At 48.8% G+C, this 115343-nt stretch carries 105 protein-coding genes, 1 pseudogene and 4 riboswitches (2 of these 110 only partly in view); of the genes and pseudogenes, 24 read left to right on the forward strand and 82 right to left on the reverse strand.

Annotated elements, in window-relative coordinates:
* From ACYQ2N_RS02620 to ACYQ2N_RS02645, 6 genes are all read right to left on the reverse strand, one after another.
* Window positions 1-784: the beginning of a sigma-54 interaction domain-containing protein gene (locus ACYQ2N_RS02620; protein ID WP_459997374.1), read on the reverse strand. Its footprint begins 1322 nt before the window's first position; the window shows 784 of its 2106 coding nt (coding positions 1-784); the start codon lies at window positions 782-784; its stop codon lies off the left edge, out of view.
* Window positions 785-1050: 266 nt separating this feature from the next.
* On the reverse strand, window positions 1051-1863 hold the full coding sequence (locus tag ACYQ2N_RS02625) for a precorrin-6A/cobalt-precorrin-6A reductase (protein ID WP_459997375.1): 813 nt from the start codon (window positions 1861-1863) through the stop codon (window positions 1051-1053).
* Window positions 1863-2732, reverse strand: a complete 870-nt coding sequence (locus ACYQ2N_RS02630) for an ATP-binding cassette domain-containing protein (protein WP_459997376.1) — start codon at window positions 2730-2732, stop codon at window positions 1863-1865. Before ACYQ2N_RS02630 ends, ACYQ2N_RS02625 begins: the two co-directional genes overlap by 1 nt.
* A gap of 55 nt (window positions 2733-2787) precedes the next feature.
* Entirely contained in the window at window positions 2788-3549 is a 762-nt protein-coding gene (gene cbiQ / locus ACYQ2N_RS02635) for a cobalt ECF transporter T component CbiQ (protein ID WP_459997377.1), read from the reverse strand.
* Complete coding sequence (locus ACYQ2N_RS02640) at window positions 3546-3884, reverse strand: hypothetical protein (RefSeq protein ID WP_459997378.1); 339 nt, start codon at window positions 3882-3884, stop codon at window positions 3546-3548. The genes cbiQ and ACYQ2N_RS02640 overlap by 4 nt, the downstream gene beginning before the upstream one ends.
* Window positions 3884-4606 (reverse strand): energy-coupling factor ABC transporter permease, encoded by a 723-nt coding sequence (locus tag ACYQ2N_RS02645; protein ID WP_459997379.1) that lies wholly within the window; start codon window positions 4604-4606, stop codon window positions 3884-3886. The genes ACYQ2N_RS02640 and ACYQ2N_RS02645 overlap by 1 nt, the downstream gene beginning before the upstream one ends.
* Window positions 4607-4884: 278 nt before the next feature.
* A riboswitch (cobalamin riboswitch) is annotated at window positions 4885-5071 on the reverse strand.
* A 279-nt stretch (window positions 5072-5350) separates the two neighbouring features.
* A riboswitch (SAM riboswitch) is annotated at window positions 5351-5449 on the forward strand.
* Window positions 5450-5572: 123 nt separating this feature from the next.
* Between ACYQ2N_RS02645 and ACYQ2N_RS02650 the strand changes: the two genes are divergently transcribed.
* The 3 genes from ACYQ2N_RS02650 (at window position 5573) to ACYQ2N_RS02660 (ending at window position 8267) form a co-directional block, all read left to right on the forward strand.
* Entirely contained in the window at window positions 5573-6598 is a 1026-nt protein-coding gene (locus ACYQ2N_RS02650; protein WP_459997380.1) for a methionine ABC transporter ATP-binding protein, read from the forward strand.
* Window positions 6599-6605: 7 nt separating this feature from the next.
* On the forward strand, window positions 6606-7280 hold the full coding sequence (locus ACYQ2N_RS02655; RefSeq protein ID WP_459997752.1) for a methionine ABC transporter permease: 675 nt from the start codon (window positions 6606-6608) through the stop codon (window positions 7278-7280).
* A 168-nt stretch (window positions 7281-7448) separates the two neighbouring features.
* Complete coding sequence (locus ACYQ2N_RS02660) at window positions 7449-8267, forward strand: MetQ/NlpA family ABC transporter substrate-binding protein (protein WP_459997381.1); 819 nt, start codon at window positions 7449-7451, stop codon at window positions 8265-8267.
* Between the two features lie 99 nt (window positions 8268-8366).
* On the opposite strand, the gene hepT is transcribed toward ACYQ2N_RS02660, so the two are convergent.
* A complete protein-coding gene (hepT, locus tag ACYQ2N_RS02665; protein WP_459997382.1) occupies window positions 8367-8720 on the reverse strand; it encodes a type VII toxin-antitoxin system HepT family RNase toxin in 354 nt (117 codons plus the stop codon).
* 261 nt (window positions 8721-8981) lie between these two features.
* Between hepT and ACYQ2N_RS02670 the strand changes: the two genes are divergently transcribed.
* The 3 genes from ACYQ2N_RS02670 (at window position 8982) to ACYQ2N_RS02680 (ending at window position 12014) form a co-directional block, all read left to right on the forward strand.
* Window positions 8982-9989: an ABC transporter substrate-binding protein gene (locus tag ACYQ2N_RS02670; protein WP_459997383.1), complete on the forward strand. Its 1008-nt coding sequence runs from the start codon at window positions 8982-8984 to the stop codon at window positions 9987-9989.
* 283 nt (window positions 9990-10272) lie between these two features.
* Window positions 10273-11220 carry an ABC transporter permease gene (locus tag ACYQ2N_RS02675; protein ID WP_459997384.1) on the forward strand — a complete coding sequence of 316 codons (948 nt, stop codon included), beginning with the start codon at window positions 10273-10275 and terminating at the stop codon, window positions 11218-11220.
* Window positions 11217-12014 carry an ABC transporter ATP-binding protein gene (locus tag ACYQ2N_RS02680; protein ID WP_459997385.1) on the forward strand — a complete coding sequence of 266 codons (798 nt, stop codon included), beginning with the start codon at window positions 11217-11219 and terminating at the stop codon, window positions 12012-12014. The genes ACYQ2N_RS02675 and ACYQ2N_RS02680 overlap by 4 nt, the downstream gene beginning before the upstream one ends.
* Here ACYQ2N_RS02680 and ACYQ2N_RS02685 read toward each other — a convergent pair.
* The 5 genes from ACYQ2N_RS02685 to fadR form a co-directional block, all read right to left on the reverse strand.
* Window positions 12011-13699 (reverse strand): long-chain-fatty-acid--CoA ligase, encoded by a 1689-nt coding sequence (locus tag ACYQ2N_RS02685; protein ID WP_459997386.1) that lies wholly within the window; start codon window positions 13697-13699, stop codon window positions 12011-12013. The genes ACYQ2N_RS02680 and ACYQ2N_RS02685 overlap by 4 nt on opposite strands.
* Window positions 13700-13925: 226 nt before the next feature.
* Window positions 13926-15698, reverse strand: coding sequence for an acyl-CoA dehydrogenase family protein (locus tag ACYQ2N_RS02690; RefSeq protein ID WP_459997387.1), 1773 nt, complete (start codon window positions 15696-15698; stop codon window positions 13926-13928).
* Between the two features lie 253 nt (window positions 15699-15951).
* Window positions 15952-17109, reverse strand: coding sequence for a thiolase family protein (locus ACYQ2N_RS02695; RefSeq protein ID WP_459997388.1), 1158 nt, complete (start codon window positions 17107-17109; stop codon window positions 15952-15954).
* Window positions 17110-17135: 26 nt separating this feature from the next.
* On the reverse strand, window positions 17136-19484 hold the full coding sequence (locus ACYQ2N_RS02700; protein ID WP_459997389.1) for a 3-hydroxyacyl-CoA dehydrogenase/enoyl-CoA hydratase family protein: 2349 nt from the start codon (window positions 19482-19484) through the stop codon (window positions 17136-17138).
* 20 nt (window positions 19485-19504) lie between these two features.
* Window positions 19505-20083: a fatty acid metabolism transcriptional regulator FadR gene (gene fadR, locus ACYQ2N_RS02705; protein ID WP_459997753.1), complete on the reverse strand. Its 579-nt coding sequence runs from the start codon at window positions 20081-20083 to the stop codon at window positions 19505-19507.
* A 287-nt stretch (window positions 20084-20370) separates the two neighbouring features.
* Between fadR and ACYQ2N_RS02710 the strand changes: the two genes are divergently transcribed.
* Window positions 20371-21663 (forward strand): FMN-binding glutamate synthase family protein, encoded by a 1293-nt coding sequence (locus ACYQ2N_RS02710; RefSeq protein ID WP_459997390.1) that lies wholly within the window; start codon window positions 20371-20373, stop codon window positions 21661-21663.
* Between the two features lie 26 nt (window positions 21664-21689).
* On the opposite strand, the gene ACYQ2N_RS02715 is transcribed toward ACYQ2N_RS02710, so the two are convergent.
* Window positions 21690-22148, reverse strand: coding sequence for a pyridoxamine 5'-phosphate oxidase family protein (locus ACYQ2N_RS02715; RefSeq protein WP_459997391.1), 459 nt, complete (start codon window positions 22146-22148; stop codon window positions 21690-21692).
* A gap of 339 nt (window positions 22149-22487) precedes the next feature.
* Between ACYQ2N_RS02715 and ACYQ2N_RS02720 the strand changes: the two genes are divergently transcribed.
* From ACYQ2N_RS02720 to ACYQ2N_RS02730, 3 genes are read left to right on the forward strand one after another with little or no spacing between them, the layout of a single operon-like run.
* Window positions 22488-23192, forward strand: coding sequence for a hypothetical protein (locus tag ACYQ2N_RS02720; protein WP_459997754.1), 705 nt, complete (start codon window positions 22488-22490; stop codon window positions 23190-23192).
* Window positions 23193-23245: 53 nt separating this feature from the next.
* Window positions 23246-23611 (forward strand): M15 family metallopeptidase domain-containing protein, encoded by a 366-nt coding sequence (locus tag ACYQ2N_RS02725; protein ID WP_459997392.1) that lies wholly within the window; start codon window positions 23246-23248, stop codon window positions 23609-23611.
* Window positions 23612-23649: 38 nt separating this feature from the next.
* The gene (locus ACYQ2N_RS02730; protein WP_459997393.1) at window positions 23650-23787 is read left to right on the forward strand and encodes a M15 family metallopeptidase domain-containing protein; all 138 of its coding nucleotides are present in this window, start codon (window positions 23650-23652) and stop codon (window positions 23785-23787) included.
* A gap of 314 nt (window positions 23788-24101) precedes the next feature.
* On the opposite strand, the gene ACYQ2N_RS02735 is transcribed toward ACYQ2N_RS02730, so the two are convergent.
* From ACYQ2N_RS02735 to ACYQ2N_RS02775, 9 genes are all read right to left on the reverse strand, one after another.
* Window positions 24102-25403, reverse strand: a complete 1302-nt coding sequence (locus ACYQ2N_RS02735) for a uracil-xanthine permease family protein (protein ID WP_459997394.1) — start codon at window positions 25401-25403, stop codon at window positions 24102-24104.
* A gap of 55 nt (window positions 25404-25458) precedes the next feature.
* On the reverse strand, window positions 25459-26004 hold the full coding sequence (locus ACYQ2N_RS02740; RefSeq protein WP_459997395.1) for a gamma carbonic anhydrase family protein: 546 nt from the start codon (window positions 26002-26004) through the stop codon (window positions 25459-25461).
* 178 nt (window positions 26005-26182) lie between these two features.
* Window positions 26183-26845, reverse strand: a complete 663-nt coding sequence (locus ACYQ2N_RS02745) for a hypothetical protein (protein WP_459997396.1) — start codon at window positions 26843-26845, stop codon at window positions 26183-26185.
* A gap of 16 nt (window positions 26846-26861) precedes the next feature.
* Window positions 26862-27860 carry a flotillin-like protein FloA gene (floA, locus tag ACYQ2N_RS02750; RefSeq protein WP_459997397.1) on the reverse strand — a complete coding sequence of 333 codons (999 nt, stop codon included), beginning with the start codon at window positions 27858-27860 and terminating at the stop codon, window positions 26862-26864.
* Window positions 27861-27968: 108 nt separating this feature from the next.
* Window positions 27969-28442 (reverse strand): NfeD family protein, encoded by a 474-nt coding sequence (locus ACYQ2N_RS02755; protein ID WP_459997398.1) that lies wholly within the window; start codon window positions 28440-28442, stop codon window positions 27969-27971.
* A gap of 15 nt (window positions 28443-28457) precedes the next feature.
* Window positions 28458-29027 (reverse strand): DUF1836 domain-containing protein, encoded by a 570-nt coding sequence (locus tag ACYQ2N_RS02760; RefSeq protein WP_459997399.1) that lies wholly within the window; start codon window positions 29025-29027, stop codon window positions 28458-28460.
* A gap of 197 nt (window positions 29028-29224) precedes the next feature.
* Window positions 29225-29746 carry a PadR family transcriptional regulator gene (locus ACYQ2N_RS02765; RefSeq protein ID WP_459997400.1) on the reverse strand — a complete coding sequence of 174 codons (522 nt, stop codon included), beginning with the start codon at window positions 29744-29746 and terminating at the stop codon, window positions 29225-29227.
* Between the two features lie 209 nt (window positions 29747-29955).
* Entirely contained in the window at window positions 29956-31011 is a 1056-nt protein-coding gene (locus tag ACYQ2N_RS02770) for a polysaccharide deacetylase family protein (RefSeq protein WP_459997401.1), read from the reverse strand.
* A 158-nt stretch (window positions 31012-31169) separates the two neighbouring features.
* Complete coding sequence (locus tag ACYQ2N_RS02775; RefSeq protein ID WP_459997402.1) at window positions 31170-31382, reverse strand: beta-propeller domain-containing protein; 213 nt, start codon at window positions 31380-31382, stop codon at window positions 31170-31172.
* Between the two features lie 147 nt (window positions 31383-31529).
* Here ACYQ2N_RS02775 and ACYQ2N_RS02780 point away from each other — a divergent pair, with 147 nt between their 5' ends.
* Entirely contained in the window at window positions 31530-31844 is a 315-nt protein-coding gene (locus ACYQ2N_RS02780) for a YmaF family protein (RefSeq protein ID WP_459997403.1), read from the forward strand.
* A 46-nt stretch (window positions 31845-31890) separates the two neighbouring features.
* Here ACYQ2N_RS02780 and ACYQ2N_RS02785 read toward each other — a convergent pair whose 3' ends face one another.
* The 3 genes from ACYQ2N_RS02785 to ACYQ2N_RS02795 form a co-directional block, all read right to left on the reverse strand.
* On the reverse strand, window positions 31891-32811 hold the full coding sequence (locus ACYQ2N_RS02785; protein WP_459997404.1) for a TIGR01777 family oxidoreductase: 921 nt from the start codon (window positions 32809-32811) through the stop codon (window positions 31891-31893).
* 219 nt (window positions 32812-33030) lie between these two features.
* Window positions 33031-33405 carry a hypothetical protein gene (locus tag ACYQ2N_RS02790; protein WP_459997405.1) on the reverse strand — a complete coding sequence of 125 codons (375 nt, stop codon included), beginning with the start codon at window positions 33403-33405 and terminating at the stop codon, window positions 33031-33033.
* Window positions 33398-33523 (reverse strand): hypothetical protein, encoded by a 126-nt coding sequence (locus ACYQ2N_RS02795; RefSeq protein ID WP_488199452.1) that lies wholly within the window; start codon window positions 33521-33523, stop codon window positions 33398-33400. Before ACYQ2N_RS02795 ends, ACYQ2N_RS02790 begins: the two co-directional genes overlap by 8 nt.
* 206 nt (window positions 33524-33729) lie before the next feature.
* On the opposite strand from ACYQ2N_RS02795, the gene ACYQ2N_RS02800 reads away from it, so the two are divergent.
* A complete protein-coding gene (locus ACYQ2N_RS02800) occupies window positions 33730-34263 on the forward strand; it encodes a hypothetical protein (protein ID WP_459997406.1) in 534 nt (177 codons plus the stop codon).
* A gap of 447 nt (window positions 34264-34710) precedes the next feature.
* On the opposite strand, the gene ACYQ2N_RS02805 is transcribed toward ACYQ2N_RS02800, so the two are convergent.
* From ACYQ2N_RS02805 to hpt, 15 genes are all read right to left on the reverse strand, one after another.
* Entirely contained in the window at window positions 34711-35265 is a 555-nt protein-coding gene (locus ACYQ2N_RS02805; protein ID WP_459997407.1) for a manganese catalase family protein, read from the reverse strand.
* 141 nt (window positions 35266-35406) lie between these two features.
* Entirely contained in the window at window positions 35407-36669 is a 1263-nt protein-coding gene (gene purD / locus ACYQ2N_RS02810) for a phosphoribosylamine--glycine ligase (RefSeq protein ID WP_459997408.1), read from the reverse strand.
* 23 nt (window positions 36670-36692) lie between these two features.
* On the reverse strand, window positions 36693-38228 hold the full coding sequence (gene purH / locus ACYQ2N_RS02815) for a bifunctional phosphoribosylaminoimidazolecarboxamide formyltransferase/IMP cyclohydrolase (protein WP_459997409.1): 1536 nt from the start codon (window positions 38226-38228) through the stop codon (window positions 36693-36695).
* A 114-nt stretch (window positions 38229-38342) separates the two neighbouring features.
* A complete protein-coding gene (gene purN, locus ACYQ2N_RS02820) occupies window positions 38343-38963 on the reverse strand; it encodes a phosphoribosylglycinamide formyltransferase (protein ID WP_459997755.1) in 621 nt (206 codons plus the stop codon).
* A 145-nt stretch (window positions 38964-39108) separates the two neighbouring features.
* Window positions 39109-40125: a phosphoribosylformylglycinamidine cyclo-ligase gene (purM, locus tag ACYQ2N_RS02825; RefSeq protein WP_459997410.1), complete on the reverse strand. Its 1017-nt coding sequence runs from the start codon at window positions 40123-40125 to the stop codon at window positions 39109-39111.
* 18 nt (window positions 40126-40143) lie between these two features.
* Window positions 40144-41541, reverse strand: a complete 1398-nt coding sequence (purF, locus tag ACYQ2N_RS02830; RefSeq protein WP_459997411.1) for an amidophosphoribosyltransferase — start codon at window positions 41539-41541, stop codon at window positions 40144-40146.
* Window positions 41542-41563: 22 nt separating this feature from the next.
* Window positions 41564-43753: a phosphoribosylformylglycinamidine synthase subunit PurL gene (gene purL, locus ACYQ2N_RS02835; protein ID WP_459997412.1), complete on the reverse strand. Its 2190-nt coding sequence runs from the start codon at window positions 43751-43753 to the stop codon at window positions 41564-41566.
* Window positions 43743-44450: a phosphoribosylformylglycinamidine synthase subunit PurQ gene (gene purQ / locus ACYQ2N_RS02840; protein WP_459997413.1), complete on the reverse strand. Its 708-nt coding sequence runs from the start codon at window positions 44448-44450 to the stop codon at window positions 43743-43745. The genes purL and purQ overlap by 11 nt, the downstream gene beginning before the upstream one ends.
* 2 nt (window positions 44451-44452) lie before the next feature.
* Window positions 44453-44701: a phosphoribosylformylglycinamidine synthase subunit PurS gene (purS, locus tag ACYQ2N_RS02845; protein WP_459997414.1), complete on the reverse strand. Its 249-nt coding sequence runs from the start codon at window positions 44699-44701 to the stop codon at window positions 44453-44455.
* Window positions 44694-45413 carry a phosphoribosylaminoimidazolesuccinocarboxamide synthase gene (gene purC, locus ACYQ2N_RS02850; RefSeq protein ID WP_459997415.1) on the reverse strand — a complete coding sequence of 240 codons (720 nt, stop codon included), beginning with the start codon at window positions 45411-45413 and terminating at the stop codon, window positions 44694-44696. The genes purS and purC overlap by 8 nt, the downstream gene beginning before the upstream one ends.
* 146 nt (window positions 45414-45559) lie before the next feature.
* Window positions 45560-46873 carry an adenylosuccinate lyase gene (purB, locus tag ACYQ2N_RS02855; RefSeq protein ID WP_459997416.1) on the reverse strand — a complete coding sequence of 438 codons (1314 nt, stop codon included), beginning with the start codon at window positions 46871-46873 and terminating at the stop codon, window positions 45560-45562.
* A 124-nt stretch (window positions 46874-46997) separates the two neighbouring features.
* Window positions 46998-47516, reverse strand: coding sequence for a 5-(carboxyamino)imidazole ribonucleotide mutase (gene purE / locus ACYQ2N_RS02860; RefSeq protein ID WP_459997417.1), 519 nt, complete (start codon window positions 47514-47516; stop codon window positions 46998-47000).
* Between the two features lie 251 nt (window positions 47517-47767).
* A riboswitch (purine riboswitch) is annotated at window positions 47768-47869 on the reverse strand.
* A gap of 92 nt (window positions 47870-47961) precedes the next feature.
* Entirely contained in the window at window positions 47962-50025 is a 2064-nt protein-coding gene (locus ACYQ2N_RS02865) for a methyl-accepting chemotaxis protein (protein ID WP_459997418.1), read from the reverse strand.
* Window positions 50026-50044: 19 nt separating this feature from the next.
* Complete coding sequence (guaA, locus tag ACYQ2N_RS02870; protein WP_459997756.1) at window positions 50045-51577, reverse strand: glutamine-hydrolyzing GMP synthase; 1533 nt, start codon at window positions 51575-51577, stop codon at window positions 50045-50047.
* Window positions 51578-51721: 144 nt separating this feature from the next.
* Entirely contained in the window at window positions 51722-52258 is a 537-nt protein-coding gene (hpt, locus tag ACYQ2N_RS02875) for a hypoxanthine phosphoribosyltransferase (RefSeq protein WP_459997419.1), read from the reverse strand.
* A gap of 256 nt (window positions 52259-52514) precedes the next feature.
* On the opposite strand from hpt, the gene ACYQ2N_RS02880 reads away from it, so the two are divergent.
* Entirely contained in the window at window positions 52515-54227 is a 1713-nt protein-coding gene (locus ACYQ2N_RS02880) for an IS1634 family transposase (protein ID WP_459997420.1), read from the forward strand.
* Between the two features lie 312 nt (window positions 54228-54539).
* Here the strand turns inward: ACYQ2N_RS02880 and ACYQ2N_RS02885 are convergent, their stop codons facing one another.
* The 8 genes from ACYQ2N_RS02885 to moaA all read right to left on the reverse strand — a co-directional run bounded on the left by ACYQ2N_RS02885 (window position 54540) and on the right by moaA (window position 61414).
* Entirely contained in the window at window positions 54540-55202 is a 663-nt protein-coding gene (locus ACYQ2N_RS02885; RefSeq protein ID WP_459997421.1) for a LolA-like protein, read from the reverse strand.
* Between the two features lie 223 nt (window positions 55203-55425).
* Window positions 55426-57060 (reverse strand): chaperonin GroEL, encoded by a 1635-nt coding sequence (gene groL / locus ACYQ2N_RS02890; RefSeq protein ID WP_459997422.1) that lies wholly within the window; start codon window positions 57058-57060, stop codon window positions 55426-55428.
* A gap of 48 nt (window positions 57061-57108) precedes the next feature.
* On the reverse strand, window positions 57109-57396 hold the full coding sequence (groES, locus tag ACYQ2N_RS02895; RefSeq protein ID WP_459997423.1) for a co-chaperone GroES: 288 nt from the start codon (window positions 57394-57396) through the stop codon (window positions 57109-57111).
* Between the two features lie 549 nt (window positions 57397-57945).
* The gene (locus ACYQ2N_RS02900) at window positions 57946-58767 is read right to left on the reverse strand and encodes an NYN domain-containing protein (protein WP_459997424.1); all 822 of its coding nucleotides are present in this window, start codon (window positions 58765-58767) and stop codon (window positions 57946-57948) included.
* Between the two features lie 150 nt (window positions 58768-58917).
* Window positions 58918-59415, reverse strand: coding sequence for a molybdopterin adenylyltransferase (gene mog, locus ACYQ2N_RS02905; RefSeq protein ID WP_459997425.1), 498 nt, complete (start codon window positions 59413-59415; stop codon window positions 58918-58920).
* Window positions 59415-59849 (reverse strand): MOSC domain-containing protein, encoded by a 435-nt coding sequence (locus ACYQ2N_RS02910; RefSeq protein WP_459997758.1) that lies wholly within the window; start codon window positions 59847-59849, stop codon window positions 59415-59417. Before ACYQ2N_RS02910 ends, mog begins: the two co-directional genes overlap by 1 nt.
* A 107-nt stretch (window positions 59850-59956) precedes the next feature.
* Window positions 59957-60445, reverse strand: coding sequence for a cyclic pyranopterin monophosphate synthase MoaC (gene moaC / locus ACYQ2N_RS02915; RefSeq protein WP_459997426.1), 489 nt, complete (start codon window positions 60443-60445; stop codon window positions 59957-59959).
* A 3-nt stretch (window positions 60446-60448) separates the two neighbouring features.
* On the reverse strand, window positions 60449-61414 hold the full coding sequence (gene moaA / locus ACYQ2N_RS02920) for a GTP 3',8-cyclase MoaA (RefSeq protein ID WP_459997427.1): 966 nt from the start codon (window positions 61412-61414) through the stop codon (window positions 60449-60451).
* Between the two features lie 58 nt (window positions 61415-61472).
* Window positions 61473-61610, reverse strand: a riboswitch (molybdenum cofactor riboswitch).
* A 280-nt stretch (window positions 61611-61890) separates the two neighbouring features.
* Between moaA and fdhD the strand changes: the two genes are divergently transcribed.
* Window positions 61891-62682, forward strand: a complete 792-nt coding sequence (gene fdhD, locus ACYQ2N_RS02925; RefSeq protein ID WP_459997428.1) for a formate dehydrogenase accessory sulfurtransferase FdhD — start codon at window positions 61891-61893, stop codon at window positions 62680-62682.
* On the opposite strand, the gene mobA is transcribed toward fdhD, so the two are convergent.
* From mobA to ACYQ2N_RS03015, 18 genes and pseudogenes are all read right to left on the reverse strand, one after another.
* Window positions 62677-63330: a molybdenum cofactor guanylyltransferase gene (gene mobA / locus ACYQ2N_RS02930; protein ID WP_459997429.1), complete on the reverse strand. Its 654-nt coding sequence runs from the start codon at window positions 63328-63330 to the stop codon at window positions 62677-62679. The two genes, fdhD and mobA, sit on opposite strands and share 6 nt — an antisense overlap.
* Window positions 63323-63514 (reverse strand): annotated as a pseudogene (locus ACYQ2N_RS02935) (glutaredoxin family protein); the annotation flags it as partial. The pseudogene ACYQ2N_RS02935 and the gene mobA, both read right to left, overlap by 8 nt.
* 203 nt (window positions 63515-63717) lie before the next feature.
* Entirely contained in the window at window positions 63718-65070 is a 1353-nt protein-coding gene (locus ACYQ2N_RS02940; protein WP_459997430.1) for an ATP-binding protein, read from the reverse strand.
* Between the two features lie 238 nt (window positions 65071-65308).
* On the reverse strand, window positions 65309-67561 hold the full coding sequence (locus ACYQ2N_RS02945) for a PAS domain S-box protein (protein WP_459997431.1): 2253 nt from the start codon (window positions 67559-67561) through the stop codon (window positions 65309-65311).
* 220 nt (window positions 67562-67781) lie between these two features.
* Window positions 67782-67991, reverse strand: a complete 210-nt coding sequence (locus tag ACYQ2N_RS02950; RefSeq protein ID WP_459997432.1) for a DUF1657 domain-containing protein — start codon at window positions 67989-67991, stop codon at window positions 67782-67784.
* A gap of 188 nt (window positions 67992-68179) precedes the next feature.
* Window positions 68180-70861, reverse strand: a complete 2682-nt coding sequence (fdhF, locus tag ACYQ2N_RS02955; protein ID WP_459997433.1) for a formate dehydrogenase subunit alpha — start codon at window positions 70859-70861, stop codon at window positions 68180-68182.
* 20 nt (window positions 70862-70881) lie between these two features.
* Window positions 70882-72834 carry an NADH-quinone oxidoreductase subunit NuoF gene (gene nuoF, locus ACYQ2N_RS02960; protein WP_459997434.1) on the reverse strand — a complete coding sequence of 651 codons (1953 nt, stop codon included), beginning with the start codon at window positions 72832-72834 and terminating at the stop codon, window positions 70882-70884.
* Window positions 72835-72846: 12 nt separating this feature from the next.
* Complete coding sequence (gene nuoE / locus ACYQ2N_RS02965) at window positions 72847-73329, reverse strand: NADH-quinone oxidoreductase subunit NuoE (RefSeq protein ID WP_459997435.1); 483 nt, start codon at window positions 73327-73329, stop codon at window positions 72847-72849.
* A 187-nt stretch (window positions 73330-73516) separates the two neighbouring features.
* Entirely contained in the window at window positions 73517-74110 is a 594-nt protein-coding gene (locus ACYQ2N_RS02970) for a 5-formyltetrahydrofolate cyclo-ligase (RefSeq protein ID WP_459997436.1), read from the reverse strand.
* A gap of 190 nt (window positions 74111-74300) precedes the next feature.
* Window positions 74301-75215, reverse strand: coding sequence for a LysO family transporter (locus ACYQ2N_RS02975; RefSeq protein ID WP_459997437.1), 915 nt, complete (start codon window positions 75213-75215; stop codon window positions 74301-74303).
* A gap of 179 nt (window positions 75216-75394) precedes the next feature.
* Entirely contained in the window at window positions 75395-76681 is a 1287-nt protein-coding gene (locus tag ACYQ2N_RS02980) for a methyl-accepting chemotaxis protein (RefSeq protein ID WP_459997438.1), read from the reverse strand.
* Window positions 76682-77093: 412 nt separating this feature from the next.
* Window positions 77094-78107, reverse strand: coding sequence for a tRNA (adenosine(37)-N6)-threonylcarbamoyltransferase complex transferase subunit TsaD (gene tsaD / locus ACYQ2N_RS02985; RefSeq protein ID WP_459997439.1), 1014 nt, complete (start codon window positions 78105-78107; stop codon window positions 77094-77096).
* Window positions 78108-78138: 31 nt separating this feature from the next.
* Window positions 78139-78630 carry a ribosomal protein S18-alanine N-acetyltransferase gene (rimI, locus tag ACYQ2N_RS02990; protein WP_459997440.1) on the reverse strand — a complete coding sequence of 164 codons (492 nt, stop codon included), beginning with the start codon at window positions 78628-78630 and terminating at the stop codon, window positions 78139-78141.
* Window positions 78627-79349: a tRNA (adenosine(37)-N6)-threonylcarbamoyltransferase complex dimerization subunit type 1 TsaB gene (gene tsaB, locus ACYQ2N_RS02995; RefSeq protein ID WP_459997441.1), complete on the reverse strand. Its 723-nt coding sequence runs from the start codon at window positions 79347-79349 to the stop codon at window positions 78627-78629. Before tsaB ends, rimI begins: the two co-directional genes overlap by 4 nt.
* Complete coding sequence (tsaE, locus tag ACYQ2N_RS03000) at window positions 79330-79863, reverse strand: tRNA (adenosine(37)-N6)-threonylcarbamoyltransferase complex ATPase subunit type 1 TsaE (protein ID WP_459997442.1); 534 nt, start codon at window positions 79861-79863, stop codon at window positions 79330-79332. Before tsaE ends, tsaB begins: the two co-directional genes overlap by 20 nt.
* A gap of 51 nt (window positions 79864-79914) precedes the next feature.
* Window positions 79915-81084: an amidohydrolase gene (locus ACYQ2N_RS03005; RefSeq protein ID WP_459997443.1), complete on the reverse strand. Its 1170-nt coding sequence runs from the start codon at window positions 81082-81084 to the stop codon at window positions 79915-79917.
* Window positions 81062-81970, reverse strand: a complete 909-nt coding sequence (locus ACYQ2N_RS03010) for a DMT family transporter (protein ID WP_459997444.1) — start codon at window positions 81968-81970, stop codon at window positions 81062-81064. Before ACYQ2N_RS03010 ends, ACYQ2N_RS03005 begins: the two co-directional genes overlap by 23 nt.
* Window positions 81967-84111 (reverse strand): Tex family protein, encoded by a 2145-nt coding sequence (locus tag ACYQ2N_RS03015; RefSeq protein ID WP_459997445.1) that lies wholly within the window; start codon window positions 84109-84111, stop codon window positions 81967-81969. The genes ACYQ2N_RS03010 and ACYQ2N_RS03015 overlap by 4 nt, the downstream gene beginning before the upstream one ends.
* Before the next feature lie 245 nt (window positions 84112-84356).
* Here ACYQ2N_RS03015 and ACYQ2N_RS03020 point away from each other — a divergent pair, with 245 nt between their 5' ends.
* A complete protein-coding gene (locus tag ACYQ2N_RS03020; protein ID WP_459997446.1) occupies window positions 84357-84704 on the forward strand; it encodes a DUF3307 domain-containing protein in 348 nt (115 codons plus the stop codon).
* Window positions 84705-84752: 48 nt separating this feature from the next.
* A complete protein-coding gene (locus ACYQ2N_RS03025) occupies window positions 84753-85898 on the forward strand; it encodes an HD-GYP domain-containing protein (protein WP_459997447.1) in 1146 nt (381 codons plus the stop codon).
* A gap of 266 nt (window positions 85899-86164) precedes the next feature.
* On the opposite strand, the gene ACYQ2N_RS03030 is transcribed toward ACYQ2N_RS03025, so the two are convergent.
* On the reverse strand, window positions 86165-86875 hold the full coding sequence (locus ACYQ2N_RS03030) for a DUF2225 domain-containing protein (protein ID WP_459997448.1): 711 nt from the start codon (window positions 86873-86875) through the stop codon (window positions 86165-86167).
* A gap of 27 nt (window positions 86876-86902) precedes the next feature.
* Entirely contained in the window at window positions 86903-88273 is a 1371-nt protein-coding gene (locus tag ACYQ2N_RS03035) for an MATE family efflux transporter (protein WP_459997449.1), read from the reverse strand.
* A gap of 271 nt (window positions 88274-88544) precedes the next feature.
* Between ACYQ2N_RS03035 and ACYQ2N_RS03040 the strand changes: the two genes are divergently transcribed.
* The 4 genes from ACYQ2N_RS03040 (at window position 88545) to ACYQ2N_RS03055 (ending at window position 93334) form a co-directional block, all read left to right on the forward strand.
* On the forward strand, window positions 88545-90440 hold the full coding sequence (locus ACYQ2N_RS03040) for a DUF294 nucleotidyltransferase-like domain-containing protein (RefSeq protein ID WP_459997450.1): 1896 nt from the start codon (window positions 88545-88547) through the stop codon (window positions 90438-90440).
* A 24-nt stretch (window positions 90441-90464) separates the two neighbouring features.
* Window positions 90465-91169, forward strand: a complete 705-nt coding sequence (locus tag ACYQ2N_RS03045) for a 3'-5' exonuclease (protein WP_459997451.1) — start codon at window positions 90465-90467, stop codon at window positions 91167-91169.
* Between the two features lie 451 nt (window positions 91170-91620).
* The gene (locus ACYQ2N_RS03050) at window positions 91621-91731 is read left to right on the forward strand and encodes a symporter small accessory protein (RefSeq protein WP_459997452.1); all 111 of its coding nucleotides are present in this window, start codon (window positions 91621-91623) and stop codon (window positions 91729-91731) included.
* A 25-nt stretch (window positions 91732-91756) separates the two neighbouring features.
* Window positions 91757-93334, forward strand: coding sequence for a sodium:solute symporter family protein (locus ACYQ2N_RS03055; RefSeq protein ID WP_459997453.1), 1578 nt, complete (start codon window positions 91757-91759; stop codon window positions 93332-93334).
* Window positions 93335-93492: 158 nt separating this feature from the next.
* Here the strand turns inward: ACYQ2N_RS03055 and ACYQ2N_RS03060 are convergent, their stop codons facing one another.
* The 11 genes from ACYQ2N_RS03060 to ACYQ2N_RS03110 all read right to left on the reverse strand — a co-directional run bounded on the left by ACYQ2N_RS03060 (window position 93493) and on the right by ACYQ2N_RS03110 (window position 105546).
* Complete coding sequence (locus ACYQ2N_RS03060; RefSeq protein ID WP_459997454.1) at window positions 93493-94107, reverse strand: indolepyruvate oxidoreductase subunit beta; 615 nt, start codon at window positions 94105-94107, stop codon at window positions 93493-93495.
* Window positions 94107-95834: an indolepyruvate ferredoxin oxidoreductase subunit alpha gene (iorA, locus tag ACYQ2N_RS03065; protein ID WP_459997455.1), complete on the reverse strand. Its 1728-nt coding sequence runs from the start codon at window positions 95832-95834 to the stop codon at window positions 94107-94109. Before iorA ends, ACYQ2N_RS03060 begins: the two co-directional genes overlap by 1 nt.
* Window positions 95835-95965: 131 nt before the next feature.
* Window positions 95966-98044 carry a sigma 54-interacting transcriptional regulator gene (locus tag ACYQ2N_RS03070; protein ID WP_459997456.1) on the reverse strand — a complete coding sequence of 693 codons (2079 nt, stop codon included), beginning with the start codon at window positions 98042-98044 and terminating at the stop codon, window positions 95966-95968.
* Between the two features lie 142 nt (window positions 98045-98186).
* On the reverse strand, window positions 98187-99344 hold the full coding sequence (locus ACYQ2N_RS03075) for an acyl-CoA dehydrogenase family protein (protein WP_459997457.1): 1158 nt from the start codon (window positions 99342-99344) through the stop codon (window positions 98187-98189).
* A 68-nt stretch (window positions 99345-99412) separates the two neighbouring features.
* Window positions 99413-100306 carry an enoyl-CoA hydratase/isomerase family protein gene (locus ACYQ2N_RS03080; RefSeq protein WP_459997458.1) on the reverse strand — a complete coding sequence of 298 codons (894 nt, stop codon included), beginning with the start codon at window positions 100304-100306 and terminating at the stop codon, window positions 99413-99415.
* An 85-nt stretch (window positions 100307-100391) separates the two neighbouring features.
* On the reverse strand, window positions 100392-102149 hold the full coding sequence (locus tag ACYQ2N_RS03085) for an acyl-CoA carboxylase subunit beta (RefSeq protein ID WP_459997459.1): 1758 nt from the start codon (window positions 102147-102149) through the stop codon (window positions 100392-100394).
* A gap of 73 nt (window positions 102150-102222) precedes the next feature.
* Window positions 102223-102435 carry a biotin/lipoyl-containing protein gene (locus ACYQ2N_RS03090; protein WP_459997460.1) on the reverse strand — a complete coding sequence of 71 codons (213 nt, stop codon included), beginning with the start codon at window positions 102433-102435 and terminating at the stop codon, window positions 102223-102225.
* Window positions 102436-102497: 62 nt separating this feature from the next.
* Window positions 102498-103619 carry a sodium ion-translocating decarboxylase subunit beta gene (locus ACYQ2N_RS03095; protein WP_459997461.1) on the reverse strand — a complete coding sequence of 374 codons (1122 nt, stop codon included), beginning with the start codon at window positions 103617-103619 and terminating at the stop codon, window positions 102498-102500.
* Between the two features lie 36 nt (window positions 103620-103655).
* Window positions 103656-103889, reverse strand: a complete 234-nt coding sequence (locus ACYQ2N_RS03100) for a hypothetical protein (RefSeq protein WP_459997462.1) — start codon at window positions 103887-103889, stop codon at window positions 103656-103658.
* Between the two features lie 367 nt (window positions 103890-104256).
* Window positions 104257-104421, reverse strand: a complete 165-nt coding sequence (locus ACYQ2N_RS03105; protein WP_459997463.1) for an OadG family protein — start codon at window positions 104419-104421, stop codon at window positions 104257-104259.
* Window positions 104422-105546 (reverse strand): sodium ion-translocating decarboxylase subunit beta, encoded by a 1125-nt coding sequence (locus tag ACYQ2N_RS03110; RefSeq protein WP_459997464.1) that lies wholly within the window; start codon window positions 105544-105546, stop codon window positions 104422-104424.
* Window positions 105547-105951: 405 nt separating this feature from the next.
* Between ACYQ2N_RS03110 and ACYQ2N_RS03115 the strand changes: the two genes are divergently transcribed.
* Together ACYQ2N_RS03115 and ACYQ2N_RS03120 are read left to right on the forward strand one after the other, a co-directional pair.
* A complete protein-coding gene (locus ACYQ2N_RS03115; RefSeq protein WP_459997465.1) occupies window positions 105952-106161 on the forward strand; it encodes a biotin/lipoyl-containing protein in 210 nt (69 codons plus the stop codon).
* A gap of 277 nt (window positions 106162-106438) precedes the next feature.
* A complete protein-coding gene (locus ACYQ2N_RS03120; protein ID WP_459997466.1) occupies window positions 106439-108574 on the forward strand; it encodes a sigma 54-interacting transcriptional regulator in 2136 nt (711 codons plus the stop codon).
* 51 nt (window positions 108575-108625) lie between these two features.
* Here the strand turns inward: ACYQ2N_RS03120 and ACYQ2N_RS03125 are convergent, their stop codons facing one another.
* The 3 genes from ACYQ2N_RS03125 to ACYQ2N_RS03135 form a co-directional block, all read right to left on the reverse strand.
* Window positions 108626-110071: an MFS transporter gene (locus ACYQ2N_RS03125; protein ID WP_459997467.1), complete on the reverse strand. Its 1446-nt coding sequence runs from the start codon at window positions 110069-110071 to the stop codon at window positions 108626-108628.
* A 14-nt stretch (window positions 110072-110085) separates the two neighbouring features.
* On the reverse strand, window positions 110086-111765 hold the full coding sequence (locus tag ACYQ2N_RS03130; RefSeq protein ID WP_459997468.1) for a (2,3-dihydroxybenzoyl)adenylate synthase: 1680 nt from the start codon (window positions 111763-111765) through the stop codon (window positions 110086-110088).
* A 409-nt stretch (window positions 111766-112174) separates the two neighbouring features.
* Entirely contained in the window at window positions 112175-113998 is a 1824-nt protein-coding gene (locus ACYQ2N_RS03135; RefSeq protein ID WP_459997469.1) for a sigma-54 interaction domain-containing protein, read from the reverse strand.
* Between the two features lie 153 nt (window positions 113999-114151).
* On the opposite strand from ACYQ2N_RS03135, the gene ACYQ2N_RS03140 reads away from it, so the two are divergent.
* A complete protein-coding gene (locus ACYQ2N_RS03140; RefSeq protein ID WP_459997470.1) occupies window positions 114152-114304 on the forward strand; it encodes a hypothetical protein in 153 nt (50 codons plus the stop codon).
* 205 nt (window positions 114305-114509) lie between these two features.
* On the forward strand, window positions 114510-115343 hold the 5' end (the start) of the coding sequence (locus ACYQ2N_RS03145; protein WP_459997471.1) for a reverse transcriptase/maturase family protein. 942 nt of this gene lie beyond the right edge of the window; only the first 834 of its 1776 coding nucleotides appear in the window; its start codon is at window positions 114510-114512; the stop codon falls past the right edge of the window.

Consider the following 115343-nt stretch of genomic DNA (forward strand, 5'->3'; position numbering starts at 1 on the left):
GAACAAGGTGCTCCAGTTGCTTTCCTCTCACATCAACCTCCAGGGGGACTTTCATGAGTACTTTCGCATAATTGTTACAGGAAACAATTTTACATTGATGGTCTACCGCAATAACTCCGTCATTAATATTATCTAAAATGATCTCCATTTGCCTGTTTACTTGTTTTAGGTTTTTTACGAGCTTTGCCTGTTCCATGTTAAGATGAAGGATCTCACGCACTGCACGAGCTGTAAGGAACTTAGCCCTGTCCATGGGCAGGTTGCACAAAACATTTAGTTCAATAAAGGTGGAAATATCAATAATTCTATTGCCGATATCAATAACCCGGTCGATTGTTGGGGGCACCAGCAAACTCATACCCGGTGTGATCGCTACATTGATTTCGCCCGGATGAATGCCGCTTTTCGGATAATACGGAAATAGTTTAAGGTGGTTTACGCCCATGGTTTGAAGCAGTTCAATCGTTTCTTCGGTAGATTCCTTAAAGTTGTTTACAACTAAAACTCTGGTTCCCGCCTTCAGATCAAAGACTGGGCTTAATTTGGCAATATCCAGTGTACGGTGTGCAACAATCACCTTTTTCTTGGTGAGTTCAGAAACAAGCTCTCTGATCTCTGCATACGAAATCAGACAGAGGTCACATTCCAGAGGCATTGGTGACTGTTCGTCAAGGCAATAACCAACAACCAAGATTTGTTCTCCAAATAAATCTTTAATTTGAGCTAAAAAAGTATCAAATACCGAGCGACTTTTTGTAATTAAGCCTAACTTGATTGTTGCCATTTGCTTATTACTCCCTTCCTCTTTTAACTTATTGAGGCAGAGAAAATCGGTCCTGACCCCCAATGATCCATGTCACCTAACGTCCTACGTTCCAGACGCGTCCAAACCACATTAATCTAACATTCCACATGTTTCCTTTATATTCCTACCAAAAAAACAATTACTATAAGCAAAACAAAAAACCAGAGCATTGAAATACGTTCTGGTGTGATCGGAGGGGAATTGCTTTTGAGTCAACCCCTGCCAAAAGTCGTATACAGAATCCTTCACCGCACATCTTCTTTAACCCACTCTAGCACTTCCTTCACACTGTGCGCTGTCAACCCCTGCTTCATGGCGGCCCGCTTGAGGACCACAACCTCAAGACCCAGCGCCAAGGCTGCGGAGATTTTCGTGTCTGTCCCCCCAGCCGGACCGCTGTCACGGGTAAAGACTATGTCCGCTCCATAAAACTTAAACAGCATGCGGTTAAGTTCTTTGGAAAACGGCCCTTGCATAGCCACGATATCTCTGGGGGCAATCCCCAAATCCTGGCACTTCTGAACCAGCCGCCCTTCCGGTAGTACCCGGACAACGAAGCGTGCCTTCGAAGCAAACGGACTCTGAACGAGGCTGTCAATCTGGTGGCTTCCCGTTGTGACAAAGACTGTTACAAGATCTTTACTTGCTCCGCTTAAAACCTTGCGTTCCGGTCCTGCTTTGTTCAAGGCCAGAACACGCTCTCCCAGTTTGTCCAAGGCCTGTTCCCAGCTTCCGACCGTATGTATCAAAGGATTCGCCGGGATCACTGTTTCCGGTCTGTCTAACCTAAGAAAGGGAATGCCCTGCTGCTCGCAGTATTCCCTTACTTTCCCGAACCTGGCACTGCAGGATGGGTGACTGGCATCAAGGATGACGGTACAGTCAAAAGACGGAATCCAACTGAGTAATTCTGCCAGATCCCCGTCCCGCTTACCCTGAGGTGCAAGCAATCTAAACTTGTCGTTATGAGTCTCAATTTTAAGGCTGGGAATACCTTGAGCGAGCAATCGCTCCCCGAGCTCGCGCGCGGCTGCCGTTTCTCCCACAAGAAAAATCATTAAGGCTTAACCCCCTCCTTAAGCGCACTGAACACCTGGCGTGCTTCCCGAATAGTCAAAGGGAATTCCCCTGCGGGAAAACCTTCCCGTTTAGCAAGCACCTCCCACAAATGCGCAATCCGCGGCAGGCGCAGAAAACTCTCCCTGATTAACTCTGGATCCCCGAATACTTGCGCAGGTGTCCCCTGCTTAATGATGCGCCCGGCCTGCATGAGGTAGGCCCGGTCACAATAAATTGGCACGATATCCACTTCGTGCGTAGACAAGATAATTGTCAGCTTATGTTCTTGCTGCAAGTCCTTAAGCAAACGCATGAGCGCCGTCGCTGTGCGCGGGTCCAGGCCTGCCGTAGGTTCATCAAGGATCATTATTTCCGGTTGCATCGCTAAAATCCCGGCAATGGCAACACGCTTCTTTTGCCCGTAACTTAGCTGATGCAGACTGCGCTTGCGATATTCCCACATCCCCACTTGCCCAAGCGCAAGCTCCACTCTGCCCGCAACCGTTGCTTGAGGCAGGCCAAGATTAACAGGCCCATAGGAAACATCTTCATACACCGTGGCTGCGAAGAGCTGGTCATTCGGATCCTGAAAGACAAGCCCCACCCGCGCGAATACTTCCTTCTTGGGCCAGCGGCTTAACTCCTGTCCTCTGAGCAAAACATGGCCCGAATTCGGCTTAAGCAATCCGTTAAACTGCTGAAAGAGTGTCGTTTTACCACATCCGTTAGCCCCAAGCAAGGCCACACATTCCCCGGCAGCGACAGCAAAATCAATACTGTGCAAGACTTCCTCCCCGCCTGGGTAGGCAAAGCTGAGGGTTCGAGCCTCTAATATCGGTTCGGTAATAGCTCTCTCGTTATCCTCCACGGTCGCATCCCCTTCATTCAGATAGCAGATTAGTTGCCACAACGAAACACCTATTTCAGCGAGCCATGAGCCAGGCAAAAATAATGATGGAAAGGCCCGCCACTGCAAGCACAATATCCCCTCTTCGAACCGTGCGCAGGTAATTAACCCGCATTTCCCCTTCATATCCCCGGCAAAGCATAGCCTCCCACAAGCGCCTACTACGCTCAAAAACCCGCAGGAACAGAACGCCACCGATCGCAGAGGTCGTCTGCACTGTGCGCCACCAAGTGCCATAACCCAGGCGCATGTGCTGTGCTTTTTGCAGGCGGTCCAGTTCTTCCATCAGTACAAACAGAGAGGAATAGCTCAAAGTCATAATTTCAATGACTGTCGCAGGAACTTTGAACCAGGCGAGGGCACTTACCCATTCCTGCACACTGGTGGAGAGCGTGAGCAAGAGCATGACACTCATCCCGCCCAAAACACGCACCGCAAATAAACGTCCCTGAATCAACCCTTCTTCATATCCGGTCAGATGCACCCAGCCCAGTTCCCAATGAAAAGCAGGGGTCTGACCGCTGAGGAAAATCTGCGTTAGCCAAAGCAAGACCGCGATCAATACCACCGGACGCAGGCGAAGGGCCACAAGGCGCACGGGTACACCCGCTCCCAAGAGCAAAGCCAGGCTTGTTAGCCCAAAATATGCCGGAAGCTGCCAAGTCTTAGTGCTTACTGCTGCCATTAAGCCGCATACCGACAAGAGCAGTTTTACCCTGCCGTCAATCCTGGTCAATACGGTCTGCGGAATCTCCAGTGTCAGATGATGGGCGCTCATTTGGACCTCATCTCCGCATCGGCGCTATACATATGATTCGAATTGGCTTTAAGATCGCTCTCGCGGCTATTCTTCTTGCCAAAAAAGCCACGCCATTGATAGCCCAGATAAAACCCGGCTACCGCTCCCCCGGCAGCAAATACAAACAACAACAAATCCCCTTTGTCTGTATTAATAAGGGGCGGGCGCTCCTTGACCCCTATTTCCGCAGCATATTTGGCAGCCACTTCTCCGACCTTCTCATCTGCACCGGGCATAGACATAGAGCTTGTTCCGACATATACCAGCAACGCTAAAAACACGATAGCCACAAGCCATTTCCCTGATTTTCCCATTATTTTTCAGCCCCCTTGGCCACATACTTGGTTAGCTCAGACCCCTGCGACCGGATCTCTTGCGCCCGAATCACTTTAAGCATCACCAGGATGTCTGGGCGGCGTTCGGCAATATACTTGAGGATAAAGCCTGTGAACAGCCCTTCTACGATCGCCAGCGGAGCCTGAGTGGGCAGGAATGCGCCAAAGATCGCGATAAACACTTCACTCACCAGATGCTGCCCGTGAATAGCGAGAGCCAACTGGATCGAAGTACCTATATAGATGGCAATATCCCCTATCACTCCGGCAGCGAGTCCTGACCAAAAAAGATTCGCTTTCATTCTGCGCAGCATCCAAAAGATTAGCCAGCCTGTCAGCCCCCCGAACGCTCCCATGGTCAGGGTATTGGCCCCTAAGGTTGTCAGACCGCCATGGGCAAAAAAGAGAGCCTGAAATAAAAGCGCGATCATACTAACTAAGGACGTAATCCATGGCCCTAGCAAAATTGCTCCCAGCGGAGTTCCGCCCGGATGGGAACTGGTACCGGTTATCGGTACGGGCACCGGCAGCAATGAGACCAGGAAGATCCCTGCGGTCATTACCCCTGTCAGTTGCTTCATCATGGGAATCTCTTTGCTTTTTTCAGTTAGACTTTTGACCCCGGCGGCAGCCATAATAACGGCACCTGCACCATAGAGAACTGCCGGTACGACCGGGAGCATTCCTTCTGCAATATGCATCTTTCTACTCCTCCATAATTAAAAAAGACAACCGACACTGCCATGCTCCAAACATCCTAGTACAGTAGCTTAGAGTCACGGCAATGTGTGGTCATCTTAGAAACAGCGTTCACTTCCGCTCTCAAGTCGCATCCGCATTTTTGAGAGCAAATCCCGCTGGACAAGACAATCTGCATGCTCCCCTCAGGAAGCTTATGTAAGTTTTCTACAACAGAAAAACCTCCACCAGAGGCGGAGGTATGCTGCTTCAACACGCACCTCCCATCCATCGTGGGTAAAGTGTTCTTTGCGGACAAGCAGGTTTCCTGGCTTAGGCTCCTCACCTTCTGCCCCTTCCCAGGTTTCCCCAGTGGGTATGGCAGAAGACTCCCCTTTTACAGTGGCGGGACCGCGCCGGATTCACACCGGCTTCCCTTTTATGACTCCTCAGTTCAAGAAGGAATCACTTGTCCGAATACGTATGAACTTGTGACTATTTTAGCATCCGTAGGGGCTCGGGTCAATCCCTTAGCACAGATTTCAGGATTCCGCTTGCAAAGATTTTCGGGTTAGGGATGGGCTACTTGCTCTTGTCCATTCCTTTAAGTATTAATACGACAAGAGTCGCAAAAGCGATTGCAAACATCAATGTTTTTGAAAGTACTTCTAATTATGTCATATCATTTTCATTTTTGTCATAATTTTCCCTCTTGCAATTCTTGCATTAATTTGCTAAGATAACCCCATAATTTAACATGATCTTGACTCTTATCCAGAGTAGGTGGAGGGACTGGCCCGATGAAACCCGGCAACCGGCAGCTAATGCACGGTGCTAACTCCTGCAGGCAATCTGGGAGATGAGAGGAGAACCGAGAGTCGCTTCGCGTGTTTTCCTCGCGAAGTTTTTTATTTGCCGGAAAAACTAAGAGATAGTCTCTTAACTTAAGATGAGAGTCATCGACAAGAGCTATTAGGGAGGCACGTTACATGATCCGGGTTGAGAATCTAACCAAAGAGTATTCCTCTGCTCAAGGCAAGGTTAAAGCCTTGGAAAACATATCCCTGCATATTCCACAGGGCGCTATTTACGGCATCATTGGTTTAAGCGGTGCGGGCAAGAGTACGCTTGTGCGCTGCCTTAATCTTTTAGAAAAACCGAGCAGTGGCCGGGTTCTTGTTCAGGGACAGGACCTCACCCAATTGTCTGATAGAGAACTACGCTCAGCCAGGCAGAAGATCGGCATGATCTTTCAGCACTTCCATCTCCTGCAGTCGCGCACGGTCGCGGAAAACATCGCCTTCCCTCTCGAAATTGCCGGGTTTCCCAAAGAAGAGATAGTTACCCGGGTTAACGAACTTCTGCCTTTGGTGGGATTGAAGGAAAAGGCCAACACCTACCCTCCTCAGTTAAGCGGCGGGCAAAAACAGCGGGTCGGCATCGCCCGTGCCTTGGCTACCCAACCGCAAGTCTTACTTTCCGATGAAGCGACTTCTGCTTTAGACCCGCAAACAACCCTGTCCATCCTCAATCTTTTGAAAGAAATTAACCAGACCTTAGGCTTAACTATCGTAATTATTACGCATGAAATGAAGGTTATTAAAGAAATCTGTTCGGACGTGGCGGTTATTCATGAAGCTCAGATTGTGGAACACGGCCCGGTCGAGTCGGTGTTTGTCAATCCTCAGTCAGTTATCGCTAAAGATTTTATTTCAACCGTTTTTCCCAACGAACTTCCACCCGAGCTTCTGCGCGATCTCGCTGCCCACCGCGATTCTGAGATCGTCCGCCTTAATTTTCTGGGCGCACGCGTTGCCGACCCTGTGATCACTGACCTGGTCCGAACTTGCGCGGTGCAAGCAAACATCCTTTACGGCAGCATTGACCACTTGCGCTCTACCTTGTTTGGCACGCTCACGTTGGAACTCCAAGGAACACCTGACCAATTGGAAAAAGCCCATGCTTACCTGTCAAAGCGTGAATTGCAAGTGGAGGTGATCCAGCGTGCACTTTGAACTATCCATGCTCTTTGACCCATCTTACTGGGAATTTATATTGCAGCTCATACCGCTGGCTTTGGGTCAGACCATCTATATGGTCATCGTCTCGACAGTACTTGCTTATGCCTTGGGGCTGCCTCTGGGAGTCTTGCTCGTAGTCACCTCCCCGGGGCACATTTTGCCAAATCCCTGGGTTGAAACGGTTCTGGGCACGATTATCAACATTCTGCGCTCTGCACCTTTTATTATCTTATTGGTCGCCCTTATGCCCCTCACCCGGGCACTCGTAGGCTCTTCCATCGGCACCACGGCAGCCATTGTCCCGCTGGTGGTCGCAGCAGCGCCGTTTGTTGCCCGAATTGTGGAAAGTTCACTGAAAGAAGTGCCTTATGGTGTCATTGAAGCTGCGCTCTCGATGGGAGCATCCCCTTGGCAGCTCATCCGAAAAGTCCTGATCCCGGAAGCTAAAGCTTCTCTCATCCTTGGCGTGGCAATTACCACGATCAGCATCATCGGCTATACCGCCATGGCCGGAACCGTCGGCGGGGGCGGAATCGGAGATGTCGCCATTCAGTGGGGCTATAACCGTTTTCGCACGGATATCATGATTATTACCGTTGCGATTTTAGTCGTTATCGTGCAGGTCATTCAATCCTTAGGCATGAAGCTGGCACGCAAAGTATCGCACTCAGGTTAGATAAATTCTTTCGTCTATATTGACAAAATTGAAAGACCTTTTTCTTAATATTCCTATTGGCTTCTCTGAACATATGGGCCCATGTGAAAAGAAGCTTGAAATAAAAGATTGAGCGATTGCTCATGAACAATTTATACTAATTCCAATACGCTAGGAGGAGTATTACAAATGTTAAAAAGCAAAACCCGTTATTTTACCCTATTCGTAATCAGTCTGATTGCACTTTCCCTTATTGTCGCCGGGTGCGGCCAACAAGCAGCGGCAAACGTCATCAAAGTCGGGGCTACTCCGAAACCGCACGCAGAAATCCTTGAAATCGTCAAACCCATTCTCGCGAAAGAAGGGGTCGACCTTAAAATCCAAACCTTCACTGACTACAACACCCCTAACCTGGCCGTGGACAAAGGGGAAATTGACGCTAACTTCTTTCAGCACACTCCCTATTTAGAAGAATTCAACAAGGATCACAACTTAAAACTTGTCTCTATCGCCAAAGTGCATATCGAGCCCATGGGCATTTATTCCAAGAAAGTTAAAGCGCTAACTGAGCTTAATAACGGGGACACCATCGCCATCCCTAACGATACGACGAACGGTGGGCGCGCTCTGAATTTATTGGAGAAGGCCGGCCTGATCCAGCTAAAATCCAGTGTTGGCATTAAAGCAACCGTTCAGGATATTGTCAGCAACCCCAAAAACCTTAAAATTACCAGTCTTGCCGCCGAACAGCTTCCTCGCGTCATCCCCGACCCTCAAGTGGCAGCAGCGGTTATTAACGGCAACTACGCCCTTGAAGCCGGACTTGACCCGACTAAAGATCCGCTTTTCCTCGAAGAAAAAGATTCTCCTTTTGCCAATATTCTCGTGGTTAAAGACACCCGGGCTAACGATTCCAACCTGCAAAAACTCGCCAAAGCCCTTAATTCTCCGGAAGTAAAGAAATTCATCCAAGACACTTATAAAGGGGCGGTCATTCCTTCATTCTAATCACTTTAAATTGTCACATTTAACTTAAGAAAAGTAAATTTATAGGACTGCCCGTATGCACTCCTTCCAGGAATGCTTTTAGCAAGGGACAGTCCTAGTCTATTTCAGAAACCTCGCTACTATAGCGGAAACAAACGTCGTGAAATCTTCTAGATCTTTTTGTAAAATTTCGTAAACCTGATTATCGTTAACTCCCTGATATATGTGAACAATTCGGTTGCGAAACTTCACCATTTGTACCAGCCGCACACTTTGATCCTTGGTAATCACATGATTTTCAGCTAAAAACCGGATTGCTTCGGCGGAACTGGCGGCGAACTCCCCATCGTTCCCGTGCCACCACATGAGCAATTCTTCCAGTTTTACAAGGGTCTGCTCCAGAAAGACCAGCTTACTCTTGATAATCTCTCTATTTTGGCTCATGAATATATGATACGAATTATTGAGATTCAAGTTTTAGACCATCCTCATTTTTCCAATTTAACGGATGAAGGAGTAAATATTACTCCTATCAGCAGTGAAATCATAATTTCGTTGACAAAAAAATTGCCTCAATGTTAAACTAACATCAGGTTCCAACATCAAATATAAGTAAGAGTCAAGCTTAGCTGAGATTAGAGTATATGAGAGGAGCTGAGATGAGCCGGGATAAGAAGAATCGCCGGTACTCATTTGAGTACCGGTTTTTTAATTATGTAGAGGAGGATATTACAAATGCGCAAATTAAGTCTTTTCTTAGGACTAATGTTATTGAGCCTAACCATCGTACTTTCAGGTTGTGGCACGCAAACCGGCAATACTCAAGGGGATACCCAGAAATCCGCTGCGGTTGTCAAAGTCGGAGTCTCCCAATTTGTCGCCCACCCTGCACTTGACTTGGATCAAAAAGGATTTCTCGACCAGATGAAAGAATTGGGCTTCATCCAAGGGCAAAATGTTGAATTTGACATCAAGAACTCCCAAGGCGATCCGAATATGGCTAAAACGATTGCCGATAAGTTTGTGGCCGACAAAGTGGATGTCATTCTTTCCATTACCACCCCCAGTTCCCAGGCTGCAGCCATGGCAACCAAGGGAACGGGCATCCCGGTTGTTTACATTGCCGTATCTGATGCCGTCGGCTCCGGACTAATCAAAGAGCTTAACAAGCCCTCAGGCACGAACATTACCGGGGTTTACAGCGCTGATCCGGTTGAACAACAAATGGATTTAATTCATGAAATTCAACCTTCAATTAAGAACCTGGGCGTTCTTTACAATGCCGGGGAAGCCAACTCCGCCAGCAATGTTAAAAGAATTAAAGAATACCTTAAAGGAAAAGTGAATGTGGTCGAAGCAACGGTCGCCAGCAGCAATGAGGTTAAAGCCGCTGCTCAATCTCTGGTCGGACGGGTTGATGCCATGTTTATGCCCCAGGACAACACGGTAATGTCTGCGGTTGAAAGTGTCATTGATGTTGGCCAGCAAAATAGAATACCGTTCTATACCGGAGATACTGAATCCGTAAAGAAAGGCGCTCTTGCCACCCTGGGCAATGACGAATATGACTGCGGACGCCAGGGTGCTGAGCTCGTAGCCAAAATCCTGCGCGGGGAAAAAGCCGGAAATATTCCTTCTGAGGAAATCCGCAAACGCACTTTGTTAATTAACAAAGGCGTTGCGGAAAAATATGGAGTTACCATTCCTGAACAAGTTTTGTCCCGCGCCGATCAAGTGTTGTAAGATCCTAAGCAAAGCAATATTAACGATAGTTAGCCGTATTCCGATCGTAAAATTTAACTCAGACCTCGCACTTTCGTGTTTTAGAGTACGCGCGTTGCAGCTTAACCCTGCAGCGCGCATTACTATTTCCAGAGCCGCCATCATTCCCTTCATATTAACTTTAAGCTGGCAAAATTAAGCGCAATCGGATAAAATACTACAGTAACATGCACTCGTGTCTTACCTTGGATTGAACCATCAACGTCAGCTTACAGATACACACCAAAGCTAAAGGAAGGCAACTATGGAGAACATTATTACCAGTGGTTTACAACAGGGATTCATCTACGGCTTTATGGCTCTGGGGGTTTTATTGACTTTCCGGATCTTGGGCTTTCCCGATCTGACTGTCGAAGGCAGCTTCCCTTTAGGGGCTGCGATCACAGCTAAGGCGATCGTCGTGGGAATCGACCCCCTTCTAGCCGTCTTACTCGGAGCTTTGGCAGGTGGTATGGCCGGTGCTGCCACCGGCCTCATGCATACCAGAATGAAGGTCAATAATATCCTGGCCGGAATCCTCACCACCAGTGCTATTTATACGGTAATGCTGCGCACAATGGGACGTCCTAACATTCCCCTGCTCACGAATGAGAATTTTTTTGACCGGGTTCTGAGTCTTTTTACCCTTACGGAAGGTTCTCTTACCCTGACCCAGTACAAGCTTGCAACAATTTCTCTCTTATTTGTCCTGGTGCTAGCAGCCAGGCTCTTACTTGGCTGGTTCCTGAAAACGGATCTTGGCCTCGCTGTACGGGCAACAGGCGATAATGAAAAAATGATTCGTTCTTTAGGTGTAAACACAGATAACACCAAGGTTTTAACTTTAATCATCTCAAACTTCTTGGTCGCTCTTTCCGGTGCTTTAGCCAGCCAAAATCAGGGCTTTGCGGATGTCGGCATGGGCATCGGGGTACTTGTAGCTTCAATCGCTTCCGTGATTGTGGGGGAAATACTGTTTGGGAGCCGGGGCTTAAACATGCTCCTGACCGGAGCTGTTCTCGGTTCGGTTATTTACCGGGCGCTCTTGGCTTTGGGTCTAAGATTAAACCTTCCGGCCGAGGACTTCAAAATGGTCACAGCCATCCTCGTCCTGCTCGCTCTTTTCCTCCCTAATCTTAAAATGAAATCGCAAAAACCGCTCTCGCTATCAAAAATGACCGAGAACCGGGAAAGAGAGGCGGGCCAAGAGTGATTAAACTTACGCAGGTATACAAAGTGTTCTTTCCCCATACCTCAAATGAAGTTCTGGCTTTAAATAACATTAACCTGGAGTTTTACCCGGGCGACTTTGTAACGATCATCGGGAGCAACGGGGCCGGAAAGTCAACCTTTCTTAAAGTTCTTGCGGGAATCGAATTGCCTGATGCGGGCAAGATTGAATTAGCGGGCAAAGACGTCACCGCTTATCCCGAATATCTACGCGCTAAAGATATCGGCCGCATCGATCAAGACCCTATGGCCAGCACCGCGTCGGAAATGACAATCGAAGAAAACTTAGCGATGGCCTTGAAGCGAGGCCAGCCCAGACGCTTAGGCCGGGCCATCACTGCTAATAAAGAAAAGCTGTTCAAGGAAGTATTGGCTGGGGTCGGCTTAGGCTTGGAGAACCGGCTAAAGGTACCGGTCAAGACATTATCCGGCGGCCAGCGCCAGGCTTTGGCTCTGGTCATGGCTACAATTGCCGAACCGGAATTGCTGCTCCTTGACGAACACACGGCAGCCTTGGACCCGAAAACTGCCAAACTAATCATGGATCTCACCGGAAAGATCGTAGCTTCCAAAAACTTAACCACTCTGATGATTACGCACAATATGGAACAGGCTCTAAAATTTGGCAATCGGTTAATCATGATGCACCGCGGGCAAATCATCCTCGACCTCGATCAAGCCGAAAAATCAAAACTCACCGTTCCGGAACTGGTTGAGCGCTTCAGTAGCGCCAGCGGCACGGCTTTTGATGATGATCGGGTGCTTCTGACAACCTAATCCTTTTCTTCTTCCCTTAACTGCCGTTTAAGCACTTTGCCCACAATCGTCTTCGGCAGTTCCTCCCGAAATTCTAGCTGGCGCGGAACTTTGTAAGCGGCCAGCTTGCTCCGGCAGTACTTGGTGATTTCCTCCACACTTGCCACTTCACCCGGCCTCATCACTAAGTAGGCTTTGACAGTTTCCCCGCGGTAAGCGTCCGGCACTCCGATCACCGCCGCTTCCAGAACAGCAGGGTGCTGGTAGAGGACTTCTTCGATCTCCCGCGGGTAAATATTAAACCCGCCTGCGATGATCAGGTCTTTTTTACGGTCCACAATCCTGAAATATCCGTCCTCATCCATACTCGCCATATCCCCGGTCATGATCCAACCGTCATGCAGGACTGCGGCGGTAGCCTCCGGCCGTTGCCAGTACCCTGCCATAACTTGTGGTCCCTTAACCTCCATCTCCCCGATCTCACCCATTGGAACTTCCTCAAGGGTCACAGGATCAACAATTCGGCACTCAGTATCCGGGAACGGAAGCCCAATGGTTCCTGCCTTGCGCATACCGGCCAAGGGATTGGAATGCGTAACCGGAGAAGCTTCCGTTAAGCCGTATCCTTCCACCAGCTTACCATCAGTAAGACGTTCGAATTTTTCCTGTACTTCAACCGGGAGCGGGGCTGAGCCGCTAATACAGGAACGGATGGAGGATATTCGATACTTGCTTACTTCCGGATAGGTATTGATCGCCACATACATCGTGGGCGTACCCGGGAAAAAGGTAGGCTGATATTTGTTGATGGCTTTAAGGGCTTGTTTTACTTCAAACTTAGGAAGAATTACCAGTTCGGCCCCGATAGCTACCGCCAGATTCATGGCTACCGTCATGCCGTACACATGAAAGAACGGGAGCACCCCAAGCATCTTTTCCTTCCCGGGCTGGGCATCGAGCATCCATTCCTTAACTTGTAAAACATTGGCTAGCAGGTTGCGGTGGGTAAGGATTGCCCCTTTGGCAACCCCGGTGGTTCCTCCGGTGTACTGGAGCAGGGCTATGTCTGAGGTTTTGACATCGGCCATAGGAGTTGGACCCCCGGTCAAGGCCATCAGCTCGGACCAAAAATGTACTCCCTGCACCCGCTCTATTTGTACAACTTTCCCTTCCTTTTTCATCTTCAACGGGTATAGCCATTTAAGCGGAAACGGCATATATTCCTGAAGCTTGGTCATAATAATATGCTTAAGACGGGTGCGGTCTTGAACAGCTTTTACTCTGGGGTAGAGAAGGTCAAAGGCAACAATCGCTTCAGCTCCGGAATCGACGAGCTGAAACTCCAGTTCTCTCTCCACATAAAGCGGATTGGTGGCCACCACTACCGCGCCGAGACGCAAAACTCCATAAAAAGCAATGACAGCCTGGGGGCAGTTTGGCAGCATAATTGCCACCCTGTCCCCTTTCTCTATCCCTAAGTCGGCTAAAACCCGGGCAAAGCGGTTGACTTCTGTTAAGAGTTCAAGATACGTCAGTTTGGCTCCGAAAAAGTTAGTTGCAGGTCGCTCGCCATAATCGTGCGCCGCTTTTTCTAAAAGACGGGCAAGGGAAATATCCGGGTACTCCAAGTGCGGCGGTACTTGGGGTGGATAAAGCTGTAGCCACGGCTTTTGGGAATATGGAGATGCCAGGTTGCGCTCTGTCATAAAATTACCTCCTCCGCATCTACTCCTAAAACGGGTAACAAACCTCTCGCTTCATATCCTTAGCCACCGCTTCCACCAAGTCTTTTCATTATTAGCTTTTCTAAAAGTTATACAAGACCGGGAATTCTAACTGAATTTGTGTTCCTATACCATATGCACTTGTTTCAATCTTGTAGACATGGACACAAACAGAATGCGCGGAATCAAGAAACTTTTCCGTCATGACCTAACTAAGCGGGTATTTCCCTTTCTCTATCACCATCCCGGCAATCTCCCGCCGCAGGCCGATCATATCCACTGCCGGACGGCGGGAAAGTTTGCGCACTGCAGCCAGCACCGTTCGTAACGAATCCCCTTTCTCAACCGCGCACACAACCTCTTTGGAGTGCTGTTCGAGCAGATTAAAAGCACTGAAAGCACCAAGGGTCGCTGCCTTTTCCGCAAAAAGTTTATGTTCGGCGCTCACATCGAGCGACTGCACCTTCTGCGCCCGTAAGACTGCACTTTCCATGGCATAGACCTGCAGGACTATTTCCGCCAGTCCCATCAAGACGTACTGGTCATCCTTGAGCGCAGCTCCCACATTTTGCGCTGCCAGCCCGGACGCGAGCAAAGCCAGCTTCTTCCCCTTCTGCACCAACTGCCCGAGAGCGCCTAATCCCTCTTCCTCTGAGGCCAAAGACACAGCCATCAAGTCTTTCTGTACATTCTTGGCTGCCGCCAGCAGGGGCAGCTCCCCTGTCATTGCCCGCTTAAGCAACGTCCCGGGAACTAAGAGACGGTTAATTTCATTTGTTCCTTCAAACAGCCTGTTGATCCGGGAATCACGGTACATGTGCTCAATCGGGTATTCCTGGATAAACCCGTACCCACCGTGGATTTGCACCCCTTCGTCCACCACAAAATCCAGAACCTCAGAAGCTAATACTTTGTTCAAGGAACACTCTATGGCGTACTCCTCAAGAGCCTTCCCGGCCTCCTTGCGGCAATCGCCCGTTAAATCTATCCCCTCCAGAGCCTTCTCCATCAACCCGGCAGTGCGGTAGACAGCGGTCTCCGCCACATAGGTTTGCACCGCCATGTCCGCGAGTTTGGCCTGGATCGCCCCGAAAGCCGTGAGTGCAACCCCGAACTGCTTGCGTTCGGACGCGTACTTGACGCTTGTTTCCAAGGCGATCTGGCTGCTCCCGATAGCAGAGGCGGCCAGCTTAAAGCGCCCTATATTTAAGATGTTGAACGCGACTACATGCCCTCGTCCGAGTTCCCCAACCACATTTTCTACCGGGACTTGCACATCCTCTAAAATCAGTTGGCGGGTTGATGAACCTTTAATCCCCATTTTCTTTTCTTCCGGGCCCAAGGACACACCCGGGAGCTCCCGTTCCACAATGAACGTGCTCAGCTTGCCCTCTACTTTGGCATAGACAATATAGATGTCGGCGAACCCGGCATTGGTGATAAACTGTTTGGTGCCATTAAGCATATAATGCGTCCCTTCCGGGTTTAAGACGGCTGTAGTCTTGGCGCTCAGGGCATCAGAGCCTGAGCCGGGCTCGGTTAAGCAGTAAGCGGCAATTTTCTCCCCGGAAGCGAGTCCTGGGAGGTATTTCTCCTTCTGCTGTGGCGTGCCAAAATATACGATGGGCAAGGTTCCAATCCCGGTATGGGCGGCAAAAGAAACCGCGAACGAACCGCCGCGGGGAATCTCTTCTCCCACGACCACCGTTGAGTGCTTATCAAGGCTTAAACCGCCGAACTCCTCCGGCACTTCCAGCCCCAAAAGCCCCAGTTCCCCGGCCTGACGCAAAAGCCCTTTCACCAAGCCCTCCTCTTGAGCCTCGATCCGTTCAAATTTGGGGGCAACTTCTTTTTCCATAAACTGATGGGCCATGCGTTTTAGCTGTTGGTGGTCCTCTGTCAGTTCTTCAGGCACAAACACGTTCTCCGGAACCACCTCCGCCACCAAAAATCCACCACCGCGCAATTCTAATTCAGACATACTATCCCCTTCCTTCCTTAATTTCTGTTGCAGTTGTCTTAATATTTGGACTTCTCGTCCTAGAAATTTTAATTGAAAGCGCCTGTTAAGGTAAAAAGCTCGTTACTACTCAGGAGTCAGGAGTCAGAATAATTTTTGGGTGCAAATCAAGGGTTTAAAACCCTAAAAGAATGCAAGAAATCCCTACTGAATTCTGAGTACTGAATTCTGAATACCTGAATAGTAACAAAAGCTCGGTCTGAAGGAAATCGGACTAAAGAAGCTCATATATCCCGGCAGCTCCCATGCCTCCGCCAATGCACATGCTAACCATCCCGTACTTGGCCCCCCTGCGCTTCATTTCATGCACAAGGGTGGCACTAAGTTTGGCCCCGGTGCACCCCAGCGGATGCCCGAGAGCGATGGCCCCCCCGTTGGGATTTACTCTGGACGGGTCCAGCCCTAATACATTAATCACGGCCAACGCCTGAGCGGCAAAGGCTTCGTTGAGTTCGATCAAATCAATTTGGTCAAGGGTTAACCCCGTTTGTTTTAATACTTTCGGAATTGCTTTAACCGGCCCTATGCCCATCAGCTCCGGTTCGACTCCGGCGGCGGCAAACCCTCGCCATACCGCTAAAGGTTTTAGTTCCAGTTCTTTCACTTTCTTTTCCGACATAAGTAAGGTAGCCGCAGCTCCGTCACTGGTCTGAGAGGAGTTACCGGCAGTAACCGTGCCTCCATTGCGAAACACCGGCTTTAAAAGCGCAAGGGTTTCCATCGTTGTGTCAGGGCGAATCCCTTCATCCGCGCTCAACCATTTCTGATTCTTTTCTCCCCAGGCTGGCAGGGGAATAGGAACAATCTCTTCTGTGAAGCGCCCCTCTGCTTGTGCGGTATAAGCCTTGCTGTGGCTCTGGACGGCAAAGCTATCCTGTTCTTCCCTGCTGATGCCGTATTTCGCAGCGACATTCTCAGCCGTGATACCCATCGACATATAAACCTGGGGAGCGTTTACCATCATGTACGGATTCGGTGCGGGCTTGTGGCCCCCAATTGGTACCATGGACATATTTTCCGCACCCCCGGCCAGCATAACGTCCGCTTCTCCCAGGCGGATGCGGTCAGCCGCGAGCGAAATCGCCTGCAGTCCGGAAGAACAAAAACGGTTAACCGTCATGCCCGGAACATCAATCGGAAGCCCTGCCCGCAAAGCCATGACCCGTCCCATATTCATACCCTGCTCCGCTTCCGGAAACGAACAGCCGATAATGCAATCATCGATGTCTTCTGATTTAAGCGCCGAAACCTGCCGCAATATATCCTTGATCACATAGGCTCCTAGGTCATCTGGCCGCACTTGGGCCAAGGAACCTTTAACCGCTTTGCCAATGGCGGTGCGTCTGGCTTCAATAATAAATGCCTCTTGCATTCTTTTCCCCCCTCAAATCGATCCATCTAGTTCCGAAGCGGCTTGTTCTTGCTGAGCATATGACGTATCCGATCCTGAGTCTTGGGTTCACCCAACAGGCTTAGGAAGGCTTCCCGTTCCAAATCCAAATAATACTGTTCATCGGCCCAGGACCCAGGACGACGCTCCCCGCCGGTCATCACGTAAGCGAGTTTCTTCGCCAGGTGCAGATCATATTCGGAAATATAGTGGCCTTCTCTCATCGTGTAAAGACCAAGTTCCATAGTTGCCCGCACTCCCGCTCCTGCAACCTGCACCTTGGCAGGCAGATTTGGCCGGAAGCTGCGGCTTAAGTCAATAACCCTGGCCTTAGCATCAAGCAGGAGATGATCTGTGTTCATGCTAAAGCGGTCATGATCCCGCAAAAACCCAAGCTTGCGGGCTTGCTCGGCACTGGTTGAAACTTGAGCCAGCGCCACAACTTCAAAGCGTCTGGCGAAGAAATAATCCGGTGCCGCCTGAACCCCGGGCAGGATTCCTTCCAGAGCCCGCAAGGCCATTTCCTTTGTGCCCCCACCGGCCGGAATCAGGCCCACGCCCAATTCCACCAGTCCCATGTAAGTCTCGGCCGCCGCCTGAATCGCATGGGAATGGAGACAGACTTCCGTGCCTCCGCCCAAAGTCATCGCAAACGGAGCGGCCACCACCGGCTTGTTGGCGTATTTCAACGCCATCATGCCCCGCTGGAATTCCCGCACCATCAGGTCAAGTTCATCCCAGTTTTCGTCCTCGGCCTCGAATAAGATGAGCATGAGGTTCGCACCCACGCAGAAGTTTTTCCCCTGATTCCCGATGACTAGCCCAAGGTAATTTTGCTCGACTTCCGCCAGGGACTTATGGATCATATTTAAGATATCTCCACCGAGGGCATTGTTGGGAGAATGGAATTCCAGGCAGGCCACCCCATCCCCCATATCAATCAAGCTGGCTCCTGCATTTTTCATAAGCACACGGCCCGATTTATGAGCCCGTTTAAGCGAAAAGGCGAATGGATTCGAAACGGTTCCGTCCTGTCCTTCCTTATAAAAACTTCCGCCCTGGGCCAAAACTTCCTGAACTATAGGAGGCAATTGTCCCCCTTCTGCCACAATCCTGGCCGCAGTCTCTTTGACGCCAAGGGCATCCCACAGCTCAAACGGCCCCAGATCCCAGTTAAAGCCCCAACGCATTGCTTTATCAACAGCCACGACATCGTCCGCTATCTCCGGAATACTTTGGGCGGCGTAGAGCAGGACCTGTTTTAAGACATTCCAGCTAAACTGCCCTCCCGCATCCTTGCCGCTCACCAAGGTACGGATCTTTTCCGCCAGGCTGCCCGCAGCTTTGGCCTGTTCCAGGGCAGGGAACTTTACAGCCTGAACCGGTGCGTAGGTCAGTGTATTCGGGTTAAGAACTTCAATTACAGTCCCTGCTCCCGCCTTGGTTTTTTTATAAAATCCCTGTTTCGTCTTATCCCCCAGCCAGCCGTTTGTCAGCATCTGACGCACAAAAGCCGGCAGGCTGAACAGATCTTTTTCCGCCGGCACCCCTTCCGCGACATTATTAGCGACATGGACAAAGGTATCCAATCCGACCATGTCAACCGTACGGAAAGAGGCGCTTTTCGGGCGGCCCATTACCGGACCGGTCAGGGCGTCAACTTCGTCCACTCTTAGCCCTAGCCTAAGCATTTCCTGGAGGGTTACAACCAGTCCGTACACACCGATGCGATTGGCGATAAAGTTCGGCGTGTCTTTGGCCAGCACCACCCCTTTGCCTAGAACCCGCTCCCCAAACTCCCTCATAAAATGTACAATGTCCGGGGCAGTATTAGGTCCGGGAATTAGCTCAAGCAGTTGCATGTAGCGCGGGGGATTAAAAAAATGCGTTCCCAGGAAATAACGTGTGAAACTCTCAGGCAGCCCTTCAGCCATGGACTTCAGGGAAATGCCGGAAGTATTGGAGCTGACAATCGTGCCTGGACGCACGATAGAGGCTACCTTGTGCAAGAGTTCCCTTTTAATGTCCACACGCTCGACTACGACCTCGATCACCCAGTTCACTTCCTGTAAGCGGCTAAGGTCATCAGCGAAATTCCCGACTTCGATCCGCTCTGCAAGCTCGGGCACAAACAGGGGGGCCGGATTCATCTTCATAAGTTTGGCCTTGTTCGTCTCTGCCAGGCGGTTGCGTACTCTCTTGTCTTCCAGAGTCAGGCCCTTGGCCTTTTCTTCCGGGGTTAGTTCCGGTGGCACAATATCCAGTAAAAGACTGGGAATCCCGGCGTTGGCCAAGTGGGCGGCAATTGTGCTGCCCATCACCCCCGAACCAAGAACTGCAGCTTTATGTACCTGCATAGCTTTCACTCCTCTCTTAACTACTTCAGGCGCAAAGCGCCTTCAAACAAGAAAAGCATCGCATCGGTGCTGCTGCTTAAGCTGCGGGGAGTACGGGCCATAACCCAATCCGACACAGCCTCGTCCAGAGCACCGAAAATAAGCTGACGGGCAGCCCTGGTATCGAGCACAGGCACTTCCCCGCTCTCTATCCCCAGAGTTACCACCTCCTCGATTAACTTAAAATATTCCTTAAGCGGTCCGGTTATGGCTGAACGAATATCAGGGTCAGACTGACGCAGTTCCACCTGGGTTACAATGGCCAGGGACCGGTTTTGCTCCATGTAAGAAAAATGAGTCTTAATAATCGCTTTTAAGCGCTCCCTGGTGCTCTGGCAATCCTTAATCTGCGTCCGGATGTCGTTAATAAAATCTCCCATGCGCTCCTGAAACAGCTTGATTAAGATATCCTGCTTACTCTTGAAATACAGATAGATCGTACCGTCAGCTACCCCTGCCAAGCGCGCAATCTTGGACACCTGACACTGGTAGTAGCTTGAGACGGCAAACGCTTCAATCGCCGCGTCCAAAATCTGCTGATATTTTTCTTCCCGGGCCATTATTTTTTCTTCCTTTGCTGCCACTGTTTTTGCCTCCCATGTACAATTAAATAAACTCTACATAACGCATAATGATTGCTCTGAAAATATTTTTCAAATCTAACATAATGCTAATAAACTGAATGAATGCTCATTCATTTGATTTTAGTATATCATATGCTATTATCAAAATAAATAGACAATTCTAATATATTTTCGGCAATTAAAAAACAAAAGCCAACGCAATATTCTCGAAATAAATGTACACACTAAGAATTAGTGCAAATACAACTAAGGAGGGAACTTCTGTGCTCGGTGAAGGACTATTGAAAGATCTTATGGGGGCATTCCTGGAAAGGATGCGTGAAGTTGAAAGCGTCAAAGGACCGTATGTGGTGCACGGCTTCTCCATGCTCAAAATCGGAGCGATCGGGGAAAGGGCCAAACACGGCCTGCCGGTGATGGAACCGTATGGCTCCTCGCGCAAGCTTCCCACTTTTGAGGATTTGTTTTTCCTGCCGGCGATGATTGCCACCCTGCCCGTCGACCCTAAGCAAGTCAATACCCAAGTGGTGATCGGGAAAAATACCAATAGGCCGCTCAAATTATCGACACCCATCATGCCCAGCGCTATGGCCTACGGCCTCTCAATCACCAGAGAAGCAAAAATTGCCTGGGCTAAAGGCGCAGCTCTGCAGGATACTGCATGCAACTCGGGCGATGCAGGGTTTTACCCGGAAGAACGGGAACATGCCAAATATTACATCGTCCAGTTCAACCGCGCCCGCTATGGGAATTCAGACGAGCAGCTTAAACAGGCTGACGCCATTGAAATCCGCTTTGGGCAAAGTGCCATGGGAGCATTAGCTGAAACAGTTGACGGTGCCGACATGACCGAAGAACTGGCGCTCCAGCTTGGGGTACAGCCTGGACAGAGCGCATCCCGCCCCCTCCTGCACCCGGAATTCAATGAAGGAAAAACTCTCAAAGATATCGTTGTGAAGGTGCGCACCATTAATCCGGATGTTCCGGTGGGTGTAAAAATAGCGGCCGGCCATATCGAGGCCGACCTAGACAAAATTATTGAAGCGGAGTGCGATTTTGTTACAATTGACGGAGCCGGCGGCGGAACTGCGGATTCCCCGGAAGTAACCCTAAACAACCTCGGCGTGCCCTTAGTTTACGCAATCCCACGTGCCGACAGCCACTTGCGCGCCCGGGGAGTTCGGGACAAAATAAGCCTCATTGCCACCGGAGGCCTGAGAGACGCGGGGGACTTCCTGAAAGTCATGGCTCTGGGCGCTGATGCTCTCTACAGCGGAGAAGCAGCCCTCGTGGCAATGGTCTACTCACAACTGCATAAAGCCCCGCCCGGGACCAGCCCTGCCGAGCTCTACCTTTCTTGGGGGAAACACGGCAATATGCTTGATATCAAAGAGAGTGCTCAAGCACTGTCTAACTTCATTAAAGCCTCCACTTCGGAAATGGCTCTTTTGACCGGGGCCATCGGGAAGAATGATATCAAACAAGTGACTAAAGACGACCTGACCGCACTTAAAGAAGAAATTAGTCAAGGTACAGGCGTGAAACTTGCGTATTAACAGCTAAGTAATCTTTAATCTTATAACTAGATCTTCGACTTTTTCCCTGTCATGCTCTCGATCTTGAGCTTAAATACCGCCAGTCCCTGTACAGCTTCGTCAGACAACTCATACCCATCCTGAGTGTAATGAGCGATCACATGTGCCAATGCCTTCCTTTTGGCTGCTGAATCCTTAATGAAACTTACTTCCCCGAATCCGACCACACTTTGATACTTCATACTCCAATTACAGGGATTATCTCCCTTCACTTCTTCTACATCAAGATCAATTTCGAAACAGGCCGCAGGATTATCACGCATGATCGTAAGCTTTTCACCCTCCGGTGCGGAATGAAAATAGAGCGTTTTTTCCGCATAGCCGAAGCTCAGCGGCACAATATACGGCCTGTTGCCGCGGCTTAAGCCCAGGCGGCACACCTTGGCCCTCCTGATAATTTCCTCGATTCCTTGCAGTTCTGTGATTTCTTTGTCCTTCCGTCTCACTTAAATTCCCCTTTCGATCATCTAATTTTCTCTTACTACCCTTGTAACGTCCGTCCTGCGTTAATTTGTCTAGTATAGTTCTCACTTCACGAGCGGTACCCTTGGCGGTTCCGCTCTTCTTCATTTGGGGGAAATCCGCCTAAAGCTCGCTGAGTTAAGTGCAGTCTTAAATCAAACCCATTGAGACAACTTAGCTGCCTATTATTGTCAGGTCTAAAAAGGGATAGATCTTTTCCAGGCTCACACACTAAATAAGCTTACTTAAAAAAATAACTGAATTACTAACAAGTAATTTCCTTAGGAAAGGGGAGAAACCGCGCCGTAATGCGCGGGAGCAGCATGAACTCTTTCGAACGCAAACTCCGCACTCGCTTAGTCTCCCACCCGCAAATGTGGCATGCCTTTCTCGCTAACCCGACCACTGAAACTGTACGCACAGTGATTAGCTGTCATCTTTTTGACTCACCCAGATCAAATTTAGCAACCATTATTAACACCCTCTTGCCCCTCTGGGAAAATGAAGCCTGTGAAGGCAATGAAAGCCTGGCTGAGCTTATTCATTACCTGGAAGAATTCAAGCTTAGCGCTATACCCCAGGAAGAAGATCCTCTGCGTCCGAACCTCCTACGTCTCCGAATCTTAGCCTCAACTCCGGGAATCTTCCCGTTTTCTCCTACATATATTCAGGAAAATCTCGTCCGCTTTTTGGAGTCTTCCGACTGCCTGGCAGACCTTCCTGAGTTTCAGGCCATCGCCTTCAGCCGCCAGGAAATCGAGCCTCTGTCCTCCGACTTATCCGTCTACCACCTCTCTCCGCACAGCCGCCGCTTCGTGCAGAACCTTTATTATGCAGAACGATGCGAAGCTGTCCTCTCAATTTTAGCATATATTGCCAAGAACTATCCCCTGCTCGGGACTTGCCGTCAAGCCTATGCCTTGATGCTCTCCCTAGACAAGCCTGAGATTTGGAGCCATCATCCCTTTTCTCTGCGTTTAATCGCCAACCGCTATTGGGAATACCGCCTACAGGAAGACGGCTATTAATAGCAAATTAAAGAAAACCGACTTAGAATTTTTCGCCAAAGGAGGAGACTGCCTTGTTGCGTATGATCCGCAAGTATACTTCGGAAGGCGGGCAGAACAAAAAAGGATGTTTCCTTTGGTTTACCTTTCTGACACTAAATATACTTCTTGGTGAACCTCATGCTACCATGGCTTCCTCTGATAGTCCTGCTAACAGTTCCGGATTTTATGTTCATACTAAGAGCGATTTTGTTAATATCGATTTCTTGCCTGTAGATCTAGACATTAAATATGCGACCGCAAGCAACTTTACCGGTATATCCCTCTATCCCAGCGCTGCAGCTTATTTGCGCCAGGGTACCGCCGACAAGCTTAAAGCGGTATGCGATGAAATTGCTAAGGACGGTTATCATCTTAAAATTTGGGATGATGCGCGGTAGACCTAACACTCGTTGACAGCCATAACCGAGAACTAGAAATGCCCAGCGGTTTTGACGAATTTACCGCCCAGGCAGACCGCAACTATCAAGATGTAAGTGCAATATCAAAAGAAAATGCTGAATACTTGGAACAAGTCATGACTAAGCATCGCGCGCTTAACGCTCAAGGGGCTTAAAACAGCAATCCTATAGAAAAATATAAGGGCAAGTATATCGTTTACAGCCTTGGCAACTTTAGCTTTGGCGGCAACCCCCGCCCTTGGTACCGCGATACGTTTATTTACCGGCAGACGTTTGTGTTTAAGGACGGCGCTTTAATACAGACCTTAGCCCCGGAAGTTATTCCTTGTTCAGTTTCCTCTCTCCCTGATCGCAATGACTATCGACCGACAATACTTACTGAAAGTGAGGCTGAACGCGTTCTGCATGCCCTCAACTAGTTCTCTGATATCGCCCAGCCAACGACCCAAAAATCTACTCCCCTTGTTCACTACTTTCCCTTGTTCTCTCTATAGATAACATGTTCCATGAAAAAAACGGCCAATACCCCAATGACAAAGCCGTTGCCCAAAACCGGCCTTAAGGCAGGAGGAAAGGTGTCAACCACTTGGGCAGGAAGGAACGAAACAAAAATGCTTAAAATGAAAGGGAGTCCCATCACCAGCCCGCCTTCATATTGGTAACCTTTTTCTGAACCGAAAGCGACCTGTAATCCAGCGGCGATTTGCGAGGACATGATATAAATTAAGGAGCTTGCGATCACCACCGGGGGTATGCTCCCTAAGAAAGATATGGCAGCAGGCCAGAAAGATAAAGCGATTAACCCCAAGCCGGTAGGTAGCAAGGTAAACCTTGAGGCAACACGCGTTGATGCTATTATTCCTGGGCTAAATGAAAAATTTACCTGCCCAATCACTCCCAAAAATCCGGAAAGGACATTCAGGATGCCTGTGAAAAACATTCCCCTTGTGACCCTGCTTTCAAGACTTCCAGGTTTAATAAACTCGCTGACAGCCCGAATTGAGCCGAGGTCATTGATCGAAAGGGCCAAAAAGCAAATCAGAAATGCTGCTAAAACCCCCGGGTCCAAAACAAATTTAAAACCTATACCGTGTAAGAAGTCCGTGCTTAGCTTCCAAACGTCTACTGGTTGAAAATTAGTCAGGACAACAGACGAAAAGAGCAAAAGATAAAAAACACTTCCCAGAGCGATCGCCCATACGATTAAGGTCGATTTCCAGATTCCCTGCACATATCTCCCGGCAATAAACATCAACAACACAAAAACCAGAGTAAAGCTATAGTTCAGGGCAGGGTTTCCGGGAGTAGCAGTGATTTGATTGATGATCGTCGGGGTAATGGTAAAAGCGATTAGCACCAGGATTGTGGCCACGACCCGGGGACTAAACAGCGTCTGCAGGTAGCCGAACAAGCCGCTGATACTCAAGAGTGCGAGCACGCCCCCGCCGATTACGATTGATGAGTAAACTGCGTTGATATCACTGCCAAGGCTGGCGACTATTCCGACAAGCAGTACCGTAGCCGGCCCCAAGATAAGAGGCAGGCGGTGTCCCCATACCACCTGGGCGATCAGGGAAAGCCCTGTCACCAAGAATAACCTTTGAACATACATTAATTGCTCCGCCGGATCTGGATACTGTAAATCTGCGACAACCCGCCCAAGAATAAGAATAATTGGGACGACAACCGCCAGCCATTGCAGCCCATAGAGAATCAGTTCGATTATGGGTGGTCTGTCTTCTAAACCATACTTTAGTTCGATATTGCTCATATTCACACCCTAGCTAAGTCTGAACTCTTACAAAACTTACAAAATCCTGCACAAGCTAAGATTCGCAAACTTCCTCCAGTTTAACCTCCCTGATCCCTTTCAAACAGCGCGCGGGCAATGCCTGATAATGGGCTGTCCCTTCATCAAAGGCACATCTCATGTCATCGGAAATATTCCCGATGATTTTAGCCGGCACCCCTACGGCGAGCTTGAATGCAGGGATCTCCGTCTTCTCCGTGACTAAAGCCCCGGCCCCGATGCAGCATCCGTTCCCGATTGTGACATCATCCATGACGATCGCGCCCATCCCGATCAGCACATGCTCCCCCAGGTTGGGCGTATGTAAAATCGCCCCATGCCCGATGTGACTGCGCGGTCCCATCGTACCTGAGCGTCCGGGATAAACGTGGATGATACAGTTTTCCTGGACATTTGAACCGGGCCCGATCGCGATGCTGCCCCAGTCTCCCCTAATCCTGGCCCCGGCTGCAATATAGCAGCCCTCTCCGATCCTGACATCCCCAATAATCGTGGCTTCAGGGTGAACATAAGTACCTTTGCCGATAGAGGGACGCTTACCCTCGAACTCATAAATAGCCATAATACCAGCCCCTTCGTCTATCTACTCTCAGATTAAAAACTAAAACTATATTGACATCTTCGACAAAAACGCAGAAGTACCTTCTAGTCAATTGGTTACACGGAAAAGAAAGCCACAAACAAAAAACCTCCTGAATCATTAAATAATTCGCGGAGGTTTCTTCAGATTATATTCCAGACTATCCTCTTGGCCCGCGATACGGCTTCATGGCCCGCGGTCTTCCTAAGATTTCCGACCAGATTACACCGCGAACCAAGTCTTGCCTACTTAATTCGTTATTCCAAACTCTTGTTGCAACACCTGAGGAGGCTGAGCGCCCTTTCGCGCTTGATCCTCTCTGCGGGCGTACCGATCCCACTGTTTCAGGTGCGCCTTCCGTGCCTGCAATTCCTACACTGCCTGATATTCCTTCTGTGCCCATTGTCCCTTCCGTACCTGCTGTTCCTTCGATGCCGGTGCTTCCTTCCACCCAAAATTCATCACTCATACCGGCAGAGCGGCCTTCATCCCCCCACTCTCCTTCATATCCCTGCGCTTGGGCGAGTTCAATGTCTTTGTAGGGGTCGAGATTTTGTCCAGAGGCTGTGGAATAGCGGGTATCTTTTTCTTGTCGGGCTGTGGGGAAGGATTGCTGGGTTTCCTTGTACTCGGGTGGCTGAGTTTGCGGGAATCGGATTTCCCGGGGAAAGTGATTCTCAGGTGGAAACTGCTTCTCCCGCGGAAGCTGGACTTCCCACGGAAAATTCGATCGGCGTTGGGTTCGGTATCCTCCTTTACTGTTAACGCTAGCTATGATGCTGTAAATTGTAAATGCTATTATTATGAAGCTTAATACTTCCATACTTTACCTTCCCCCCTTATTTTAGGGGTGCCTGGTCAGTGGGAGCCTCGCTTTTGCCGGAGCGCGCAATGGTATCCCTCATTTGCGTGTCAGCCAGGATATTCTGCATGTTGTAATAATCCATGACTCCGAGCTTGCCGTCGCGCAGAGCCTGGGCCATAGCTCTTGGGACTTCCGCTTCCGCTTCTACCACTTTGGCGCGCATTTCCTGGACTGAGGCTTTCATCTCTTGCTCCTTCGCCACTGCCATAGCCCGCCTTTCCTCAGCTTTAGCTTGGGCAATCCTCTTATCCGCTTCGGCCTGATCGGTCTGGAGCTGTGCCCCGATGTTCTTGCCGACATCAACGTCTGCAATATCGATGGAAAGAATCTCGAAGGCTGTGCCTGAGTCAAGCCCCTTAGCTAAAACTGTGCGCGAAACCATATCCGGGTTTTCCAAAACTGCTTTATGCGAGTCACTGCTCCCGATACTGGTGACAATGCCCTCTCCTACCCGGGCGATAATTGTTTCTTCCCCGGCACCTCCGACCAAGCGGTCGATATTGGCGCGCACCGTAACCCTGGCCTTAACTCTCAGTTCGATCCCGTTGGCAGCCACAGCGGAAACGATCGGAGTCTCAATGACTTTAGGGTTAACAGACATCTGAACTGCCTGCAACACATCCCGCCCAGCCAAATCAATGGCAGCCGCACGCTCGAACTGCAGCGGAATTCCCGCTCTCTCCGCCGCGATCAAGGCGTTTACAACCCTATCCACATTTCCGCCTGCCAGGTAATGCGCTTCAAGCTGTGAAGGGGTGATATTCAGTCCTGCTTTGTGCGCTTTAATCAACGGGTTTACGATACGGGACGGGGTGACACGCCTTAGTCTCATTCCGACCAAAGTAAAGATCCCGACATTCACTCCGGCAGCCAAAGCAGAAATCCAAAGTCCGACCGGAATGAAAGTAAGCAATAAAGTTAGAACGATAAAACCTAATACAAAAAGGACAAGCGTCACAATTAATGTTTCCATCAGCAGCCCGTAAGAACGGGCTTCACCTCCCTATTTTTAGCTTTTCTCACCTTGAAAAGAGTTCTTTCTCCAGGAATGAACCCTTATTTGCCTAGAGATGCCCAACCTTTAATCTTCCCTTACAATAACTCTCACTCCTTCCACCGCAATCACTTTAATTTTAACTCCGCTTTTGATATAACCCCCTTCCGTAACTACGTCCACTCTTTCTCCATCGAAATCAGCGGTTCCCGCCGGTCGCAGGTGAGTCAAAGCTACACCGTAACGCCCCATAAATCTGTCATAGCTTTGTTTGGGAGCAAGATATCCTTCTTGATTGGTTTGGCGGGTTGTCAACGAAAATCTTTCCCACAAACGTCTGCTGGTGGGAAAGCGAAAACTGAGTATGACTAAAACCGCTAACAACGCCAGCATGCCCAAGATATAGAGCAGACCCTCAACCAGAGAATTCGCGGTCAAAGCCACTCCCGTGATCAGAGCTACGATTCCGATGGCACCCAAGATACCGCCAGGCACGAATATTTCCAAGACAAGCAATACGATTCCGAGTACGAAAAAAAGCACTATAAAACCTGTGACCAAGATTTCCCCTCCTCTCTACTTCTCAAAATTTTGGAGCCAGCGCTCCGCTATTAACTTGTACAGGTTTGCCCGGGCTAAGAGATTTAGCAACAACAGAGTTTCAGCAACTTTGTCCTTATCTTCTTTATGCAGGTTTTCCCCTGCAAGGGTATCCTCCACCTCCTTCTCTAATTCAGTTAAAGACCTCTGCCAATCTACCGTGGTACGGTCAAAAATTTCCGCATAATATTGGTAAAGCTTGGTCGGATTAATCCGGTCATCAGAGTTGTCAACCAGGCTTTCATTGACATATCCCAACAAACGCGAGATATCCTCTAAAGGGAGAATATTGCGCAGATCATTAATTAGAAGAATATTCGCGACCTGTTCCCGGCTGTACTTCTTCTTAATCGGATTAGGCAGGTACTTGCGCCTTACCCAATTTTGAATATGCATACTGTTGAGATCGTTTTGGCTTACCCGTTTAGCCACCTCCACCACTTGCGCCAGCATCATCGAATCTAGCTCCAAATAAGGAAGTGCTTTTTGCTTAGGTTCCAGTGCATCCAGCAGTGCACGAATTTCAGCAAATTCTTTCGCGTCCATCTACAATCACCTTTTTCTAAAATAAATATGTAGGCTAAAAGCGCAATTGTCCTCACACGAACTTGATCTTTGAGCATATTATATGTTCATTATGACCATGTGTCAATAGTATTTTGACACTATTTTGATGTCATTAAAAACAAAAAAGCAAGTCCTTCCGAAGCTTCGAAAAGCGCTTGCTCTCGTGTAACCTCACATTATTCATGCTCGTCGATAAGTTCCCGCAAGAGTTTTTCTTCCGCCTCCCGCATTAACATCACGCTGCGCATGACAATTTGGGCCTTTTTAGACTTCTTTTCCTCACCGTAATAGTCCTTGCGCAATTTGTGCAAACTGTGGCTTACCTTTTCCAAACGCTCAATTAAACATTTCTTATACTCTTCAGCTTCTAAGATATCGCTTCCTTCAATAGCGACGTTGAGATCAAGGTAAAACCACTCCAATTTGACTAAGAGCTCTTTGACCGATATTTTCAGTTCTTCCCTCCCTATCGCAGTGGTGAAATAGCGCTTACGCTCAGGCGCTTTCCCTTCCCGCTCGACCTGAAACTCCACATACCCTTTACGGTGAAGCCGTTCCAACACCTGATAGATGGAAGCAATTCCGACTTTTACCCAGAGACGCATGTTGCGGGCTTCAATTTGTTTTTCGATTTCATAGGCATAGGACGGTTTTTCCTGAACCAAGCTCAAGACAATGAGTTCGACATTTGAGAGCATGTTATTCTTTGTACTCCTTATGTATCATAGTATTATAATCGATAGTATCATCATCCACTGAGAGAAGCAATATTATTATCGAAAGGTTCAATATTTTCTTAAGGCTTTTTTGAGCTTATTTCGGCTTATTTGAGATTATTTGAGCTTGTTTTGAGATTTCCTGTGATTCCATAGAATCTCTTGAGATATTCCTGATACTTTCTTGAGGTTTACTTCTCATTTTTAGCGTACTCCGGGTTTTCAATCCTGCGCGCGAATTCTTTCAGCCCCATATTGGCATAAAGATATACTCTACTCACGCGCAGGGGATTCATTTCCCTGGCAGCCCACCCTGCGTGAGTCGTGAACGCCATTATATATCCGGCTTCTTGCGCCGCTTTTATTACTGCTTCATTAAATTTTCCATAGGGATAAGCCAAAAACTTGACCTCTTGGCCCAAATCCGACTCAAGAACCTCTTTGGATTTCTGAAGTTCCCATTTAAGTTTTGCCTGATCAAGTTTGCTAAGCTCTGGATGGGTCATGGTATGGCTTTCTATCTCCCAACCGGCCTCAAGCAGTTCTTTCATTTCTTCCCGGGTAAGAAAATCCGACCCATCTTGACCTACAGTAACAAACACTGTCGCGGCAAATCTATATTTTCTGAGAATAGGCAAGGCATTGGTATAATTGTCTTTGTAGCCGTCATCGAAAGTGATAACGATCGGTTTGTCCGGCAAGGTACCGTTGCCATAAAAGAAATCATAAAGTTCGTTCAGGCTGACACTTTGAAACTGATTATCATAAAGATACTTCATCTGCTCCTCCAGCTGCTCCGGAGGCATACACAGTTGGTTCTTGGGAACTGTTTTCACGGCATGATAATACACAACCGGGATGGCGATGTTCTTTGGTGCGGTTCGCTCGGGAAGTCCTGCAGCCAGTTGAATTGTCGGATTATCTGTAATGGCCGCAGTAGGCAAAGCAGTCTCTAACACATCGTCTGTGGTTACCGTTTTTGACTCAGATGAACCGATTGTTACCGGAAGAAGCTTTGGTGAAGAAACAGATGTTTCTGAATTTAGTACTTCTCGGTCGTTTCTATCGCCGCTCCTCGATAGAATTTCAAAGCTTTTCAGGGAAGATGTCTGGTCAACTTTATTATGCCGAAGGGGCTCTTTTTCGGCAAAGCTTGCCAGAGGAGCGTCAGCCTTTAAGCTTCGGTAATCCGCTCCACTAAATAGAACAATGATCGAAATCATGATAACAGCGATTCTTTTGACCATACAGACTCCCCCGCGAGTTTGAAGATACCTGGCAAGAAAGGCGTGCATCAGTTCCCTCAGATACATTTTTCTCATATATTCGCCGTAGAGGTAAGGCTTTCCTTTTTTAAAACGAATTTGCCCCTTATGGACCAAGCTTCTTGGCTTGGTCGCCATTGTCACCCCTGATGAGGAATAACCAAAGAGCCCGTTTCCCTATAATCCGTTATAGTGTTGGCCTTAATCATGCCCTTTGACAAAGTATACAGAGTGTCCCCGATATAAAGAATCCGATCGACCCATTGCTTAGGCTTATCATACAAACTTCTCCCATGCATCTGTAGATTGGGCATGTGGGTGATCTTCGCTTTCAGCTGAAACCCGTTTGTCAAATCCACCACCTGTTGTGGGACAACATGGTCTGAACCTAATTACCGAAGAATAATACGTGATTTTTTTGAATAAGGATAATGTCCGGCACATGATTCGATGTCAAAGAATACCCTTAAGTCATATTATGCCTTAAGGAGGGAGTCAAATTGAGTAATCAAGGTTATCTCAGTCATAATCATGGCAGCGTCACTCATACATCATGTGAACAAAGCCATTCCCATCAATGTCTTGATATCACGGGGCCAGCCGTACCCACTCCGGATGGCAGCCATGTACATCATTCTGAGAGCTGGGTAATGTATGAACATGGGCATGCGCACTATTACAAAGCCGTGTCAGGACCGGCGTTGCCCCAAGCAAATGGTTATCATAGTCATGACTGGGACTTTTACACTTCTTATGACGCCGGTCACCGTCATCATGTTTCCGGGCCTGATATGCCTGCACCCGGGGTAAAATAGTTTAAGGATTACTCATGAGCATAAAGCAACAAGGGCTTCTCCAAATCTAATTCCCGGTCCTTACCAAAACATCTTCCAAGGCCAGCTTTAGGCCTGGAAACCTAAACTCAAAGCCTGCATTCAGGACTTTTTGCGGGATGGCGCGCTGGCCATGCAGGAGCATTTCGGACATTTGCCCCAACACTGCTTTTAACGCGAACTCCGGTACCGGCAGCCAGGACGGCCGCTCCAAAACTTCTCCCAATGTACTGCAAAAAGTCTTCATTGAAACCGGCTCCGGTGCCGTAGCATTTACCGGCCCGCTCAATTCTTGGTGCTCGATGATGTACTTTATCAGCCGTGTCAGATCTTTAATATGTATCCAGGAAAACCATTGTTTCCCCGAACCCAACGGCCCGCCCAAGTAAAGCTTAAACGGCAGCAGCATTTTGTTTAAGGCTCCTTCAGTGCCCAAGACTAAGCCCGTTCTTAGTGTTGCCACCCTGGTACCTGAGTTTCTAACCTTATAAGCTTCGTTTTCCCACGTTTGACAGACCTGGGCCAAGAAATCCTCTCCTGCTGTCGTATTTTCATTTATCTCCGCGTCCCCGCAAGGTCCGTAATAACCGACCGCGGAAGCATTGATCAACACTTGCGGCTGGAGCTGACCGTCATTTATGGCAGAGACAATTGCTTTGGTTATGTTGACTCGGCTGTCCAAAATCTCTTGCTTAACTGAACTCGTCCAGCGACGACTGCCAATTGACTCCCCCGCCAAGTTCACGATTATATCAGCATCTCTTAGCTCTTCGCTGGCTGCCAGCGGCTCAGGGTAGTGCCAACTAATCTTCTGTGCCTTATTATCGTCGTCTGCATCCGCTTTTCGTTCGTTTCTCGTTACAACGCAAACCTGGTATCCGTTTACTGCTAATTCCTGGGCAAAGTTTCTTCCAATAAAGCCCGACCCGCCAAAGATTGCAACCTTCAATCTCTTACTCCTCCTTTTCAAACACTCTACTTACCCAAAGCACATGTGATACTATCACACTCTGCTGCTTAGCAATGTCATACTTTAATAAGGTTGATTGTTTGGCCTCCCTAAAGAAAATTTCTTCTTATCCTTATTCCCACTCTCCACACCGCTTCCACAACTAGCACAGCATAAAGAAGAAATACGCAACTATCTGATGCTCATTGGAAAAAAATTCTAACGGCAAATATGTAATAACGAAAGACGATTCGTGGAGACAAGAACACCAATGGGATAGGCGTTGCTCACATATTGCTCGTACAAAATCGCTCTCTGTTTTGCACTTAAATTGTACGCACAGATATGAAAATTCCCGGCCGTGACATCGTGATTATCACGTATGAGCACCGTAACAAATGTATTGTTATCGATCCAGTCGCCGGTGAGAGAAAACATATTGTTGTCAGCAGTATGAATTGTTTCTTGCTGCCCCCACTCATCAACCACCTGATAACCCCCGCCTGCGAACACCACACAATGCTTAGAATCCGGAGCCAACGACCAGCCTAGCAGTCCGGGAAAACTGTCAAAAGTATATTTGTATTCATACACAGAAGCCTGCCGGTACCGGAAATCCCGCAGCGCTCATTTCTCCCAGGTTTGCCCCTTTGCCCCCTACCAAGGGTAAGCTGGTCTTATTGATTTGGCGAAAACTTAGTGTGTAGTCCATTTTTATCTCTCCCTTGTAGGCCTTGGCCAAACTACGCAAGAAATGCAAAACATAAGATCAAGGCTATTCCCAGATTTATCCTACAAAGAAATGCCCAAAGAATGCCATCTATCTCAAATATTGCTCAATTTTACCAGTGTAATCTTCTTCAATTCCGTATAACCTATAATTATCAAATCGAACCAGTCAAAAAAGGGGGAATTACTTTGAAAAAAATAAAGGATAGAGACACTTTATCGATTGTTTCAGGGCTTATTGGCCTAACTGGGATAATGCTCGTTGATGGAGTCTCTAGACGAGCAAGCATATCTAAAAGATCATACAGGGAAGCTGCCGCAGGGATCTTCGTCTCCAAGAGTGAAGCTAGGAATTTAGGAGGACAGACCCTTGGGGTAATCATGAACTCCGCTGTGAGCATTCTTGGGGCTAACTACATCATTAAGCGTATGTCACAAAACGGACGGGATAAACTTCTTTCTAAAGGGATTACATCGGGAATTATCTTTGGGGCAATAGCGACTGTAATCCCAAATCTTGCTCCTTGGAATAAGATGAAACCAAAAGATGCGGCGAGTAATCTGTCCTATATTTTTAGTAACATTGTATACGGTTTACTTACTACTTTCGCAGCAGCTAAATTAGGGCATGATTCACTTTTTGATGTCCCTCCCCAAAATGATTATTTGAAGCCGACTGAAAACACTAGTGAACAAAAGAAATTGACCCCAGCCGCACGCTGAGTTCACCAATAGACTCAATTCAGGACTCCTCCATGGTGCCTTCAAAATTTTCGCTGGTAAAACATCATAAATCTCTATTAGTTAGACGCAGTAATCTCTACAAAGTTAAACTAAAAACTTTCTCAACGATGATCAACGGTATTGAGATGGCGATACGTTGCTTCTAGATCACGCGTGATGGAAAGCACAGGCAAGTACTGGATCCCTGTCTCGGTCTGCCGAAAAAAGCAGGATCCATAACATTCTTACGGTCTGTAATTTGATGCTGTCTTCTGTGGCCACAGATATTTTCGAAAAAGTCAGGCATGAACATTAGAAAGCCCTACTGCAGTCTAAGCCCCTTGATGAAGATCTCCTCTCCAACCTTGTTCTGGGCAAGCTCCGAGAGATTTAGATTCTCCGTAGGCATGATAAAATCCTTTATCGTTTGAAAATTGACCCTTACCTCTACTCTAATACTTGTAAGCTCATTTTATACTCATAAATTAACTCTGGGAATTGCTCGGGGCCTCCCCCTTGTTTGAAACTTCTGTAGGCCTTCTGCATGAGTATATTATGAACTTCTTCCCTGCTGATTAAAAAGTTGAGCATGCGCTGCAAACCAGGATCATTCGTCAATTTTATGTGTTTTTGGTAAATAGTTTGCGAGCGAACTTCTGCTTCGATATCAGCCTGCAGCATCGCTATCGGGTCTGAACTCTGGTCAATGACTTTCAGTTCCCACGGCGAACCTTGAGCATCCAAATAGCCTACGGGCGGTCCCCCCAGCTTGTTGACACAGGCGGCGATAAGTTCCATATGGCTCAATTCCTCAGCGGCAATCAGACCGAGTAGTTCACGGAGATGGTGGTTTCTCATATTGGAACGGTGGTTTAAGTACTGAACGGCGGCGGAGAACTCAGAATCTTTCCCGGCATAATGCTCTAAAAGCACTTGCGCAAACACTGGGTCCGGCTCTTCAAAATTAATAGGAAAAATCAAACGTTTCCGGTATCCAAACATCGCTGTCCCTCCTTATGACAGTAAATCCTGCCTTCATTTTATGAAGGCAGGATTTAAGCGGTCACGATAAAGACAAAACCATTAAATTTTTCCATTAATATAAGCAGTCAGTCGCTGAAAACATCCGCTTGGAATGTGGAATCACTTGCCTAATCCTTTAACTCCAATATCCTTGCGGTAATGAGCCTTGGGAAAATCTATTTTCCCTACGATAGAGTATGCTTTTGCCCGCGCTTCGACTAGGTTAGAGCCACTGGCAGTTATTCCCAGTACACGCCCTCCCGAGCTAACAATGCTGCCGTCTTTGAGCGCTGTTCCGGCATGGAACACCGCCCCATCTTCTTCTACTTCAGCCGGAATGACAAGCGGGATGCCTTTTTCATAACTCTGGGGATAACCCGGGGCAGCCATTACCACACATACTGCCACGTCCTTAGCCCATTCCAGTTTTACATCCCCAAGCTTTCCTTCCGTGCAAGCCCATAGAACCGGAAGCAAATCAGACTGCATCCGCATCATGACCACCTGGGTTTCCGGGTCACCGAAACGCACGTTATATTCCAACACTTTGGGACCGCGCTCAGTGAGCATCAACCCTAAGAACAATACTCCGGTAAACGGTATTCCTCGCCGACGCATCTCATCCAAACTCGGATACAGGGTCTCCCGCTTTACCCGCTCCTCAATTTCAGGCGTCCATACCGGGGGCGGGCTGTAGGTTCCCATGCCGCCGGTGTTAAGCCCTTGATCACCGTCCAAAGCTCGCTTGTGGTCTTGCACCGGCACCATGGGCAGGGCGCTTGTCCCATCAGCAAAGCAAAGGAGGCTGACTTCCTGCCCTTCCAGGTATTCCTCGACTACGATCTTTTTCCCGGCATCCCCGAAAGCCCCGTCCATCATTTCATCCACAGCCTGCAAGGCGGTATCAAGATCCATCGCGACAATGACTCCTTTGCCTGCTGCCAGTCCGTCCGCTTTAATAACGCAGGGAGCGCCGATTTTGCGTACATAATCCTTGGCAAGTGTTGGGTCAGTAAAGACATCCCATTCAGCTGTGGGAATATTCGCCGCTTGCATAACGGTTTTGGCGAAGGCTTTGCTCCCTTCAAGCTGCGCTGCCGCTTGCGTGGGGCCGAATATGCGCAGTCCGGCCTCGCGAAAAGCATCGACGATTCCAAGACTCAAAGGCTCTTCAGGCCCTACTACGGTTAAATCTATATGATTTTCCTGGGCAAACCTGACCAAGCCAATGATATCATTCTGGGAAATCAGGACATTCCACTCGTTGGTACCGGCATTGCCCGGGGCTACATAAAGTTGCTCCAGCTCAGGGCTTTGGGCTAATTTCCAGGCCAGGGCGTGCTCCCGCCCTCCGCCGCCAACCACCAGAACTTTTTTTCCCATAAACTCACCCACTTCCACTCTACTTAGTGCCTGAAATGCCTTCTGTGCGTGAATACCATAATCAGGTTAAGGTTGTCAGCTGCTTCAATAACTGCTTTGTCTTTGACAGATCCCCCTGGCTGCACAATTGCCTTAATGCCGGTCCTGGCAGCTTCCTCCAACGAATCGGGGAACGGGAAAAAAGCATCAGAAGCAAGATACGCGCCCACGCCCTCTTGCCCGGCCTGAGCCACAGCCAGTTTCACCGAGCCGACACGGTTCATCTGTCCGGCTCCCACGCCCAGCAGTTGTCCGGACTTGCTGACTACGATAGCGTTGGACTTCACGTGCTTAACAACCCGCCAAGCGAACTCCAACTCCTGCAAATCTTGGGCACTCGGCTGTTTCTTGGTCACGACCTCCCACTCTGAAGCCAAGGATGTGCCCGTATCCTCTTCCTGAACCAAATAGCCGCCGTCAACACTGCGCAGCTTCCATGCAGGAACGCCGCTTCTATCTCCCCGGCCCACCGCAAACAGGCGCAGGTTGACTTTTTCACTCAATAAGTCGCGTGCTTCCGGACTAAATTCCGGTGCCACAATCACCTCAAAAAATCGTTCACTGAGGGCTTGGGCAGTCAGGCCATCCACAACCCGGTTAAATGCAATAATTCCGCCAAAAGCAGACACCGGGTCTGTCGCCAAAGCCCGTTCATACCCTTCAAGCGGAGTATTGCCGAGAGCAAGCCCGCAGGGATTGGTATGCTTAATGATGGCGCAGGCGCAAGAGTCAAACTCGTGCACTGCTGCCCAAGCAGAGTCCATATCAAGCCAATTATTATAGGAAAGTTCTTTGCCCTGAAGCTGACGTCCGGATGCGAGAGTGCCCTCTTGGAGGGTAGCATAAAAAGCCGCCTGTTGCTGGGGGTTCTCCCCATAACGCAAATCCTGCACTTTACCGGCAATTATCCTTAAAACCGGCGGGAATGATCCCTCAGGCTCCACTTGGCGCTCCAGATATTCCGCGATAAAGCGGTCATACTCCGCTGTGTGGGCAAAAGCTTCTGCGGCCAAACGCCGACGCATGACGGCAGGCACTAACCCATCTTGGCGCAAAACCTCCAGCACTTCAGTATAGCGGGCAGGGTTAACAACTATTGTTACACGCTCATGGTTTTTCGCCGCTGAGCGCACCATTGTCGGTCCCCCAATATCGATGTTTTCAATTGCTTCTTCAAAACTTACACCGGATTTGGCGATGGTCTCACGAAACGGATAGAGATTAACCACCACTAAATCTATAAACCTAATTCCGTTTTTCGCCATTTGCTCCTTATGTTCGTGGGTATCCCGAGCTAAAATCCCACCATGAATAAAAGGGTGAAGGGTTTTGACCCTGCCGTCCAAAATTTCCGGAAAGCCGGTGACCTCGGTCACATATTTAACCGGAACTCCGGCTTCTTCGAGAGTCTTGAACGTCCCGCCGGTCGAGATAATCTCAAACCCAAACTCAGCAAGACCCCTAGCAAAATCCACTACTCCCTGCTTGTCCGACACGCTGATTATGGCTCTACGGTTCAAAATAACCCCTCCAATTTATACGTAGGTTAACAAGATCCCTTCCTGCTCTGTCCAATATGTGCAACTCGTTCGAGTTCTAGCAATTCCGATAATCTTGAACGGAACCGCACTCATCTATGCTTTTGAAATCCGTACCTGCCGCCCCTGCCGTTCCAGCCGACCGCTTGCCAGCAAACGCACAGCCTCCGGGTATAAACGGTGCTCAACTTCCAAGATGCGCGCTGCCAAAGTATCCTCCGTATCTTCAGGCAGAACCGGAACCACTTCCTGCAGAATAATCGGGCCGCTGTCCAAGCCCTCATCCACAAAATGCACTGTGCACCCGCTATAACGTACCCCATATTCCACTGCCTGGCGTTGAGCATGTACCCCAGGGAAAGCGGGCAGCAAGGAGGGGTGGATATTAAGTATAGGAAAACCGGCCCTCCTGATAAAATCCGTCTTCAACACCCGCATATATCCTGCAAGCAGAAGCAGTTCAACTTTATGCCCGTGCAGCCAGGCTAAGAGGTCTTCCTCCTGGGCAAGCCTGTCCGGATAATTCCGCAGCGGAAAAGCTTTAGCGGCGATTCCGGCAGCTTCCGCGCGGCTTAAGGCCTGGGCTTCACTTTGATCTGAACCTACTGCAACCAGTTCTATAGGAAGTTCTCCGCTTTGCCAAGCATCAATTAAAGCCTGTAAGTTGCTGCCGCGGCCTGATGCCAATACCGCTGTGTTTAGGAGTTTCTTATCCATGCTCACTGAGACTCACTCCAATCTTACTTCGGCTCTTGTAGTTACTCAGGAGCAAGGGAGTCAGGAGTCAGGAGACAGGAGTCAGAATAAGATAACCGGATGAAACTACTGAATTCTGACTACTGAATTCTGAATACCTTTATACTTAGGTATAGCTTACTCCCTTACCCGGCACGACCTGCCCGATCACAAAGGAATCTTCCCCCTGCGCCCTTAGCCTTTGTCTTACTAAATCTGCTTCTTTCTCAGACACAATGAGGACAAACCCTATGCCCATATTAAATGTGCGGTACATCTCGCTTACCTCCACTTCGCCCAAGCGCTGGAGCAAGGAAAATACAGGAGGAATCGGCCAAGCCCTCCGATTAAGGCTCACGCCCAATCCTTCAGGCAAAATGCGCGGGATATTTTCTGTAAGCCCACCACCCGTGATATGAGCCATACCTAGGATTTTGCCGCCGTCCAGCAAGGGCAGGACGGGTTTTACATAAATCTTTGTTGGGCGAAGCAATACCTCCCCCAAAGGCTCTCCTAATTCCGGAAAGATTGTATCCATTGCATAAGGGCTGAACACCTTACGCACCAATGAAAACCCGTTGCTGTGAAAGCCAGAAGACGGCAAGCCAAGCAGAACATCCCCGGAACTGATTTTAGAGCCGTCAATGATACGGTCCCGGTTGACTGCCCCTACCGTAAACCCGGCAATATCATATTCATCCTCCGGGTAAAAACCAGGCATTTCTGCTGTCTCCCCTCCGATCAGGGCGCATCCTGCCTGTTCACACCCAGCAGCCACCCCTTTGACAATCGACGCAATCCTTTCTGGATCAGCTTTTCCTACAGCCAGATAATCCAGAAAGAACAACGGCTCGGCCCCTTGCACTAAGACGTCATTGACACACATCGCGACCGCGTCAATCCCGATCGTGTCATGACGGTCAAGTTGAAAAGCAAGACGCAGCTTGGTGCCAACCCCGTCTGTACCGGAAACAAGCACCGGCTCAGGATATTTTTTTAAGTCGAGCTGAAACAGCCCTCCAAACCCCCCCAGACCGCCGATCACTTCCGGACGCAGCGTCCGCTTCACCAGCGGCTTCATGCGCTCAACCGCCTCATTCCCAGCCTCTATATCCACCCCAGCATCCCGGTAACTATAGCCCATAGACTCTTTTCTCCTTTCCTACTCAAACGCCAATTTCCCCCGGCCCTCCGGAATCTGCACCGGATAGTTCCCGTTAAAGCAAGCCAGGCACACTGACTGCTCTCCTAAAGCCCGTTTAAGCCCTTCTTCCGAAAGATAGTGGAGGGAGTCTGCGCCCACAAACTGCCTGATTCCTTCCAACTCCAAGTTCGTGGCAATGAGTTTCTCCCGCTCAGCCGTATCAATTCCATAATAACAGGGAAAAAGCACCGGGGGAGAGCTTATCAGAAGGTGGACTTCCTTAGCTCCCGCTTTGCGTACCATTTCTATCAATTTCGAGCTAGTGGTGCCGCGCACGATCGAGTCATCGATTAAGACAACCCGGCGGTTCTTCAAGACCCCTTTATTGGCATTAAGCTTCAAACGCACAGCTACTTCGCGCATTTCCTGAGTCGGCTGAATAAAAGTGCGCCCCACATAGCGATTCTTGAGCAGCCCATGTTCGAAGGGAATCCCCAAAGTCATTGCATACCCAAGGGCGGCTGCTGTCCCGGAGTCCGGCACCGGAACCACAATATCGACATCCAGCGGACACTCGCGCGCTAACTCTATCCCCATGCGCCGTCTGCTTTCCGAGACATTGATTTGATCCAGGGTACTGTCCGGTCGGGCAAAATAGATGTATTCAAAAGAACATCCCGCCTTGTCGCACTTTGACACTCCCTTTCTAGTATGAAGCCCTTCTTCATCAATCGTCACGATTTCTCCAGGTTCTACATCCCGTACAAATTCCGCGCCAATTGTGTCCAAAGCGCAGCTTTCCGAAGCCAGGCAGAAGTAATCACCAAGCTTACCGATACAGAGCGGGCGGACGCCATGCGGGTCGCGCATGCCCACCAGCTTGTCCTCGGCCAGAACGATCAAGGCGTACGCCCCTTTGATATCGATCATAGTCTTAGTCACAGCGTCTTCCAAGGTTCCGCGCCGGTAGCGCGCGATCAGATTAATAATCACTTCGCTGTCCACCGTCGTCTGAAAGACGGCCCCATCCTTGCCCAGCTCTTCCCTCAGCTCGGCGGCATTGGTCAGGTTGCCATTATGAGCCAGGGCCATCATCCCTTTTTGATAGTGCACCACCAAAGGCTGGGCATTCGCCAGCAAACTGGAACCCGTGGTCGAGTAACGCACATGTCCAATCGCCATCTTGCCGCTCAGTTCGTTAAGCGTGCGGTCAGAGAACACCTCTGCTACCAGGCCCATCCCCTTGTACAAGTCAATCGTGCGGCCGTCCGAGACTGCAATCCCTGCGCTTTCCTGGCCCCGGTGCTGCAAAGCATACAAAGCGTAGTAAGTTAGCCTCGCCACCTCTTGGTCAGGCGCATAAATCCCAAAAACCCCACACTCTTCGTGCGGCTTATCATCCTCGAAATAGCTCACCCGTATATCCCCCCTCAGCCTCCTAGTTCAGCGCCTTGGGCAAGGTCTCCTCGCGCACGCATTGGCAGTCAGCAAGCGCAACTTCCAGTTTAACTTCTCCATTTACTTTAATAGAGATAGTATCCCCACCGCTTTTCCCTAAGCGAGTTATAGACACTCCTGCGTGCTGAGCCAACTCCAGGACTTTCCCGGCGTCTTGCGGCTTAACCGTAAATAAGATCCTACCCAAACGCTCTCCAAAGAGCAACTCCAGTTCATTTTCCCCTTGGACGCTCACCCTAGCCCCGCACCCCCCGGCCATTTCAGCAAGGGCCACAGCCAGGCCGCCTTCAGTGAGATCGTGCGCTGACTTGACTAATCCTTCGCGTATAAATGAACGCATTAAATCAAGCCTCTTCTTAACTTCTTTAAGATTGAGCGGCGGCAGCGCCCCTGCTTCCACTCCTTCGAAGAGGGCCAAATATTCCGAGCCAGCCAGAGACCCGCTCACTTCTCCGAGCAGGAGTATCTCTTCTCCGGGCTCAGCGAAACTGTTACGGACTACTTGCTTTAAGTCCTCGACCAATCCCACCATTCCGATCGTCGGGGTTGGATAGATCGCTTCCCCATTTGTCTCATTATATAGAGAAACATTACCGCCGGTAACCGGAGTCTCCAAGACCAGGCAGGCTTCCGCAATCCCGGCGCAGGCCTGCTCGAACTGCCAGAAGATTTCCGGCTTTTCCGGGTTGCCAAAGTTCAGACAATCAGTGATCGCCAACGGCTTGGCCCCGACACAGACTAAGTTTTGCGCAGCTTCAACGACTGCCAAAGCCCCGCCTACATAAGGATCAAGATAAACATAGCGCGCATTACAGTCAGTGGTCATCCCCAGTCCCTTGTTCGTGCCGCGCACGCGCAGAACCGCCGCATCCCCGCCCGGTTTCACGACCGTATTGGTCCCGACCTGATGATCATATTGGCGATAGACCCAGCTCTTGGATGCTAGATTAGGGCTCCCCAGCAAGTCCAGCAGAATTTCCCCGTAAGGCTTTTTGGCTTGAATCCCATCCAGGCGTTGTTCTTTGAGGCGGGTGTAATATTCCGGCTCCCGTGTCGGCCGCTGATAGAGCGGAGCCTCATCTGTCAGGGCTTTAGCGGGAATCTCCGCGACCACCTGCCCGTTTTCCAGAAGGCGCAGCATCCCGTCTGCAGTCACTTTCCCGACCACTACCGCCTCCAAACCCCAGCGGTGGAAAACCTCTTCCACTTCCTGTTCGCGCCCGGCTTTGGGCACAACCAGCATTCTCTCCTGGGATTCGGAGAGCATGATTTCATACGGAGTCATCCCTGTCTCCCGCCGCGGCACCAGACTTAAATCCATGTCAATCCCACTGTCCCCCCTGCTCGCCATTTCACAGGAAGAACTCGTAAGCCCGGCCGCTCCCATGTCCTGTATCCCGACAATAGCTCCGGACTGAATCAGTTCGAGGCAGGCTTCCATTAATAGTTTTTCCATGAATGGGTCTCCCACCTGCACTGCCGAGCGCTTGGCCTCTGATTCTTCGCTCAGTTCTACGGAAGCAAAGGTTGCCCCGTGAATCCCATCGCGACCGGTGCGGGCCCCCACCACCATCACCGGGTTTCCAACGCCGGAAGCAACTCCTTTCGCAATGTGACGGTGCTCCAAGAGCCCGACGGCCATCGCATTGACGAGCGGATTCCCGCGATAGCTTTCATGAAAATATACATCTCCGGCAACCGTAGGAATCCCGATCGAATTCCCGTACCCGCCGATTCCTTCAACAACCCCGCGTACAAGGCGGCGGGTATTTTCTTCTTCAAGCGGTCCGAAACGGAGTGGGTCTAAGACCGCAATCGGGCGCGCCCCCATGGTGAAGACATCGCGCAAAATGCCTCCAACCCCAGTTGCAGCCCCTTGATAAGGTTCAAGCGCGGACGGATGGTTGTGAGACTCCATTTTAAACACTACTGCCAAACCATCCCCGATATCCACAATCCCGGCATTTTCGCCCGGGCCTTGCAAAACCTGGGGTCCCTCAGTCGGAAAACGCCGCAGAATGGGCTTTGAGGTCTTATATGAGCAGTGTTCAGACCACATCACCCCGAAAATCCCTACTTCCAGCTCATTTGGCTCCCGGCCCATCAGCACTGTTACGCGTTCATACTCGTCGTCCGTCAGACCCATCTCCCGCCAGATCCTAGGCTCCATGCTGCATTCTCCTCTCCCAAGCTTGCACCAGCGAGAGCAACAGGCGCTGCCCGTCCGTTCCGCCCACAATTTCTTCCACGACCCGCTCCGGATGGGGCATCATCCCCAAGACATTGCCCGTGCGGTTGACGATCCCAGCGATGTTGTGGCGCGAACCGTTCGGATTCCCAAGCTCATTTTCCACGCCGGCCTTATCTACATAGCGGAAAACCACTTGCCCGTTCTCTTCCAGCTCCTTGAGCCCGGCATCATCAATGGAGTAATTCCCTTCCCCGTGGTTAATCGGAATTTGAATCACTTCCCCCTTCTGATACAGGGAAGTAAACGCCAAATCTGTCCTCTCCACTCGCAGGTATTGCGGCTGGCACATAAAATGAAGATCCTTGTTCCTGAGCAAGGCTCCCGGCAGGAGTCCGCATTCGGTCAAAATCTGAAAACCGTTGCAAATACCTAAAACCATTCCACCCTCATGGGCAAAGCGGATCACATCTTCCATAATCGGAGAGAAGCGGGCGATCGCACCGGTGCGGAGATAATCCCCGTAGGAAAAGCCTCCTGGAAGCACGACCAAGTCATATCCGCTTACTGAAGTCTCCTGATGCCAGAGCATCGTAGGCTCCTGCCCCAGAACCCTCCACGCTTCCCAGACGTCAACTTCGCAGTTGGAACCGGGAAACCGCACAATTCCGATTTTCATTTCTACTCCTTATCCTCCAGTTCAAAGCGATAGTCTTCGATCACAGGGTTTGATAAGAGCTTGTGGCAGATTTCGTGCATCATCTCCATTGCATTTTCCCGTGCTGCTTCCGGTAAGGTTACTTCCATAAATTTGCCGATACGCACCTCGTCAACTTTATAGCCCATGCTTTTTAAGGCTTTTTCTACGGCACTTCCCTGCGGGTCAAGGATACTCTTTTTCAGGGTGACGGTCACTTTCGCTTTAAGCATTGGCGAGAACCTCCTTTACCCGGCGGTAAACTTCAAGATAAGCTTCTTCCACTTGTCCTAGGTCACGCCGGAAGCGGTCTTTGTCCAGTTTTTCCCGGGTAGTGCTATCCCAAAAGCGGCAGGTATCCGGGGAAATCTCATCCCCAAGATAGATTTTACCGGCATATTTTCCAAATTCCAGTTTGAAGTCTATCAGTTCGATGCCCGCTTTAGCCATAATCCCACGCAGGATGCTGTTAATTTTTAACCCCAGTTCCTGAACCTCTGCTACATCCTCCGCCGCGGCCCAACCCATCGCCGAAATGTGGGACTCATTTACGAGCGGGTCGCCGAGCGCGTCATCTTTGTAGTAGAGTTCCACGACCGGTTGGGAGAGAATGTATCCTTCCTCAACCCCAAGGCGTTTAGCCAAGCTGCCGGCAGCAAGATTGCGCACAACTACTTCGAGTGGAAGCATGTCCAGGCTTCTGACCACCTGATCCCTGTCACTAAGAAGTTCCACAAAGTGGGTCGGAACACCCTCTTGTTCAAGCGCCTTAAAAAACAAAGCAGACAGGCGGTTGTTCACGATTCCCTTATCGAGGATTTGACCTCTCTTTTCTCCATTAAAAGCAGTGGCATCATCTTTGTATTCAATCCAGTAATACCCTTTCTGATCGGTTAAATACACTCTTTTCGCTTTACCTTCATACTTGAATTCACGCTTTTCCATTATCCCCTGCTCCTTTCAAGATTAGGTCTACTCTTAAGACTAGCTTATTCTCCCAGGCCATGCATTGCCGTTCATAGTGCGCTAAAGCTGTACGCTTATCTGCTCAGGCGGTTCACTGAGCAAATGCATCTGGCACCTGAAATTTGTCAAGTTGGACTAAAACCTTCCTCCAGCCCCGCTCTCCGGAAAATATCCCCCACATGCTTGGTGTGGTAGGAATAGTCAAAGAGTTCGGCGATTTCGCCGGAGCTTAAGTGCTTGCTAATGTCTGTGTCCTGCTTGACCAGGTTTTGAAAATCTTCTTTAGTCTCCCAAGCCTTGAGGGAATTACGCTGGACCCAGGCGTAGGCGTCCTCGCGTACAACCCCTTTTTCCACTAAGGCCAGTAACACACGCTGGGAGAAGATCAAACCATACACTTTCTCCATGTTCTCTTGCATCTGTTCCGGATAGACCTGAAGTCCGTCCAAAAGCCTGGTGAGCTTGTGCAGCATATAATCGAGGGCGATCGTGCTGTCAGGCAGGATTACCCGCTCTGCCGAAGAATGTGAGATGTCCCGTTCATGCCATAAGGCAACATTTTCTAAAGCAACTAAGGCATTCCCCCGGATGAGACGCGCCATTCCGGAAATCCGCTCCGCTGTAATCGGATTTTTCTTATGCGGCATGGCTGAGGAACCCTTCTGGCCCTTGCCAAACGGCTCCTCCACTTCATGGACGTCCGTGCGCTGGAGATTGCGGATTTCGGTCGCGATCTTATCCAGGGAGCTGGCGATCCCGGCGAGGACGCTGACATAAAAAGCATGCCGGTCACGCTGAAGAATCTGGGTCGATACCGGGGCCGGCTTTAAATTAAGCTCGTGGCAGACCCATTCCTCTACTTCAGGCTCAACATTGGCAAAGGTCCCTACCGCCCCCGAAATTTTTCCCACGCGGATCTCTTCCCGGGCAAACTGCAGGCGTTCTTTTTGTCTTTTCATTTCCTCATACCACAAGGCAAACTTAAGGCCTAAAGTAACAGGCTCAGCGTGGATACCGTGCGTCCGACCCATCATCAGGGTATCCCGATGCTCTAAAGCCCGCTTCTTAATGGCTGCGCTCAAGGCATCCATTTTCTTAAGCAGGATGTCGCTTGCTTCCACCAACTGCAAAGACAGGGCGGTGTCTAATACGTCGGAAGAAGTAAGCCCCATGTGAATGTATTTTCCTTCATCCCCCACATTTTCCGCCACATTCGTTAAGAAAGCGATCACATCATGCTGGGTAACTTCTTCAATCTCTTGCACGCGCTTCCAGGAGAAAGCACCTTTCTCTCTGATTACCTTCACCGCTTCCGCAGGGATTTTGCCAATTTTAGCCCAGCCCTCACAGGCAGCAATCTCGATCTGCAGCCACAACGACAGGCGGTGTTCATCAGTCCAGATCTCTCCCATTTCCGGGAGAGTATAACGTTCGATCATGTGTGATCTCCTTTCACCTGAATCAATTTTTCTTTAATCTAGCTAACAATGCCCTTACAAATTGGATCAAGTGTCCACTAATCTGCTTGATTTTCCTTAATCTTCCCTAACAATCGTTAAATAATTACTGATTCTTGTTTGATAATCTTTCTTGCAGCTTTTGGTCCTTTTCCTCTACATCCCGGGCCATTTGGTGGCGGAACGCCAGCAGTTCTTCTTTCAGCCTTTCGTCGCTTCCGGCCAGGATTTGCACGGCCAAAAGACCGGCATTGCGGGCGGCTCCGATCCCAACCGTTGCTACCGGAATTCCCGGGGGCATCTGCACGATCGCATAGAGGGCATCCACCCCTTCCAAGGCCCCGCTCCGGATAGGGACTCCGATAACAGGCAAGGTCGTAGCCCCGGCCACTACCCCAGGCAAGTGAGCTGCCAAGCCCGCTCCTGCAATAATCAGCTTTCCTCCTAGGGCTTCGAATTCCTTGACCCAGTTAACCGTCCGCTCAAGTGTGCGATGGGCGGATGATACTTTGACTGTATAAGTAATACCGAATTGATCAAGAGCTTTTAAGGCCTCTTCCATCACCGAAAAATCCGAATCACTTCCCATAACTACTCCAACTTGAGCTTCCCCGACTTGAGTCATCACTTCCCTCTCCTTCTACACAAGTTCCTTGTTCCATATTTTTGCGCAAGCAATAAAAATACCAGGCCGGGGCGATTCCACACACACGAATTCTAGGTGAGTGAAACCTACCCGCCTGGGCTTTTATCCCTTCGGTGTAATCCAGAGATTCAGGCACAACCGTAAGGCAAACCGGCAGCCAAAACCACACAGTCAAGCCAGCAGGCAAACCTCTGCATCCCCGGATCTGTACCACTCGGACAGTATTCCGCCCTAGGTACACTTTCGCTCATAGTCAGGCTGTTTACGGCAGCCCGGTAGAAACTTGCAGACCATATCTCTGCGACTATATGAACCTTAATTTAGTTTTTTTTGCGTTAATCACATTGTACAAGAGCACATGTAAAAGGTCAATAAAAAATCGAACGTTATTTACATCTCCATAAATAACGTTCGAAAACTACCCTTACAGCACAAAACGCCCGCTTTCAGCGTTTAATTTTTCCATAAGTTTTCTTAGCTCAAGCGCACTTTTACTGACAGTTTGTGCGGAAGAGCTCATTTCCTCAGTAGAAGCTGCGATCTCTTCGGAAGAAGCAGCATTTTCTTCCGAAATAGCCGCGATACTGCCCATTCCGTCGCTTACCTGCTGGACCTGGTCGCTGATTAACTTCGCCTGATCCTCTACTTGGGACAGGATGGTCATGACATTGCCAGACCCGGCGGCGATGCGGTTGAACTGGGCCTGGGCCTGAGTGCTGACTTGAGCCTGCTGTGCGACGAGTTTGTTCATCTGACCGGTCGCCTGCACCGCTGTTGCAACATCAGCTGTAACCTCATTGATTAAGCGAGCGATTTCACTGGCTTGCGTACTGGAGGCTTCAGCCAATTTACGCACCTCGTCAGCTACAACCGCAAACCCCCTGCCCGCTTCCCCCGCGCGCGCTGCCTCAATCGCGGCGTTCAGAGCCAGGAGGTTAGTTTGTTCCGCAATTTGGGCTATCACGGATGTTATCCCGCTGATGTCTTTGGCTTGAGCGGTGAGCCGATCCATAGCCGCTTGCACAAGCTGGGATTTCGTATTGGTCTGTTCGATGCTGCCGGTTAAATCAGCCATGATGGCAGCGCCTTGCTCAGTCTGTACCACCGTTTCATTCGTGGAAGCAGCCATCACTTCTACATTTTGTACCAGCGCTTCGAATTCTGTAACCGAATTTGCCTGGGCCTTGTTTACTTCCCCCACAGTGTTCGCTGTTTCCTGGGTGCTTGTCGACATTTGCCCGATGGTGAGAGCGATCTGCTCCGACACCTGAGCCATGCCCCCGGCCGCCTGGGAAATTTCACCGGTGGCTGTATCCAGATTTCCGATCCCTTGTTTTAAGGCCTGCAGAAGAGCGCGCATGTTTTCTACCATAGCCGCAAGTGAACGTCCTAAAATCCCCAGTTCCCCAGGCTGTTTATCATTGATCTCAACTTGCAAGTTCCCTGTAGCCAAGACATCAGCCTGACGCGCCAGTGCCACAATTGGGCGGGAAATCCAACGGCTGATAAATAAGGAGAGCAAAGTTACAGCCACCGCAGCAATAATAATTCCAATGATGTTAAACCAGCGCATCCCAACTGCCCGGGCAGATACTTCGTCTGAGGTCACAGTCAAGGCCACAACCCAATTGGTGGATTTAACAGGAGCGTAAGAAACAAGCTTCTTAACCCCTTCCCGGGTATACTCCCCTTCTCCCGGCTGGGCGCCAAGCATTATTTTGGCTATCTGATTGAGACTTGCCGATTCCGTATTCGTTAGATTCTCTTTCATGATTTTGCCAAGATCGGGATGGGCCATTATGACCCCTGTATCATCAATCATGAAGGCATATCCCGACTGCCCGTACCTGGTGTTTTCAATCAACCTATTCAAGGCGTTGGAACCAAAGGAACCGGCAAGAACCCCCTCGACCCCATTTAATGTCCGTATCGGAAGCGCCATTGTTATAACACTATTACCGGTATCAATGTTCGACATCAAATTAGATGTCACTGCAATTCCTTTCATGGCTTTGTTAAAGAACTCTTGATTTTTGAAATTATACTCCTTCCCGGAAGATGAGATAGCATCCCCCGCAGCGTTGATATAGAAAACAGTCTCGACATCATCTGTCTCATCTTTCACTGACATGATAAAAGGGAGGATCTTATTCATGTCACCCTCTTGGAGCACAAGGCTATTAGAAAACTTCTCCAGCTTTGTAAGTCTGCCATGAATCCAGTTGTCTAAGTCATCGGCAGATCCTTTGGCAATTTCACGCAGCCCCTCGTATGTATTTGCTTCGAACTGAGTTCGTGCGTAATAGTAGTCTGTTACTCCGACTGCAATTACAGGAAATAACGATAAGAGCAAAAAAAAGATTAACAGGCGTGCGCCGATTGTGTTTAAACTCAGCTTTTTTTTACCCTGCTTCAGGTTCTTGCCGTCGTGCACAACTTTTTTATGTTTTGGCGCATTAACTTTCTTCTCTGTTGATACTGCGGACACATTACCATCTCCTAATTTGCTACTCCCACTCAATCGTCCCCGGCGGTTTAGACGTAATATCGTAAACAACCCGGTTGACCCCGCGCACTTCGTTTACAATTCTGGTCGAGATGCGCTCCATCACGTCATAGGGAAGCCTGGCCCAATCTGCAGTCATGGCATCATCACTGGTCACTGCCCTGACCACAATCGGGTAAGCATAGGTGCGCCCGTCTCCCATAACCCCGACACTGCGGATGGAAGGGAGCACCGCAAAAGTCTGCCATAACTCACGGTAGAGGTTAGCCTGACGTACCTCTTCCAGGACAATCGCATCCGCTTCACGCAGAATTTCCAACTTTTCTTCCGTTACTTCGCCCAGAATCCGGATCGCCAGCCCCGGTCCAGGGAAAGGCTGGCGCCAGACGATTTCTTCCGGCAGGTCCAGTTCCCGGCCAACTTCCCGCACCTCATCCTTAAAGAGCATGCGTAAAGGTTCAATCAGTTCAAACTGCATATCCTCCGGGAGCCCGCCCACATTGTGATGGGTTTTGATTGTTTCGGCCGTATCTGTCCCGCTTTCCACCACGTCCGGATAAAGAGTACCCTGTACTAAAAAATCCACTTGCCCCAGTTTGCGGGCCTCATCTTCAAAAAGCCGGATAAATTCATTCCCGATCGTTTTCCGCTTCATTTCCGGGTCGGACATGCCAACCATTTTACCAAGGAAGCGTTCACTGGCATCAACAAAAACCAAATTCAAATGAAACTGCTCGGTAAATATTTTTTTAACCTGGATCGCCTCATCCTTGCGCATAAAGCCATGGTCAACAAAGACACAGGTAAGCTTGTCCCCTACCGCCCGGTGTACCAAAGCTGCAGCTACCGAGGAATCCACCCCACCGCTCAAAGCACACAAGACCCGGCCCTCCCCCACCCGTGCCCGGATGTCCGCGATTTGGCCTTCAATAAAGGACTCCATCGTCCACTCCCCTTGACAACCACAGATATCAAAAAGGAATTGTTCAAGCATTTTCTGCCCTTCCGGAGTGTGTTTGACTTCAGGGTGGAACTGAACTCCGTAAAAGTGCCGTTTTTCATCCATAATCGCTGCCACCGGAGTATGTTCAGTGCGAGCCGCCACCGTAAAACCTTGAGGCAGATCTCTTACTGCATCCCCATGGCTCATCCAGCACTGTCTTTCCCCTTCAAGGCTCTGCCAGATCCCTCTTCCCTGCTCCACCCTAAGCATGGTTTTACCGTATTCGCGCACCTCTGGGTGTTCCACATTCCCACCAAGCTGGACGGTCATAAGCTGCATCCCATAGCAGATTCCCAAGATCGGAATCCCCAGTTCATAAATAGCGGGGTCAACCATGGGAGCGCCTTCTTGATTGACACTCGCGGGTCCGCCGGAGAAAATGATGCCTTTGGGGTTTCTCCTTGTGATCTCCTCGATTGAAGTCTTATACGAAATCATCTCCGAATACACATGGGCTTCCCGCACCCGGCGCGCAATCAACTGATTATATTGGCCGCCAAAATCGAGAACGAGCACTAATTCCAACTTAATCACCATTCCTTAAAGAAACGCCTGACCGCACACCGGCTCAGGCGGAACATTATCTAACGCTCTAACTTGACGCACAATACCCCAAAAAGGAATTCTGTGTCCTAACGATTCTGCCCTAAAAAGGGGGTAACCACAATTTATGGACTAATTATAGGCTGTGGGACTGAGGACTCCAACATAAGGCAAATTGCGGTACTGCTCATTGTAATCAAGCCCATAACCCACCACGAACTCATCCGGAATCTCAAAACCCTTGTAATCTGGAACGACCTCAACCTTACGCCTGCTGGGCTTGTCCAAAAGAGTAATAATTTTGACGCTTAAAGGATTCCGTCCTGACAGGTTTTCCTTCAAATATTTAAGGGTAAGTCCGGTATCAACAATATCTTCGCAAATAAGAATATGTATGTCTTCCACACTGCGCTCCAAGTCTTTCAAAATCCGCACAACTCCCGAGGATTGAGTTGAAGCGCCATAACTGGACACCGCCATAAAATCATAAGACAAAGGGATTTTTACCTCCCGGATGAGATCAGTCATAAAAAGGACTGCACCTTTAAGAATTCCCAGAACCAAAAGATTTTTTCCCGCATAATCCCGGGAAACCTCGGCCCCCAACTCCGCAATCCGGGCTTTCAGCTGTTCTTCAGTAAGCAGTATTCTTGCAATATCATTTTCCAACGGTCCCACCTCCGGCTCATTCTTCTAATATGCCCCAAATTATAACAGAGGGGTGTTTTGCCTGTCAAACCGGCATGGAAAAACCGGGTAGAAAATCAACAGAGACGGGTCTTTGACACTTGCATTAAAAGAGAAATCCCTACAAGCCTTGAAAACAGGGCTTTTTTTATTGATAATCTGTCAAATTTGTCCTGGATAGTAGTGCGTAATGTTGCGTAATGTGGTATAATGTAAGGGATTGGAGGGATCCCTTATCATGAGGCTGAGCGTATCAAAGTCCAAAAATGCCATCTCGCTTTATGTCATACAATCTGTTTATGAGAACGGTAGGCGTTCTACTAAAGTTGTTGAGAAGTTAGGTACGATTGCCGAGTTACAAAAGAAACTAAATGGGCATGACCCCATTGAATGGGCCAAGTCATACATCGAGGAGCTTAATAAAAAAGAAAAAGAGCAGTCGCGTGAAATCATAGTCAAATATTCACCTTCTAAAGTAATTTCTAAAGACCATCAGCACCTGTTTAACGGCGGTTATCTTTTTCTGCAGCAGGTCTATCATGAACTTAATCTCCATAAGGTTTCTGCTGAGATATCAAAAAGACATAAGTTTTCCTTTGATCTGAATGCTATTTTGTCACGGCTCCTATACGGACGGATCCTTTTCCCTTCCTCCAAGCTCTCTACATATCTGCATTCCTCAAGGTTCATTGAGCAACCCGGTTTTGAACTACAGCATGTTTATAGGGCGCTTGAGGTCATTTCTAAGGAAATGGATTTTATACAGTCTTCTCTTTACCACAACAGTCTTAGGATCTCTAAAAGAAATACAAGCATCCTCTATTATGACTGCACTAATTATTTCTTTGAGATCGAACAGGAGGACGGCCTTAAACAGTATGGTGCCTCAAAAGAACACCGGCCTAACCCCATCATTCAAATGGGTCTGTTCATGGATGGGGACGGCATTCCCCTTGCTTTTAGCTTAAATAGTGGCAATACTAATGAGCAAGTAACACTTAAACCTCTGGAAGAAAAAATTCTTACCGATTTTAAACTTTCTAAATTTGTTGTTTGCACGGACGCCGGCCTGGCTTCCGTGAGGAATAGAAAATTTAACGACGAGGGCCAGCGAGCATTTATCACAACCCAATCGATTAAAAAACTGAAAAAACATTTAAGGGAATGGGCACTCGATCCAGAGGGTTGGCATCTTACGGATCATGATAAAACTTACGATATCACTAAACTTGATGAAGAAAGCTGCTGGGACAAATACTTTTACAAAGAACGCTGGATTAAAGAAGGTGATCTGGAACAAAAGCTCATTGTCACTTATTCCGTTAAGTACAAAAATTACCAACGTCAAATTCGCAACTCGCAAATCGAACGCGCTCAAAAGGTAATCGATACTAATCCCACCAAAATCTCAAAGAATAATCAGAATGACTATAAACGCTTCATCAAGAAAACCAGTTGCACATCTGACGGCGAAGTAGCAAGCAATGAAATTTATGCACTAAACACCGAATCTATTTCTGCCGAAGAGGTCTATGATGGATTTTATGCCGTTTGCACGAACCTTGAAGGCTGTGCGCAGGAGATTATCCGGATTAATCAACAGCGCTGGGAGATTGAAGAATGCTTCCGGATTATGAAAAGCGAATTCAGAGCGCGACCCGTATATTTGAGTCGCGAAGATAGAATTAAGGCCCATTTTACTACCTGCTTCATTTCGCTTATTATCTACCGATTACTGGAAAAGAAACTGAATAGTAAATTTACCTGCAGTGAGATCATTAACGGGCTAAGGGACATGAATTTCTACAAGGTCAAGGATGAGGGATATATACCCGTTTATACGAGAACCGATTTTACCGATGCCTTACATGGAACTTTTGGCTTCAGAACTGACTACGAGATAATAAAAAATAAACAGATGAAAAATATTTTTCGTGCGACAAAAGGATAGAAAATATTACTCACTTTTTTAAATCGCAAAAAAGCTTGGAAGTGCCGTGGGTACAACGTTTCCAAGCTTTTTGTAATCTTTAACTGTCAAAGATGAGATTATAACAGAGGGGTGTTTTGCCTGTCAAACCGGCATGGAAAAACCGGGTAGAAAATCAACAGAGACTAAACACACAGCCTAGCCTCTGTCAATTCCATGATATAATTCATTTTCCAAGGATAAACCATGGGACTAACTAATTTTCTTCATACTTCCTTAGATGTTCTGTTCATTAGGTACTCGGAATATTTAAGATGTTAAAATGCTAGGTCCTTAGATGCTCGGTTCCTGGATATTTATTTCTTTACCGATATCCTTGAATTCCAGAGTCAATGACATGGGTTCACCCTTAGCTTTACTTTTCGCCTCAATGACGGCTTTAACCGGAATTTTGTCAGACTTGCGAATATATAAGGTATAGGAGAAATCACCCCAAAATTGTTCCATGAGTTGGTTATCCACACTCGGTTTCAGATTGCATTCCCACACTTTTTCCCCGTTGAGTTTTTTCTGTCCGCTAATAACCACCTCCCCCAGCTCTTTTAGTTGCAAGGAAGATATAGGGTCAAGCTCCGCCAGAAATACTTCTTGCGCGGCAGGGGCGTTACTAAAGCGAACCCACTTTTTGCTAAAAGGATCTTTCATAAAAAGAGAGTCTCCGATGCGAATCATCTCAATTTCGCTCCCTACCGTCTGCCCGATAATATGAGTGTTTCCACCGTCCTTTTCTCCCTTAATCTCTGTTAACACCCTATCCTTACCATCAACCCATTGGTGTTGGGTCATCGTGTAGCGAAAAGAGGCTACTGCATTCAATCGTTCTAAGCTTCGTGCTACAAGCTCGTTCGGGTCGGGCCGATCCAAAAGGCGGACACCAAAAACCCCTGTCAAAACCAGCACGATTGCAATGAGTAAAATTAATCCTCTTTTCTTCATCCCTAGCCCCCCCTGGCGGAGTTCTTAGTCAAACTTTATGTAGCTAAAGGTTGACCTATTCCATTAAATGATTGGGTGTTGAAAAAAGGCATTTCAGAAAAAAGAGGCCTCTCGTAAGTTCAGCGAACTCATGAGAGGTCTCCAGAAAAAATGTTAGCAAAATGTTAGCATTTAGGCAGAATCCATTTAGCAGCCTTTACTGGACAAGCCTAGAAGGCTTTGCTTACATCATGCCGCCCATTCCACCCATGCCGCCCATACCACCCATGGCAGCCGCACCTTTATCTTTTTCCGGGAGATCCGTAACCAGGCACTCTGTGGTCAGAAGCATCGCAGCAATGGAAGCGGCGTTTTGGAGAGCAGAACGGGTAACTTTAGCCGGGTCAACAATCCCAGCTCCGATCATGTCTTCGTAATCCATCGTGACGGCATTGAAGCCAACACCACGGCCATGGGTCCGAACTTTCTCCACCACCACAGATCCTTCAACTCCGGCATTGTTGGCGATTTGGCGCAGAGGCTCTTCTAAAGAGCGGCGCACGATCGTAACCCCAGTCTTCTCATCCCCGACAAGTTCTACCTTGTCCAAAGTAGCAATGGCGTCAATGAATGCGGTGCCGCCGCCGGCTACAATTCCTTCTTCGACTGCAGCACGGGTGGCAGCCAAAGCATCTTCAATCCGCAGTTTCTTTTCTTTCATTTCCGTTTCGGTAGCAGCTCCGACTTGGATCACTGCTACGCCGCCTGCCAGTTTGGCCAAACGTTCTTGCAGTTTTTCGCGGTCGAAGTCAGAAGTAGTCTCTTCGATTTGCTTCTTAATCGCTTCCACCCGTTTTTGGATCTCATCAGTGCTGCCCGCGCCTTCTACAATCGTGGTTTCTTCCTTGGTAACACGCACTTGGCGGGCACGACCGAGCATATCAATCGTGGTATTTTCCAGTTTTAAGCCCAGGTCTTCCGTAACCACGGTACCACCGGTGAGGACTGAAATATCTTCAAGCATGGCCTTGCGGCGGTCGCCGAAGCCCGGGGCTTTTACACCTACAGCAGTAAAGGTTCCGCGCAGTTTGTTTACAACCAAAGTTGCCAGTGCTTCCCCTTCAACATCCTCGGCAATAAGAAGGAGTTGACGGCCTTGCTGCACAACTTTCTCCAACACCGGGAGAATGTCGGCAATAGCACCAATTTTCTTATCCGTAATAAGGATAAAAGGATCATTCAGCACGGCTTCCATTTTATCCGTGTCGGTAATCATGTACGGGGAAATATAACCGCGGTCAAATTGCATACCTTCCACAACTTCCAGTTCCGTGGTCATCCCTTTAGCTTCCTCAACGGTGATAACTCCGTCTTTCCCAACTTTTTCCATCGCTTCCGCGATCAGCTCACCAATCGCGCTGTCCCCCGCTGAGATGGACGCGACTTGCGCGATCGCCTCTTTGCTTTCAACGGTCCTGGCATGCTCTTTAATATCATCCACAATCGCAGTGACAGCAGCTTCAATGCCGCGTTTAATGCCCATCGGATTAGCGCCGGCAGCTACGTTTTTCAGGCCTTCACGGATAATAGCCTGGGCTAACACCGTCGCAGTTGTGGTACCGTCTCCAGCCACATCATTCGTTTTAGTCGCAACTTCTTTTACAAGTTGGGCACCCATGTTCTCAAAAGGATCTTCAAGTTCAATCTCACGGGCAATCGTGACACCGTCATTCGTAATAAGCGGAGAACCGAATTTTTTATCTAAGACCACATTGCGCCCCTTGGGTCCCAAGGTAACGCGTACGGCTTCTGCCAAAGCGTTGACGCCACGTTCCAAAGCATGACGTGCATCCTCATTAAAAACAATTTGTTTAGCCAACGTCTATTCCTCCCTAACATTTTTACCTTAAATATTTGAGGTAAACTCCTATTCACCAACGATCGCCAAAATATCGGACTCTTTCAGAATTAAGTACTCTTGGCCGTCATACTTGACTTCCGTGCCCGCATACTTGGAATAAATCACGCGGTCGCCCGCTTTCACATCAAGCGCAGCCCGCTCCCCTTTTTCCATTTTTCCAGGTCCGACAGCTACGACTTCTCCCTCCTGCGGCTTTTCCTTAGCAGTATCAGGCATGATGATTCCGCTCTTTGTTTTTTCTTCCATCGGGAGTGCCTTGATCACAACCCGATCTCCTAGAGGCTTGATGTTCATTGAAGTAAGTCCCTCCTTAAAATTTCTTAAATATTTATTTTTGCTTACTGTTATATGTTGTTAGCACTCAATTAAGTTGAGTGCTAACATCTAGCTATAATAATATGCAAGGGGTTAAAGGAAAGCAACCCCCTCTGCGGGCCAAATTTAGTTGTTTCTCGTTTAATAACTAAATTATCTCATATAAATCGCCCTAATACTTCATCTTACACCTTCTAACATAAGTATGGGTATCTTTGGAATATTACCTCTTGTTAACATACTCAGCATTTGAACTCTAACGATTATATTGACCAAACTTTTTTGATTTTATTCATTGTTCCACACCTTTTTTGGGACAAAGATCATAACCTATACCAGAAAGGAAATACCAAATGTAAGACGAAAAGTTTCTCACAAGCAAGCTTTGGCTGACAAAGCAAACTCTATACCAAATCCCGATCTCAATCTTCTGGCGCCGTTTCTCACGGCAAGTTAAGAGGCACACAGCAAAGCTGTTCCAAATCTTCCTTGGAACAGCTCCGTTATTTTCCCTATGATAGCGTAATGTTATTGTTCAAGCCTCGCGTACCGTTCTCTTATTTCCTCGATCAGAGGTCCGAGGTTGGCCTGCACTACAGGATGCTCGATATTAAGAAGGTAAATCTTCGTCCTGCCGATACGGAGACTAGGATCAGAATGCTCACGTTCAATTAGAATTTTTTCACGTAAAGCATAGCGGATAAGCTCTTTAACCTGGGTTACCGGCCGCGCCAGGCGCTCACTCAGGGCGGTGCGGGCCTTGGTAGAAGCAACATAAGGCAGGCGCATTTGTATTTGCGCTAGGGTCCCAAGTGCCTGCTCCATGTCAGCTTCCGGGTGATATTCTTCATCCGAACCAAAGCTGAGCATTTCGGTGACAATCCCCGTACTTTCGCAATAGGGCTGCAGGGAATGGTGAACACTGCCATCCACTCCGATAACCCTAACCTCTTTCCCCCAGGCCCGGATCTTCCTGATCAAAGGCAGGAAATCCCCATCCCCGCTTAATAATACAAAGACATCTACCGTAGAGGGCCGTGTCAGCAAAATCTCCAGAGCCTCAAGCATAAGCTCCAAATCTGCTGCATTACGGCGCAAATCTGTATTTGAGTAATTGTTTTTTCCATACACATGTCTGGTGAATACATTCGTTTTTTCGAAGGTGGTCTGGGTGCGCCAGAACTCCTCCCGATCAAAATTGGCAAAGAGATAAATAGCCAATAAGTCCTTGCCCGTCCGCTGGGCATACTGCTGCAAAGCCTGCACGAGCAATTCAGGTGCCAGTTTGTACCCTCGTTCCTGCATGCCGGTCCAGATGTTTTCGTAATCGACAAACGCAATGGTTTTCACTCTTTCACCCCGTTTCCTGCTTGTCTAGTATAGTGTACGCTGGAAATGGACAGGAGTGACAGGCCAAGCAACATTAGTTGAGCCCATGCATCAGAATACGGAAAAGAGGCCGTAGCGGCCTCATCCTCTCAGAAATCCAGGTCATGTCCTTTAAGCTGTCGGCGTCCCACACTCGCTTGCTTCCCCTTTGAGGATCTCAATTCCATGGGTAAGCGCAGGAGAGACCGCCTGCCAACATTCCCGCACAGCTTTCGGGCTTCCGGGCATGTTAATGATCAAGGTATATTTCCTTATAACTGCCACCGCCCTGCTCAGCATCGCCTTGGGCGTGGCTTTAAGACTCTCAGCACGCATTACCTCTGCGATACCGGGGACATTCCGTTCCGCTATTGCCAAAGTTGCCTCCGGGGTAACATCACGCTGGGAAAATCCTGTTCCGCCGGTGGTCAGGATCAAATCCAACTGCAGTTCATCAGCCCAGCGTCTCAGCGTCTCGGCGATCAACTCCCGGTCGTCAGGCAAAACCTCATATTCCACGACTTCCCCTTCGATCTCGCGCACCAATTCGCGTAAAGCCGGGCCGGACAAGTCCTCTCTCTCCCCGCGCGACCCCTTGTCACTGGCAGTAATGATACCCACGCGGAACATTAGGAAACCACCTCGATTTTATCTCCTACGTGTACCGGTCCGCCTGTGAGAACTTTTATGAAAATACCCTCCTTGGGCATTACGCAATCTCCGGCCTGGTAGTAAATAGCACATTTATTGTGGCATTCTTTACCGATTTGAGTTACCTCCCCCAGGCTACTCTCCCCAATTTTTAGCTTCGTCCCCACCGGCAGGCTTACTAAATCAATATCTTCCGTGGTTAAATTCTCAGCAAAATCCCCCGGATGCACGTCAAGCCCTTTCTCCTGCATCTTCTTAATGCTTTCCAAGGCCAGCAGGCTTACCTGACGGTGCCAGTCTCCTCCGTGCGCATCCCCTTCGATTCCGAAATTAATTTTCAGCACCCCTGCTTCTACGTTTTTCTTACGGGTGCCTTTCCTTTCACTCGTACATACAGCCACTATTTTTCCCATTAGATTCATCCTTTCATACATGTATACTCCGGGCAAGCTGCCTTGCCCGCTCACGACGCTCCTCTGCTCGGACGGTTCGCTCTGCAAGGCAACTTGCCTGTTTTCTGTCACATCTGAGGCATGTTTTCTTCCCTGATAAAGTGTCCGCTTTTTCCTCCGGATTTTTCCGCTAAATAGATATCTTTGATTGTCATCGTCTTATCGACTGCTTTACACATATCGTAAATTGTTAAAGCGGCCACGCTCACTGCAGTCAGAGCTTCCATCTCCACCCCGGTTTTCCCGGCAACTTTGACAATCGCTTCGATCTCGACCGTACAGGGCCCTTCTAAATAAAAGTTTAATTTGGCACTGGTAATGTTTAAGGGGTGGCACATCGGAATTAAAGCTGAGGTTTGTTTCGCAGCCATAATTCCCGCCACTTGGGCAACCCCCAGGACATCTCCCTTGGCAATCTCCCCTTCTTTGATCAGCCTCATGGTCTCAGGCTTCATCTCAACCCGTCCGCGGGCTACCGCCACCCGTGCCGTCTCGTCCTTGGCACTCACGTCAACCATGCGCGCGCGCCCTTCTTCATCAAAATGGGTCAATTCCATGTCTCAACCTCCGATCTGGGACATAAGGCGTTGGTCCTGCCATTCCTCGTCATTCATATGATGTTCAGCTGGTTTCAGCCAAACACCCTTAGCAAACAAATCCCCAATTTCCGTATCACTGGCAGCACTGCGCAAAGCTTGACGCAAATCCACTTCGAAACTGCTATGCAGGCAAGGCCTGAGTTTGCCGTCCGCCGTCAAGCGCACTCTGTTGCAGGTATGGCAGAAGTGCCTGCTCAAAGCGCTGATAAACCCTATTGTGCCCTTAAACTCAGGCGGGCGGTAATATTCTGCCGGGCCTCCGCCCTGGACATCTTCGGTAGCCAGCACCTCCTGGATTCCCAAAATTTCCTGCATTTCCGCAATCGGAACAAATTCATCCCGGTCGGAAGCCCCAATCGGCATCAGTTCAATAAAACGTACATGGAGCGGATAAGTGCGTGCCAGCTCTGTAAGCTTAAGCAGTTCTTCAAGGTTTTGACTCCGTGATACTACGACATTCAACTTCACCGGATCAAGTCCGGCTTCGAGGGAGCGAAAAACTCCTTGCAACACTTGGTGCACATCCCCGCCCCTGGTAATATGCCGAAAACGCATGGGGTCCAGTGTATCCAAACTGACATTTACCCGCTGCACCCCTGCTCGTTTCAGGTCAAAAGCGTGCTCAGCCAGTAAAATCCCATTCGTCGTAAGCATTAGATCATCCACGCCAGGGATCTGGGATGCTTGCTCTAAAAATGAGAGAATCCCCTTGCGCACTAAAGGCTCCCCTCCGGTAATACGGAAACGCCGAAAGCCGAAGCGGGTACTGATGTTTATCAGACGCAAAATTTCTTCAAACGAAAGAATAGAATCGTGGGAAATCCAATTAACCCCTTCTTCCGGCATGCAGTACCGGCAGCGCAGGTTGCAGCGATCCGTGACCGAGATCCGGAGATATTCAATTTGCCTTTTGAATTGATCCTGCATACTAACCCTCGTTTCTAAAATAAAATATCCGCGGTCTGCAAATAACCGCGGACAACTGTCCGTTATTGTACAGACTCCTTTCCAATCAGGAGATATCACCGTTTCCGGTCATACCCGAGCGCCCGCTTCATGAGGCACTTGCCTGGTCACCATAGCCGCAGCTTTAGGTTATCCAGTTTCGGAGTTTATTTGGCTTTTCATGCTATTTATTCGTTAAACAACCCTGAATCCCTTTTTTAAACGCTAATTAAATCTCAAACTTTATGAGTACGAAATAATACAGATAATTCTCACATTTGCTTGATATAACACTTCTTTTAGTTTATTATAATATAGGCTTGGTTTTTTTTCTATATGCATTAGCAAGGATTCTTATATTTATTGTTACGGAGTATTTTTTTTAAAAAGTTTTTCTAAGAATAAGAATTATTTGTTATAGGTATTATCTAAGCCAGAGAGGAGGACATATTAGTTACATGAATGAAACCAAAAGTTTTGCCATACTCAAAGCGCAGGGACAGTTAGTTACAGCCACTAGTGATATCGTCGTCTCTGAAATTCCCTTAACAGTTTATTTTAATGAAGAAGAAATCGTAACTTTGCTCTGCTCCCCGGCGCAAATTGAAGAACTTACGCTCGGCTTCCTGCTCACTGAAGGGTTTATCAAAAAGCAGGAGGATCTTTACTCCCTGCGCTACGAACCTGAAGAAAACCTAATCTGGGTCGAGGGCAAAGCCCGCCCTCTTCAGAAAGAATTAATGAGCAAACGTTTTCTCTCAGCCTGCTGCGGCAAAAGCCGCGCCTCTTTTTACTTTGCCAACGATGCCCGCTTAGTTAAGCCCCAAACTTCGAATATGCAGATTACACTCCCTGAAGCTTATACCTATGCTAATCACCTGCAGGAACACCTGCCTCTGTTCCAGGCCACCGGCGGAATTCACAGCGGCGGAATTGCCCGCGCTGGGGAAATCCTGCTCACAAGCTATGATATTGGCCGCCACAACGTCTTTGACAAGCTATTCGGCAGTGCTTTTCGGGCCGGGCTCAACCTCAAAGACCATGTCATCTTTTTTAGCGGGCGCATCTCCTCGGAGATCCTGCTGAAAGTGGCCAAAATGAATATTCCGATTTTAATCGCTCGTTCTGCTCCGACCGACCTGGCCTTAAATTTGGCCCGTGACCTCAATATAACGGTCATCGGCTTTGCCAGGGGAGACCGCCTCAACATCTATACCGCCCCCGAGCGTATCAGCACGCGTTCATTATAAATTGGTGGCTGTGCCCCGCACAAGCCTATCCCACTCTTCCGGGGTGTTCACATTGAGGAAAGCGCGCGTCAAACGCTCTGCTGCAGACACTTCCCTTCCACTGGACATCCCCCCAGCTGCAGCCAACTCCTCTTCCCCTACATACCTAACCTTACACTGAGGATAAAAATCTATAATCTTAAGGTGCCCGACCCTAATATTTTCTTCAATAAAAGGGAGACAGGTGCGGCCATAAAAAGCATGCAGAGGGTTATGCCCTCCGCCTGCCTTTGGCACCACCACATCATACTCCTTCGCCCAACGGCTGAGGAAACGGATAAGCCCACTGTCGAGAAAGGGCATATCACAGGCTACAAAAAAGCTGGTCTCATACGAAGCTGCCCTAAGCCCGGCCTGCAAACCTCCGATCGGGCCTTGATCAGGCATTAGATCTGGCACCACTTTAACCCCGTATTGTTCATAGAGTTCGGGCTCATTGCTACTCAGCAAAACTTCAGTGAAAATCCCCTTTAGCACTTGTAAACTTCTTGCCACTAACGGTTTCCCTTCCAGTTCGAGGAAGGCTTTGTTCTTTTTCATGCGCGAGTTCTTGCCGCCGGCCAGAAGAATGCCGGTTGCCTGCAGCCGGCTCTCCGCTTCCTTAGCCATGGTAATCTTGGAACGCCTCCTCATATTCCCTCTGCCCAAAACCGATCAGTACCTTTTTCCCCACGCGCGTCACCGGCACAGTCATGACATCTGTCCATTCCTGCATCTCTTTGCGCGCCTTGGAAAACAGAATATTTTTTTCCGTGAATTTAATTCCTTTACCCGTAAGGAACCGCTTTGCGCGAGCACAGTGCGGTCAGATAGGAACTACATACATTACGACTTCCTCTTGCAAATCTTTTCATCTCCCACGCTAGAGTTTTCCCCGCTTCAGCTTATCACATTCCCGAAATACTGTCACGCTATCCACCCAGCATGTTTTCAAGATCTGTCCTCCATCCCACTCTCGAGACACCCTCAGCAAGCTGAAAATGCACAGCCTGGTTTTCAGAGCAGCTTGAACCTTACTTTAAAAGCTGTCCCCTGTGTTCCGCTGTCCACGCTAATCCGGGCGTTGTGCCTGTCCGCGATACTGTAGCACACCGCCAGCCCTAAGCCTGTCCCTTGCTCCTTAGTCGTGAGGAAGGGGGTTCCCAGTTTGGCCAGAACTTCAGGGACTATACCTGTTCCCTCATCCTCAACATCCAAGATCACTTCATCCGCTTCAAGCAAAGTCCGGATCGTGAGAGTCCCGCCGCTGCCCATAGCCTCCAAACCATTGCGGGCCAGATTAAGTATCACTTGCCTAATTTCTTTCTCATTGAGCAATAGCTTGGGTATTTCATCCAGGTCCAGTACCACTGATTTTTCTTCGGCAACGGCATTTGCTTCGATAAGCGGATTCAAGGCTTTGACAATTCCGTTTAAGTCTTGCTCTTCAAACTTTTCGTTTTTATTTCGTCCCAGGGACAAGAATTCTGTAATAATAGAGTTCGCGCGATCCAATTCCTCAATCATCAGGGTGTAATAATCTTTATACGCTGCACACTCCCCTTTGACACTCAGCATTTGCAGGAAACCGCGCACAGTGGTCAAGGGATTCCTGATCTCATGACTGATCCCGGCAGCCATCTCCCCCACCAGATTAAGGCGGTCAAAGCGCAGCATCTCTATTTCAAACTTTTTATGTTTCGTAATGTCCGACCCTACCACCAATAAACAGTCTTGCCCATCAAGCTCTATTAACTCGGTTGAGATAAGCGCAATACGGATAAGGCCTTCTTTCGTAAGAAAAGATAGCTCATAATTGCGCAGTTTTCCTTCATGCAAAACCTTTCGTTCTAACGTGGTTAGGTCTTCTGCGGTCGGCCAGATCTTAAGTTCGCTATAACTCTGGCCCAGAACCTCAGCTCGCTTGTATCCGGTGGCAGCTACAAAGCTCGCATTAACATCCAGAAAAAACCCATGGTCAAAATCAACGATACACATGATACTCGGGCTGGCACAAAATGCTTTATAAAAACGGGCGTTGGCCCTAATTAACTCCTGAGCCCGCTTTTTAACAACGTCTAGCACGGGGTCAAGCTCCGGCAGAAGCCCGCGGATAGGCTCCGGGTCGTTCTGGGTCAAGGCCTCGGCAAAAGTCCTCAATCCTGCACCCAGGCGGTTAAAAACACGCCAGGAAAAGTAAGTGGACAGGGCCAGCGTCAAAATCCCTGCCACCAAGATCATTTGCGCTGAAGCAGCCGGAAGCAATACCGCTAAAAATATAACCGGCCCAATAATAAGCACCATCATCCATATATAGACGAGCTTGGTGATTTGCATAGGAAAAAGCTTTCTTCTTAGTCTGACAAACATCTTATCACCCTCATTAATGCAGACAGTTAATTCCTAATTTTCTGCATCCCTGAGTTTTTTCCTCTAGGACTAAAGTCTCAGCTTTTAGTTATTAAAAATTGTTTAATATTATAATAAGATCCATTTAGACTTAAAGAGCGTGAAAACGACATGAGTAAACAATAAAAGCTGTAGCCTAGCCACAGCCTCTGCTCCTGAAAGCGTACTTAGTTCTCTTGCTCTCGCTCCTGTAATCGTATTAATTCTCTTTACCCTGCATCAGCGCAAACTTCACTGAAAACACCGTACGGCCTGGTGAGCTTTCAACCGCAATCTTTGCCTGATGGCGGGCAGCGATACTGTAGCATACAGCCAAGCCCAGCCCGGTTCCTTGATCTTTGGTCGTAAAAAAGGGAGTTCCGATTTTAGTCAGGACATCCAGCGGAATACCCGGCCCATTGTCCTCGACCGCGAGCACAACTTCATCCCCCATGCGAAAGGTCTTAATTCCTAATACTCCTCCAGGTCCCATCGCTTCCAAAGCGTTGCGCGCCAAGTTGAGCACGATCTGCCTAATTTCTTTCTCACTGAGCAAAAGCTCAGGGACGATGTCAAGCCTGAGATAAAGAGATTTCCCTCCGCTCAGAGCATCTGCTTCGATCAAAGGCGCGAGCGCGGAAATGATGGCGTTTAAATTTTGTATTTTCAGCTCCACCGGACGGTTGCGGCCCAAAGACAGGAATTCTGAGATAATAGAATTAGTGCGGTCGAGTTCTTCAATCATCAAATTAAAATATTCTTTGTATTTTTCCAGATCTTCTTTCGCCGAAAGCATCTGCAAAAAGCCGCGCACCGTTGTCATGGGGTTGCGAATTTCATGCCCTATCCCTGCAGCCATTTGCCCGACCAGGCTCAGGCGCTCGTAATGCAGCATTTCTTTTTCAAAATGTTTACGTTCAGTAATGTCAATGATTGCCACCAGGAGGTACTTCTTGCCGCTAATCTCTATTTTTTCGGTGGCAGCCAAGCCAAAGCGCTCCTGATCGTCTTTGGTATGGAACTTAACCTCGGAATTATGTATGGCATTGACCTCATCCCCTTGTTCCTTAAGGGCATAGCATTGATCAAAGATATCACAATATCTTAAACTTTGCGCATCCTTAATAACTTCCGCACGCGCATACCCTGTAAACGAGAAGAAACTCTGATTAGCATCAATGATCTGGCCGTCTTCTAAATTAACAATTAGCATCAGACTGGGACTCGAATGAAAAGCTTTGAAAAACCTTTGTTCCGATGCGCGTAAAGCCTCATTAGCAAGCCTGCGGTCGGTCACATCGCGCAGGAAAACGGAGAGTCCTTCTTGCGCTGGGTAGATATGAATCTCTAACCATTTGTGTGAGCTCTCCCCATAGTCCTCATAATGCAAGGGAGTTTTCTGCTCTACTGCCTGTTGAAATTTCTTCTGCATGCCTTCATGCCCCGGTATCTCCCAGATGACTTTACCCACAAGCTCGTCTCTTGTACCTCCCAGGAGAATTTCAGCCTCATGGTTGACATAGGTAAAACGCCAGTCAGAGTCGAGAGCAAAAAAAGCTTCGGAGATACTTTCCAGGATAGCACTCATCTCACGGTTAATTTGAAAAAGTTCCACCTCCGCCTGCTGGCGCACACCGATTTCTTCCTGAAGGTGGCTATTAAGCGTAATTAGCTCCTCATGATGTGCCTGTACCATTTCCAGAATGGTATTCAATTCCGGAAAGTCCCCATGTAAAGTGGAAATACGATTGTCTACGGTGCGTTCAGCAAAAGTTTTTAGAGCTGCGCGCAATTGCCGGAACACTCTCCAAGCCTGGAAAATACCTGCGAGCAAAATCAGAGCGCCAATTATGAAAATATCGCGGACCTCGATCAGCATTTCTTCGATAGCGTCATACATTTTATAGTTAGTCCAAGCATGCCCGACTATCACACCATGGTCAAAGATAGGATAGGTTTGGTTAAGAATCGGTTCCCCCCAGAAGACAGAACGGCTGCTGTACTTTAGTTCAGGCTTGCCGCTTTCATAGACACTGAAATAGGGATAATCGTGTGGAATCGGTTTAAGCAAGGATTCCTTAAATTCAGGGCCAATAGCCACGATACTGTCAAGCTCTATCGAATAGTACCCAAGGCTCATATGAGGCTGAATCGAACTAAATTCATTGACGATGGGCTGAAGAGCTTTATTAAGCACTTTCACCTTTTCTGCTGACGGCTTGTCCAACGCACCCTCCCGGGCGAGGATATCATTAAAAGACCCGGGCAGCTTCTGCACCAAGTTAAATGAAACATCATATAGTTCTTCACTAAGGTGGTCTTTGCGGGACGCCCACGATTCAAACGGAACAACCACGGCCAGAATAAGCATGGGCGCTATGATCAAGGCCAGCATTGCAACATAAACTCTCTTAGTAATTGCCATGGGAAAGAGTTTTTGCCGGACGGTTTGCCACAGTTTCTGCTTACACAACTCGAAACACCAACCTATCGCAGCAGTACAAAGATGTCTTCATCTGAACCAAGGATTTCGGCAGAGCTTTCCAAAACTCCTTCTGTAAATTTGTCGTATTCAAAAAAATTTGATTATTGATAAAGTTGTATCGTTCTTTTTGGATAATTTGCAGATAATCTTGCCTTCTGGAATTAAGAAGCAGTATCTAGCATTTTGCTGATACTGCTTCTTAATTTTTTTAGTTCATTGGCTTGTTCATATTATTGTTGTCCGTCACATAGTTCAAGCGACTGTTGAGCATGTCTATATGACGCTGCATATCCTTAGACATATCCTGAAACATTTGCTTGGCTGATTGGTCTTGAGTCGATTGTGAGAACATTGAATATGTCCCCAGGGCAGCTTGAGCGCTGGCAACTGCTTTTTGCAGGTCTTGCTGGACAGTCATGGAAAACCCCTCCTTGGAAGATGATTTAAGCTTTGCGAGCCTCTTATAGTATGGAATAATTTGCGCATAATTATGTTCTCAGAAAACTTTGCCCTCAAATCGTTGAAAGGAAAAAGGGCTGAAGAACCATACTAAGCTCTTCAGCCCTTAAATGTTTGTTATTTTAGATTTTGGATGCCATATGACCTTTACCCAATTTTGCTGACTTTGACACCACAGACTTTGTATTCATACGTCTTGGTTATGGGGTCATAGGCAGCATTCGTAAGCACATTGGTCGGAGACTCTTTGTAGTGGAGAGTCATCCAGAGCATGCCGGGCAGCACGCGATCCGTGACTTTAACCTTCGTCTCAAGCTCGCCGCGGCGGGAGGCTACTTTGACCTTTTCTCCGTCCTCAATCCCCAGACGCTTCGCATCCTCAGGATTAAGTTCGGCCAGTTCCTCCGGCGCATAGCTCTCCAGAGATTTAGAGTTGCGGGTCATCACGTTGTAATGTGAAAGCTTGCGCCCGCTGCTTAAGAGAAGCGGATATTCTTCATCCGGCAGCTCATCAGGCAGTTTGTAGTCGATGACCATAAAGAGACCTTTGCCGCGCGAGAATTTCCCTTCATGCAAGAACTTGGTTCCGGGATGCTCCGCAGTCGGCACCGGCCATTGCAGCCCTTTGTTGCCGAGGCGTTCATGCGTGATGCCCGCGTATTGCGGCGTGAGGGCAGCAACTTCCTTCATCACAGCTTCCGGACTTTCATAGTTGAAAGCATAACCTAAGCGGTTAGCGATAGCACAGATGATCTCCCAGTCAGCCTTGGAATTGCCAATCGCTTCAATCGCCTTGTTGACCATTTGCACGCGGCGCTCGGTGTTGGTAAAGGTTCCGGTCTTTTCAGCAAAGCTGGCTCCTGGTAGAATGACGTCAGCCAGTTTGGCAGTCTCAGACAGGAAGATGTCCTGCACCACCAAGAAATCGAGGGACTCTAAGGCATGGCGCACATGGTTGGCATCAGCGTCCGTAAGCACTGGGTCTTCACCCATGATATACATAGCCTTGAGTTCTTTCTTGGCCGCAGCTTCGAACATATCCGGAATCGTAAAGCCCAGCTTCTCACTCAAAGGCCGCTCCCACGCTTCCTCGAACTTCACGCGGGCAGCAGCGCTGGTGACGTTCAGATAGCCGGGGTAAACATTTGGCAAAGCACCCATGTCGCAGGCACCTTGCACATTGTTCTGCCCGCGCAAGGGGTTAACCCCGGAGTTTTCCTTGCCAATATTGCCGGTAAGCATGGACAGGTTGGCCAGGGTCATAACGTTGTCTGTGCCGTGGGTATGCTCGGTGATGCCGAGGGTGTAGAAGATCTGAGCCCTCTCTGCCGTCGCATAAATGCGTGCAGCTTCCACCATCTGCTCTACCGGCACTCCGGTGATTTTGCTGACAACTTCCGGCGGGAATTTTTGAAGGTTCTCTTTGAACTTCTCAAATTCTTCCGTGCGCTCAGCGATGAACGCTTTGTCTTCCCAGCCGTTAGCCAGAATGATGTTCATAATCCCGTTGATGAGAGGAATATCGGTACCTGGACGCAGGCGCAGCCAGAGGTCCGCTTTCTCCGCCAGTTCAATCTTGCGCGGGTCAACTACGACCAGCTTGGCTCCGCGGGCAAGCGCTTGTTTCATTTTGGCCCCGATAATCGGATGAGCCTCAGTGGCATTGGAACCGACAACGAACAATACTTTGGAATCGGGAATTTCGTTGATGGAGTTGGTCATTGCACCTGACCCGAATGTGGTGGCCAGACCGGCCACAGTGGGAGCGTGTCAGGTCCGGGCGCAGTGATCAATATTATTGGTTCCGATCACCGCGCGCGTTAATTTTTGCATCAAGAAGTTTTCTTCATTGGTACAACGGGCTGAACTTAAGACTGCAATCGCATCCGGCCCGTAATTTTCCTTGGTTGCGCTAAGTTTTGAAGCAACTAAGTCCAAGGCTTCGTCCCAGGTAGCGGGTACGAACTCGCCGTCCTTTTTAATTAAAGGTTCGGTAATGCGATTGGGGCTGTGGACCATGTCGATGCCGAAGCGCCCTTTCACACACAGGTGGCGGCCATTCACCGGAGCTTCCGGATTGGAGGTGACCCCGATCACTTTCCCGTCTTTGACGTTTAAGTCAAAGTTACAGCCGGTGCCACAGAACGGACAGGTTGTCTGTACTTTTTCAACTTCCCAGGGACGGCCTTTCCCGTTCATTTCCTTTTCCGTCAAGGCGCCAACCGGGCACACCGCAACACAGGAGCCGCAAAAAACGCACTCGGATTCACTGTACGGAACATTAAAAGCCGGGCCGACTTGAGTATTAAACCCGCGGAAAGAGAAGTCAAGCACACTCCGTCCCTGCACTTCTTCGCATGCCCTTACACATTTGCCGCAGAGGACACACTTGTTCGGATCACGCAGGATAAAAGGATTGCTGTCATCGAGCGGAAGCTGACGTTTCTCTCCTTGGAAGACACTGCCGGTAACTTCATAGTCATACGCATATTGGGCTAAAGCGCAATCTCCCATCTTCTGGCAGGTCATGCAATCAAGTGGGTGATTAGCCACCAGTAATTCGAGAATTGTTTTACGCGCCTGACGTATTTTCTGATTTTGCGTACTCACAACCATTCCTTGCGTAGCCTGGGTCACGCAGGAAGGAGGGAGGTTGCGCATTCCTTCGATCTCTACCACACACAAGCGGCAGGAACCGACGGGAGTAAGTTCCGGGTCATGACATAAAGTGGGAATCGGGATATCATTCATGCGGCAGGCGTCTAAGACAGTCGTCCCTTTGGGGACACTGACTGCGCGCCCGTCGATGGTCAAGGTGATCCATTCCACTTCTCTCACACTCCTTTCAATTAAGCTCTTACCACTGCTCCAAATTTACACTTGTCTAAGCAAGTTCCACACTTAATACAAGCTTCAGTATCGATCTTATAAGGTGTGTTCTTATCGCCGCTGATGCAGCTAACCGGACAGCTACGGGCACAAAGGCCGCATTTCTTGCATTTCTCCTCATCGATGCTGTAGCTGAGAAGAGCTGAGCAGGCATGGGCCGGACATTGTTTGTCATAAATGTGAGCCTCGTACTCATGGCGGAAATATTTAAGTGTCCCCAAGATCGGGTTGGGCGCTGTTTGTCCAAGCCCGCACAGCGATGTATTTTTGACAACATGCGCCAGATTCTCCAGAGTATCGAGGTCTTCTTCCTTGCCTTCCCCTTTAGTGATCCGAGTCAGAATTTCCAACATCCGTTTGGTCCCTTCGCGGCAGGGAGTACATTTGCCGCAGGATTCTTTCTGGGTAAAGTTCAGGAAGAAACGGGCGATGTCCACCATACAGGTGTCTTCGTCCATGACGACTAAGCCCCCGGAACCGACCATTGCCCCTGCTTGAATCAGAGTGTCAAAGTCTACCTGCAGATCAAGCATATTTTCTGGAATACACCCCCCGGACGGACCCCCGATTTGCACGGCCTTGAATTTCTTGCCGTTTTGCACACCGCCACCGATGTCAAAAATAATCTCACGCAGGCTCATCCCCATCGGCACTTCTACTAAGCCGGTATTGTTGAGCTTGCCCGTTAAGGCGAAAATCTTCGTGCCCTTGCTCTTGTCCGTACCGTACTGAGAGTACCAGTCTGCCCCATGGCGGAGAATATGAGGAACATTGGACCAGGTTTCCACGTTATTATTATTAGTCGGTTTCCCCCACAGGCCTTTTTGGGCAGGGAACGGCGGACGCACCTTTGGCATGCCGCGGTTTCCTTCGATGGAAGCCATGAGGGCGGTTTCCTCACCACACACGAACGCTCCCGCTCCTGCTTTAACATGAAGGTTAAAGCTGAAACCAGAATTAAGAATATTGTCGCCGAGAAGCCCTACTTCTTCCGCCTGTTTAATCGCTATTTCGAGGCGTTTGATAGCGAGCGGGTATTCAGCCCTGCAATAGATATATCCTTCGTCAGCGCCAATAGCAAAGGCGCCGATAAGCATCCCTTCAATGACAGAGTGCGGATCCCCCTCAAGCACACTGCGGTCCATGAACGCGCCAGGGTCCCCTTCGTCTGCGTTACAGATAACGTATTTTTTATCACCTTCAGCTTGGCGAGCAAAACTCCATTTGAGCCCGGTCGGGAAACCGGCACCGCCGCGGCCACGCAAGCCTGATTTCTTAACTTCTTCAATCACCTCATCCGGCTGCATTTCCTGAATCGCCTTGGCAAATCCTTTGTAGCCGTCCTGGGCGAAATACTCTTCGATCCGCTCCGGATTGATATGCCCGCAGTTATGCAGAATAATCCTGTCTTGCTTCGCATAAAAAGGAGTGTTGTTATACGTGGTAGCTCGCTGGTCATTGGTCGGATCAACATAGAGCAGGCGGTCTACCCGCTCCCCTTGGATCAGGTCTGTCTCCACAATCTCCGGAATATCCTCCGGCGTAACATGGGTATAGAAAGTCTGATCAGGCTCTACAATCACAATTGGGCCCTGTTCACAGAAACCGTGGCATCCTGTCGGCCTCGTAGAAATGGTATGATCAAGGCCATGTTTCTTTAACTCTCCATCCATAATGTCGATAAGACTATGTGCGCCGGAAGAAGCGCACCCCGTACCCGTACAAAAGAGAATCGCTTTCTTGTCCGAAGTTTTCTCGGTTTTAATCTCGGCAAGCAGACGTTGCCTTTCCGCTTTGCAGTTCTCATCATCATGGCAAAGCGGTCCTTCGGTCAGACAGCGCACATAATCTTTGCAAGGGGTTTCTGCGGTGTGCGTACAGCGCTCGCAACAAGGATCTAACAGTGACTTCATACTTCTCCCCCCTTACTCGTATTTAGCTAAGACCTTGGCGACCTTTTCCGGGGTCATCTTTCCGTGCACAACATTGTTCACGGAAAATACCGGAGCCAAACCGCAGGCACCAATGCAAGCCACTATTTCCAAAGTATAACGGCCATCTTCAGTGGTGCCGCCATCTTCAATCTTCAACTCTTTGCCGATGGTTTCCAGAACCTTGCCTCCACCGCGGACGTGGCAAGCAGTACCTAGACATACGCGCACGACATTTCTTCCCATTGGATGCAAGCGGAATTGGGCGTAAAAGGTCACAACTCCGTAAACTTTGGCCAGTGGCAGGCGGAGTGCTTTGCTGATTTGCTTAAGCACATCGGCCGGCAAATAACCGTAGATGTCCTGTGCCTGCTGCAGCACAGGGATCAAAGCTCCTTTTTGCGTTTTATACCGATCTAGCAGTTCCTCAAGTTTAACTTGTTTCGGATCTACTAAATCTTCGTGAACTGCACTCACTCGAACTCCCTCCTCCTTAAATATTTTTTTAGTTCAACTGCGCTCCAGTTGGAACAATCCACCTGAAGTATGTCTGTTTTATCAGCACTCGGAATCATCGAACTCCGAATTAGTGCTCGAACTAATAAACCCCAGTTTCTCCTTCTAAACTATTGAACTCCGCTTAATGCACTAACTAGCCGGGCTTCTAGAAGCGGTGAACCGCATCCTCCGTTACGAGGGCGGTCATCTTCTGATCATGCTCCTCCACAGGAATCTGAGGCAGTATCTGACAGGAAAAAGCCACCGCCATCCGCGGCACCCCTAGCCGCAGACGCTTAAAGAAACGGTCATAATAACCCGCGCCGTAACCCAAGCGGTTGCCGCTCATATCAAAAGCAGCCCCCGGCACGAGCACGAAATCTATCTCAGCGGGATCTGCCTCAACCAGTGCGTCTTTCTTCGGTTCACGGATACCCCACATCCCGGGTTCAATGTCTTGCTCCATATCTCTTACAATAGCAGGGATGAGTATCCCTTGCGGTCCGCAGCGGGGCAATATCAGTTTTTTCTTAAGAGCCAAGCTTTCTAGAGCAAGGCCGGTTGTCTCCACTTCATCGCGAAAATTAAGGAAAAGCATAACCGTTTTCGCCTTCTGATATTCCGGCAAAGTCAAAATCTTGGCCGTAATCCTGTCGCTCTTCAGGGCATGCTCCTCCGCGCTCAGTGCTGCCCTCCGCCCTAACACCAACTTGCGCACTTGGCGTTTTTCATCCATAAGCGGGGAACTTACCGCAGGCATCCTACTCCCTCCCCTCTGTATTAATTGTAACAGGCTTGGCAAATGAAGCGAGTGTGAATCCGGAGTAGTAAATATAGCCTGAACTAGCTTAAAAAAGGGCGCAAAAATAGCCTAACATATAAAATATTCGAGCAATACCTGTAAATTCCTTCTTTTACAAACCAAAAAATCTGTGCGATGTGCGCTACGCTTAGCCTAGCAGCAAAGGCACAATGATCGGCACTAAAGCAGATAAACAAATCCCATTCACTAAAGCAACTACAGCCACTCCCGGTGGACCCACCGCTGCCAGCAAAGGCAAGGTTGTATCCATGGTCGTGGCTCCTCCCGGTGCAACCAGAGCAAGCATGCCCACCCGGCGGCTGAGCCACGGAATCAGGATAATGGCCAAAAGCTCGCGCACAACATTACTCAAAAAAGCGATTGTACCTAAAGAAACAGAATGTATTTGCGTAATTAACACGCCGGAGAGAGAGTACCAGCCAAACCCAGCCCCTACTGCTCCTCCTTCCAGCCAGCTCCAGCCCAGAACCTTACCGATGGCCATGCCGGCGGCCACACTTCCGACAGCTACCCCAATCGGAGCCAGAAACACTTGCCAGCCTAGGCGGATTATTTGCCGCCATATTTCTTTATTAAGACCGAGATCAAGCCCGACTGTGACCAAAGTAAAATTCAGCGCTATCATTGTAGCTATACTTAAATGCTCTGTGCGCACGCCCGGAAAAACAAAGCGTCCTAAAATCACTCCGATTCCGAAAGCACTCAGAATGAGTACCGTCATTCTGTAAGGATGAGCTTGAGCTCCATTGCTCCCTTGTTCGCTCAGCGATGTCCTCCGCCTTGCTAAAAGAAATTCAAGACTTAGCACCAAAGCCAGACTGGCAGCTACTGAACCTGCGGCAAATATCAAAGCCTGCAAGCCGTAGTTCCCTAGCTGAGATAACGTCTCTCTGTCCGCACCTAAGCGAATTCCCATGCTTAAGAGCAGAACCATTACGCTCAATGTCATACCCTTACTGCTTAAGGCCAGAATCCTGGCGGGCAGCCATCTCTGCCAGCCCAAGATTACACCGCCGGCTAGGCAGCTAAACAAGACCCACACTCTCTTCACTCACCTCTTAAAACCGCGTAAAAAAGGAGTCCGTGATCGAACTCCACTAAATATTTTTGATCTGAAATCAATTTCCTTCTCTATTATAACAATTAAAATTTATTTTTGTAAGATGTATTTTTAGTTAATTTCAAGTTGTCGATTGGCAAGAATCTGTTTGTTGTATTAACTTAGTTTAATCTAATACTTTCCAGATGAGCGGTCATGATGCGCACTGATTCATTTAAAGCATCTGCCTGTTCTTCCAGAGTCTTAAGTTCCGCTACCTGCTGCTCAACCATACTCCCTACCTGGAGGGCACAGCTAGTGGAATTTTCGCTGAGATCACTCAAGATTTTCATAGCCTGGGTCACATTGTCTGCTCCTTGGGTGGCTGACTGCAGTTCATTCTTAGCGGAACTCATGCTGTTTTTTAATTCCCGCGCCGCAGCCTCAATCTGGGTAAAGACTGCGCGTGCTTCTACCATTGACAACCCTTCTGCTTCCAAGGTTGCCACACTTTCCTGGGTTGATTTTACGGCTGCACCCACCCCGGCTTGCATCGTATGCACTAAATTTTCAATTTGTTTAGCCGCTGAAGCAGAAGCCTCAGACAGCTTTTTGACTTCTTCAGCGACCACCCTGAACCCCTGCCCTGCTTGCCCGGCCCGGGCCGCTTCGATGGAAGCGTTGAGGGCCAGCAAATTCGTCTGGCCGGAAATGTCCTGAATCAAACGCACAATTCCGCTAATTTTATGAGAATGTTTTTCCAGTTCGAGCACGACATTTTGCGCATTATTTACCTCTGTTTGCATATGCTGCATGCCGGAGTTAAGCTGTTCAATTAAGCCGTGCCCCTGGCTCGCTGTGCCCGCAAACTGCACTGCTGAAGCAGCGGCTGTATTTACCAGTTCCTCCGCTAATGCCAGCCCTTTGCTCATTTTGCCCATAACCTGGCTTACTTCCTCAACTGAGCCCAGTTGCTGCTTGGCATTACCGGCATACTGGTGCGAAATCTCCAAGGCATGATCGGTTGCCTCCTCACTCGTGAGCGTAGCCTCCCGCACTTGTTCGCTGATCATTTCAACTTCCTGTGCTGCATTTTGTGTATCTTTCACCAGCTCCGTAAAATTTTCAGCAAGTACTTCAATTGAATGGGCAAGTTGGCCGATTATGTCCTGACCCTGAAGGCCAATCTTAACCGTAAGATCTCCCTCTGACAGTTCCTTTACTTTCTCAGTCATGCGCTGAATTGGATTATAAAGCACACTGCGGGCAATAAAATAATTCATGATGCCCAGAATCAGACCTGCAATTAAGCAGCTGAATACAAACAATGCGGCTCTTCCATTCTTAATGTCAACAAACAGTTTTGCAAATAACGGGAAGATTATCCCCATTAAAATCCCCATAGAAAGCATCGTAATTAGCATTTTAAGCATTGTAGGCATCGACTTTTGCTTGTGATCTGAGCCCATACTTCCACCTCCAGCGCTTGTTGACTTTTTCACTTAGTATTGCCTTGTTCTTATTCGCTACTTTCTAGTTTATTCCTGCTTTATACTTCAATTATACAAAGGAAAACTCAATGGAATGTATTACTCTATAAAAAATACTGGATTATGCGAAGCCGCTTTGCTGTTCGGTCAAGATATTCATAACTTATCCCCATAAACCTCCTTGATTTCAAGCATGAAGTACACACTTATCCACATTATCCACAGGAACTGTGGGTAACTATATACTTTTTATCCCCAAAGGGAGGAAAAGCGCAAACCCGCATTCCATAGTTATTCACAAAGTTATCCACATTATCCACAGAACAGAATATCCACAGAACAAATGTTGGGGCGAACCCCTTCACAATTCGACAGGATTCAACATGAAACTTTATGCCAAACCAAGCCCGGGCACGGCGTTGAGCGTCCAAGGGGCAAAATCCCCCCTTAGGTAGCGGTAATACCCAGCAGCGGCTATCATGGCACCGTTATCCGTACAGAGCAGGGGTTTAGGATAAACGAGGCAAACTTCCCGCTTGTCCAGTTCTTCTTTCAGGGTTTGACGCAGCAGAGCATTAGCCGCGACGCCTCCGGCCAAAACAACGGTTTTTACCGGCATCTGTGCTAACGCCATGAGAGTTTTCCTTACCAACACGTCAACTATCGCCTGCTGGAAAGAAGCTGCCAGCTCTGGAATCTCAAGCGTTACCCCTTTCATGCGTGCAGAATTGAGCGTGTTAAGCACAGCTGACTTCATCCCGCTAAAGGAAAAGTCAAGGCTCTGTGGTTCGAGCATTGCCCGCGGGAACTCAAAAGCTCTTGGATTTCCCCCTGCAGCCGCTTGCTGTATCTGAGGGCCGCCCGGATAACCGAGTCCCAGTGCCCGCGCCACTTTGTCCAAAGCCTCACCTGCAGCGTCATCACGCGTGCGGCCAAGTACTTTAAAATCCCCATGCCCCTGAAATAAGATCAGATTAGTGTGCCCGCCCGATACCAGTAAAGCTAATAAAGGAAACTTAAGCTCTGGAGCCTCCAGGAAATTCGCATAAACATGCCCTTCAAGATGGTTGATTCCCAGTAAAGGAACGCGCGCGGCATAAGCCATTGCTTTAGCCCCTGCCACTCCGACCAGTAGCGAGCCCACCAAGCCCGGTCCATAAGTTACGGCAATTCCGTCAAACCCTTCAAACCCCAGCCCGGCTTCTTTGAGAGCGGTTTGCACTACCGGCTCAAAATGAAGACTGTGTTCGCGCGAGGCTATCTCAGGCACTACACCCCCGTATTTCTGATGTGTCCGCACCTGGGAGGAAATGATGTGGCTAAGAATCTCCCGACCGTTGCGCACCACCGCAGCCGAAGTCTCATCACAGCTCGTCTCTATGCCCAATATGTAAATATCGTTCATGCTCCACCCGCCGTTTGCAAATTTAATACTTTTATGACAATTCCAGCCACATGATGAGAGCGTCCTCCCGGGTATCTGAGTAATACCCTTTGCGTACCCCGGCTTCCTTAAAACCCAGAAGGTCGTACAGCCTCCGCGCTTCCAAGTTCGAAACGCGCACCTCCAGGGTCATGCGCTCAACTCCTTCGGCGAGCACATTTCTAATCACTGAACGCATGAGGTGTTTTCCCCAGCCCTGGCTACGGTACTGTGGTTCTATCGCCACATTAGTGATGTGCCCTTCATCAAGAATAATCCAGAGCCCCATGTAGCCGATTATTCTGCCCTCAAGCTCCAGACAAAAATAACGGGCATATTCGTTATCCCGCAGCTCGGCTACGAAGGCCTGCTGTGACCAAGGAGTGGTAAAAGAAGAGTGTTCGATGTGCATTACCTTATCCAAATCCGCTCCTGTCATGGGGCGGACAATTGCTTGACTATAAGGGTACGCAGAGCGGTCTTGGGTATGATTAGAACTGATCATCCTTCCTGTCTCCTCCAAGCCTCCTCTTTTTTACGCAAGTTAACTTCCGCTTCGGACAAGCGGATATAAAAGGGCTCGATTTTTTCCCCTTCCCCCTGTTCCTGCCACTTGTGCCAGACAGCTTGAGCAGCGTAAGCTCCCCGCGGCAGGCTTTCATACTCCGGGAGTACAGAAGCCTTAACACCCAGGATTTCCTGAATTAGGCTCTGAGCCTTGCCCGCTGCATCCCCGGCAAAGAGGAACGGCCCGCCCAGCCCCTTGAGCTCATTTAACCAAGCTAGAGGGTTGACAGCCCGCGGTTCAGTTAAACATTCAGGCTGCGCTTTGTCCGCATGCCAGCGGTAGCGCGCTGTGTACCACTCGTTCTTACGCGCATCGAGGATAGGGATAACTTCTGCTGCCCGTCCGTACCCGGCCCAAGCCAAGGCTTCCAGCGAAAGTATCCCGACGAGGGGAATCTCCAAAACCTGCGCCAAACCCTGAGCGGTCGCAATCCCAATCCTGATCCCGGTAAATGAGCCTGGCCCCTTTACAACTCCAATCAGGTCTAAATCTGCCAATTCCCAGGCAGCAGCATGCACAAGCTGGTCCAACATGGGAATCAGGCGCTCTGAGTGGGTCTTGCTTGTATGTAAAAAGCCTTCCGCCACCAAGTGCCCATCCTCAGCCAAAGCTAAAGCGGTAACCTTAGTGGTCGTATCAAGAGTGAGGTATTTCATCATATCCCCCTAAGTACTGTTGCTTACTATGCATCAGCCCTAAAGACGGCTCCGCTAAGGTATTTAGCCGCTCTGCCCACCCAGAATCAGAGGAATTCATTAAAATCCGGCGCGGCTCATCCCCGCTCCCCTTAAGCTCGACAACCAGAGCATCATCAGGGAGCAGATCCGCCGCCACCTCCGGCCATTCTATCACACAAATCTTATCCTGCTGAAAGTGGTCTTCCACCCCGATCACTTCCGCTTCTTCGGGATGGCGCAGCCGGTAAAGATCCATGTGCACCAGGGCCAGCTGGCCCTTACTGACAGGATATTCCTGAATCAGGGTAAAAGTGGGGCTAGTCAACCCTTCCGTGACCCCAAGCCCCTGTCCAATTCCCTGAGCCAAGGCGGTTTTCCCTGCACCCAAGTCTCCCTTTAGTAACACCACATCCCCGCCAAGCAGGAATCTCCCCAGTCTCCGCCCCAGTTCAAGCGTCTCTGTGGGGTTATCACTTCTGAACCTAACCTCCATCTGTAGCAGACCCTCCTAAACAATGACCAACCTTTATTGTGCCCGTTATCCTTAGGATGTAATTATTTCTCCGTTAATAATGACGTAGAGCGGCTTAGCCTTAAGTAAAAGCGGGGCATCGCTCCAGACTACGATGTCCGCATCTTTGCCCACTTCCAGGGAACCGACCCGCTCAGCCACCCCCAGAATCTCCGCCGCCTTAATCGTGATGGCCTGCAAAGCGTCTTCTTCCTCCATCCCTTCCTTCACCGCTAAGCCTGCACACAGAGGAAGCTGTTCAATCGGAGTAACGGAGTGGTCTGTCATTAGAGCAACTTTAACCCCTGCCCGCGCTAACGCTCCAGGAGTGCGGAAAGTTTTATCCTTAAGCTCAACTTTAGCCCTATTTATCAAGGAAGGTCCGACTACCGCCGGGTAGCCGTACTCTGCCAGTTCCTCGGCAATTTTATGCCCTTCCGTGCAATGGTCAAGCACCAAGTCAACCTTAAATTCCCGAGCAATCCTGATTGCCGTCATAATATCATCAGCGCGGTGGGCATGAGCGCGCAGGGGAATTTCCCGTTTCAGCACGCGCACCAAATTTTCCAGACCCAAGTCCCTTTCCGGCTTTTTATCCGGATCAGAGTCTCCCTGTTCCAGTTTCTCTTGATAGGTCTGGGCGTCAACCAAAGCCTGACGCAGGAGCGCTGCCGTCCCCATTCTGGTCATGGGCATTTTCTTTTGCTCGCCGTAAACAACCTTAGGGTTTTCGCCAAAAGCTACTTTGAGCCCCGCTGGTTCGCGTACAATCATCTTATCCATGATCTTGCCGGCGGTTTTCATCACTACTCCCGTCCCGCCGATAACATTGGCGCTGCCAGGCCCGGTAAAAACAGTTGTGACCCCGCCGAGACGGGCGTCACGGAAACCCTCATCCTCAGGATTTATCCCATCGATAGCCCTTAATTCGGGTGTCACTGGCTCAGTCATTTCATTGATATCATCACCCTCATGGTAGATCTCTTCCCCGATCCCGACGTGACAGTGAGCATCAATAAACCCAGGCAAGACCGGGCGGCCTTCCGCTTCAATCACCTCGGCATCAGGCGGGACGGGCAGGTTTTCCCCCAGGGCTTTAATGATTTTACCTTCAATTAGGATACTGCCGAGGAATTCAGCCCCGGCCATCGTTTTAATCCTGCCATTATGGATAAATACTTTACTGGGCTGACTGCTGTTCATGCTGAAACCTCCAATTTAAGAGAATAATTCCGGCCAGGACAAGCGTGCCCCCAGCCCATTGATTAACTTGAGGAAACTCTCCCAGAAAAAAGGCGGCCATCACAAAAGTCATCGGCAGCTCAAAGGTGCTGATAATTGCCGCTTGCGCCGCTCCAATATGTTGAATCCCAATTAAGATAAAGTAAAAAGGGAAAATCGAAGCCACAGTGGCTAAAGCCAGCCCGATCCCCCAGACTTCCATATTTTGCCATCCCATATGCGGGATTTCCCGCCACAGGTAGATGATAAGCCCCAGTGAGGAAAACCACTGGGCATAGCTCATCGCCGCCAGAGGAGATACTTCGTTAACCGCCAGCTCGCCCACCACATTAAACACAGCATAACAAACAGCGGACGCGATTCCTAAGATCAAGCCGATAACAGACACTTTCCCGATCCCTGTCACAACCCCGCTCGCGATCATAGTCCCGGCAAAAGTAAGAGCTACGGCAATAAGCTCCTGCGGGCTGATGCGCTTATGCCAAATTGCTGCCCCGGCCCCCAAGACCAGTACCGGATAAAGGTAGAGCAGGAGAATGGCCACAGATATGGGCAAATAGATCAGGGCATAGGCATAGATTACACTCGTACCCAAACTTCCGATCAGACCCTGTACCGCCAAGACCTTTAAACTCCGCCGTGGAACCTTGAAAATCTTTCTCTGAAACAGAAGCGCATAGATAAAAAGCATAATCGAAGCCAGCCAGGACTGCCAGGCCAGCACCTGGGGCGGAGTCAGCCCATAGCGGTAAGCCAGCTTAATCAGAATTGAGGTGGCTGCAAAACAGGTTGCCGACAAAAGCACGGCACCAATCCCCAGCACCCGTTTTGTTTTTATTTTTTTCATGAGTCATCCCTTAGTGATAAGCTCACCCGTTCCCGCTCCCGGTCGATCCCTATAACCCGGACTTTGATAATATCTCCGACCGCAACCACTTCCATCGGATGTTTGATAAATTTCTGGCTCAACTGGGAAATGTGCACGAGTCCATCGTGCTTAACCCCGATATCTACAAACGCACCGAAATCAACGACATTGCGCACTGTCCCTTCCAGGATCATACCCTCAGTCAAGTCTTCAAGATGGGTGACATCCTTGCGTAAAAGGGGTCGCGGCAAATCCTCTCTGGGATCGCGGCCCGGTCGCTGCAAAGCCCCCAGAATATCTCTTACGGTTGGAACCCCCGCATCGAACTCGGCCGCGATTTTTTCCGGCACCAGAGCGGCGAGGGCGGCTCTGACCTCAAGTGGGCGCTGGTTGAGATCAGCAGTTTTAAAACCGGCCTTATCCAGGATACTTTCAGCAAGTTCGTAGGACTCAGGGTGCACGGGAGTATTCTCCAAAGGATTAGCACCGTCCGGCAAGCGTATAAACCCGGCGCACTGGATAAACGTTTGCTCTCCCAGCCGTGGAATCTTCTTTAACTCAACACGGCGTTTAAACTTCCCTTTTTCCTCCCGCCACGCCACGATGTTCTTGGCAACTGCCGGTTTCAGCCCGGCCACATACTGCAGTAAAGATGAGGAAGCAGTGTTAAGGTCTACCCCGACTGCGTTTACACAGGATTCCACAACGCCATGCAGAGATTCTTCGAGACGCTTGGGCTGCACATCATGCTGGTATTGCCCAACCCCGACAGCCTTCGGTTCGATCTTGACCAACTCAGCCAAGGGGTCTTGCAGCCTGCGCGCAATCGAAACCGCACTCCGCAGGGAAAGATCAAACTCCGGAAACTCCTCTCCCGCCAGTTTGGAAGCAGAGTACACCGAAGCCCCGGCTTCGCTCACAATGATATATTCTAAGGCCAGTCCTCTTTCCTTGATCAATTCGGCCACTACTTCCTCCGTTTCGCGTGAAGCTGTGCCGTTGCCAATGGCGATTAGTTGCACCCCAAACTCCCGCGCGGTCTCGGCCACAATATCTTTGGCTTCTTCCCGCTTTTTCTGCGGCGGATGGGGATAGATGACCCCTATCTTCAACACCTTGCCAGTCTCATCAACCACTGCCCATTTACACCCGGTGCGAAAGCCCGGGTCCAGGCCCAGGACAATTTTGCCTCTAACAGGGGGCAGGAGCAGGAGTTGGCGTAAATTGCCGGCGAATACTTTAATTGCCTGTTCTTCCGCGCGTTCCGACAATTCCGCTCGGATCTCCCGTTCGATCGAAGGAGCAAGCAGGCGCTTGTAGGAGTCTTCAGCAGCTCGTTTAACCCACAAGGCGCATGAACCGGACTTTAGGTAACGCCTTTCGATAATCGCCGACATTTCTAGGAGCGGAACCTCAAGCTTCACACTTAAGTATTCTTCTTGTTCTCCTCGGTTGAGAGCAAGAATGCGATGCGGTGGAATCTTGCGCAGAGGCTCCCGGAAATTGTAATACATCTCAAAAGGGGAACGCTCTTCTGCTTTTTTACTATTTGCTGCAATATCACCAAGATTAAAGCTCTGAGAGCGGATCTCTTTCCTTACTGCCGCATCATCAGAAATAATTTCCGCGATAATATCCAAAGCTCCGGCTAGAGCATCCTCTGCCGTCTCAACCCCAAGTTCGGGATTAATGAACTTCACTGCTTCCGCTTCCGGCTTCCCGGCGGCAGGCTGCTCAAGCAGCCATAAGGCTAGGGGCTCCAGCCCTTTCTCCTTAGCCACAGTCGCACGCGTGCGCCGTTTCTGTTTATAGGGACGGTATAGGTCTTCAACTTCCTGAAGCTTTACCGCCCTAAGGATCTGATTTTTCAACTCATCTGTAAGCTTGCCCTGCTCTTCAATCAGGCGCAACACCTCATCTTTGCGCTGTTCAAGGTGGCGCAGATATTCAAGGCGTTCCAAAATCCCGCGCAAAGCGTTCTCATCCAATTCCCCTGTTGCTTCCTTGCGGTAACGCGCAACAAAAGGAATGGTATTACCAGCGTCCAAGAGTTCGACCGCCGCTTTAACCTGCGTGCTCCTAAGTCCAAGTTCCTTTGCAATAACCGGTGCGAAATTCAAGAACCTTACCTCCTACCAAATTGCCCTGAAAAAGCAGATGAATCAAGGAATCAGGGCATTGCCTAGATTATACCATTCTTCAGCCGGGGAAGAAAATAAACATTAAAGGCGCAGTAATCCATAATTTCCGTTTTGCCGCAGGAAGTCTTAGACTATTACGGCTCTTTTTGTTAAAATAGTTAGAAAAAGAAGCTTGACTTATAAATCTAGTGCCTTTCACGGGGTACAGTCAGAGGAGAAAATTTATGAGTACGTTCGATGCGTTACTACTCGGTCATTTAATAGGGGATTTTCTCTTGCAGACAAGTTGGATGGCAGGCAATAAAGCCAAACAAATGCTGCCGCTCCTGGTTCATTCCCTGGTTTATACGGTAAGCATCGGTGTTTTTGCCTGGGTAACGCTGCACCGTTTTTCTTTTTTGATGCTTGTACTTATTTTCGTTATTCATGTCGTGCTTGACCACCGCACGCTTGTACAGTGGTGGGTGAAAAAAATCATGAGGACAGACGGATCACCCGCCGTTTGGCTAAATATTGTTGTTGACCAGACATTTCACCTACTGGCCCTAGCTGCCGTTTCACGGTTATTATGATCCGTCTGTTTTGGACGAGGGGTTCAATTTGAGGGTAGGAGGAATTGTATGCTCGAAGATTTGGGACTGAAGCCAAAACTCAAAAAAGGCTTGCGCCCCCAGCAGTTGCTACAGGTTATTTTCCAGTATGTTTCACGGATTGCGGAACAAAGAAGTCTCGATAAAATTCTGATGCTGATGGCCGATTTGGGCAGAGAACTAATTGTGGCCGACCGCTGTACTCTTTGGCTGTGGGATCGTGCTAACAATCAGCTCTGGACCAAAGTGGCCCACGGCGTCGATGAAATTCGCATCCCTGCAAACACCGGCCTGGTCGGGGCTGCCGTGTACAGCGGGGAACCGATTGTCATTGACGATGCTTACCTCGACAGCCGTTTTAACCCGGATGTTGATAAACGCACAGGCTACCGCACTAAAGCGGTTCTAGTCATCCCGATCCGCAACAATGACGGGGACATAATAGGCGCTTACCAAGCGATCAATAAGATGACTGCCCGCGGCACCTTCACGTCCCTGGATCTTTCCTACCTCACTCTGGCCGCTTCCTACAGCGGCAGATCCTTGGAAGTCGCCTTACTTAACCAGGAAATTGAGGAAACTCAAAAAGAAATTATTTTTGTAATGGGGGAGATTGGAGAAAGTCGTTCCAAGGAAACAGGGAACCATGTGAAAAGGGTGGCGGAGTATTCCAAACTGTTAGCCTTAGAATCCGGTATTAGCGAAGAAGAAGCGGAACTCTTGCGCATGGCTTCCCCCATGCACGACATCGGCAAAGTGGCGATCCCGGATGCAATTTTAAAAAAGCCGGGCAAGCTGACTGACGAGGAATATGACGTGATGAAAACCCACACTGACATTGGGTTTAGCCTCTTGCAAAACTCTAAGCGCCGCATCCTCAAAACTGCAGCAATTGTTGCGTACCAGCACCATGAAAAATGGAATGGCCGAGGCTATCCCCAGGGCCTGAGCGGAGAAGGCATCCACATCTATGGACGCATCACCGCTCTGGCCGATGTCTTTGACGCCTTGGCCAGTGACCGTTATTATAAAAAAGCATGGGAATTAGACCGCATCCTCAACCTCATCAAAGAAGAGCGGGGCAGGCACTTCGACCCTCTCCTGGTCGATGTCTTCATGGATAATCTCGCAGGAATTATTAGCATCAGGGACGCATATCAGGATGTAGTACTTTAGATTGCTCGTTATCAAGCTTTTTTCCGAAGGTCGTCAGGTGCACAGCCGAAACAGCTTAACGGCTGTTTCGCACCACGCGCCGGATGCTCGAACAGCGTGAAGCTGTTCGCCGAAGGATCGAGTTTGTCGGCTTCGCTAACGCATCCGAAACCCCTTTGTATAACTGCATGTGAACCGTCGGTGCGTCTTAACGCTACGCCGACTGCACTCGTTTAACGCTCCTCTGCTCAGACGGTTCGCTTAGCTTGTGCAGCCTGCCGACCTTTTCACCTTACTTCCCGTTGCTTGCGGTTTTCCTCCACTGTCAGCGCCCACTGCTCCCTTGCCATGTTAACCATCTTCAGTTCGTCATCTTTATTAGGATGCTGAATCACTTTCGAAAAATACGAGATGGCTTTATTGTAGTCTCCTAAGCGGCGGCTCAACTCTCCGATTATGAACAGAATCTTCATCTCAGACATCGAAGTCCCGGCAAAATCCGAGTGCAGGAAAGATTCCTCGTATTCTTGAAGTGCTAACTGCAAAAACCTTTGCTCCTGGTCAGAAATGTTCTCCGTGCGGTAAATCCAGGCCAGACGCAGGCACAGTCCTGCCATGGCTGCATGTTTTTCCTTTTTAAGAGTTCCAGCATAAATAGCAAGTTTGTACGAATCGAGTGCTTGCTGCAAATCCCGCGTATGGCAAAAATCACGCTGTTCACGTTTCTCCCACTGACTGGAAATCTTAACCCTGATTAATTCTTTGGTGCTTACGAGAAATTTGGAGCTAAACTCCTCCGAAAAGGCAAAACCGCAGTCCGGACAAACATTTACATAATAATAGTGGGGATTATGAGTCTCTGGTGGGTAATGCGGGCAAAAATCACTGTCTATTTTATTAGGCCTCGAATACCGGGAACGGATCCTTAAAGTTGTAAATTCCTTGTTGCAGTATAGACAAGTTATTTTCTTCTCATAAAAAGGCCCTACCTCTTGCATGTCTCATCCCCCTCTAGGTTCCATTAATTAACGAACTGCCACCAGGGCAGTTGTTTCCTGGGCGTTTAACTTTCTGATATCCCTAAACAACCAGATCGCTGTCAAGATTGAGGATGCCAAGTCTGAGGCTGGTCCAGCCAGCCATACTCCTGTAAGCCCCCAAAAATGCGGCAGAATCAGGATAAAAGGAGCAAGGAAAATAAGTTGCCGCGACATGCTTAAAAAGAGGGATTTGCGCGGCTGCCCTGTGGCCTGAAAGTAATTAACAGCCGCAACTTGAAATCCAATAATCGGGAGCATAATCAAGAACAGGCGTAAACCGCTGACCCCTAACCTAATCAATTCTGTGTCATCCTTACTGAACATAGCTATTAAAGCACCGGGGAAAACCAGAGTTAGCAGAAAGCCGGTAGTAGTAATGACTGTAGCCCAAAAAGCGCCCAGCTTCAGAGCTGTTTTGACCCTATTGTATTTGCGCGCGCCATAATTATAACCTATGATCGGCTGCGCTCCTTGGTTAAGGCCGAATACCGGCATAAAAATCAGCATCACAATGCTGTTGATAATTCCCATGGCTGCAATTGCCAAGTCCCCGCCATAGTGAGCAAGGCTTTTATTAAAAAGAACTGTAATTAGACTCGCTACCAGTTGCATGGCGAACGGAGACATACCTATGGCTAAAATCCCTTTGACAATAGCAAGGTCAAGCCTGAGATTGTGGACGCGCAAACGCAGCATAGCCCGCGACCCCAGGAAATAAGAAAGCACCCACACCGAGACGACAACTTGAGAAATGACTGTGGCCAGCGCCGAGCCCACAATTCCCAAGTGAAGGCCGAAGATAAAGATCGGATTAAGAATAGTGTTCAGCACCGCCCCTAAAATCATAGTAAGCATGGCCGTTTTGGGGTTACCCTCAGCCCTGATGAAATTATTCATCCCGAACCCGACATTTTGAAAAGCCGCCCCTAGCAGGAGGACTTTGATATACTCCCTGGCATAAGGCAGAACTTCCGCACTCGCTCCAAACTGTATGAGCATAGCATCCATAAACAGATATGAAAGCAGCGTAATGCCGAGTGATATCCCTAATAAAAGCATAAAAGAGTTGCCGACAATAAGCTCTGCTTCCTCTTTTTTCTTTTCCCCCAGCCTGATGGATATTAAGGATGTCGCTCCCAGACCGATTAACATACCAAAGGCCATAATCAGCAGCGGAATCGGAAACGTAAGCGCGATCCCGGAGAGAGCGAGCGAGCCCACCCCATGTCCGACAAAGATTCTATCGACTATGTTGTATAAGGCATTCACCAGCATGCCGATAATCGCAGGTATCGAGAACTTAAAGAGCAGTTTCCCTATTTTTTCTTCTCCAAGTTGCTTAGAACGGTCTGTCATACCCGTACCTCATGTCTATATATTTTTAAAACTAATACCTTGAGCCTTATTCCTTCATTCAAATAGTGTACATCGTAGTTTGAACTTGATGAACGATAGCACTATTTTACCACAAATCAGCTTCGCACATCGCAGAAATTTATGTAATTCATTCATATTGCTTAACCATTCACTCCCCTTTCTCAACCGCTGAAGGAGGATTTATTGTACCTTCAGGGTATAGAGGTGTAAGATAATATCAGATAATTCCGACTTAATGGAGGGTATGATTATGCCTGAGCACCCACTTGATTTCCCCCCTTTCAATACCCTCCCAGCAGATGTCTTAGCTAAATTACAGGGAAAGCTCATCCTTAAGACCTACCCTCAAGACAGCTACGTTTTCGAGCAGGGGCAGCCCTCCCTCGGCTATCTGCTCATTATCGTGTCCGGAGTGGTCGGCATCGCCGTACCCGGGGAAAAAGGAATTCCGAACGTTGTCGGTCTGCGCTATGCGGGAGATTTCTTCGGGGAAACTGTCATCTTGACCGGAAAAACTTATCCTGTCTCGGTCAAGGCTGTGGAAGAACTTACCTGTTATTTACTGGATAAGGAGACCTTTGAAAATCTGCTCCGGACTCATAAAGAATTCGCCGGATTTTTTAACAACATCCTCACCGACCGCCTGCGCTCCCTTTATGAAGAAATGGTGCGAGAACAGAACTGCGATTCCTACGGTCTTGGCTCAGAGCCGTTTAAAAATAGGGTAAGCGACATCATGTCTGCACCTATCATTACCTGCCCGCCTGACACTCCTGTCAGCCACATCGCCCGCATTTTAGCGCAGCAGAAAATCAGCTCTGTCGTTATAACCTCTGCCAACGGCAAATTCCAAGGCCTGGTTACAGAACGTGATCTAATCGCCAAAGTGCTGGCCCTGGATTGCAATCCCGCCTTGGTGTATGCTGCCGATATCATGCACAAGGATGTCCCCATCCTGCCGCCTGACGCTTTTTACTACCAAGCAGTCCTTACCATGATTAAACGGCAGGGAAAATATGTCTTAGTCACTGAACAGTCCGTCCCCTTAGGCATTGTGACTATCGGCGATTTAACGCGAGCCCGGACAACCAGCACGCTTGCTCTCGTCGGTCACATTGAGACCGCCGCCGGTCCTGACGAATTGGCGAACACCGCCTCGGCCCTTAACAGCATTACAGCAGCCATGGTTAATGATAAAGCTCCTGCGAGTGAGATCTGCGAAGTTGTATCTGAATTAAACGACCTTCTTGCCCGCCGCCTCTTAATCCTTGGGGAAGAAAGCTTAGCCTCTAAGGGCTGGAACCAACCCCCTGTTCCCTACTGCTGGCTCAGTTTAGGGAGCGGTGGCCGCAAAGAGCAGACTCTTTCCTCAGATCAGGATAATGCGATCATCTATGCCAATCCCCAGCCAGGCCAAGAAGAGGAAGTTAAGCGCTATTTTGCTGCTTTAGCTGCCTTCGTAGTCGAAGGTCTGGAAAAAGCAGGCTTTAAAAAGTGCCCCCATAATATAATTGCCACCAACCCCGAGTGGTGCCAGTCCCTCACTTCCTGGAAAAACATAGGCTACACCTGGATTTTCTCTCCTACGCCTGAGTCTTTTCGCCAATTCACTATTTTCTTGGATTACCGTCCTGTCTACGGGCAGGAAAGCCTGGCCCAGGAACTGCGTGAGTATGCCTACCGTCTTTTCAGACTGACCCCAACCATTTTGCACCATTTGGCTAAAGACGACCTGCGCACACGGGTACCCTTGAACATTTTCAAGCATATCATCGTTGAGAAAGGCGAAGCGCATAAAAATGAGTTAGATGTCAAAAGGTCGGCTTCTATTCACATTATTGACTGTGTCCGGATTTTTGCCCTGCGCGAAGGGATTCATGAGACTTCGACTTTAGCCCGCCTCAATAAGCTGGTACAGTTGGAAGCATTCTCAGCGGACGATGCGGAATATTTCGAGGCAGCCTATCAATCCTTGATGATGTTCAGGATTAGGGGCAACTTGGAAAAGGTAAGCGCAGGACAAATTCCTGACAACTATCTCAACCCCGATAAGCTGAGTAAAAGGCAGCAGTCAGTCCTGCGCGAAAGCCTGGTCGCAATCGACCGCCTCCAGAACCTGACCGGAATGGCATTTAGGGTGGATTAAGTTGAAATGAGAGGGGGTGGGACAGTGCTGTTTAATGCGATCACGATTCTAACCAAAAAATCATACGACAATGATATCTTAGCTAACTCCCGTGGGCTCGACGGGGTGCTTGAAAAGCTGAGCAAGCTAAGACAAAATGTTTGGACCGAGCGTCTGCTTACCGGGGAATTCGTAGTGTTTGACACGGAAACGACCGGCCTGAATTACAAAAAAGGTGATGAAATTATCTCCCTGGGTGCAGTTAGGATCTCCAACGGGGAAATAACCGCCCACTTTCATGAGTATGTCAACCCCTTGCGCGAAATCCCGGCCGTAGCTACAGGAATTACCGGAATCACCAACGAAATGGTAGCTGACAGCCCGGACGTCTTAGAGATCTTAGACAGCTTCCTTGATTTCAAGGGCACAGCCCCTCTAATTGCGCACAACGCAGCCTTCGACCTCGGCTTTATTAACAATAAACTACGCAAATACTGCGGATACAAGCTTCCGACCCCAGTGCTTGACACTTTCGTCCTGTCCCACCTTCTCTTTCCCCGGGCTGAACACCATTCTCTCGACCATCTCGCCCAAACTTTCCGGGTATCGGATGCAGGCCGTCACACCGCCCTCGGAGATGCCATCATTACCGCCAAAGTCTACGCCGCCATGATTACAGAGATGGAAAAACTGGGTATACAAACAACACAAGAACTTTACCGCTATCTTCAATATAAGCGACTGACCTGATTCCGATCGTGCATACCCGGGTTCCCGATTACCCTTAACCGTTATAAGGGGTTGAAAGCCTGAAAAAGCTCTCAACCCCTATGTTTGTATCATAGACACCCTATAGCATAACCATCCATTTTGTCTTAACTTGAACTAGACACTCTTGCCTAGAATAGTATTAATTGTAATATGTAATTATAAAGAAATATATTAATAATAGCAGAAAGTTATTATACCAGCTCAAATATTACCCTCAAAAGTATTTTAACGAGGCCGGACTGCGGATTATCCCCGGCGAATGGTTATCATGCAAGTTAATAGGCGTTCGGAATTGGTGTACTTCCATTCACAAAAATATTTTGGCTTTTGGCCTTTACTATCTTTACACTACCTTTTTTTTTGATACAATTAAATTTATTCATACAAAAGTTCTGAATAATTAGAATTGTACAAAAGGGGGTGAGATATTGTGAGTATTTTAGGGCTTACCGACCCAGGAGTAATATTAGCTTACTTTTTGTCAATCGGGAGTGCTCTTCTGTGTGTCGTTTATGGAGTCTTAAATTGGAACAAAGAGTAAAAGAGTAATGAGGGAGGATTAGTGAATGGGACTTTTTTATTTTATTCTTGCCTTATATGTCATTACGGTTGCTTATCTCGGCTACCTGGGGTACAAACATACCAAATCGTCTAAAGATTACATGGTAGCCGGCGGGGAAATGAACCCGTTTCTCACGGGCATGGCGTATGGAGCAACTTTTATTTCCACTTCGGCTATTGTTGGTTTTGGAGGCGCAGCCGGTTTTTACGGCATGAGCATGCTGTGGCTGACCTTCGCCAATATTTTCTTCGGCATCTTTATTGCCTTCGTGGTCTTTGGCAGAAGAACACGCGCCCTCGGCAATCAGCTGGGTGCCTATACCTTCCCGCAACTGCTGGGTGCCCGCTTTGAGTCCAAGTTCATCCGCCGCTGGGCTGCCGCTTTGATGAGCATTGTTCTTCCTCTGTATGCAGCCGCCGTGATGATCGGGGGGGCACGTTTTCTGGAAGAAGCTTTAAAAATGAATTATACGACAGCCCTTTTAATTCTTTCACTGGTCGTGCTGGCTTACGTCTACTTCGGCGGGTTGCGCGGAGTTATTTACACTGATGCTTTTCAGGGCTCGCTTATGTTCGTGATCATGGCGATCCTGGTCTTTTTAACCTATAGCAAACTGGGCGGCGTGTCGGCCGCTCATGCCAAGCTCGATGCGATGCGTACCATGGTGCCGGCAGCTTTTGTTAAGCAGGGCATGACCGGGTTTGCTTCCATGCCTCTGGCCTTCTCGCAAAACTGGTGGTTTGTCATGTCTACCCTGGTCATGGGCGTAGGCATCGGAGTCTTGTCCCAGCCCCAGTTAATTGTGCGTTATCTTACGGTTAAATCCGGGCGTGACTTAAACAGAGCCCTGGTTTACGGCGGGGTCTTCATCCTGTTCATGACCGGCGTGGCCTTTACCGTGGGTTCTCTGTCCAATGCTTACTTTAAGGAATCTGCTGGTAAAATCTCTTTGGCGATGACCGGCACCCCGCCGAACACAGATAAGGTTATTCCTACGTTCATCTCTCAGGCGATGCCTGAATGGCTGATGTATTTCTTCCTCCTGGCTCTGCTGGCCGCAGCCATGTCAACCTTGAGCGGTCTGTTCCACCTGATTTCCACCTCGGTCAGCTATGACCTCAATCCCAAGTCCAGCCAGAATGACAAGCGAACCTTATGGTTAGCACGTGCCGGACTTTTAGTCGGGTTTGTGGTGACCGTGCTTGTTTCCTTTGTCCTGCCGGTAAGTATTATCGCCATAGCCACCTCCATTTTCTTCGGTTTAAGCGCGGCTGCCTTCCTCCCCATGTATGTCGGAGGGCTTTACTGGAAGCGCTCCTCCACAGCCGGAGCCGCCTGGAGCATGGTAGTCGGAAGTCTTATTTATCTTTACATGGTGCTTTTCATCCATGCCAAAGAAGCAGCCATCTTCGGGCTTTCCAAAGCGTTATTCGGCAAAGCTACTCTCTCCACCGGCGCTTTGACCTACGTCGACCCGCTCATCGTGGCGCTTCCTGCAAGTATCGTCGTGTTTGTGGTGGTATCCCTCTTAACCAAGCCCTCCACTGTTTTTCTTGACAACAAAAAGAAAGCCGCCGTTTAGAAACTCTTTGAAGCCGTTTAGGGGTCGTACCTCCCCAAAAAAAAGATTCGAGAACTTTCAACAAAGCCAGTCCAGGTCAATAATTACCGGGACTGGCTGCTTTATTTTTCTTGTTTAGCGTCTTGTTTACTTTTCTATTTTCTTTTCGCTTTTGTTCCTTATTCTCTTCCTGCGGCAGCTTCCACTAAAGCAATGACACCCGGGTAATCATATCCCAAAGCAAAGGCTTTCTGATTCAGAGCCAGGAGCTTTTCCGGAATGCGCGCCTTTAAGGCATCCTGCCACACTTCTTGTGGGAAATCCATAAAGCGGGCCAAGACTCCCATGAGCACAACATTGGTGGCTTTCGCATTTCCGGCTTCGGCTGCGAGCTTAAGCCCGTCTATTTCTACGAAACGTTTTACTTTGTCTTTTAAGTTGGCGAGGATGGTGTCCGGGTATGTGGCCGCCCCGATTAAGACCGGGAGCGGGGAGATTTTCTGAGTATTGGCGATGAGGACGCCGCCTTCGCGTAAAAAGTGAGCCCAGCGGTAAGCTTCGAGCTGTTCGAAGGCGATGATGATGTCCGCTTCCCCTTCATCGATCACCGGAGAGTATACTTCTTCCCCTAAGCGCACCTGGGTTACGACGGAGCCGCCCCGTTGGGCCATGCCGTGAATCTCAGACATTTTAACGGTGTACCCTTGGGCGAGGGCAGCGTGGGTTAAGATTTTGGAAGCGAGGATGGTTCCTTGTCCTCCGACTCCGACTAAGAGGATGTTTAAGTTTGCCATTAGTTGGCACCCCCTTTGCTTAAGGCATTGAATTTACAAACGTTGACGCAGAGCCCACAGCCGTTGCACAGGGTGGGATCAACGACCGCGGTTTTGTTTGCTTCATCAAAGGAAAGGGCCGGGCAGCCGAGTTTCATACACATTTTGCAGGCTGTGCAGTCATGGACTTCGACCGGCGGTTCGCTGGTTTTAACGATGAGGGCGCAGGGTCTGCGGGTGATGATGACGGAGGGCTCTTTAGCCGCAACTTCTGTTTTTACGACTTCTTTGACATGGTCTAAGTCGAAGGGGTCAACTTCGGTTACCCGTTTGATCCCCAGGGCTTTGGCAAGCGCGATAAAGTCTACTTGAGGTGCGGGCGTGCCCATTAAGGTTTTCCCGGTGGCGGGGTTTTCCTGGTGCCCGGTCATGGCGGTGATGGAGTTGTCCAGGATGATGACGGTGGAATTGCCGCCGTTATACACGACATCCATCAGTCCAGTGACACCGGAGTGGAGGAAGGTGGAGTCCCCGATGACGGAGACGAGTTTTTCCGCCATTTCCGGGTGCGCTTTTTCCAGGCCCAGGGCACCGGAGATGGAGGCACCCATGCAGATACAGGTGTCCATGGCTTCTAAGGGTGCCATGGTGCCTAAGGTGTAGCAGCCGATGTCCCCGGCGACGGTGAGTTTAAGCTGTTTTAAGGTGTAGAAGAGACCGCGGTGCGGGCAGCCCGGGCACATGACCGGCGGGCGGATGGGGGCTTCGAAGGGCAGGATGTTTCCTGCGTTTTCCCCCAGGATTTTTGCGCGTACCATTTTGGCGGAGAGTTCCCCGTAGGGAGGGAAGAGTGCTTTGCCGGTGACTTCGAGGCCTAAGGCGCGGATTTCTTTTTCCAGGTAGGGTTCGAGTTCTTCGATGACATAGAGCTTTTCGACCTTTGAGGCAAACGCTTGGATAAGTTTAGCCGGCAGGGGGTTGGTCAGCCCCAGCTTTAAGACAGACGCGCTGGGTAAGCCTTCTTTAACATACTGGTACGAGATGCCGGAGGTGATGATTCCGATTTGGGGATCATTTATTTCCATCCGGTTGACCTTGACCGTTTCGGCATACTCGGCGAGTTTGTGCATGCGCTCTTCGACCACGAGCCGGCGGGCGCGCCCATAGGCCGGGATCATAACGTATTTCTTGGCGTCTTTCTCATACGCTTTTAAGGGCCGCTCCCCGGGATCGTTTAGCTCGACTAAACTTTGGGAGTGGGCAATGCGGGTGGTGGTACGGACCATGACCGGCGTGTCGAACCCTTCCGAGATATCCAAGGCGAGTCCGATCATTTCTTTGGCTTCCTGAGAATCCGACGGCTCGAGCATGGGGATTTTGGCAAAAGCGGCATAATAGCGGTTGTCCTGCTCGTTTTGCGAGGAGTGCATGCCCGGGTCGTCAGCAGAGACTAAGATCAGTCCGGAGCGAACTCCGGTGTAAGCGACGGTAAAGAGCGGGTCAGCCGCGACATTGACCCCGACCATTTTCATGGTGACTAAGGTGCGGGCTCCGCCGATGGCGGCACCGACACCCACTTCCATGGCCACCTTTTCATTAGGGGACCACTGGCTGTAGATTTCCGGGTATTTGGCGAGGTTTTCGAGGATTTCCGTGCTCGGGGTCCCTGGGTAGGCGGCAGCAACGCGCACGCCATACTCATAGGCACCGCGGGCGATGGCCTCGTTGCCTGTCATTAAGGTTTTCATTTCCCTTTCTCTCCTCTTATTGAAAATAGTATTTCTAAATAACATTGATGTACAACTTCTGTTATTACTTTACCATAAAAATAGCTTGAGCTAATAATAGCAAAAGATTCAGATATTAGTATTCGTCAAATTTAATCTGCATCCTTTAGTTTCTTTAACTTGCGTACCACGGTCGACTGGTTAACGCCCAAGGCTTCCGCCGCCTTGACCGTGGTCCCGTACATTTCCATCGCCAGGGAAACAAGCTGGTGCTCTACTTCATCAATGGCAGTCTTGAGTGGGATCACCCCCGCTACCGCGACCATACGCAACGGGTCTGGCTCTTTTTCATAGAGGACGTCATTTACTTCCTTGACCTTAATGACCTTGCCCTCAGCTGTAACTACCAGTCTTTCAATAACATTGGCCATTTCGCGTACATTCCCTGGCCACTTGTAATTATGCATTAGCTCGATTCCTTCGGCTGCCAATTCTTTTTCCAGGCTGTAGCGTTTGTTATTTTGTTTAAGGAAAAAATGAATAAGGGGAATAACATCTTCTTTGCGTTCCCTTAGTGGCGGAATCTTGATCGGAACAACATTCAAGCAGAAAAAGAGGTCTTCCCGAAAAGCTCCTTTGTCGACCAGCTCTTTCAGGGGTTGGCCCGCGCTGGCAATGATTCTTACATCAGCCGCAAGCGCTTTAGGCCCATTTTCTACGCTTAGCTCTTTATCCTGCAGTACCCGCAACAGCCTTGATTGCAGGCTTAAGGGCATCTGTTCGATTTCTTCTAGAAAAAGTGTGCCCATGTGGGCGCGCTCTAAAACACCGGCTTTCCTGCCCGAGCCGCTTTTAATACCGAAAATTTCCTGGGACAGCAATTCCTCAGGTACGGTGCCGCAATTAAGTTTCAGGAAAGGGGCATTTTTACGTTCACTGTGCTGGTGAATGAACCTGGCTATTTCTTCTTTGCCTACTCCTCTTTCTCCGATTAAAACTACCGGAGAATCTACTTTGCTCACGCGTTGAGCTAGATCTAAAACATTCTCCATTGCCTGGGAGCGCACAATAAGGTTGAATTCTGGGTCAATATTGTTTTTAAGCTGCACAATCTCAGACTGGTACTTTTCTGAAAGTTGCTTGCTCTCTTCTAAAGCTTCTCTGAGAATAAGAAGCTCACTCATGTCCCGGATATTAATGACGATTTTACCTATTTCCCCTTCCTCATCCAGCACGGGATTACCCGTAATAACTAAGGAGTGGTCAGCATAGGGCCTTTCCAGAATGTTTACCGGGCCTGACTCTTTTTTCACCATCTGAATGATATTGTTAGAGAAAAGTCCTTTGTCGACGAGATCCCGGAAATGCTTGCCCACCAGTTCAGCAGCGCCAATGCCCAAAATCCGCCCTACCGCAGGATTACAGCGCAGAATTTCCCCCTGATCGTCACAAATAATAATACCGTCATAGGAGGAGTCAACAATAGTCTTAAGTTGGTCGTTTAAGTGCCTGACACTGTACAGTTCCTGCAGGATCTTCTCGATCTCCGAAACATCCTGGAAAACTCCTACCGCTCCAATAACTTCCCCGTTTTTGAGGATCGGTGTCCGGTTAGTGATGTATTGGCGCCTGCCCACCTGAAACTTAATCCCGAATGCCGGTACCCCACTGCGTACTACTTCTAAAAGTCCGGTGGGGATGATAACGTCAGTCAGGAACTTGCCTACGGCTTCTGCGCGCGTCGAACGCGTGGGTTTCTCGGCGGCAGGGTTAAGAGAGGTAATAATCCCCTGTTTGTTAACCGCTAGGATCCCGTTATGGGCCGAATCAAATACAGCCTCAAGTTCCTGACGCCTAAGCTCTGAATGTTGGAATAAGGCCAAACCCAGGTGATATTTGGACACCACACCCGTGATTTCATCTTGGCTGTTTAACACAGGGTAAAGTTCAAAAGGCAAATCCCAAACTTCTTCTACTAGGGTATCTTCCTTAAGGGGGACAAAACGAGTGGTAAGGTAATTAACGGCCTTATCAGCTGCCGCTACCGCGTCCAAGCCCTTTTCCAAGATCTGATCCTTGCTTACCATACCTTGAATATGACCTTGTTCAGTCAAAAGGGGCAGTCCGGGCACTTTCTTCTCTCTCATTAAGGCCAGCGCATCTTCAATGGTATTGTGAGCATAAAGGCAGATTGACAGGCGTGTCATCACCTGTCCGACGCGTAATTGCATGTGAAATCCCCCCTTAGGATGTAAACATACTTTCCAAAAAGTTAAGCAAAGGGCAAAGAAGGCAGCATGCACTCTCTACCTAGGTTGGAAGCCTGCCCTCTTTGCCCGCTTTCAGTGAATTGGGTGCAAGTTTTTAGAATGCTTAGCGGTTTATTGTTTCTCCGAGTACCATGCCGGAGATAATGAGTTTTTGAATGTTAGAGGTTCCTTCAACAACTTGGAAGGACTTCGCATCGCGCAGGTAGCGCTCAGCCGGATATTCAGAGGAATAACCATAGGAACCGAGGATCTTCATGGCTTCGTTGGCGATATGCACGGCAGACTCAGCTGAGAAATATTTGCCCATTGAAGTCTCGTACTGGTTCGGCAGGCCTTGGTCTTTGAGCCAGGCAGCGCGGTAAACCAGAAGCTGAGAAGCTTCATGCTCAGCAGCCATTTCCGCAATGGAAGCTTTAATCATTTGGAAGGAAGAGATTTTCACTCCAAACTGAGTGCGCTCATTGGCATAGCTAACGGCTGCATCAAGTGCTGCACCGGCAACCCCGAGCGCTCCGGCTGCGCAGCTTATCCGGGTGTTGTTAAGCTGCCACATACAGATCTTGAAGCCGTCCCCAACTTCCCCCAACACAGCATCTTTCGGAACTTTAACACTGTCAAAGGAAATCTCACCAGTAGGAGCGTTAGCTAAACCCATTTTCGTGGTGATATCGCGAACCGTCGCACCTTCGGATTCTTTTAAGTTCACGATGAAACAAGTCATCCCTTTATGCTTTTTCTCGCGGTCAGTGTAAGCATAGACCAGGCCATAATCAGCATAGGCCGCTTGCGAGATCCACATTTTCTGTCCATTAATTTCCCAGTGGTCCCCTTTGTCAGTAGCAGTTGTCCTCATGCTGGCAACGTCGGAACCGCTGTTAGGCTCAGTAATGGCGAAGTAGCCAAGCTTTTCTCCGCTGACCCAGCCCGGGATATATTTGGCTTTTTGCTCAGGCGTGCCAAACTTATTTACGGTAAGGGACGGTCCGATATTTTGCATATTGAGGGGCAGACGCCAGGAAGCGTTAACTTTAGCGAGCTGCTCAGCAATCATCACAGACTCCAAAATCCCAAAACCATTGCCGCCGTACTCTTCAGGCAGACCGCAGCCCAGGAAGCCGGCGTCTCCCATTTTTTTCACAATCTCCGGACGGAAAGTATGATTTTTGAGGTCTTCTTCCATCGTCGGAATGATTTCTTTTTCAGCAAACTTGCGCGCCGCGTCTTGCAGCATTCTTTGCTCTTCGGTTAATTCAAAATTCATCTTGTTTTTCCTCTCCTTTACTGATTAGACCGGTAGCTTTGCATACCCTCTCACATCAGGTTTTACTCTTAGTTGCCGCGAAAATTGGGTTTGCGTTTCTCTTGCATCGCTGATACCGCTTCCCGGTGGTCCGCCATTTCTGTGACAATCGCCATATGCGAGGATATTAAATCAAGAGCAGTGTGCAAATCCTGAGTACGTTGGGCCGAATAAACAGCCCTTTTAATCATCTGCACGCATACCGGGGGAGATTCAGCTATTCTAAGTGCAGTCTCCAGCGTAGTCTGAAGCAAGTCTTCATCAGGGACAACTTTATTCACTAAACCAAGCCTCTCCGCTTCAGAAGCGGTGATAAAATCGCCGGTCCACATCAGCTCTAGGGTCTTGGCCACGCCCACGAGCCGCGGCATAAAGTACGCGCCGCCATCGCCTGGCACCAAGCCTGCTTTGACATATCCACTGGAAAGCTTGACACCCTCGGCTGCAATCCTGATGTCACACATTAAGGCCATGTCGAGCCCGGCTCCAACTGCTACTCCATTAATACCACAGACCACAGGCTTATCCATGTTTTCGAGAGTCAGGGCAATTTTGTGTACATACTCAGTCAAAGCCCTCTTGCGGTCGAGTGCCTGGCTGCCCCACGCATCCCCATGTTCATCGTCGGCCATAAAGCCATGGCCGCTAAGCATAGTCTTGGTGTCCCCACCGGCGCAGAAGGCCTTGCCCTTGGCGGTAACCACGATAACCCTGATAGCGGGATCATCTTGGGCATCCTGCAGAGCCTTGGCCCAGCCCTTGATCATGGGCAGGGAGAACGCATTTAATGTTTCCGGTCGGTTGAGGGTAATCTTGGCCAGATAACCCTCTTTTTCATAAATTAAGTGATTCTTGGCAATTTGGGTGATAATCTTCTCTGTTGTGACTTTGAAGTTAGACTTCAAACAAGCTTGCCTTCCCATGATGCATCTCCTCCAGACTCCTACAAAAACATGCTCTACCCCTCGCAGGCACATTGGCTGTGTTTGCAGCTACATTAATTTCTTATTACCCTTTAATTATCCGGGGCAGGATCATTTGATGAACCGGAGTGATTGATTTTGGATTTTGGTAGTTGGCATCGGCGAAAGCTACCAGGTATTGGCGCAGGTCAGGCAAGGACACAATTTCATCCACAAAGCCGCGCTTGCCGCAGTAGACAGGCCTGGACTTGTCTTCATAGTCTTTGACCATTTGATTCATTTTCTCAATCACAGGCTCCAAATCCCGTCCTGCTTCTTGCTCTTTGACCAGGCGACGGGCATAGGAAGCTGCTGCGGCTGTTTCACCGTGCATGACATAGATTTCCGTGAGCGGAGTTCCCAAAGTAAACGCATTGTTCTCATTGGCCTGCGGACCGCCCATGATATAGTGAGCTGCTGCCGAGCCTTTTCTAAGGACAACGCACATCATGGAAATATCGGTCTTTTCAATGGAATAAATCAAGCTTTGGCCGAGGGCCAGGAGTTCAGCTTTTTCCGCTAAATCTCCGACATCGATTCCAGTGGTGTCTTGGAGCCAGATAATCGGAAGGTTGTCGCGGCCGCAGAAGGTTACAAACTCATTTTGCTTGATCAATCCTTGACGGTAATGCTTGCCACCGACTCCGGCATAGGCGCCGTCCGCATACTCCGGATATTTCGGGAAAATCCCTTGGCGGTTGCCGATGATGCCAACCGGGAACCCGTCAACTTTAGCAACCCCCGTAAATACTTCCGGCCCGTAGTCCGGACGGTATTCCATGAACTCGCTGTTGTCAACCAAGCGCGCGACCACTTGCATCACGTCATACGGACGCTTTTGGTTGGCAGCGACAATGCGGTCGATTTCTTCCGGTGCATATTTGGGCGCTGCGGGCTCAGCTACGCGGAAAAACTTGGGATCATAAGCGGGAAGCGTGCGCATGTAATCTTTGATCCCGTCCAGAACCCCTTCTTCAGTGTCGTGAACTTCACGGAAATAGGCAGTCTCGTCAAAGTGAGTCTCAACCCGTCCCGGAGCTTTTGCTTTAAAGCCCTTGGTGGCGTCAATAAGCTGTTGGGCAGCTTCCCCGTCAAAATACCCTTTGGGGTTCATGCCGCCTACGATCCCGGCACCGCCCACGGCAATGTTGGCATCTTTGTGAGCCAGGAGAATAGTCGGGCTGATTCCCTGATAACCGCCGCCGGCCGGGTTCGTGCCATAAATGGCATTGAGAATCGGAATCCCCAATTTGTTTAACTCAGCATGGCGGAAGAAAGTGGTGCCACTGCTACGGCGGCCGGCATACACTTCCTCTTGCTCCATCAACTTGACGCCGCTGCAGTTTGTGATCCAGACCAGCGGGACATTTAACCTCTTAGCTAAATCCGTAACCTTAAGGATGTTTTCAGCTTGGCCGGCAATCCAGGCACCAGCCATTACTTTATTATCAAAGCCGATAATTACAGCCCATTTGCCTTCGATTTTACCAAGACCATCGACAACACCGGTACAGCCTTCTTCATTATCAACAGGGTTATAAAGCGTATGCAAAGGAAGCCACGTTCCAGGTTCCACTAAGTACTCAATCCGGTCATAAACTGTCATTTGCCCTTTCTTGCGAATCGAGTCAGCAGGGATCCCGGCGTTCTTGACCTGTTCAACTGCTTGAGTTATTATTTCCTCTTGTTCCTTAATGAGCTTGACATTTTCTTCAGTACGCCTGACTTCAGCCTCACTCAGAGCCTTGCCGATTTCCGGCATCGTCTCAAAATACGGACGCAATGGGGTCTGTTTTCTTGCCATCATTAACCACTCCTCTCCTAAAACTGGAAAGTTGCCCCCACGGGGCTATGTATTCACGCGGGGGCTGTGACCACTATTCAATAACAATCAGAACCTGTTCTTCGCTGACAGCGTCCCCTTCTTTAACCTTGATCTCTTTAACTGTACCATTATCAGAGGCATAAATAGGAGTTTCCATTTTCATAGCTTCGAGGACAATAATCTCGTCATCAATTTGTACTTTATCCCCAACTTGAACATTGATCTTGAAAACTTTGCCCTCCATCGGAGCGTTAACACTGGTCATGTAATCACCTCCTCTCAAAACTCAAGTATACCCTATTCGTTAATGTTCATTGCAATCCTTCCTTACTTTCCGAGGAAGGTAAGCATTACCGAGGCTGCAATCAAAGTTCCGATAACACCGGCTACATTCGGGCCCATAGCGTGCATGATCAGGTAGTTTTGACGGTTGGCTTCCGCCGCCACTTTATGAGCAACACGGGCGGCCATGGGCACAGCCGATACACCGGCGGCACCGATGAGGGGATTTATTTTCTCTTTAAGGAACAAGTTCATAAGTTTAGCCAATAGCACTCCGGAAGCTGTGCTGACAGAGAAAGCGATCAGCCCCAACACGAAAATAAAGATAACCTGTTTTTGTAAGAAGACTTCAGCAGTCATGGTAGCCCCTACCGAGATTCCCAAGAAAATCGTCACAATGTTCATCAGCTCATTCTGGGAAGCCTTGGTCAGCCTTTCAACCACGCCCGACTCCTTGAACAAGTTCCCGAGCATGAACATCGCCATCAACGCAGCAGACGGTGGTACGATCATCATGATTAAAATTGCTGTCACAATCGGGAAAATAATCTTTTCCATTTTGCTTACCGGACGCAGCTTGCGCATCACGATTTTGCGCTCAGCTTCTGTAGTTAAAAGCTTCATTATCGGGGGCTGCACAATCGGCACCAACGCCATGTAGGAGTAGGCAGCCACGGCGACCGGTCCTAGGAGATAAGGTGCCAGGTGCGAAGTTAAGTAAATGGTAGTCGGGCCGTCTGCACCGCCAATGATGGCGATCGAAGCCGCTTCATTCATGTTGAATCCAAACAAGAGTGCTGCAAAAAAGGTTACGTACACTCCTACTTGAGCGCCCCCGCCCAAGAGCAGGGTTTTCGGGTTGGCAATCACAGGCCCGAAATCCGTCATTGCTCCTAAACCGAGGAAGATAAGAGGAGGGATGATTTCCCATTCCACTCCATAATGATAAAAACGCCATATAAGTCCAACATTTGGTTCCATTAAAAAGGTTAAGGGTAAATTAACAACGAGAATTCCAAACGCTATCGGCAATAACAAAAGCGGCTCATACTGCTTTTTAATGGCGAGATACATAAGTACAAAAGCGATAGCCCACATGACAAGATTGCCCCAAGTCAAGTGGACAAAACCGCTGTTAATGATGAGATCCTCAAATACTTTGAACATGTTACGTCTACTCCTCCCTCTCCGTTTAACGAAATGTTATACTTTGGTAGCAGTATCTTTCTGCTTGCCCTCAATGGCTCGTACAACCGCAGAAGTAGCCATAACTGAAATCTGCAGTAATCCCATGACGAGCATAACCACGATTACCCCGTTAATAAAAATCTGGACTGCTAAGCCCCAATCTACCATTACAAAATTCACTCCCCTTTCCGAGCAGTTGCTCAGCCCGAGCGTACTATGCATTTTCGCATAACCCTTGCTCTGTTGCATTTTATTTTATTACTCTCTGTCGTTTAGTTTACATGGTTTCGTTGAAAGATTCAGCATATTTTCGGCGAGCGGTCGATTTTAGCCCGCTAACTGTATATTTTTTTCCTTGAACTGCAATTCATTTGTCTCAAGTATTTCTGTTTAGCACCTTTTTTTATCTGCAACACTGCATAAAGGGATAATTAGTAATTCTGCACGGCCCTTATAATTCCTGTTGTACGGAATCAGATATAACCGAAAAGTAAACATTATGCGAAAATGCATACTGTTGGGATATACTAAATAGATTTGAATTTACCGCTGCCAAGCATGCAAACAGCCCGCAAGCACTCGCTTACGGGCTGTTTAATTTTCCCCATTATCTTGATTATGCACTCTTTTTGCTATCGTCTGGAGTATTCGGAAACTTATTGCTAATAAAACCAAGTCCTTTGATAAGAAAACTGATTCCCCAAAGCACGAAGAAACAAGCAACAAAATCAAATACACTTAACACAAGCGCGCCTGAAAGAGTATCCGGAATAATTGCCATTTAAAATACCCCCAATAAAGTAAGCATAATGCCGCCTGCTACTGCAGTCCCTAAGACACCTGCCAGATTTGGTCCCATGGCATGCATGATTAAAAAATTGCGTTTATTATATTGCAATCCAACATTATGAGATACGCGGGCTGCCATTGGCACCGCTGCAATACCTGCGGAGCCGATTAGCGGGTTAATTTTTCCTCGGCTCATCTTGGACATCAGCCGCGCCCACAAGATACCGCTGGCTGTACCAATACAAAAAGCAATCAGTCCAAGGGTAACAATTTTCAGGGTCTGTAAATTTACGAAGTTTTCCGCACTCATGGTTGATCCTATGGCAACCGCAATAAAGACGGTAATGACATCTAAAAAAACTCCTCCTATTGTGTTGGAAATCCTCTCCATAACACCCGATTCCCTTATTAGATTGCCCAACATCAAGCAGGAAATTAAGGGTGCAATGGGCGGGAGTAAGACCAAGACAATTAAAATCATCATGATGGGGAACATGATTTTCTCTCGCTGAGAAACAGGCCTCATTTTGGCCATGGCAATTTTTCTCTCTTCCAAAGGAACCAAGGCTTTCATAATGGGTGGCTGAATGAGGGGAAGCAATGCCATATATGAGTATGCGGCGACTGCTATCGGGCCAAGCAAATGCGGAGCCAGTTTAGTCGCCACATAGATGGCCATGGGCCCATCCGCCCCTCCGATAATCCCGATCGCACTGGCCTCAGCGATGCTAAAACCCAAAAGCTTGGCTCCAATTAAGGCGATAAATATGCCCAGATGGGCGGCAGCCCCCAGGATGATCGTACTCGGATTGGCAATTAACGGTCCGAAGTCCGTCATTGCCCCCACTCCCAAAAATATTAAGGGCGGGTAAATCACGGATGCGATACCCTGGTAGTTAAAAAACAAAAGCCCCCCAGGAGCCATTAAACCTGTACCCGGAATATTTACTAAGATACACCCGATCCCCAGGGGCACTAACAGGAATGGCTCAAACTTCTTTACGATTCCGAACCATATAAATAACATTCCCACTAATAACATGATTATATGGGCAGGTGTGAAGTGGGCAAGTCCTGTTCCTTGCCCCATAGCTTTAAGCATGCTTACGATTTCCATAACCTTCTCCTTTCAATTGGCCTGTCCTCTTCGACAACGACAATTGCTTGATAAGCAATTGTCATGCCAATCATCAGAAGCCGCGAGTATTCACTCAGAAGATAGGTTATGATTCTAAGTTACCGGTTGCAACGGTGTCTGTAGCCATAAAGTTGTAGGGAATGTCGTACAGTTGTCTGAAGAACCAGACAGTTTCCCTGTCACCCTCATAGAAATCTGACGTTCAGGAATGCTAAATCCTCTATTTTCTTTGCGGCATTAGCAATTGCCAAAACGCCTATGATATTATTAATATTTTGTCGAATTATGTGGCATGGTTTTTGCATCACAAGGTAGAGGTCACAGTTGAGAGGGGTGAAATTGGCCTGCGTTTTCAGGAAAAATTAATACGAGGAGGTATGTATAATGGCAAATTTAGATAGTCCTATAGCCGGCAAGATAGTAAAAATCAACATTAATGTGGGGCAAAAAGTTACCGAAGATGATGAATTATTCATGCTAGAAGCTATGAAGATGGAAAACCCAGTATTTGGTGATGCGGGGACAGTGAAAGAGATTTATGTCAAGATCGGCGAGCAGGTGCAAGAAGGGGATGTCTTGGCAGTCATTGAATAAGAAGCCATAGTTTTTCGTCTCCCTACAAGCTCTCATTCTGCCTAAACACATAGGCCACTTCCTTATGCGCACCGGATGCGGTGAACATAAGCAGGTGGCACTTTTATTTCTGGAACAATGAAAAGGATTTAGCAGCGACGATGTCGAATTATTGTACAATAGATAATAATGAAACAACTTACAGTAAAAATTTTGAGTAACCAGGCTCATGCAAAGTCGTTCGCTTTATAATAGTTTAGCAGAGAACCGATATGATCTGAGGGAAGGGAAAGGAAAAATGGCTGTTCCCAATGCCTTGAATGCTGCTTCAGGAATAACTGTCAAGCAAATGATGAATAGGCAATTTCGGGTTCTTCATTTGAATGATACCCTGCGGACTGTGATCCAGTATTACCATGAATATAAATTGAATACGCTGCCTGTCGTTGATGAAAATGAAAACCTTATTGGTGTCTTTCCCAAAAAAAGATTATACAAGGCATTGTTAGATGGTTCCGGCTTAAATGATCCGTGTAATCCTTACATTGTTTATAATCCCGTTTTTGTATCTTCTGAACTGACCTACGATGAAATTTCCCTCGTGGTGAGAATAGGAAGAAGCCAAGTTGACTACGTGGTTGTCGTTGATCTTTCGGGCAAAGTCGTTGGAATGATTGGCACGGGAGAATATCTGCGGGAAAGTCTAAACGTGATTATGACCTCATCTGCCCTTCTCGAGTCCCTGTTTCGTGTGAATTACGAAGGTCTCATCATTATAGACAGAGATGGATATGTTTTGCGCATTAATCCTGCCGCCGAAAGAATGTTCGGACTAAGTCTGCCGGGCATAAAGGGAATGCACCTAAAAGAGATTCTTCCCGAGATCACCATTTCAAGTAAGCGCCGCTTGGGAATCAAACAAACGGTGAAATCGGTTCCTGTCATTGTCAACCAGGTGCCGATCCTTGAGGGCGATGTACAAATAGGTACAAGTATTGCGCTCCTGGACATCTCGGACGTGGAAAAAATTGCGCAAGAACTAGAAATGGTGAAAGAGTTGCAGACCACTCTCAGCGGAGTTCTCAGTGCCTCCTCTGATGGTGTGTTTGTGTCGGACATTTCAGGGACCGTTAGATATGTCAATGAGAGGGCCAGTCAACTGATGAGGGAAACCCCCGAAACGATCACCGGCAGGCCTTTGGAAATGTTTCTCCCAACTAATAGTCCTGCTCAGGTCGCTGTTTCCGGCATAGCTGAAGTTGACGGTTGTAATATTAATGGCAGAAATTGTATCGTTTCGCACATTCCTATTAAAAAAGAAGAAAACGACGGGATAGAAATCACCGGCGTTGTGAGTACCGTATACCTTGATGATAATGTTCTAACTGAGGAAATTGCCCGAAAATGGTTCTCGCTCAGTCAACAAGTACAATATTACCGTAATGAACTTGAAAAACGGGGCGGTGAAATCAGTAGTTTCGATCACATCATCTCCAATAATCCCGAGTTCAACAAGATGAAAAAAGATGCTCAACGTATTGCCCGAAGCAGTTCAACTGTTCTTTTAACCGGGGAAAGTGGAGTTGGCAAGAACATCTTTGCCCGTGCCATTCATACCGAGAGTCCCAGAGCAAAACGTCCCTTTATAAAAGTAAATTGTGCGGCCATTCCCGAAAGCTTGTTAGAATCTGAATTATTCGGCTATGCCCCAGGTTCATTTACCGGTGCGTCCAAGAAGGGAAAGCCCGGTTATTTTGAGCGAGCTCACGGGGGAACCATTCTGCTCGATGAAATTGGCGAAATGCCACTGTCTGTCCAGGTTAAGATATTGCACGTGTTACAGGAGAAAGAATTCATTCGCGTGGGTGGACAAAACATTCAGGAGGTCGATGTTCGGATCATTGCTGCCACTAATCGGGATTTACGGAAAGCGATCGCCAAAGGGACTTTTAGAGAGGATCTTTTTTATCGTCTCAATGTCATCGAATTCTACCTGCCTTCACTGAGAGATCGCTCTGAAGATATTCTGATTTTAGCTGAATCGTTCATCAAAAAATACAACCAGATTTTAGGGTCGAAGATAACGGGCATCAATCAACAGGCTAAAAGAGCCTTGGAGTATTATTCTTGGCCGGGAAATATCCGAGAACTTGAAAACGCCATTGAGCGTGCTGCCAATTATGTTTGGGAAGGGGAAATCGGCATAGAAGATCTTCCTGCCCAGATCTTTCAATGTGAGCAGGAAGCCATGGAAGCAACGGAAACAATCAAACCGATGGATCCCACTTCCTATCGTCGCACCTTAAGTGATGTCGATAAGGAAATGCTGTTAGAAGCTCTAAGAAAAGCTAACGGAAATAAAAGTGCAGCCGCCCGCTTGCTGAAAATAAGCAGATCAACTTTTTATGATAAATTGGTCAAATATGAAATTTAGATGTGACTGGGGAGTTGTCAGTAGCGCATGTTAGCTATGCAAAGTCAAGGTTTATTGAGGAGTTTCAAGCGTGGGTTGTGGTGCCACTTGAGCATCGGCTGCAACGGATAGCTTTTGATTAATCGTTTCTAAGCCTTCCCCTTTAACGTTAATCCTGTAAAGCAATACCAGGGCAGCGCACAGAAAGGCGGGGATGGAGAAAATCAGGAAGTATTGGCCAAAGCTAAAGTTTCCCATCTGGATCAGCCCTCCTAAAAGCGGGCCGATAATCGAACCGAGACGGCCAATTGTTAGTGCCCAGCCAACACCGCTCGATCTTACTTGAGTAGGATAAATCTCTCCGGTTATGACGTGTTGCGCAATTTGTGTGCCAATGATAAATACTCCGGTGGCAGCTCCGGCTAAGAGTAGGAGGAGATTAGACGTGGCAAAGGCAAAGACCCATAAGGCCAGCCCTCCTAAGAAATAGAAAAGGCTCAACCCTGCTTTCCGTCCGAACCTGTCCATAACCCATCCTAAGAGGAAGCCGCCCGCGGTGGCTCCTAGGGACTGAATCATGCCATAGCTGTAGCTCTTGACTAAGGAAAATCCCGACTTTACCAACAATGATGGCAGCCAGCTGGCGAGACCATAAATCACCAGTAAATTGAAGAAGTAGGTCAACCAGACCAAAACAGTCATCCAACGCAGCCCCGGGCTGAAAAGCACCTTCAAACCGCCCAGGGCGTGTAAACCGTCCCCGGATTTCGATCCGTCTGCAGCTTTCACGGCACCGGTTGCTCCACTCTCTGTGAAATCTTGCTCCCTCCATGTGCGCGGAGATATTCCTGCCATCCTCTCAATCTTCTGCATGTTGGAGATTGCTTCCGCATAGCGCCCTTTATGACTGAGAAAGCGGACGGATTCAGGCAAGTATATGGCTATGACTGGAATTATCAGAACCGGCAGCAAACCCATCAGAAGCAAAGGCCTCCATCCAAAAGACGGGATCACCAACATTGCCATCAGCCCGGCTACCGCCCATCCCAGCGTGAATCCCCCAAACATCCCGGTCACTGCTTTGGCCCTGATTTTAGCCGGCGCAAACTCAGAAACCAAAGTTATAGCGATTGGCATCGCTCCACCCATGCCAAGACCGGCTAAAAAACGCAAAGTGACAAAAGCCTTGAAATTAGGGGCAAAGAAAGTTAACCCACTAAACAGGGAAAAAATCCCAATTGACAACATTAAGCTCTTTTTGCGACCGATCCGATCAGAAATCATCCCAAAACCGGCTGCGCCGATCATCAGCCCCAAGAAACCATAGGAAGCCAGCGACCCCGCTACCACCGGGCTAAGGTGCCATTCTCCAAGAACTTTAGGCATAATATACGCTATTATCTGCGAATCATAACCGTCAAATATTAAAGCAGAACCAGTAATCAGTAGCAGCAGAACATGAAAACGGTTGAACTTTTGCTCATCAAACCAATGATTGGCTTTAATGCTTTGTGACATAAAATATTCCTCCCTTAGCCTATCTTCTTGTTCTCCTGCTCGAGCTTAGCGGTAATATCTTCCCGAAGGAGCCTTCTCAAGATTTTCCCGGCTGGACTTAAGGGAAACTCTTTAACTATTTCTACCCTTTCCGGGAGCTTAAATTTAGCGATATTTTGCTCTTTCAGAAAATCAATAAGTTCTGCAAAAGAAATTTTTTCTCCCGCTCTTGGCATCACATAGGCACAAGCTCTTTCCCCGAACACTTCATCAGGCATCGCGATTAAGGCCACGTTGTGCACTTTAGGATGACGCAAGATTAAGCTTTCCACTTCATCACAGCTGATTTTTTCCCCTCCTCTGTTAATCAGATCATTCTTGCGTCCTTCAGTAAAGAGATAGCGTCCTTGCTTCTTGACCACATCCCCGGTTCGGTAATACCCTTCGGCAGTAAATGCTTTCATATTCGTTTCAGGCAAGTTGTAATATCCTCGGATCGTATAAGGCCCGCGGCAAATAAGTTCACCGCTTTCCCCGTCAGGTACTTCATTACCCTCACTGTCTATGATCTTGATTTCATCATCAGGGCAAATAGGAGATCCTGAGCTGTTAAACAAAAGTTCCTCACTGTCATCGAGGCGAGTCAGGTTCAAAAGACCCTCAGCCGTCCCAAATACCTCCTGCGGGATACAGCCGAATTTTTCCTTCAGACGCCTTCTAAGTTCAGGGGCAAGCTTAGCGCCGCCGTTTTGCACGACTTGGAGGGACTCAAGGTTATAGAGCTCGGGCACAGGGGAGTTCACCCAGCGCGCAATCAAAGGTACGGCTGCCGGAATGATCGTTGCTTTTTCCTTTTCCACTAACGAAAAGACTGTTTCTGCATCGAGATCAGGGGCAATTACTACCCTGCCGCCATAAGCTAACGTGGCAAGAATGCCTGGGGAACCGAGAGAATAGTTGTGCCCAAGCGGCAACACAGCTAAAAATACTGCCTTTTCGTTCATGCCTGCCACACGTCCACTCTGCTGGAAATTATATACATAATCATTGTGGGTGCGCGGAATCAGTTTGGAGAGAGCCGTAGTTCCCCCTGATAACAGCATCAGCGCGACTTCAGCAGGATCAGGCTTATACTTGTCCAGATGGCCCGGTTCATATCTTTCCTCAATGGGCTGAATCAAAAGGTCGCTAAGGTATATCGTTCCTCCGGCCTCTGACACCGCTCGTTCCGAACCACTCTCCCCGGCCACAAACACATACTTTAAGCTTTCTACTTCTGCTTTCATCTCCTCAGCCATGGCCAGGTAGTTAAACTTGCGATATTCAGCCGCAATAAAGTAACCAACGGCACCCGAACTTCTAAGGAAATGCCTAATTTCCGCCTGGCGGTGCGGAGCCAAAGCCATCACCGGGATCACTCCGATTTTTACAAGCGCTAAAAAGGTATAAATGAACTCAGGAGCATTGGGGAGTTGGAGGACAACTCTGTCCTGCGGCTTCAACCCAGCCTCCAAGAGATGGAGAGCCATGCGGTTAATCCTCTGACCCAGCTCTCTGTAGCTTAGCCGCAAATCTCCATAAACTAGCGCTTCCTTGTCCCCAAAATTGGCTATTGAAGCATCCAAGACATCCGAAATCGTTAAATCCTGCCAATACCCTTGCGCCCGATAGTGCTGTACCAAGTCCTGCGGCCATGGTGTGCACCCTTCTAACATCAAATCTCCTCCTTTGTGAGTTTTTACTTGCTGTTGCTGAGTTCTTTATGTCTCTTGAGCCACTTCTCTTTGCTACTTCTCAATTGCCCCCTTACTTCATTGAAGTTTCACTTTTCCTGATTTTCTGTAAATTGCAAAAACAGTGCCTGAGCGGGCACTGTTCAATGAGCTAAGACATAAGAAACCCATATAAATTTGCTATATGCTTCTTCAATGGATTAAAGGCAGCTTATACAAGTTAAGCGGTTACTTTTCGTTCTTGGTTGGGAGGAGGCCAAAAGCTTTAACGCCGGTGATGTCAACTTATTAACATGCGATGACCTCAAACGCACGCCCGTAAAGCCCCTTTACACTCGCTTGATTCCAGCGTTGGAAACTTAGGTTGCCGTTTGCCAGAAATTCTGGAAACTTATGCTTCCGGATGGCAAGAATGGTTTCCAATTTGGTGGCGGTATTTTCTAAGCTTCTTGAGCACTGCCGTATGTGAAATACCCAGAGCCCGCCCGATACTGCGTGAGTCTTTATATTTGCGCAGAGCCTGGGACAGCAATTCTAATTCTGTCCGGGCCAAGGCATCTTTGAGTTTAGGCAGTTCGTCCGTGGGCGTGGATGGAGGCATTCCCACCCCCGGTTCAGTCTCAGAGCGGACGAGCTCATGTTGAGCCACAGACATGGGCAACTCAGCCTGGCCGGCAAACCACGAAGGAGGAGTCAATCTCTCACCCGGGCTCAGCAAAACCAGCCTTTCCAAAATATTTGCCAGTTCCCGTATATTTCCCGGCCAGTCATACTCAGTGAATCTCTGCATCAACTCCGGAGAAACTGTTTTCACTGTTCCGTATTTGCGATTAAATTTTTCAACGAAAAACTCTACCAGCACCGGAATATCCTCGATTCTCTGCCGCAAAGGGGGGATTGTCAGAGGCACAACATTGAGGCGGTAATACAAGTCCTGCCGGAACAGGCGCTCGCTCACCATGGCGCTGAGATCTTTATTGCTGGCTGCGATCAAACGCACATTGACGTTAATGTACTTCGTCCCGCCCAGCCTCATAAATTCCCCGTCCTGCAGGACGCGCAGAAACTTTCCTTGCAGTTCTAAGGGCAAATCCTCGATTTCATCCAGAAAAAGTGTCCCATCCTGGGCCAGTTCAAATAGTCCCGGTTTTCCTTCGCTGTTAGCCCCGGTAAAAGCCCCTTTGCTATACCCAAAAAGCTCTGATTCAAGCAAGTGTCCCGGCAATGCGCTGCAATTTACTTTAATAAAAGCACCTTTCCTCTGGCTCCAGATATGAATGAGTTTCGCAAAAACTTCCTTACCAACACCAGACTCCCCTTGAACCAAAACTGTGACGTCACTGGCGGCCACGCGCCGAATCATGTCGAGCAGCCTAAACATTTCAGGGTTTTGCGTAACCAAGCCGTGCGAACGCAGTTCTTCTTCCAACAGTTTATTAAACTGAGAACGCAACTGATCGCTTAGTTGGCGCGACTCATTTAGTTCCTCTTCCAGCTTGACCAGATCAGACATGTCCCGCACATTGGTTACGACCCTGATCACGTTCCCGTCATCGTCAAACACCGGCGTAGCGCTTACAATTACCTCTTTCCCAGTCTTAATCCTTTGAATCCCTGTAACTAACTTTTTTCCGACCCTAGCCCTTTTGGCTACTGCTTCGTAGGAGAAAATCTCTTTTTCATAAAGAGAATCAATTTTTTGACCCAAGAAATCTTCACGTGTCAAATCTGTAACTCTTAGTAGAGCCTGATTGATTTTCAGAACATTGCCCTCACCGTCAGTGATGATGATTCCGTCATAAGAAGACGCGAAAATCCCTTCAAGTTCCTTGTTAACCTTCTTAAACGATTCGAGCTCAGTTGAGATTTCTTCAAGCTCAGTAACATCCTGAAAAACCGTAACCGCCCCGACCACTTCCTGCCCTAATTCCCCCTCCGCAAAAATCGGCGTGCGGTTAACCACATAGGTCTTGTCCTTGTAAGAGAACTGTTTGCCATAGTCCCCGCGCCCGCTATTGATTATCTCCAACAATTTTGTTTCAGGCAGCAAGTTGCTAATCGGAGTCCCGACCACTTCCGGCCCAACTTCCAAAATTTTACGGGCAGCCGCATTGCAGACAATAACCTTCCCTGCAGCATCTACTGCTATAATTCCACTGTGGATACATTCAAACAAAGATAAAACTTGGTCAAGCGACAAGGAAGGTGCGGGCATAAAGTCTTCCTCCCTAAGTGCGCACGTTGTGCGCTTCATATACATTTCTCAGAAATCATCGCTCCTGCGTTGCGATGTAAGACAACCGACCCACCTCATGCGAAAGCCTCTGGGGGACAACAGCATGTCGGTAAAGTCAGGATTAGACAGCACTTGCTGTCGAGTAGCCTGGCGAGTCAGGCCATATATGGTAAAGCCTGTGGGCTGAATCCGGGTCCGTGGCTGTGGAACGCTGCCGGACGTAAAACACCGGTATCAATGGGTATACCCAATATATTAGGGATTGGATATAAGCAGGCCTGTTGACGCACCTGCGGTAAGCAGGGTAACGACCAACCGGATACCTACGTATGGAGATACTATATGAAGCTGTCAAACGTGACCTGCCTAAGTGCCGTTCTCGGCATATGGCAGAGAGCCCTAACAGTAGCCTAACGGCCTTCTGTAATGGAAGGCACCTGGTGAAGGGGGGCAGTATTCCAAGTTCCAATTTTGAGAGGAGTTGCTTTGAATGGAGCAATCAAAACTTGTGGAAAGATTGGAAGGTTATCGCCGTCGAAACAATGCCGACCATTGCTATGTTAACGGTGACCTTTACCGCTTGTTCTACAACAGAGACCTGTACATCATCGCTTACAACTCCGTCAAGTCCAACGACGGCGCGGAGACCTCCGGCGCTGATGGCACCTCCCTGCACGGCTTCGGCGAGGAATGGATTACGGAACTTATCGCTTCCATGCGTGACGAGTCCTACCAGCCTCAGCCAAACAGAACAACGATGATACCTAAACGCAATGGTAAAATGCGCAAGCTCAGCTTTCCAAACGGAAAGGACAAGCTCGTTCAGGAGGCAGTCCGCATTATCCTGGAGTGCATCTACGAACCTACCTTTTCGAACCTCTCGCACGGCTTCCGGCCAAAACGGTCTACCCAAAGCGCCATTGCCGAGGTGGAAACATGGAGAGGTACGATTTGGTGTATTGAGGGTGATATCTCCGCCTGCTTTGATGAAATTGACCATCGCACACTTGAAAAGATACTGCGGGAGCGTATCAGCGACGAACGCTTCATCCGGCTTATCAACAAGATACTCAAGGCTGGCTACTTCGACATGCAGCACGTTTACCATGGGACTAAGACCGGAAACGCCCAAGGCTCCTGCTGCAGTCCCATACTCTGCAACATCTATCTTGATAAGCTGGACAGATTTATGGAAAACATGATCGAGACAGACACCACAGGTGATTACCGCAGGCAAAACCCGGACTACGCCAAGGCAAGATACCAATACAAAAAGGCAGTCAGCAACGGCAGCGACCCGAAAACCATTAAGCACCTGAAGTGT

Source organism: Paradesulfitobacterium aromaticivorans, from assembly GCF_054657415.1.

What these genes read in the sequence shown, in the direction of transcription:
- ACYQ2N_RS02625 (WP_459997375.1), bottom strand. Translation starts at nt 1,863, where the DNA reads ATGATTTTTCTTGTGGGAGAAACGGCAGCCGCGCGCGAGCTCGGGGAG.
- cbiQ (WP_459997377.1), bottom strand. Translation starts at nt 3,549, where the DNA reads ATGAGCGCCCATCATCTGACACTGGAGATTCCGCAGACCGTATTGACC.
- ACYQ2N_RS02640 (WP_459997378.1), bottom strand. Translation starts at nt 3,884, where the DNA reads ATGGGAAAATCAGGGAAATGGCTTGTGGCTATCGTGTTTTTAGCGTTG.
- ACYQ2N_RS02645 (WP_459997379.1), bottom strand. Translation starts at nt 4,606, where the DNA reads ATGCATATTGCAGAAGGAATGCTCCCGGTCGTACCGGCAGTTCTCTAT.
- ACYQ2N_RS02650 (WP_459997380.1), top strand. Translation starts at nt 5,573, where the DNA reads ATGATCCGGGTTGAGAATCTAACCAAAGAGTATTCCTCTGCTCAAGGC.
- ACYQ2N_RS02655 (WP_459997752.1), top strand. Translation starts at nt 6,606, where the DNA reads ATGCTCTTTGACCCATCTTACTGGGAATTTATATTGCAGCTCATACCG.
- ACYQ2N_RS02660 (WP_459997381.1), top strand. Translation starts at nt 7,449, where the DNA reads ATGTTAAAAAGCAAAACCCGTTATTTTACCCTATTCGTAATCAGTCTG.
- ACYQ2N_RS02670 (WP_459997383.1), top strand. Translation starts at nt 8,982, where the DNA reads ATGCGCAAATTAAGTCTTTTCTTAGGACTAATGTTATTGAGCCTAACC.
- ACYQ2N_RS02675 (WP_459997384.1), top strand. Translation starts at nt 10,273, where the DNA reads ATGGAGAACATTATTACCAGTGGTTTACAACAGGGATTCATCTACGGC.
- ACYQ2N_RS02685 (WP_459997386.1), bottom strand. Translation starts at nt 13,699, where the DNA reads ATGACAGAGCGCAACCTGGCATCTCCATATTCCCAAAAGCCGTGGCTA.
- ACYQ2N_RS02690 (WP_459997387.1), bottom strand. Translation starts at nt 15,698, where the DNA reads ATGTCTGAATTAGAATTGCGCGGTGGTGGATTTTTGGTGGCGGAGGTG.
- ACYQ2N_RS02695 (WP_459997388.1), bottom strand. Translation starts at nt 17,109, where the DNA reads ATGCAAGAGGCATTTATTATTGAAGCCAGACGCACCGCCATTGGCAAA.
- ACYQ2N_RS02700 (WP_459997389.1), bottom strand. Translation starts at nt 19,484, where the DNA reads ATGCAGGTACATAAAGCTGCAGTTCTTGGTTCGGGGGTGATGGGCAGC.
- fadR (WP_459997753.1), bottom strand. Translation starts at nt 20,083, where the DNA reads ATGGCCCGGGAAGAAAAATATCAGCAGATTTTGGACGCGGCGATTGAA.
- ACYQ2N_RS02720 (WP_459997754.1), top strand. Translation starts at nt 22,488, where the DNA reads ATGAACTCTTTCGAACGCAAACTCCGCACTCGCTTAGTCTCCCACCCG.
- ACYQ2N_RS02730 (WP_459997393.1), top strand. Translation starts at nt 23,650, where the DNA reads ATGCCCAGCGGTTTTGACGAATTTACCGCCCAGGCAGACCGCAACTAT.
- ACYQ2N_RS02735 (WP_459997394.1), bottom strand. Translation starts at nt 25,403, where the DNA reads ATGAGCAATATCGAACTAAAGTATGGTTTAGAAGACAGACCACCCATA.
- ACYQ2N_RS02740 (WP_459997395.1), bottom strand. Translation starts at nt 26,004, where the DNA reads ATGGCTATTTATGAGTTCGAGGGTAAGCGTCCCTCTATCGGCAAAGGT.
- ACYQ2N_RS02745 (WP_459997396.1), bottom strand. Translation starts at nt 26,845, where the DNA reads ATGGAAGTATTAAGCTTCATAATAATAGCATTTACAATTTACAGCATC.
- floA (WP_459997397.1), bottom strand. Translation starts at nt 27,860, where the DNA reads ATGGAAACATTAATTGTGACGCTTGTCCTTTTTGTATTAGGTTTTATC.
- ACYQ2N_RS02760 (WP_459997399.1), bottom strand. Translation starts at nt 29,027, where the DNA reads ATGGACGCGAAAGAATTTGCTGAAATTCGTGCACTGCTGGATGCACTG.
- ACYQ2N_RS02765 (WP_459997400.1), bottom strand. Translation starts at nt 29,746, where the DNA reads ATGCTCTCAAATGTCGAACTCATTGTCTTGAGCTTGGTTCAGGAAAAA.
- ACYQ2N_RS02770 (WP_459997401.1), bottom strand. Translation starts at nt 31,011, where the DNA reads ATGGTCAAAAGAATCGCTGTTATCATGATTTCGATCATTGTTCTATTT.
- ACYQ2N_RS02795 (WP_488199452.1), bottom strand. Translation starts at nt 33,523, where the DNA reads ATGGACTACACACTAAGTTTTCGCCAAATCAATAAGACCAGCTTACCC.
- ACYQ2N_RS02805 (WP_459997407.1), bottom strand. Translation starts at nt 35,265, where the DNA reads ATGTTTGGATACCGGAAACGTTTGATTTTTCCTATTAATTTTGAAGAG.
- purD (WP_459997408.1), bottom strand. Translation starts at nt 36,669, where the DNA reads ATGGGAAAAAAAGTTCTGGTGGTTGGCGGCGGAGGGCGGGAGCACGCC.
- purN (WP_459997755.1), bottom strand. Translation starts at nt 38,963, where the DNA reads ATGGATAAGAAACTCCTAAACACAGCGGTATTGGCATCAGGCCGCGGC.
- purM (WP_459997410.1), bottom strand. Translation starts at nt 40,125, where the DNA reads ATGGGCTATAGTTACCGGGATGCTGGGGTGGATATAGAGGCTGGGAAT.
- purL (WP_459997412.1), bottom strand. Translation starts at nt 43,753, where the DNA reads ATGGAGCCTAGGATCTGGCGGGAGATGGGTCTGACGGACGACGAGTAT.
- purQ (WP_459997413.1), bottom strand. Translation starts at nt 44,450, where the DNA reads ATGAAAATCGGAATTGTGCGGTTTCCCGGTTCCAACTGCGAAGTTGAC.
- purS (WP_459997414.1), bottom strand. Translation starts at nt 44,701, where the DNA reads ATGCTTAAAGCGAAAGTGACCGTCACCCTGAAAAAGAGTATCCTTGAC.
- purC (WP_459997415.1), bottom strand. Translation starts at nt 45,413, where the DNA reads ATGGAAAAGCGTGAATTCAAGTATGAAGGTAAAGCGAAAAGAGTGTAT.
- purB (WP_459997416.1), bottom strand. Translation starts at nt 46,873, where the DNA reads ATGATCGAACGTTATACTCTCCCGGAAATGGGAGAGATCTGGACTGAT.
- purE (WP_459997417.1), bottom strand. Translation starts at nt 47,516, where the DNA reads ATGACTCAAGTCGGGGAAGCTCAAGTTGGAGTAGTTATGGGAAGTGAT.
- ACYQ2N_RS02880 (WP_459997420.1), top strand. Translation starts at nt 52,515, where the DNA reads ATGAGGCTGAGCGTATCAAAGTCCAAAAATGCCATCTCGCTTTATGTC.
- ACYQ2N_RS02885 (WP_459997421.1), bottom strand. Translation starts at nt 55,202, where the DNA reads ATGAAGAAAAGAGGATTAATTTTACTCATTGCAATCGTGCTGGTTTTG.
- groES (WP_459997423.1), bottom strand. Translation starts at nt 57,396, where the DNA reads ATGAACATCAAGCCTCTAGGAGATCGGGTTGTGATCAAGGCACTCCCG.
- mog (WP_459997425.1), bottom strand. Translation starts at nt 59,415, where the DNA reads ATGTTCCGCGTGGGTATCATTACTGCCAGTGACAAGGGGTCGCGCGGG.
- ACYQ2N_RS02910 (WP_459997758.1), bottom strand. Translation starts at nt 59,849, where the DNA reads ATGGGAAAAATAGTGGCTGTATGTACGAGTGAAAGGAAAGGCACCCGT.
- moaC (WP_459997426.1), bottom strand. Translation starts at nt 60,445, where the DNA reads ATGGAATTGACCCATTTTGATGAAGAAGGGCGCGCGCGCATGGTTGAC.
- moaA (WP_459997427.1), bottom strand. Translation starts at nt 61,414, where the DNA reads ATGCAGGATCAATTCAAAAGGCAAATTGAATATCTCCGGATCTCGGTC.
- fdhD (WP_459997428.1), top strand. Translation starts at nt 61,891, where the DNA reads ATGAATGAAACCAAAAGTTTTGCCATACTCAAAGCGCAGGGACAGTTA.
- mobA (WP_459997429.1), bottom strand. Translation starts at nt 63,330, where the DNA reads ATGGCTAAGGAAGCGGAGAGCCGGCTGCAGGCAACCGGCATTCTTCTG.
- ACYQ2N_RS02940 (WP_459997430.1), bottom strand. Translation starts at nt 65,070, where the DNA reads ATGTTTGTCAGACTAAGAAGAAAGCTTTTTCCTATGCAAATCACCAAG.
- ACYQ2N_RS02950 (WP_459997432.1), bottom strand. Translation starts at nt 67,991, where the DNA reads ATGACTGTCCAGCAAGACCTGCAAAAAGCAGTTGCCAGCGCTCAAGCT.
- nuoF (WP_459997434.1), bottom strand. Translation starts at nt 72,834, where the DNA reads ATGAAGTCACTGTTAGATCCTTGTTGCGAGCGCTGTACGCACACCGCA.
- ACYQ2N_RS02970 (WP_459997436.1), bottom strand. Translation starts at nt 74,110, where the DNA reads ATGCCTGCGGTAAGTTCCCCGCTTATGGATGAAAAACGCCAAGTGCGC.
- ACYQ2N_RS02980 (WP_459997438.1), bottom strand. Translation starts at nt 76,681, where the DNA reads ATGGGCTCAGATCACAAGCAAAAGTCGATGCCTACAATGCTTAAAATG.
- tsaD (WP_459997439.1), bottom strand. Translation starts at nt 78,107, where the DNA reads ATGAACGATATTTACATATTGGGCATAGAGACGAGCTGTGATGAGACT.
- rimI (WP_459997440.1), bottom strand. Translation starts at nt 78,630, where the DNA reads ATGATCAGTTCTAATCATACCCAAGACCGCTCTGCGTACCCTTATAGT.
- tsaB (WP_459997441.1), bottom strand. Translation starts at nt 79,349, where the DNA reads ATGAAATACCTCACTCTTGATACGACCACTAAGGTTACCGCTTTAGCT.
- tsaE (WP_459997442.1), bottom strand. Translation starts at nt 79,863, where the DNA reads ATGGAGGTTAGGTTCAGAAGTGATAACCCCACAGAGACGCTTGAACTG.
- ACYQ2N_RS03005 (WP_459997443.1), bottom strand. Translation starts at nt 81,084, where the DNA reads ATGAACAGCAGTCAGCCCAGTAAAGTATTTATCCATAATGGCAGGATT.
- ACYQ2N_RS03010 (WP_459997444.1), bottom strand. Translation starts at nt 81,970, where the DNA reads ATGAAAAAAATAAAAACAAAACGGGTGCTGGGGATTGGTGCCGTGCTT.
- ACYQ2N_RS03020 (WP_459997446.1), top strand. Translation starts at nt 84,357, where the DNA reads ATGAGTACGTTCGATGCGTTACTACTCGGTCATTTAATAGGGGATTTT.
- ACYQ2N_RS03025 (WP_459997447.1), top strand. Translation starts at nt 84,753, where the DNA reads ATGCTCGAAGATTTGGGACTGAAGCCAAAACTCAAAAAAGGCTTGCGC.
- ACYQ2N_RS03030 (WP_459997448.1), bottom strand. Translation starts at nt 86,875, where the DNA reads ATGCAAGAGGTAGGGCCTTTTTATGAGAAGAAAATAACTTGTCTATAC.
- ACYQ2N_RS03035 (WP_459997449.1), bottom strand. Translation starts at nt 88,273, where the DNA reads ATGACAGACCGTTCTAAGCAACTTGGAGAAGAAAAAATAGGGAAACTG.
- ACYQ2N_RS03040 (WP_459997450.1), top strand. Translation starts at nt 88,545, where the DNA reads ATGCCTGAGCACCCACTTGATTTCCCCCCTTTCAATACCCTCCCAGCA.
- ACYQ2N_RS03055 (WP_459997453.1), top strand. Translation starts at nt 91,757, where the DNA reads ATGGGACTTTTTTATTTTATTCTTGCCTTATATGTCATTACGGTTGCT.
- ACYQ2N_RS03060 (WP_459997454.1), bottom strand. Translation starts at nt 94,107, where the DNA reads ATGGCAAACTTAAACATCCTCTTAGTCGGAGTCGGAGGACAAGGAACC.
- iorA (WP_459997455.1), bottom strand. Translation starts at nt 95,834, where the DNA reads ATGAAAACCTTAATGACAGGCAACGAGGCCATCGCCCGCGGTGCCTAT.
- ACYQ2N_RS03070 (WP_459997456.1), bottom strand. Translation starts at nt 98,044, where the DNA reads ATGCAATTACGCGTCGGACAGGTGATGACACGCCTGTCAATCTGCCTT.
- ACYQ2N_RS03075 (WP_459997457.1), bottom strand. Translation starts at nt 99,344, where the DNA reads ATGAATTTTGAATTAACCGAAGAGCAAAGAATGCTGCAAGACGCGGCG.
- ACYQ2N_RS03080 (WP_459997458.1), bottom strand. Translation starts at nt 100,306, where the DNA reads ATGGGAAGGCAAGCTTGTTTGAAGTCTAACTTCAAAGTCACAACAGAG.
- ACYQ2N_RS03085 (WP_459997459.1), bottom strand. Translation starts at nt 102,149, where the DNA reads ATGGCAAGAAAACAGACCCCATTGCGTCCGTATTTTGAGACGATGCCG.
- ACYQ2N_RS03090 (WP_459997460.1), bottom strand. Translation starts at nt 102,435, where the DNA reads ATGACCAGTGTTAACGCTCCGATGGAGGGCAAAGTTTTCAAGATCAAT.
- ACYQ2N_RS03095 (WP_459997461.1), bottom strand. Translation starts at nt 103,619, where the DNA reads ATGTTCAAAGTATTTGAGGATCTCATCATTAACAGCGGTTTTGTCCAC.
- ACYQ2N_RS03100 (WP_459997462.1), bottom strand. Translation starts at nt 103,889, where the DNA reads ATGCAACAGAGCAAGGGTTATGCGAAAATGCATAGTACGCTCGGGCTG.
- ACYQ2N_RS03105 (WP_459997463.1), bottom strand. Translation starts at nt 104,421, where the DNA reads ATGGCAATTATTCCGGATACTCTTTCAGGCGCGCTTGTGTTAAGTGTA.
- ACYQ2N_RS03110 (WP_459997464.1), bottom strand. Translation starts at nt 105,546, where the DNA reads ATGGAAATCGTAAGCATGCTTAAAGCTATGGGGCAAGGAACAGGACTT.
- ACYQ2N_RS03115 (WP_459997465.1), top strand. Translation starts at nt 105,952, where the DNA reads ATGGCAAATTTAGATAGTCCTATAGCCGGCAAGATAGTAAAAATCAAC.
- ACYQ2N_RS03120 (WP_459997466.1), top strand. Translation starts at nt 106,439, where the DNA reads ATGGCTGTTCCCAATGCCTTGAATGCTGCTTCAGGAATAACTGTCAAG.
- ACYQ2N_RS03125 (WP_459997467.1), bottom strand. Translation starts at nt 110,071, where the DNA reads ATGTCACAAAGCATTAAAGCCAATCATTGGTTTGATGAGCAAAAGTTC.
- ACYQ2N_RS03130 (WP_459997468.1), bottom strand. Translation starts at nt 111,765, where the DNA reads ATGTTAGAAGGGTGCACACCATGGCCGCAGGACTTGGTACAGCACTAT.
- ACYQ2N_RS03135 (WP_459997469.1), bottom strand. Translation starts at nt 113,998, where the DNA reads ATGCCCGCACCTTCCTTGTCGCTTGACCAAGTTTTATCTTTGTTTGAA.